This is a genomic window from Pseudomonas sp. P4_C1, from assembly GCF_056402155.1.
This window is the reverse complement of sequence record NZ_JBFUHY010000004.1, coordinates 1-115,343: the sequence shown is the minus strand read 5'-3', so window position 1 is coordinate 115,343 and position 115,343 is coordinate 1. Positions and strand designations below refer to the sequence as shown.

Annotated in this window: 100 protein-coding genes, 1 tRNA gene and 4 pseudogenes (1 of these 105 running past the window's edge); 40 read left to right on the top strand and 65 right to left on the bottom strand. The window is 59.2% G+C overall.

The genetic code is table 11. The annotated features are described in order from the left end of the window. Nucleotides 1-1,081 carry the 3' portion of an FMN-binding glutamate synthase family protein gene (locus AC1DU9_RS04020; RefSeq protein ID WP_223458244.1) on the top strand. It extends 539 nt beyond the left edge of the window, so 1,081 of the gene's 1,620 nt are visible here — the last part of the coding sequence; its start codon lies beyond the left edge, outside the window; it ends in the stop codon at nucleotides 1,079-1,081. A gap of 36 nt (nucleotides 1,082-1,117) precedes the next feature. Here the strand turns inward: AC1DU9_RS04020 and AC1DU9_RS04015 are convergent, their stop codons facing one another. From AC1DU9_RS04015 to AC1DU9_RS04005, 3 genes are read right to left on the bottom strand one after another with little or no spacing between them, the layout of a single operon-like run. Beyond that, nucleotides 1,118-2,671, bottom strand: a complete 1,554-nt coding sequence (locus tag AC1DU9_RS04015; protein ID WP_223458242.1) for a glycosyltransferase family 39 protein — start codon at nucleotides 2,669-2,671, stop codon at nucleotides 1,118-1,120. Beyond that, nucleotides 2,668-3,633, bottom strand: a complete 966-nt coding sequence (locus AC1DU9_RS04010) for a glycosyltransferase family 2 protein (RefSeq protein WP_223458240.1) — start codon at nucleotides 3,631-3,633, stop codon at nucleotides 2,668-2,670. The genes AC1DU9_RS04015 and AC1DU9_RS04010 overlap by 4 nt, the downstream gene beginning before the upstream one ends. Next, the gene (locus tag AC1DU9_RS04005) at nucleotides 3,630-4,004 is read right to left on the bottom strand and encodes a GtrA family protein (RefSeq protein WP_223458238.1); all 375 of its coding nucleotides are present in this window, start codon (nucleotides 4,002-4,004) and stop codon (nucleotides 3,630-3,632) included. Before AC1DU9_RS04005 ends, AC1DU9_RS04010 begins: the two co-directional genes overlap by 4 nt. A gap of 245 nt (nucleotides 4,005-4,249) precedes the next feature. Between AC1DU9_RS04005 and AC1DU9_RS04000 the strand changes: the two genes are divergently transcribed. After that, nucleotides 4,250-5,389, top strand: coding sequence for an OpgC family protein (locus AC1DU9_RS04000; protein WP_223458236.1), 1,140 nt, complete (start codon nucleotides 4,250-4,252; stop codon nucleotides 5,387-5,389). Nucleotides 5,390-5,419: 30 nt separating this feature from the next. Here the strand turns inward: AC1DU9_RS04000 and AC1DU9_RS03995 are convergent, their stop codons facing one another. Further along, a complete protein-coding gene (locus tag AC1DU9_RS03995) occupies nucleotides 5,420-6,841 on the bottom strand; it encodes an amino acid permease (protein ID WP_223458234.1) in 1,422 nt (473 codons plus the stop codon). 496 nt (nucleotides 6,842-7,337) lie between these two features. Here AC1DU9_RS03995 and AC1DU9_RS03990 point away from each other — a divergent pair, with 496 nt between their 5' ends. Beyond that, on the top strand, nucleotides 7,338-10,448 hold the full coding sequence (locus AC1DU9_RS03990) for a transglycosylase domain-containing protein (RefSeq protein ID WP_223458232.1): 3,111 nt from the start codon (nucleotides 7,338-7,340) through the stop codon (nucleotides 10,446-10,448). Between the two features lie 162 nt (nucleotides 10,449-10,610). After that, nucleotides 10,611-15,728 carry a dermonecrotic toxin domain-containing protein gene (locus AC1DU9_RS03985; RefSeq protein ID WP_223458230.1) on the top strand — a complete coding sequence of 1,706 codons (5,118 nt, stop codon included), beginning with the start codon at nucleotides 10,611-10,613 and terminating at the stop codon, nucleotides 15,726-15,728. Between the two features lie 74 nt (nucleotides 15,729-15,802). Here the strand turns inward: AC1DU9_RS03985 and AC1DU9_RS03980 are convergent, their stop codons facing one another. The 6 genes from AC1DU9_RS03980 to AC1DU9_RS03955 all read right to left on the bottom strand — a co-directional run bounded on the left by AC1DU9_RS03980 (nucleotide 15,803) and on the right by AC1DU9_RS03955 (nucleotide 22,821). Further along, entirely contained in the window at nucleotides 15,803-17,026 is a 1,224-nt protein-coding gene (locus tag AC1DU9_RS03980) for a hypothetical protein (RefSeq protein ID WP_223458228.1), read from the bottom strand. Between the two features lie 96 nt (nucleotides 17,027-17,122). After that, the gene (locus AC1DU9_RS03975; protein ID WP_223458226.1) at nucleotides 17,123-17,623 is read right to left on the bottom strand and encodes a CS1 type fimbrial major subunit; all 501 of its coding nucleotides are present in this window, start codon (nucleotides 17,621-17,623) and stop codon (nucleotides 17,123-17,125) included. Nucleotides 17,624-17,656: 33 nt separating this feature from the next. After that, a complete protein-coding gene (locus tag AC1DU9_RS03970; protein WP_223458224.1) occupies nucleotides 17,657-18,400 on the bottom strand; it encodes a molecular chaperone in 744 nt (247 codons plus the stop codon). 60 nt (nucleotides 18,401-18,460) lie between these two features. Then, on the bottom strand, nucleotides 18,461-19,687 hold the full coding sequence (locus tag AC1DU9_RS03965) for a hypothetical protein (RefSeq protein ID WP_223458222.1): 1,227 nt from the start codon (nucleotides 19,685-19,687) through the stop codon (nucleotides 18,461-18,463). Between the two features lie 4 nt (nucleotides 19,688-19,691). Beyond that, the gene (locus AC1DU9_RS03960; RefSeq protein ID WP_223458220.1) at nucleotides 19,692-22,217 is read right to left on the bottom strand and encodes a CS1-pili formation C-terminal domain-containing protein; all 2,526 of its coding nucleotides are present in this window, start codon (nucleotides 22,215-22,217) and stop codon (nucleotides 19,692-19,694) included. Nucleotides 22,218-22,326: 109 nt separating this feature from the next. Further along, complete coding sequence (locus AC1DU9_RS03955) at nucleotides 22,327-22,821, bottom strand: CS1 type fimbrial major subunit (protein WP_223458218.1); 495 nt, start codon at nucleotides 22,819-22,821, stop codon at nucleotides 22,327-22,329. A 510-nt stretch (nucleotides 22,822-23,331) separates the two neighbouring features. On the opposite strand from AC1DU9_RS03955, the gene AC1DU9_RS03950 reads away from it, so the two are divergent. Next, entirely contained in the window at nucleotides 23,332-23,907 is a 576-nt protein-coding gene (locus AC1DU9_RS03950; RefSeq protein WP_223458216.1) for a PadR family transcriptional regulator, read from the top strand. Beyond that, nucleotides 23,904-24,686, top strand: a complete 783-nt coding sequence (locus tag AC1DU9_RS03945; protein WP_223458214.1) for a siderophore-interacting protein — start codon at nucleotides 23,904-23,906, stop codon at nucleotides 24,684-24,686. Before AC1DU9_RS03950 ends, AC1DU9_RS03945 begins: the two co-directional genes overlap by 4 nt. Nucleotides 24,687-24,789: 103 nt before the next feature. On the opposite strand, the gene AC1DU9_RS03940 is transcribed toward AC1DU9_RS03945, so the two are convergent. Both AC1DU9_RS03940 and AC1DU9_RS03935 read right to left on the bottom strand, forming a co-directional pair. Next, entirely contained in the window at nucleotides 24,790-25,449 is a 660-nt protein-coding gene (locus AC1DU9_RS03940; protein ID WP_223458212.1) for a Pr6Pr family membrane protein, read from the bottom strand. A 2-nt stretch (nucleotides 25,450-25,451) separates the two neighbouring features. After that, the gene (locus AC1DU9_RS03935; RefSeq protein ID WP_223458210.1) at nucleotides 25,452-25,682 is read right to left on the bottom strand and encodes a VF530 family protein; all 231 of its coding nucleotides are present in this window, start codon (nucleotides 25,680-25,682) and stop codon (nucleotides 25,452-25,454) included. Nucleotides 25,683-25,988: 306 nt separating this feature from the next. Here AC1DU9_RS03935 and AC1DU9_RS03930 point away from each other — a divergent pair, with 306 nt between their 5' ends. The 7 genes from AC1DU9_RS03930 (at nucleotide 25,989) to cmoB (ending at nucleotide 35,942) form a co-directional block, all read left to right on the top strand. Beyond that, the gene (locus AC1DU9_RS03930) at nucleotides 25,989-27,371 is read left to right on the top strand and encodes a carbohydrate porin (RefSeq protein WP_223458208.1); all 1,383 of its coding nucleotides are present in this window, start codon (nucleotides 25,989-25,991) and stop codon (nucleotides 27,369-27,371) included. A 223-nt stretch (nucleotides 27,372-27,594) separates the two neighbouring features. Continuing rightward, a complete protein-coding gene (locus AC1DU9_RS03925) occupies nucleotides 27,595-30,006 on the top strand; it encodes a glucose/quinate/shikimate family membrane-bound PQQ-dependent dehydrogenase (RefSeq protein WP_223458206.1) in 2,412 nt (803 codons plus the stop codon). A 303-nt stretch (nucleotides 30,007-30,309) separates the two neighbouring features. Beyond that, the gene (gene lon, locus AC1DU9_RS03920) at nucleotides 30,310-32,727 is read left to right on the top strand and encodes an endopeptidase La (RefSeq protein WP_223458204.1); all 2,418 of its coding nucleotides are present in this window, start codon (nucleotides 30,310-30,312) and stop codon (nucleotides 32,725-32,727) included. A gap of 298 nt (nucleotides 32,728-33,025) precedes the next feature. After that, nucleotides 33,026-33,418 carry a protease inhibitor I42 family protein gene (locus AC1DU9_RS03915; protein ID WP_223458202.1) on the top strand — a complete coding sequence of 131 codons (393 nt, stop codon included), beginning with the start codon at nucleotides 33,026-33,028 and terminating at the stop codon, nucleotides 33,416-33,418. 2 nt (nucleotides 33,419-33,420) lie between these two features. Next, nucleotides 33,421-34,056, top strand: a complete 636-nt coding sequence (locus AC1DU9_RS03910) for a lysoplasmalogenase (RefSeq protein WP_477809865.1) — start codon at nucleotides 33,421-33,423, stop codon at nucleotides 34,054-34,056. Nucleotides 34,057-34,209: 153 nt separating this feature from the next. Then, a complete protein-coding gene (cmoA, locus tag AC1DU9_RS03905) occupies nucleotides 34,210-34,989 on the top strand; it encodes a carboxy-S-adenosyl-L-methionine synthase CmoA (RefSeq protein ID WP_223458200.1) in 780 nt (259 codons plus the stop codon). After that, the gene (gene cmoB / locus AC1DU9_RS03900) at nucleotides 34,986-35,942 is read left to right on the top strand and encodes a tRNA 5-methoxyuridine(34)/uridine 5-oxyacetic acid(34) synthase CmoB (protein ID WP_477809761.1); all 957 of its coding nucleotides are present in this window, start codon (nucleotides 34,986-34,988) and stop codon (nucleotides 35,940-35,942) included. Before cmoA ends, cmoB begins: the two co-directional genes overlap by 4 nt. A 114-nt stretch (nucleotides 35,943-36,056) precedes the next feature. On the opposite strand, the gene tadA is transcribed toward cmoB, so the two are convergent. From tadA to AC1DU9_RS03850, 10 genes are all read right to left on the bottom strand, one after another. Beyond that, the gene (gene tadA, locus AC1DU9_RS03895) at nucleotides 36,057-36,554 is read right to left on the bottom strand and encodes a tRNA adenosine(34) deaminase TadA (RefSeq protein ID WP_223460321.1); all 498 of its coding nucleotides are present in this window, start codon (nucleotides 36,552-36,554) and stop codon (nucleotides 36,057-36,059) included. Next, the gene (locus AC1DU9_RS03890) at nucleotides 36,554-37,930 is read right to left on the bottom strand and encodes a multicopper oxidase family protein (RefSeq protein ID WP_477809760.1); all 1,377 of its coding nucleotides are present in this window, start codon (nucleotides 37,928-37,930) and stop codon (nucleotides 36,554-36,556) included. The genes tadA and AC1DU9_RS03890 overlap by 1 nt, the downstream gene beginning before the upstream one ends. A gap of 201 nt (nucleotides 37,931-38,131) precedes the next feature. Beyond that, nucleotides 38,132-39,709: a glutamine-hydrolyzing GMP synthase gene (guaA, locus tag AC1DU9_RS03885; RefSeq protein WP_008053207.1), complete on the bottom strand. Its 1,578-nt coding sequence runs from the start codon at nucleotides 39,707-39,709 to the stop codon at nucleotides 38,132-38,134. A 99-nt stretch (nucleotides 39,710-39,808) separates the two neighbouring features. Further along, complete coding sequence (gene guaB, locus AC1DU9_RS03880; protein ID WP_008053208.1) at nucleotides 39,809-41,278, bottom strand: IMP dehydrogenase; 1,470 nt, start codon at nucleotides 41,276-41,278, stop codon at nucleotides 39,809-39,811. A 220-nt stretch (nucleotides 41,279-41,498) separates the two neighbouring features. Continuing rightward, a complete protein-coding gene (locus tag AC1DU9_RS03875) occupies nucleotides 41,499-42,047 on the bottom strand; it encodes a sugar ABC transporter ATPase (protein ID WP_223460316.1) in 549 nt (182 codons plus the stop codon). A 185-nt stretch (nucleotides 42,048-42,232) separates the two neighbouring features. Further along, nucleotides 42,233-43,414 carry a formate-dependent phosphoribosylglycinamide formyltransferase gene (purT, locus tag AC1DU9_RS03870; protein ID WP_150754484.1) on the bottom strand — a complete coding sequence of 394 codons (1,182 nt, stop codon included), beginning with the start codon at nucleotides 43,412-43,414 and terminating at the stop codon, nucleotides 42,233-42,235. A 77-nt stretch (nucleotides 43,415-43,491) separates the two neighbouring features. After that, nucleotides 43,492-43,959: a VUT family protein gene (locus AC1DU9_RS03865; protein ID WP_223460314.1), complete on the bottom strand. Its 468-nt coding sequence runs from the start codon at nucleotides 43,957-43,959 to the stop codon at nucleotides 43,492-43,494. Nucleotides 43,960-44,182: 223 nt separating this feature from the next. Then, complete coding sequence (locus AC1DU9_RS03860; protein WP_223460312.1) at nucleotides 44,183-44,398, bottom strand: DUF1289 domain-containing protein; 216 nt, start codon at nucleotides 44,396-44,398, stop codon at nucleotides 44,183-44,185. After that, complete coding sequence (locus AC1DU9_RS03855; RefSeq protein ID WP_477809759.1) at nucleotides 44,395-44,919, bottom strand: gamma carbonic anhydrase family protein; 525 nt, start codon at nucleotides 44,917-44,919, stop codon at nucleotides 44,395-44,397. The genes AC1DU9_RS03860 and AC1DU9_RS03855 overlap by 4 nt, the downstream gene beginning before the upstream one ends. A gap of 45 nt (nucleotides 44,920-44,964) precedes the next feature. Further along, a complete protein-coding gene (locus tag AC1DU9_RS03850; protein ID WP_223460308.1) occupies nucleotides 44,965-45,564 on the bottom strand; it encodes a CoA pyrophosphatase in 600 nt (199 codons plus the stop codon). A 147-nt stretch (nucleotides 45,565-45,711) separates the two neighbouring features. Here AC1DU9_RS03850 and AC1DU9_RS03845 point away from each other — a divergent pair, with 147 nt between their 5' ends. The 7 genes from AC1DU9_RS03845 to nagE all read left to right on the top strand — a co-directional run bounded on the left by AC1DU9_RS03845 (nucleotide 45,712) and on the right by nagE (nucleotide 54,517). Further along, nucleotides 45,712-46,263, top strand: coding sequence for an NUDIX hydrolase (locus AC1DU9_RS03845; RefSeq protein ID WP_008016748.1), 552 nt, complete (start codon nucleotides 45,712-45,714; stop codon nucleotides 46,261-46,263). Nucleotides 46,264-46,384: 121 nt separating this feature from the next. Further along, on the top strand, nucleotides 46,385-46,888 hold the full coding sequence (locus tag AC1DU9_RS03840; RefSeq protein ID WP_223460307.1) for a L,D-transpeptidase family protein: 504 nt from the start codon (nucleotides 46,385-46,387) through the stop codon (nucleotides 46,886-46,888). Between the two features lie 294 nt (nucleotides 46,889-47,182). Beyond that, nucleotides 47,183-47,914 (top strand): GntR family transcriptional regulator, encoded by a 732-nt coding sequence (locus tag AC1DU9_RS03835; protein ID WP_223460305.1) that lies wholly within the window; start codon nucleotides 47,183-47,185, stop codon nucleotides 47,912-47,914. Between the two features lie 64 nt (nucleotides 47,915-47,978). Beyond that, nucleotides 47,979-49,085, top strand: coding sequence for an N-acetylglucosamine-6-phosphate deacetylase (gene nagA / locus AC1DU9_RS03830; RefSeq protein ID WP_477809758.1), 1,107 nt, complete (start codon nucleotides 47,979-47,981; stop codon nucleotides 49,083-49,085). After that, nucleotides 49,066-50,088, top strand: a complete 1,023-nt coding sequence (locus AC1DU9_RS03825) for an SIS domain-containing protein (protein ID WP_477809757.1) — start codon at nucleotides 49,066-49,068, stop codon at nucleotides 50,086-50,088. Before nagA ends, AC1DU9_RS03825 begins: the two co-directional genes overlap by 20 nt. A 167-nt stretch (nucleotides 50,089-50,255) precedes the next feature. After that, the gene (ptsP, locus tag AC1DU9_RS03820; RefSeq protein WP_477809756.1) at nucleotides 50,256-52,772 is read left to right on the top strand and encodes a phosphoenolpyruvate--protein phosphotransferase; all 2,517 of its coding nucleotides are present in this window, start codon (nucleotides 50,256-50,258) and stop codon (nucleotides 52,770-52,772) included. A 29-nt stretch (nucleotides 52,773-52,801) separates the two neighbouring features. After that, nucleotides 52,802-54,517, top strand: a complete 1,716-nt coding sequence (gene nagE, locus AC1DU9_RS03815; RefSeq protein WP_223460296.1) for an N-acetylglucosamine-specific PTS transporter subunit IIBC — start codon at nucleotides 52,802-52,804, stop codon at nucleotides 54,515-54,517. A 186-nt stretch (nucleotides 54,518-54,703) separates the two neighbouring features. On the opposite strand, the gene AC1DU9_RS03810 is transcribed toward nagE, so the two are convergent. Both AC1DU9_RS03810 and purL read right to left on the bottom strand, forming a co-directional pair. Next, nucleotides 54,704-55,015 (bottom strand): YqfO family protein, encoded by a 312-nt coding sequence (locus AC1DU9_RS03810; protein ID WP_223460325.1) that lies wholly within the window; start codon nucleotides 55,013-55,015, stop codon nucleotides 54,704-54,706. A gap of 5 nt (nucleotides 55,016-55,020) precedes the next feature. Continuing rightward, nucleotides 55,021-58,917 (bottom strand): phosphoribosylformylglycinamidine synthase, encoded by a 3,897-nt coding sequence (gene purL / locus AC1DU9_RS03805; RefSeq protein ID WP_477809755.1) that lies wholly within the window; start codon nucleotides 58,915-58,917, stop codon nucleotides 55,021-55,023. 285 nt (nucleotides 58,918-59,202) lie between these two features. Here purL and mltF point away from each other — a divergent pair, with 285 nt between their 5' ends. Then, nucleotides 59,203-60,663, top strand: coding sequence for a membrane-bound lytic murein transglycosylase MltF (gene mltF / locus AC1DU9_RS03800; protein ID WP_223460292.1), 1,461 nt, complete (start codon nucleotides 59,203-59,205; stop codon nucleotides 60,661-60,663). Between the two features lie 124 nt (nucleotides 60,664-60,787). On the opposite strand, the gene pdxJ is transcribed toward mltF, so the two are convergent. The 8 genes from pdxJ to lptF all read right to left on the bottom strand — a co-directional run bounded on the left by pdxJ (nucleotide 60,788) and on the right by lptF (nucleotide 69,207). After that, a complete protein-coding gene (pdxJ, locus tag AC1DU9_RS03795; RefSeq protein ID WP_008053219.1) occupies nucleotides 60,788-61,534 on the bottom strand; it encodes a pyridoxine 5'-phosphate synthase in 747 nt (248 codons plus the stop codon). A 50-nt stretch (nucleotides 61,535-61,584) separates the two neighbouring features. After that, nucleotides 61,585-62,268 carry a DNA repair protein RecO gene (gene recO, locus AC1DU9_RS03790; protein WP_477809754.1) on the bottom strand — a complete coding sequence of 228 codons (684 nt, stop codon included), beginning with the start codon at nucleotides 62,266-62,268 and terminating at the stop codon, nucleotides 61,585-61,587. 166 nt (nucleotides 62,269-62,434) lie between these two features. Next, a complete protein-coding gene (gene era, locus AC1DU9_RS03785; RefSeq protein ID WP_007973959.1) occupies nucleotides 62,435-63,337 on the bottom strand; it encodes a GTPase Era in 903 nt (300 codons plus the stop codon). Next, nucleotides 63,330-64,019 (bottom strand): ribonuclease III, encoded by a 690-nt coding sequence (gene rnc, locus AC1DU9_RS03780; RefSeq protein WP_008053221.1) that lies wholly within the window; start codon nucleotides 64,017-64,019, stop codon nucleotides 63,330-63,332. The genes era and rnc overlap by 8 nt, the downstream gene beginning before the upstream one ends. Before the next feature lie 184 nt (nucleotides 64,020-64,203). After that, nucleotides 64,204-65,058 carry a signal peptidase I gene (gene lepB / locus AC1DU9_RS03775; RefSeq protein WP_223460288.1) on the bottom strand — a complete coding sequence of 285 codons (855 nt, stop codon included), beginning with the start codon at nucleotides 65,056-65,058 and terminating at the stop codon, nucleotides 64,204-64,206. 5 nt (nucleotides 65,059-65,063) lie between these two features. Then, nucleotides 65,064-66,863, bottom strand: coding sequence for a translation elongation factor 4 (lepA, locus tag AC1DU9_RS03770; RefSeq protein ID WP_477809753.1), 1,800 nt, complete (start codon nucleotides 66,861-66,863; stop codon nucleotides 65,064-65,066). A 171-nt stretch (nucleotides 66,864-67,034) separates the two neighbouring features. Next, on the bottom strand, nucleotides 67,035-68,096 hold the full coding sequence (lptG, locus tag AC1DU9_RS03765; RefSeq protein WP_223460286.1) for an LPS export ABC transporter permease LptG: 1,062 nt from the start codon (nucleotides 68,094-68,096) through the stop codon (nucleotides 67,035-67,037). Continuing rightward, nucleotides 68,089-69,207: an LPS export ABC transporter permease LptF gene (lptF, locus tag AC1DU9_RS03760; protein ID WP_223460283.1), complete on the bottom strand. Its 1,119-nt coding sequence runs from the start codon at nucleotides 69,205-69,207 to the stop codon at nucleotides 68,089-68,091. The genes lptG and lptF overlap by 8 nt, the downstream gene beginning before the upstream one ends. 323 nt (nucleotides 69,208-69,530) lie before the next feature. Between lptF and AC1DU9_RS03755 the strand changes: the two genes are divergently transcribed. From AC1DU9_RS03755 to AC1DU9_RS03745, 3 genes are read left to right on the top strand one after another with little or no spacing between them, the layout of a single operon-like run. Beyond that, nucleotides 69,531-71,021, top strand: a complete 1,491-nt coding sequence (locus AC1DU9_RS03755; protein ID WP_223460281.1) for a leucyl aminopeptidase — start codon at nucleotides 69,531-69,533, stop codon at nucleotides 71,019-71,021. A 60-nt stretch (nucleotides 71,022-71,081) separates the two neighbouring features. Further along, a complete protein-coding gene (locus AC1DU9_RS03750; RefSeq protein ID WP_223460279.1) occupies nucleotides 71,082-71,510 on the top strand; it encodes a DNA polymerase III subunit chi in 429 nt (142 codons plus the stop codon). An 8-nt stretch (nucleotides 71,511-71,518) separates the two neighbouring features. Beyond that, complete coding sequence (locus tag AC1DU9_RS03745) at nucleotides 71,519-71,926, top strand: DNA polymerase III subunit chi (protein ID WP_223460276.1); 408 nt, start codon at nucleotides 71,519-71,521, stop codon at nucleotides 71,924-71,926. A 150-nt stretch (nucleotides 71,927-72,076) separates the two neighbouring features. On the opposite strand, the gene AC1DU9_RS03740 is transcribed toward AC1DU9_RS03745, so the two are convergent. Then, on the bottom strand, nucleotides 72,077-72,844 hold the full coding sequence (locus AC1DU9_RS03740; RefSeq protein WP_477809752.1) for a sulfite exporter TauE/SafE family protein: 768 nt from the start codon (nucleotides 72,842-72,844) through the stop codon (nucleotides 72,077-72,079). Nucleotides 72,845-73,057: 213 nt separating this feature from the next. Here AC1DU9_RS03740 and xseA point away from each other — a divergent pair, with 213 nt between their 5' ends. The 3 genes from xseA to leuA all read left to right on the top strand — a co-directional run bounded on the left by xseA (nucleotide 73,058) and on the right by leuA (nucleotide 77,394). Next, a complete protein-coding gene (gene xseA / locus AC1DU9_RS03735) occupies nucleotides 73,058-74,437 on the top strand; it encodes an exodeoxyribonuclease VII large subunit (RefSeq protein ID WP_477809751.1) in 1,380 nt (459 codons plus the stop codon). Between the two features lie 3 nt (nucleotides 74,438-74,440). Then, nucleotides 74,441-75,262, top strand: a complete 822-nt coding sequence (locus AC1DU9_RS03730; RefSeq protein WP_223460268.1) for a peptidoglycan DD-metalloendopeptidase family protein — start codon at nucleotides 74,441-74,443, stop codon at nucleotides 75,260-75,262. Between the two features lie 452 nt (nucleotides 75,263-75,714). Continuing rightward, on the top strand, nucleotides 75,715-77,394 hold the full coding sequence (leuA, locus tag AC1DU9_RS03725; protein WP_477809750.1) for a 2-isopropylmalate synthase: 1,680 nt from the start codon (nucleotides 75,715-75,717) through the stop codon (nucleotides 77,392-77,394). A gap of 186 nt (nucleotides 77,395-77,580) precedes the next feature. On the opposite strand, the gene AC1DU9_RS03720 is transcribed toward leuA, so the two are convergent. The 21 genes from AC1DU9_RS03720 to trmJ form a co-directional block, all read right to left on the bottom strand. Further along, nucleotides 77,581-78,372, bottom strand: a complete 792-nt coding sequence (locus AC1DU9_RS03720) for an amidohydrolase (RefSeq protein ID WP_223460264.1) — start codon at nucleotides 78,370-78,372, stop codon at nucleotides 77,581-77,583. Beyond that, nucleotides 78,360-79,508: a pyridoxal phosphate-dependent aminotransferase gene (locus AC1DU9_RS03715; protein WP_223460262.1), complete on the bottom strand. Its 1,149-nt coding sequence runs from the start codon at nucleotides 79,506-79,508 to the stop codon at nucleotides 78,360-78,362. The genes AC1DU9_RS03720 and AC1DU9_RS03715 overlap by 13 nt, the downstream gene beginning before the upstream one ends. Nucleotides 79,509-79,642: 134 nt before the next feature. Further along, nucleotides 79,643-81,112, bottom strand: coding sequence for a ribosome biogenesis GTPase Der (gene der, locus AC1DU9_RS03710; protein WP_108216525.1), 1,470 nt, complete (start codon nucleotides 81,110-81,112; stop codon nucleotides 79,643-79,645). A gap of 136 nt (nucleotides 81,113-81,248) precedes the next feature. Next, a complete protein-coding gene (gene bamB / locus AC1DU9_RS03705) occupies nucleotides 81,249-82,400 on the bottom strand; it encodes an outer membrane protein assembly factor BamB (RefSeq protein ID WP_223460260.1) in 1,152 nt (383 codons plus the stop codon). Next, complete coding sequence (locus AC1DU9_RS03700; protein ID WP_223460258.1) at nucleotides 82,393-83,034, bottom strand: YfgM family protein; 642 nt, start codon at nucleotides 83,032-83,034, stop codon at nucleotides 82,393-82,395. The genes bamB and AC1DU9_RS03700 overlap by 8 nt, the downstream gene beginning before the upstream one ends. A gap of 41 nt (nucleotides 83,035-83,075) precedes the next feature. Beyond that, nucleotides 83,076-84,365, bottom strand: coding sequence for a histidine--tRNA ligase (hisS, locus tag AC1DU9_RS03695; protein WP_223460256.1), 1,290 nt, complete (start codon nucleotides 84,363-84,365; stop codon nucleotides 83,076-83,078). Between the two features lie 38 nt (nucleotides 84,366-84,403). Beyond that, nucleotides 84,404-85,513, bottom strand: a complete 1,110-nt coding sequence (gene ispG / locus AC1DU9_RS03690; protein WP_003185136.1) for a flavodoxin-dependent (E)-4-hydroxy-3-methylbut-2-enyl-diphosphate synthase — start codon at nucleotides 85,511-85,513, stop codon at nucleotides 84,404-84,406. 3 nt (nucleotides 85,514-85,516) lie between these two features. Continuing rightward, entirely contained in the window at nucleotides 85,517-86,536 is a 1,020-nt protein-coding gene (locus AC1DU9_RS03685; protein ID WP_223460254.1) for a RodZ domain-containing protein, read from the bottom strand. Further along, a complete protein-coding gene (pilW, locus tag AC1DU9_RS03680; protein ID WP_223460252.1) occupies nucleotides 86,536-87,294 on the bottom strand; it encodes a type IV pilus biogenesis/stability protein PilW in 759 nt (252 codons plus the stop codon). The genes AC1DU9_RS03685 and pilW overlap by 1 nt, the downstream gene beginning before the upstream one ends. A gap of 12 nt (nucleotides 87,295-87,306) precedes the next feature. Continuing rightward, the gene (gene rlmN, locus AC1DU9_RS03675) at nucleotides 87,307-88,455 is read right to left on the bottom strand and encodes a dual-specificity RNA methyltransferase RlmN (RefSeq protein WP_223460250.1); all 1,149 of its coding nucleotides are present in this window, start codon (nucleotides 88,453-88,455) and stop codon (nucleotides 87,307-87,309) included. A gap of 28 nt (nucleotides 88,456-88,483) precedes the next feature. Further along, entirely contained in the window at nucleotides 88,484-88,909 is a 426-nt protein-coding gene (gene ndk / locus AC1DU9_RS03670; RefSeq protein WP_007982755.1) for a nucleoside-diphosphate kinase, read from the bottom strand. 88 nt (nucleotides 88,910-88,997) lie between these two features. Next, nucleotides 88,998-89,198: a Fe-S cluster assembly protein IscX gene (gene iscX / locus AC1DU9_RS03665; RefSeq protein ID WP_007973999.1), complete on the bottom strand. Its 201-nt coding sequence runs from the start codon at nucleotides 89,196-89,198 to the stop codon at nucleotides 88,998-89,000. A gap of 14 nt (nucleotides 89,199-89,212) precedes the next feature. Beyond that, on the bottom strand, nucleotides 89,213-89,554 hold the full coding sequence (gene fdx, locus AC1DU9_RS03660; RefSeq protein WP_223460248.1) for an ISC system 2Fe-2S type ferredoxin: 342 nt from the start codon (nucleotides 89,552-89,554) through the stop codon (nucleotides 89,213-89,215). A 2-nt stretch (nucleotides 89,555-89,556) separates the two neighbouring features. After that, entirely contained in the window at nucleotides 89,557-91,419 is a 1,863-nt protein-coding gene (gene hscA, locus AC1DU9_RS03655) for a Fe-S protein assembly chaperone HscA (RefSeq protein WP_477809749.1), read from the bottom strand. Nucleotides 91,420-91,470: 51 nt separating this feature from the next. Then, the gene (gene hscB, locus AC1DU9_RS03650) at nucleotides 91,471-91,992 is read right to left on the bottom strand and encodes a co-chaperone HscB (RefSeq protein ID WP_223460244.1); all 522 of its coding nucleotides are present in this window, start codon (nucleotides 91,990-91,992) and stop codon (nucleotides 91,471-91,473) included. 8 nt (nucleotides 91,993-92,000) lie between these two features. Further along, nucleotides 92,001-92,324 carry an iron-sulfur cluster assembly protein IscA gene (iscA, locus tag AC1DU9_RS03645; protein ID WP_003227904.1) on the bottom strand — a complete coding sequence of 108 codons (324 nt, stop codon included), beginning with the start codon at nucleotides 92,322-92,324 and terminating at the stop codon, nucleotides 92,001-92,003. Nucleotides 92,325-92,358: 34 nt separating this feature from the next. Next, entirely contained in the window at nucleotides 92,359-92,745 is a 387-nt protein-coding gene (gene iscU, locus AC1DU9_RS03640; protein ID WP_007974006.1) for a Fe-S cluster assembly scaffold IscU, read from the bottom strand. A gap of 83 nt (nucleotides 92,746-92,828) precedes the next feature. Next, nucleotides 92,829-94,043: an IscS subfamily cysteine desulfurase gene (locus AC1DU9_RS03635; protein ID WP_223460241.1), complete on the bottom strand. Its 1,215-nt coding sequence runs from the start codon at nucleotides 94,041-94,043 to the stop codon at nucleotides 92,829-92,831. Nucleotides 94,044-94,093: 50 nt separating this feature from the next. Continuing rightward, a complete protein-coding gene (iscR, locus tag AC1DU9_RS03630) occupies nucleotides 94,094-94,585 on the bottom strand; it encodes a Fe-S cluster assembly transcriptional regulator IscR (RefSeq protein WP_007982741.1) in 492 nt (163 codons plus the stop codon). Between the two features lie 238 nt (nucleotides 94,586-94,823). After that, entirely contained in the window at nucleotides 94,824-95,600 is a 777-nt protein-coding gene (gene cysE / locus AC1DU9_RS03625; protein ID WP_007998676.1) for a serine O-acetyltransferase, read from the bottom strand. Nucleotides 95,601-95,602: 2 nt separating this feature from the next. Next, nucleotides 95,603-96,373 (bottom strand): tRNA (cytosine(32)/uridine(32)-2'-O)-methyltransferase TrmJ, encoded by a 771-nt coding sequence (gene trmJ, locus AC1DU9_RS03620; RefSeq protein WP_477809748.1) that lies wholly within the window; start codon nucleotides 96,371-96,373, stop codon nucleotides 95,603-95,605. A 305-nt stretch (nucleotides 96,374-96,678) separates the two neighbouring features. Here trmJ and suhB point away from each other — a divergent pair, with 305 nt between their 5' ends. Further along, nucleotides 96,679-97,497, top strand: a complete 819-nt coding sequence (gene suhB, locus AC1DU9_RS03615) for a type III secretion system regulator SuhB (protein WP_007982736.1) — start codon at nucleotides 96,679-96,681, stop codon at nucleotides 97,495-97,497. Between the two features lie 250 nt (nucleotides 97,498-97,747). On the opposite strand, the gene AC1DU9_RS03610 is transcribed toward suhB, so the two are convergent. The 6 genes from AC1DU9_RS03610 to queA all read right to left on the bottom strand — a co-directional run bounded on the left by AC1DU9_RS03610 (nucleotide 97,748) and on the right by queA (nucleotide 103,848). Continuing rightward, on the bottom strand, nucleotides 97,748-98,296 hold the full coding sequence (locus AC1DU9_RS03610; RefSeq protein WP_223460234.1) for a glycine zipper 2TM domain-containing protein: 549 nt from the start codon (nucleotides 98,294-98,296) through the stop codon (nucleotides 97,748-97,750). Nucleotides 98,297-98,417: 121 nt separating this feature from the next. Then, nucleotides 98,418-99,332 carry a protein translocase subunit SecF gene (gene secF, locus AC1DU9_RS03605; RefSeq protein WP_108216509.1) on the bottom strand — a complete coding sequence of 305 codons (915 nt, stop codon included), beginning with the start codon at nucleotides 99,330-99,332 and terminating at the stop codon, nucleotides 98,418-98,420. A gap of 9 nt (nucleotides 99,333-99,341) precedes the next feature. Continuing rightward, on the bottom strand, nucleotides 99,342-101,210 hold the full coding sequence (gene secD / locus AC1DU9_RS03600) for a protein translocase subunit SecD (RefSeq protein WP_108216508.1): 1,869 nt from the start codon (nucleotides 101,208-101,210) through the stop codon (nucleotides 99,342-99,344). 64 nt (nucleotides 101,211-101,274) lie between these two features. Next, nucleotides 101,275-101,610, bottom strand: a complete 336-nt coding sequence (gene yajC / locus AC1DU9_RS03595; RefSeq protein WP_007982729.1) for a preprotein translocase subunit YajC — start codon at nucleotides 101,608-101,610, stop codon at nucleotides 101,275-101,277. A gap of 43 nt (nucleotides 101,611-101,653) precedes the next feature. Beyond that, nucleotides 101,654-102,769, bottom strand: a complete 1,116-nt coding sequence (gene tgt / locus AC1DU9_RS03590) for a tRNA guanosine(34) transglycosylase Tgt (protein WP_477809864.1) — start codon at nucleotides 102,767-102,769, stop codon at nucleotides 101,654-101,656. A gap of 14 nt (nucleotides 102,770-102,783) precedes the next feature. After that, nucleotides 102,784-103,848, bottom strand: coding sequence for a tRNA preQ1(34) S-adenosylmethionine ribosyltransferase-isomerase QueA (queA, locus tag AC1DU9_RS03585; protein ID WP_477809747.1), 1,065 nt, complete (start codon nucleotides 103,846-103,848; stop codon nucleotides 102,784-102,786). A gap of 108 nt (nucleotides 103,849-103,956) precedes the next feature. On the opposite strand from queA, the gene AC1DU9_RS03580 reads away from it, so the two are divergent. The 5 genes from AC1DU9_RS03580 to AC1DU9_RS03560 all read left to right on the top strand — a co-directional run bounded on the left by AC1DU9_RS03580 (nucleotide 103,957) and on the right by AC1DU9_RS03560 (nucleotide 108,490). Beyond that, a tRNA-Leu gene (locus AC1DU9_RS03580) sits at nucleotides 103,957-104,041 on the top strand. Nucleotides 104,042-104,222: 181 nt separating this feature from the next. Continuing rightward, complete coding sequence (locus tag AC1DU9_RS03575) at nucleotides 104,223-105,263, top strand: hypothetical protein (RefSeq protein ID WP_477809746.1); 1,041 nt, start codon at nucleotides 104,223-104,225, stop codon at nucleotides 105,261-105,263. Nucleotides 105,264-106,478: 1,215 nt separating this feature from the next. Then, nucleotides 106,479-106,730: a hypothetical protein gene (locus tag AC1DU9_RS03570; protein WP_477809745.1), complete on the top strand. Its 252-nt coding sequence runs from the start codon at nucleotides 106,479-106,481 to the stop codon at nucleotides 106,728-106,730. A 35-nt stretch (nucleotides 106,731-106,765) separates the two neighbouring features. Further along, nucleotides 106,766-107,017, top strand: coding sequence for a hypothetical protein (locus AC1DU9_RS03565; RefSeq protein WP_477809744.1), 252 nt, complete (start codon nucleotides 106,766-106,768; stop codon nucleotides 107,015-107,017). 120 nt (nucleotides 107,018-107,137) lie between these two features. Continuing rightward, nucleotides 107,138-108,490 carry a DUF6161 domain-containing protein gene (locus AC1DU9_RS03560; RefSeq protein ID WP_477809743.1) on the top strand — a complete coding sequence of 451 codons (1,353 nt, stop codon included), beginning with the start codon at nucleotides 107,138-107,140 and terminating at the stop codon, nucleotides 108,488-108,490. Between the two features lie 71 nt (nucleotides 108,491-108,561). On the opposite strand, the gene AC1DU9_RS03555 is transcribed toward AC1DU9_RS03560, so the two are convergent. The 3 genes and pseudogenes from AC1DU9_RS03555 to AC1DU9_RS03545 form a co-directional block, all read right to left on the bottom strand. Beyond that, nucleotides 108,562-109,083, bottom strand: coding sequence for a hypothetical protein (locus tag AC1DU9_RS03555; protein WP_477809742.1), 522 nt, complete (start codon nucleotides 109,081-109,083; stop codon nucleotides 108,562-108,564). Between the two features lie 83 nt (nucleotides 109,084-109,166). Continuing rightward, nucleotides 109,167-109,286: pseudogene (locus AC1DU9_RS03550) on the bottom strand (amidase family protein); the annotation flags it as partial. Further along, nucleotides 109,247-109,534 (bottom strand): annotated as a pseudogene (locus AC1DU9_RS03545) (terminase large subunit domain-containing protein); the annotation flags it as partial. The pseudogenes AC1DU9_RS03545 and AC1DU9_RS03550, both read right to left, overlap by 40 nt. A gap of 163 nt (nucleotides 109,535-109,697) precedes the next feature. Between AC1DU9_RS03545 and AC1DU9_RS03540 the strand changes: the two are divergent. Both AC1DU9_RS03540 and AC1DU9_RS03535 read left to right on the top strand, forming a co-directional pair. After that, nucleotides 109,698-109,811: pseudogene (locus AC1DU9_RS03540) on the top strand (capsid scaffolding protein); the annotation flags it as partial. 92 nt (nucleotides 109,812-109,903) lie between these two features. Beyond that, nucleotides 109,904-110,233, top strand: coding sequence for a hypothetical protein (locus tag AC1DU9_RS03535; protein WP_477809741.1), 330 nt, complete (start codon nucleotides 109,904-109,906; stop codon nucleotides 110,231-110,233). A gap of 168 nt (nucleotides 110,234-110,401) precedes the next feature. On the opposite strand, the gene AC1DU9_RS03530 is transcribed toward AC1DU9_RS03535, so the two are convergent. Beyond that, on the bottom strand, nucleotides 110,402-110,638 hold the full coding sequence (locus AC1DU9_RS03530; RefSeq protein WP_477809740.1) for a hypothetical protein: 237 nt from the start codon (nucleotides 110,636-110,638) through the stop codon (nucleotides 110,402-110,404). 25 nt (nucleotides 110,639-110,663) lie between these two features. Further along, the gene (locus tag AC1DU9_RS03525; protein WP_477809739.1) at nucleotides 110,664-112,232 is read right to left on the bottom strand and encodes an anti-phage dCTP deaminase; all 1,569 of its coding nucleotides are present in this window, start codon (nucleotides 112,230-112,232) and stop codon (nucleotides 110,664-110,666) included. Nucleotides 112,233-112,834: 602 nt separating this feature from the next. Here AC1DU9_RS03525 and AC1DU9_RS03520 point away from each other — a divergent pair. The 5 genes and pseudogenes from AC1DU9_RS03520 to AC1DU9_RS03500 form a co-directional block, all read left to right on the top strand. Next, a complete protein-coding gene (locus AC1DU9_RS03520) occupies nucleotides 112,835-113,146 on the top strand; it encodes a DUF3077 domain-containing protein (protein ID WP_477809738.1) in 312 nt (103 codons plus the stop codon). 171 nt (nucleotides 113,147-113,317) lie between these two features. Continuing rightward, nucleotides 113,318-114,454, top strand: a complete 1,137-nt coding sequence (locus tag AC1DU9_RS03515) for an ImmA/IrrE family metallo-endopeptidase (protein ID WP_477809737.1) — start codon at nucleotides 113,318-113,320, stop codon at nucleotides 114,452-114,454. Then, on the top strand, nucleotides 114,451-114,555 hold the full coding sequence (locus tag AC1DU9_RS03510) for a DUF4411 family protein (RefSeq protein WP_223460214.1): 105 nt from the start codon (nucleotides 114,451-114,453) through the stop codon (nucleotides 114,553-114,555). The genes AC1DU9_RS03515 and AC1DU9_RS03510 overlap by 4 nt, the downstream gene beginning before the upstream one ends. Nucleotides 114,556-114,769: 214 nt before the next feature. Continuing rightward, nucleotides 114,770-115,081: a DUF3077 domain-containing protein gene (locus AC1DU9_RS03505; RefSeq protein WP_223460212.1), complete on the top strand. Its 312-nt coding sequence runs from the start codon at nucleotides 114,770-114,772 to the stop codon at nucleotides 115,079-115,081. 124 nt (nucleotides 115,082-115,205) lie between these two features. Continuing rightward, a pseudogene (locus AC1DU9_RS03500) lies at nucleotides 115,206-115,343 on the top strand (IS4 family transposase); the annotation flags it as partial.

Sequence of the window (115,343 nt, the reverse complement as noted above, 5' to 3'; positions counted from 1 at the left end):
TGCCAAGCTGGGTAATTTCGCCCATGACACCGGCGAAGGCAGCATCAGCCCCTATCACCGGGAAAACGGTGGCGATCTGACCTGGGAACTGGGTAGCGGTTACTTTGGCTGCCGCACCAGCGACGGTCGCTTCGACCCGGAACGCTTCGCGGCGCAAGCCCGGACGCCCCAGGTGCGGATGATCGAAATCAAGATGAGCCAGGGCGCCAAGCCCGGCCATGGCGGCATCCTGCCCAAGCACAAGGTCACCAAAGAAATCGCCGAAACCCGCGGCATCCTGATGGGCGAAGACTGTGTGTCACCGTCACGCCACAGCGCGTTTTCCACACCCATCGAAATGATGCATTTCATCGCACAACTGCGCGAACTGTCCGGCGGCAAACCGGTGGGCTTCAAGTTCTGCCTCGGCCATCCGTGGGAGTTCATGGGCATCGCCAAGGCCATGCTGGAGACTGGCATCCTCCCGGACTTCATCGTCGTTGACGGCAAGGAAGGTGGCACCGGCGCCGCACCCGTGGAGTTCACCGACCACATCGGCGTGCCGATGCGCGAAGGCCTGCTGTTCGTGCACAACACCCTGGTGGGCCTGAATCTGCGGGACAAGATCAAGCTCGGCGCCAGCGGCAAGATCGTCAGCGCCTTCGACATCGCCAGCGTGCTGGCCATCGGCGCCGATTGGGCCAACTCGGCGCGCGGCTTCATGTTCGCCATCGGCTGCATCCAGTCGCAGAGCTGCCACACCAATAAATGCCCGACCGGCGTCGCCACCCAGGACACCTTGCGCCAGCGCGCACTGGTGGTACCGGACAAGGCCCAGCGGGTTTACAACTTCCACCGCAACACCCTCAAGGCCCTGGCGGAAATGCTCGCCGCCGCCGGCCTCGAACATCCGTCGCAGCTATCGGCCAAGCACCTGGTACGACGCATGTCGGCGACCGAGATCAAGTTGTTCTCGCAGCTGCACGTGTTCCTCAAGCCAGGGGAATTGCTGACGGGTGAAGTGAACGGCGAGTTCTATTCGCGGATGTGGCAGATGGCCCGGGCCGACAGTTTCGAGCCGAGTGAAATAGCGGCGGCTTAATGCTCAATTCCATAGCGCTGACAGTCCGAGAGGACTTCAGCGCTCGTCGCCCAGAATAAACAGGCGCGCCTCGACTTCCCCTCCCTTGAGGGTCTGCGTCTGTTTCCACCCCTTGGGAAATGTCACGACTTTTTCCGGCCGGGGCCTGCCGGTCACCCACCAGACTCTTTTGGAACTGAGTTTTACTGTTGCGACATTGTCGAAAAAAATCCAGTCCAAAGTCTGAGGGATAAGAAGCCAGCCACCATAGTTGGAAGGGCCGTCCGAAGCGCCTGTCGGCAATCGGGCGATGTAAAGCCTCGGCTGGATACCCGTGGTGTTGTAGTAATGGAACGGCAAATACCAGTACAAGCCGTCAACGACCAACTCGTCGCCCGCCTCAGCCTCCCTTTTGATGCCATCGGCCAAGGTGTCCAGCCTGGCCATTTTACGAATGAAGGTTCCGTTCAGCCCGTCTTGTTGCGAATACACTTTCTGCAGTCCATGTACTTCCCCCGCAACAAACATGCTCAAGCAGAGGAATGCAATCACAGGGCGTCGTTCAGCCAACCGATCCAGCACAACGGCAACGAACAAAGGCAAACCGGCTGCGGCAAACACCAGGTACCTGGGAACGAAGATCGGAACGGCCAATGACAAGAAAAATACCGTGATGACCGGCACGAAGAAATAGGCGATGACCAGCACGGTCGAGCGGCGACCGGAGCGCCCATATCGCAACGCCATCACACAACAGGCGATTATCACTGCCGAGACAATCAGCCCCCCCCATAACCCGCCATCCGTGGCTGATATCATCGCCACACATTGCGCGATAAAGCTCGGCAACATTTCCCATGTGGTGGGCGTGATCCATTCGAGTCCTTTCATTTTCCACGTCTGGTCAATGAAATGCGATAACCAAGGCGAATACAGCACGACGATCGCGACATTGGCCATCAGCCACTTGCGCACAGGCAACGATGCCGACTCGCCACTGCCCAGCCCCGACCAGTACAGCCAATGCACCAGCACACAGAGCGCTGCAAAGTAGTGCGTGTAGAAAGCCGCCGTCATCAGCAGCACGTACATCACGGGATAGCGTTTGAGTTGCGGTTGCCGACTCCAGCAGACCAGCGCGACCGTGGCGGCCATCAGCCAGAAACCGACGAGCGTGTACATGCGCACTTCCTGGCTGTAACGAACCGAGATCGGCAGCAGCACCAGCAAAACTCCGGCGATACAGGTCGCTCTTCGCGTGGCGAGCAGACTCATCAGTTTGATACACAGCAGCACCGTGCCCACATCCGCCACGGTGCTCAGTCCGCGCACAGCCACCACACTGGCGCCAAACAGCATCGTCCAGTAATGAAGAATCACGTAATACAACGGTGGATGAACGTCTCCCGCCGTGGTGGACCAGATCAATGCCGGCGAACGCTCGCTCAGCATCAGGCTATAGCCTTCGTCGTACCAGATGATCGGGACTGAAATCCCGTGAAATCGAACGATCAGGGCCAGGGTGAACAACGCCAGCACAATCGATGGGTAGACGGCCCAACGCCACTGACGCTCCTGGACATCCTCGGCCAGACGTTCCGTCGCGTTCATACAATTCTCTTCAGTGAGGGTTTGTCGGCCGACTCGTCACTGCTTTTGATGATGTCCTTGATGACATAGCGGGGCCGATGCTTGGACTCCATATAGATGCGCCCGATGTATTCACCGAGGATGCCGATGCCAATCAATTGAACGCCGCCCAAGAACAAAATGGCAGTCATCAGGGACGGATACCCCGGGACATCGTTACCGAAGAGAATCTTGTCCAGAATCATGCAGGCCGCATACACAAGTGCCGCCAGCGAGATGATGCCGCCCACGTAGGACCAAACACGCAATGGCACCGTGCTGAACGAGGTGATGCCTTCAAGTGCCAGGTTCCATAGCTTCCAGATATTGAATTTGCTTTTGCCGGCGGCACGTGGCGCGCGATCGTATTCAATGACTCGCGTATTGAATCCGGCCCATGACAGCACCCCCTTCATGAACAGCTGCTGTTCCGGCAGGCTCTTGATGACGTCAACGACTTTCCTGTCCATCAAGCGAAAATCACCGACATTTTCTTCGATGCGGGTTGAGGCAATCCGATTGAGCAGGTGGTAGAACAGGGCCGCGAAATGGCGTTTGAAATAACCGTCGGCCGAACGATTGCGGCGCTTGGCAAGCACCACGTCAGCGCCATCGGTCCACTCCTTGATTAGACGGGAAATGACACTGACCGGGTCTTGCAAGTCCACATCCATCGGAATGACCGCATCGCCGGTGGCATATTCCAGCCCGGCAAACAGCGCAGGCTCTTTGCCGAAGTTGCGCGAAAAATTAATCAGCAGCACATCGCTGTCCTGCTGAGCGATCGAACTCGCCAGCAATAAAGTGTGATCGGTGCTGCCGTCATTGATGAACAGGATTTCAACCTGATATGGGCTTAGCGAGGATTCCTGGCGCACGGCTTGGTAGAACAGGTCAATCGCCTGTTCCTCATTGAACACCGGAACAATCAACGAGACTTTCATGCGCCACGCTCGCGAAACACCACGTATTTGGAATACAGGAAGCCGAACACCAGGCTCAACGCGGAAAACAGGGCCACGGTGAACAAACCGTGCAATCGCCAGATGTCGCCCAGATAGCCGACACCCAGGCTCAACGCCCCCATGCCCGAAACAAACAGTAGATAGCCGCCGACCGAGGACCTGGCGGCGAAGGTAAATTGCGCATTCATGTAGAAGGAAAACGAAGCAGCCACGCAGAAGGCCGCCAGGTTGCTGAGTGCCTGGCTAAGGCCGGCCGCCACGCTCAGCAGGAAAAAGACCTGCCAGTGAATCAGGGTGTTGGCGACCCCGATCACTGTGTAACTGGACAGCCCCTTCCACAACAGTCTCATGTGAGACTCCCGTTTTAAGAACGTTGCACTCATTAATATTTCAGCCTGTCCACTGTCACAAATCGCAGGTTTTTGGACCTTTCGGACCAGCGGTTGGGCCTTGGGGCAACGCCCGAGACATCCGGTAATATCCCGGTTTTGCAATTGCCCGCAAATCAGTCCACCCTGCGCGCCGCCGCTTGGGCGCGCGGCCTTTTGTGCCCACGGCCAATCCCATTTTTACCTGCTGTTACGAGCCTGCTGTCATGACGTTAGCGCGCGATCACCGGATCGACTTTTTTCGTGGTCTGGCACTGATCTTCATCTTTTGGGATCACGTGCCCCACAACCCGTTGGGGCAAATCACCCTGCGCAACTTCGGTTTCAGCGATGCAGCCGAGGTTTTCGTGTTCCTGGCAGGTTTCGCGGCCGTGCTGGCGTACGGCAAGGTCCTGGCGCGCGAAGGCGTTCTGATCGCCTGCGTGAAAATCCTGCGCCGGGCGTGGGTGCTCTACGTGGTGCATATCTTCCTGCTGGCGATGCTGATGGGCATTGTGTTTTTCGCCAACAGCCATGTGGAAACACGGGATCTGGTGGAGGAAATGGGCATGCATCACTTCATCAGCAACCCGCAGCAGGCCTTGATCGATGAACTGCTGTTGCGCTTCAAGCCGAACCTGATGGACCCGTTGCCCCTGTACATCGTGCTATTGGCGGGTTTGCCACTGGTGCTGCCCGTACTGGTGCGCAAGGCCTGGGTGGTGGTCGCGATGTCGTTGGCGCTGTACCTGATGGTGCCACTGGCGGGCTGGAACCTGGCGGCCATCAAGGACGGCGTGTGGTATTTCAACCCGGTTGCCTGGCAGTTGCTGTTCGTACTCGGCGGTGCCGCTGCGATTCACAGCCAGCGCCCGCGCCTGCCCGACACTCGCCCGCTGCTACGCCAGCCGTTGTTTGTCAGTGCGGCGCTGTATGTAGTGGTCGCGGGTGTGTTGACTGTCCTGTGGCGTTGGCCAGATCTACACGATGCCGTGGTGCCGGCGAGCCTGAAGAACCTCCTGTACCCCATCAGCAAGACCGACCTGTCCCCCGTGCGCTTGCTGCACTTCCTCGCACTGGCCTACGTCACGGCGAAGCTGATTCCCGACAGCGGATGGACGCAAAACTGGCTGGCGCGGCAAAGTTGCCGCATGGGCCGTTTTTCGCTGGAGATTTTCTGCCTGGGCGTGCTGCTGGCGCCCTTGGCGGACATGGTCAATGCGTTGACCGACGATGCATTTGCCATGCAGATTTTCACGGCGCTGGTGGGGGCCGGATTGATGACGTTGCTGGGAGCGTGGCTGGAATTCAACAAGCGGTTGAGCCGAACTGCTCAGGCAGCCCAAGGATCAACCGCAATATTGTAGGAGCAAGCTCGCTCCTACAACGGTTACGCCTTACGAAGCCGAACGCGCCGCACCTTGCGAAACATTCGTCGGTTGCAGCTTGAACACGTAGAACAGCACCGTCAGCAGCACCAGGAACGCAGGTCCCACATACAGCGCCACGCGGGTGTCCGGGAAGTACGCCATCAGGCCGACCACCAGCACCAGGAACGCCAGCGCCAGGTACGAACTGACCGGGTACAGCCACATACGGTATTTCAGGCCGGCGGCTTCGCTGGCACTCAAGCCTTTGCGGAATTTCAGCTGGGCCAGCAGGATCATCGCCCAGGTCCAGATCGCGCCAAAGGTGGCAATCGCTGTCACCCAGACAAACACCTTTTCCGGCACCAGATAGTTGAGCAATACGCCCAGCAGCAACGCACCAATCGACAGCAGCAACGCACGCCGCGGCACACCATTACTCGACGTCTTGGCAAACCCGGCCGGGGCCTGGCCGTTCTGCGCCAGGCTGTAGAGCATGCGCCCGGTGCTGAAGATGCCGCCGTTGCAGGACGACAGCGCAGCGGTGATCACCACGAAGTTGATGATGCCCGCCGCGGTCTTGATGCCCAGCCGCTCGAAAGTCATCACGAACGGACTGCCCTGGGTACCGATTTCGTTCCACGGGTAGATCGACAGGATCACGAACAACGCGCCGACGTAGAACAGCAGGATCCGCCAGAACACCGAGCCGATGGCGTCGGGAATGGTTTTCTGCGGGTTCTTCGCTTCACCGGCGGTCAGGCCGATCATTTCCACGCCGAGGTAGGCGAACATCACCATTTGCAGCGACATCAACACGCCTTGCACGCCGTTGGGCATGAAGCCGCCGTAGGTCCACAGATTGGAAATCCCCAGGGCCACGCCGTCGTTGCCGAAACCAAAGGCGATGATGCCGATGCCGCCGAACACCATCGCAACGATGGTGACGATCTTGATCAGGGCAAACCAGAACTCGAACTCACCGAAGGCCTTGACCGCGATCAGGTTGATCGAGCCCATGCTGATCAACGCACCGAGCGCCCAGATCCAGCGCGGCACGTCGGGGAACCAGATACCCATGTAGACCGCCACGGCAGTGATTTCCGCGACGCAGGTCACCAGCCACAAGAACCAGTAGTTCCAGCCGGTCAGGAAGCCCGCCAACGGGCCGAGGTAGTCTTGAGCATAACGGCTGAACGAGCCGGCGACCGGGTTGTGCACGGCCATCTCGCCGAGGGCGCGCATGATCACCAGGATCGCCAGACCGCCGATGATGTAGGACAACATGATGGCCGGGCCGGCCATTTCAATGGCCTTGGCCGAGCCCAGGAACAGGCCGACGCCGATACAGGCACCGAGTGCCATCAGGCGGATATGCCGCTCGCCGAGTTCACGTTTAAGCGGACCGCCCTGAGCGGTCTCGCCGTTGGGCTGGTGATTGCCTACGGGCATGGGGGACAACCTCGTCTTGTTATTGGATATGACCACCGAGCGGCGAAGCGCGGGCCGATAAGCCATCGCTTCCCGGACCGGCCCCGCCTCATGGGCAACGCCGTCTTGTAGGAAAAACCCGCAAAATCAGTGGGAAAAACGACGCCGAGTATTGCACAACAATGGTGCATCGTCATGCCCCTGCCAAAGCCGTATTTACCCCTTCGACATGTCTAAAACAAGCATTCCAGCCGACTGTTTTGTGGCGAGGGAGCTTGCTCCCGCTCGCCTGCGTAGCAGGCGCAATTCAGCTGATCCCAATATCAGACGAAGCGCAATTACCGGCATTGGGGCCGCTACGCAGCCCAACGGGACGGTGCGGCAATCCGACAAGCTCCCTCGCCACAAAAGATGGCCATTACCCGACGTTTTGCCCTTCACATTTTTTTCACCCTCGCCAACCACCGTCTAAGCTTGAGTCAAGTCCGATCAATCTGCATGAATGGATCAGTCGACTATGGGCGCTTTGTGGCAAACCGATTCGAGTAAAACCGTGGTTCCGACTGAACGAGAGGATGAAGCGCCTGCACCTGAAAAACCCCGGCGTTCCAGGCACGGATGGGGAGCGTTCTGGCTATTGCTGTTGATAATCGCGATAGTCGTGGGGCTGGCGGCGGCGAGGGAAATGCGTACCTCGAAATTCCAGGCCCGGGAAGTCAGCAAATACGCCGCGTCCCTGAGCTATGAGCTCAAACCCGGCCCCAGCGATGCGATTCGCTATCCGGGCGACGGTCCGTTCGATCGGCGGCTGGGCTACAGCTCGCTGGATGAATTCCTGCCGCGCCTGATCAAGCGCGATTTCGTCATTGAGGCGCAAACCCGCTTTTCCCCGGCGCTGTTGAAGTACACTGACAAGGGGCTGTTCGTGCCTTATGCCGAGAAAATCCAGGCCGGGCTGTCGATCACCGATTGCCGCGCAGCGCCGCTGTACCAGTACAACTATCCGCAGCAGCTTTATTCAACCTTTGCCTCGATTCCGCCGGTAGTGGTCAACAGCCTGCTGTTCATCGAGAACCGTTTCCTGCTGGACCCCAGGCAACCTCTGGCCAACCCGGCGGTGGACTGGCCGCGGTTCGGCATGGCGGCGTGGTCACAGGTGGCCAAGATGTTTCACGTACCCGGCCAATCCGCCGGCGGCAGTACCTTGGCCACGCAACTGGAAAAGTACCGGCACTCCCCCGATGGCTTGACGGTCAATGGCGCGGAAAAAATTCGCCAGATGATTTCCGCCACCGTACGCGCCTATCAGGCCGGGCCACAAACACTCGAAGCCCGGCAGAATGTGGTTCGCGATTACCTCAACAGCGTGCCGCTGTCGGCCGTACCGGGCCACGGCGAAGTGCATGGCATGGCTGAGGGCTTGCGCGTGTGGTATGGCTCCGACTTCAACAAGGCCAACGAAGTCCTGACCAGCACAGCAACGGACCCAAAAACCATGGCGGAAAAAGGCCTGGCCCTGCGTGAAATGCTGTCGCTTATGATTGCCCAGCGCCGCCCGTCGCATTACCTGACCAAGGGTCACGATGAACTGGCCGACCTCACCGACAGCCACATTCGTCTGCTGGCGCAAAACAATGTGATCGACGCTCAGTTCGCCGCCGCCGCCCTGGCCAGCAAAGTGATCTATCGCGACTGGGCCACCCAGCCGACCATTCAACCGATTGAAACCAACAAGGGCATCAGTGTCGCGCGCAGCCGTTTGGCCGGCATGCTCAATCGTCCGCTTTACGATCTCGACCGCCTCGACCTGTCTGCCACCAGCACCCTGCAAGGTGAACTGCAAACCGAGGCCACGGCGTACCTGAAAAAACTCGCCGACCCCGCCTACGCAGCCGAAATCGGCTTGATGGGCGAACGCTTGCTGACCCCTACCAGCACCACCCAGGTGCGCTACAGCTTCACCCTGTTCGAACTGACCCCGGACGGCTCGCGGGTGCGGGTGCAGACCGACAGCACCGACCAGCCATTCGACATCAACGAAGGCAGCAAACTGGAACTGGGCTCCACCGCGAAAATGCGCGTGCTGACCACCTACCTGCAAATCATCTCCGAGCTGCACGACAAATACGCCGGCATGACCGTACCGGAACTGAAGAAAGTCGACGTGCCGGATCAGGACCGCCTGAGCCGCTGGGCGGTCGATTACCTGATCGAGACCAAGGACCGCGACCTGCAAAAAATGCTCGGCGCAGCCCTGGACCGCAAGTACTCCGCCAGCCCCGGCGAGGCGTTCTTCACCGGTGGCGGCCTGCATGTGTTCCACAACTTCCGCAAGGAAGACAACGACCGCATCCCGACCCTGCGCGACGCCCTGCGCGAGTCGATCAACCTGCCGTTCATCCGCCTGATGCGTGACCTGGTGCGCTACACCACATACTCCGGCCCGAACAGCAGTGCCGAACTGCTCAAGGACGACCACGACCCGCGGCGCCAGGAATACCTGGCCGAATTTGCCGACCGTGAAGGCACTTCGTTTCTGCTCAAGTTCTGGAAGAAGTACAAGAACAAGGACACCCAGGAGCGGCTCGAGACCTTCCTCGACAGCATGCGGCCGACCCCGATCCGCATGGCCGCCGTACACCGCTACCTGCTGCCACACGCCAGTCAGGCAAGCTTCAATGCCTTCGTGCGCTCGCACCTCACCGGCGCCAAGCTCACGGAAAAACTCACTGACGAGCGTCTCGTGCGGCTCTACGAGGCCTACGGTCCCGGCTCCTACGATTTGCCGGACCAGGGCTTCATCGCCAAGGTTCACCCCCTGGACCTGTGGCTGATGGGCTACCTGCTCAATCACCCCGACGCCAAGTGGGGCGACATTGTCAAAGCCAGCCAGTTCGAGCGCCAGGAAGTCTACAGCTGGCTGTTCAAAAGCCGGCACAAGGGTGCCCGCGACAGTCGCATCCGCACCATGCTGGAGATCGAAGCGTTTCTCGACATCCACCAGCGCTGGCAGAAGGTCGGCTATCCGTTCGACCACCTGGTGCCGTCGCTGGCCACCGCCATCGGTAGCTCCGGCGACCGCCCGGCGGCATTGGCCGAGTTGATCGGCACCATTCTCAACGACGGTGTGCGCATGCCGACCCTGCGTATCGATAGCCTGCACTTCGCGGCCAACACACCGTATGAAACCAAATTGATCAATGACCCGGATGTCGGCAAACGGGTCATGCCATCCGAAGTCGCCACGGCCATGCGCGAAGCCTTGTCGCAAGTGGTGGATGCCGGTACGGCGAAACGGGTGTCCGGCAGTTTCACAACACCCGGTGGCAAACCATTGGCCATGGGTGGCAAGACCGGAACAGGCGATAACCGCATTGAAGCCTTCGGTTCGGGCGGGCGGATCCTCAGCTCTAAATCCATCAACCGCACGGCGACCTTTGTGTTCTACATCGGCGATCATCACTTCGGGACGTTGACCGCGTTCGTTCCCGGCCAATCTGCCGAAACCTTCAAGTTCACCTCGGCGTTGCCGGTGCAAGTGCTCAAAGGCATGGCACCGATTCTCATGCCGTACCTGCAACCCGGCAGCAAAACAGGTTGCTTGCCGACTGAAGTCACGCGGCGTTGACAGAACCATTGCGTTGCACAGGTGGTAATTAATTATTTTTCAGATTCAAATATTCAACGGTTTACCCGCAAAAGACGCCGATTGAGCGCAGTTATTCAGACTTTTTTTTTGAGCCTCGTCCGATAGGCTGATCATCCTTAAAACCAATCAAGGATGATTGCCATGACCGACACCACCACGCCCGCCCAAAACATCGATAAAGGCCGGCACTACGAACTCATCAAGAACACCACCAGCGACCCTTTCAAAACCGCTACCCTCGACAGGGGCCTGGCCCTGGCGGCCACTCCCTTGAAGATGCAACCGTGGTACACCACAACGCCTGCCTCCCTTCATGACAAGCTCAAAGCCGCCAACCTCAAGGCATGGGCCTCGCAAAACAAGGTCGACAAACTGCTCAAGAATCTGCAGGACGTCCGTTCGTTCGCGGCGCCCCTGCTCCAGGCGAAACTCAAGGAACGCTACGGCATCGAGCATGACGTCAGCACGACCTACCTGCGCCTGTACCTGCCCAAGGATTCGCCCTGGTATGCGATTGATGTGAAGGGCGGCGTCACCAGCCGAACCGTCTCCCTGCTGGAGGCGGCACTGCACAACTTCGCCAAGTCCGAAACAGTCCTTGCCGACTCGCAATACATCACCAAACCTGACGATCTCGGGCACTTCGACGTCATTGCGATCAAGGACAAAATGACCATCAGCCAGTTCCAGGCGCTGTGCCGGGAACTGGACATCGGCGCGTTGTACAAGGAGCACCTCGAAAAGTATCTGCTTCCCGGCGAACCCGTGGCCGAAGCCGTCACGAAGCTCAAGGTGACCGAAAGCCAGAAAGACGCCCTCGCCGCCGCCGCGCAACTGGCGTTGATCCTCGGCGATATCCAGTACGACGCCTACAAGCTGATGCTGAGCCTTGCCCAGGATAAAGAACCTCAGTTGCTGCTCAATGGCCGAAAAATGCTCTGCGGCGACCTGTCGTTGCTGGAGACTCGTTTGACCGGCATTCTCCTGCTGATTCCTGCCGTGAAGGACAGCCGGGGGGTTCAACGACTGATTGCCTATGTGCCCCATGATCCGGATCACCCGCTCAAGGAATACGACTCCTTCAAAGCATTCATGGATGAATTGACCCGTCAGTTGCGCGAAGACAAGGTCGGCGCCTCATCGAAGCAGCGGTATCGACAATTTTTCAGTCAATTCATCGATCAGCAGCAACGCGGGCATTTTTTCGCCGATCTCGATCAATGCTTGGTAACGGTCAGGTGGCATGAGAAAGACGACAAGACGGATCAACGCCCCACCTGGCGCGAAGACCCTGCATCCAGTCCGCACCTGCAGTTTCAGCACCTGCCGGTGTCCCGGGATTACTGGACACATGCCTACCAGCAAAAGCTCAACAAGATCCTCAACGACGCGCAGGAAATCGCCGTGTCCACCGCCGACACGGACAGCAAGGCGCGCTGGGCCTGGTGGGACAACTTCAAGAAAATCGTCTCGGATATTTTCAATGTCGCGTTATTGATTGCCACCCCTTTCGTGCCGGGGCTGGGCGAGCTGATGATGGCCTACACCGTTTATCAAATGACCACTGACGTCATCGAAGGGATCGTCGATCTGGCCGAAGGCCTTGGTCTTGAAGCGGCCGAACATGTGATCGGCGTGGTCACGGATGTGATTCAACTGGCGGCGTTTGGTGCGGGTGCTGAAATCGGCAGCGCTTTCAAGTTGAAACTGTCACCACTGGTCGACGGCATGAAACCGGTCACGCTGCCTGACGGCAAACAAACGCTGTGGCACCCGGACCTCGCCCCTTACGAACAAAAAAGCCTCACCCTGACGCCCGATTCGAAACCCAACGAACACGGACTGCATCAACACGCCAATCAGCACATCCTGCCACTGGACGACAACCTCTACGTCGTCGAAAAGGCTTCGCAAGAGCCGAGCATCACGACTCACCGTGTCAAACATCCCACGCGCCCCAATGCCTATTCGCCCACGGTCGAACATAACGGTCACGGCGCCTGGGTGCACGAGGCGGAAAATCCGGGTAACTGGGAAGGCGACACATTGATGCGCCGCCTCGGGCACCGTGTCGATCGCTTCTCGCCCACGCAACGGGAGCAGATCCGCATCAGCAGCGGCACCGAAGACAATGCGCTGCGCCGTATGCATGTCGAGAACGCTGCGCCTCCACCGATGCTGGCCGACACCATCAAGCGCTTCAGCGCCTATGACGACGTCGGGATCGCGAGTGCCAATATTCGCAAAGGGCAGCCAATCGATGCCTCCTCCAATTGGTATGAAACGATACTGACGGCGTTGCCAGGCTGGCCTTCAGAACGGGCACTGGAGGTATTCGAAGACGCCGAACTGACCGGCAGTTCACGCAAGTACGGCAACGCCGACGCGACCGCCGCCAATACGTTGAGCATCAGTTTCTCCGAGCTGACGTCCGGCAAACTGCCTGAACATGTGGCGGGCTTTTTGAATGAAAGCGAGATCAAGGCTCTGCTGGGGCGCGACATTCCGGGCGCCGAACGCACCCAGGCATTGCGTGATCAACTGGCCGATGCCGTCGACTCACGTAAAGGTGAGATCGCAAAACGCATATACCAGGCAGAAGAACGATCGAGCAAGGCCAAGGTCCGCCTGTTGAGGCAACCCTTCCCGGACCTGCCGCTCACCCTCGCCGAAACCGTGCTGGCTGAGGCCAAGGCCGCTGAACTGAAGATAATGGACGATGAAAAACGCCTGCCGTTGCGCGTTAAAACCCAGGCGCGCGAATTCAATTTCGAAGCCGGCACCGCTCGAGCCTACGATGGCTTTTATCAAGACGAGCGGGTGGAACCCAATACCGAGCGTCTCGCGCTGAACACGCTCAAATTCAATACCGACAGTTTTGAAGGCTTGCGCATCGAAGTGCGTGACGGCACCTATGACGGCACGCTGCGCTGCAGCGTCGGCCCGGATGACGCGGCAACGGTGCGCCGGCTGGTCAGGGATGAAAGTGGCCAGTATGAAGTGCTCGACGGGGACAATAAGCAACTGAACAAAGCCGGCGATTTCTACGAATCGATCCTGCGCGCCCTGCCTGAAGACAAACGCAAGGCATTGGGCTACTTACGCGGTCAAGGCCACGCGCTCAAGCTGTGGATCATGGAGAAAACCGCAGCACCTGCCGAGCGCCGCACTGCACTGGCGCAACCGCCCGTTCGCCCCGCGGTGACGATTGAAACCGAAACACTGCTGCGCGGTTTGCCACGGTTTCTTCGTGCATCGACACCAGAGGAGAAAATCAAGGATCTGTACCCGGAAATGACTGAAAGAGAGGTGCGGACCTTCATCGAGAAGTTACGCAACGACAACGGTGATCCCACTGAGGCCATCGAGCGGCTGAAGAGCGAGCGGCAACACTTGCGGGACACATTGCAGGGCTGGCGCAACACCTATCCTCCTGAAACAGACGTTACCGGAGAACTGGTCTTCGGCTATCAGCCTGCTTACCTGCTGAACGGCGGTCTAAATGTCGAAGAGCAACTGATCAAGTGCTTCGAGCGCCGAAGCAACGTGTTCGGCGAGCGCAACAGCCACCCTGACCAAGGCTATACCCTGGATCTGTCGGTTTTCAAGCTTAAGGAGTTCGATCGATGGTGGTCGGATCTGCGCCAGCGACCCGGCATTCAGCAACACCTGGACCAGATCACGGCGCTGAAGCTCGACGAGCTGCGCACCGCTGCACCCGATGACCTGCTGCGCAGCTTCCCCAATCTTCGCCAATTGAGCGCCCGCCAGTGCGGGCTGAATGAAATACCTGCCAGCGTTGGCCGGATGGATCAACTGGAAAACCTGGATCTGACCGACAACTACATCAAGATGACGGCGAACACCACGCAGCAGCTCAGTGACCTGACTCGCCTGCGCACCCTCAATCTGAACGGTAATCCGTTGAGCCAGCCACCCGATGTCGGACGACTGACCAATTTAAAGGACCTGAACCTGGCCAATACCGGGATCCAGACCTGGCCCGAGGGGCTGTTCAGGCTCGGGGCGGTGGACCAGCCTCGTCCCCGTGGTTTCATGCTGGATATGCGTTCGAATCCGATCAATACCTTGCCCGAGGTCACGTCTGGCTCCGATCACGCGTTGATCCTGAGTCGCGCACGCTTCGACACAGGGAGGCTATCCAATGCCGACCGGGTCCGCCTCGGCACGTACCGCGAATCCGCAGGCTTGGACTTTGTGCAGGCCTATTCCCCTGCGGCCGCGGACGAAATCACCCATTGGCAATTATTTCCCGACGAACCCACCGAATGGGGCGCCTCGTCCTCGCTCAAGAAGTACCGCGAAGAATCCTGGCATGACGTGCTGGCCGAACCCGGTGCCGAACAGTTGTTTGCCGTCATCCGCAAACAGCGAGAAAGCGCGGACTACCAGAACGATAAATCACGCCGCCTGCTGACTCGCCGAGTCTGGGAACTGATCGATGCTGCCGCGCTGAACTCCGCCCTTCGCGAGGAATTGTTCCTGCAAGCAAGGGAACCCACGAATTGTCGGGAGGGCGGGGCCTATCTGTTCAATTCCATGGGCATAAAAGTGTTGCTATCAAAGGCTTATAATGAATCGATCCTGCCCAGCGAACTTGACAACAAACTCGTTAAATTGGCCCGCAGCTTTGCACGTCTGGACCGGGTCGGTGACCTCGCCCGGGAAGAGATCGGCCGTCAAACCCAAATGAACCTGATCGATCCGCAGAACAACCTGCCGCCGGATGATCTGGAAATACATATGGCATTTCAGACCGGACTGGCCGAACGTCTCGACCTGCCCTGGCAGGCGGAAAACATGGCATTTCGGGCGCGCGCAGGTGTGGACCAGGGGAAGATCGATGCAGCCTACACATCAATCATGGCGCGTGAAAGCGGCAACGGCCTGGTCGACGGGATGATTGAACCCGAAGATGGAAACGTTTTCTGGGAGCGCCATTTAAAAGCGACTCACCCAACAAAGTGCGAAACCAATCGTCAATATTTCGACGACAAACTGGGTTTGCTCGATGAACTGCGCGCCGCAAAAGTCGAATGGGCCAAAGACCACCCTCAGGCGCAAATGAATCAGCTCATCCGAAAAATGGAAGACCTGGCGGACAAGCTGGAAATCCCTCAGGCTGAGGTTTTCAGCGACGGCCCATTGAGCGACCGCCATTACGATGATCTGGCGGAGGCGCGCAAAGAGCTATTTCGACGGTTGACCCGCGAAGCGATGGTCAACGCCGGCCTTTAACGCTCGGCTGGCTCATCCAGAGGTCAGTCAGCCCTGTCAGGGCTGGCTGACCGACGCTGCACTGCCTGTAGCGCTCATACTTGCGAATCCCAGATCACGGTGATATTGCCTGTGTAAGGCCTGTCCCTGGCGTTGTTTATCAACCAGTGGGTGGCACGTTCGCCCATTTCGAAATGCAGCGTTCCAGGCTTGCGATCGACATAGATACCGGGCTGAAACGGGCTTGTGGCAGCATGGGGACTCAACGGCATTCGCCTGACCGGTTGCCCGGCGCTGTCGGTCAACCCGCCAGGCAAGCTGACGCTGACATCGACTGCCTCCCCGTAACCCGACTCGCGATCAATGATGGCGCAGCCCGAACCGAAGCCCAGGTCATGCTCACATTCCAGCTTCATCGTGAATCGCGACGAGGCGGAAATATTGAAGGTCTGATCGCGATACAGGCGCACAGGCTTGCGCCCCTGTTCCAGCCAGCTGCGCCACCCGCCCTGGGGTTCCAGCAAGACTTTGTTGCCGCCGGGTGGAATTTCCACTTTCAGGGTGTGCAGAACATCGAGGACGAAATCCAGGACCAGGCTGCGTTCATCAGGACTCATCGAGGGGCCCAGGTCAAAATCGGCGCCGGGGCCCATGGTGTAGGAAATGGCACCGGTGTAAAGCCCGCTCGACATACCCAAGGGATTGGGGGTGCGTAGTTCATAGGCAAAATCGATAGTTTCAAAAGAGATGGACGGGATTCGGAAAGCGGCTACTTTGACACAGGGTGCCTCCACTGGCGATTTCCAGAAAAATCGGTAGGAATGGGTACCATATGCCCCTACACCACTGTAACGACAGGGCTGCGCTGCATAAACCCAACCATTGCCGACCCAGAGCTTGTCATGACCTTCACGCGCGTTGGGTGCTCCAGTCAGATTGGCCGCTGAATCACTCAGGACTAAGTTCGAACCAATGCCCGTGATGCGCACATCAACGGTCTCCGTTTCCTGGGTCTCCCTATTCGTCACTGTTACCTGCCGCCAATTGGCCGGTACCTTCAACGCAATACCTTCGCCGGGCACGATGGCGCGATCTGAACTGAAACGAACCGGCAATTCAATACTGAAGATGTTGTTTTCGATGCACTGACCCGGATAATTCGCGCAATAACCACTGTTTGGCGTTTTGTTAAGGAACTCATTTTTATTGGGTTGAGACGGATCCGGCTGGAACGACGCCCTGATCTCCCGGTTTATCGCTTCTGCCGAAGGCATGCTCAATGCCACTAACAACCCAAGCCAACCCTTGTATTTTTTCATTTCTCTACCTGTTTCCAATCGGTGGGCTTTACGATCGACAAGGATTTGCGGCGTGCACCGTTGAACATCGATCATCACCCCCGCTGTAGGGAGAACTCACTCACCCGGCGCCTTGGCACTGAACAACATCAGCACGCTGCCGCTGTAGTCCCCCGGCTTGTAACCCCCCACCGGCTTCACCGGATCGATCTGCAGCAACACCCGTGAGCCTGTCATCGCGTCGGCCGCCGACACCACTTGCCGCGGCGCAATGTCGGCGCTCAATTCCACCCCGTTGAAACTGACCCGCAACGCGATATCGTCACTGGGCCTGCCGTTGGACAGGTACGGAGCCGCCTCCAGGCGCGCTTCAATCGCGCTGCTGTCGTGGCGCACATCAAAATGCTTGCGCACGCTGCTCAAGGTCGAATTCGACAGGTTCCAGTTCAGTCGCTGTGGCCGGTGGATCCAGTCCGCTTCAGCGGGGATCACGTAAAACGCGGGCGTCGGGATAATCACGGACACCTCGAAGGTGTGTTCCTCCCGGGCAGCCCATGTCGAGGAGCCCATCAGTACGGTCATTGCCGTCAGCACGACGGCGGCGCATTGCTTGATCATGTTCGATACCCGTTGCGTCAATGGAAAGCCGGCCTAGCGGCTGACGATCTTCAGGTTTTTCTTGCTGTTGCCCTCGATCAGGGTGAACCGGTATTCACGGCCCTTTTCCTTGTCGAAGGCATAGGTCTTGCCCGCCATGACGTGATGTTTGGTGGTCGCGCCGCACTCACTCTCATTACTCAAGGAGCAGCTTTTGAATTCATCGATGATGACCACCGTGTTGCCGTTGTTGCGCAGCTCGTAGCGCTTGTCGGTTTCGTTGACGGCGCTATCGAATCGAGCATCCTTGGGCCGAACGAAGAAGACGGTGCCGAACCCGGTCATCACGTTGACCCCCGCTGACAGGTTCTTTTTGTAGTCGTCGCGCTCTTCGCCGGACACCGCAAACTCATCTTCCTTTTCCGGCACAACGGGCACGAAGCGCACGCGAAAGTAGCGCTCACGGTCACGCTCGCCCATGTACAACAGACGGGTGCCCTGCATCCCCTGCGCCGGAACGATCAGCCGCGCGGGACTGGCCATCAGGCCATTGCGCGAGGCACCATCGGCGGACGTGGTGACCGGTATTTCCTTCGGCGTGCCGTCGGTGTCGTAGACGATTTCCAGCACGTTGACCTTGACGAAAGCGGTGCTGTCGCCGCTGTTGAACACCCGTTTCAAATAGGTGCTTTTATCGGCATCCAGATAGTCGTATACGGTGCCGACATTGATCTGGGGCCCGGCCTGAACCACCAGGGGATACACGCAAAACACACACAGCCATAACAGACGCTTCATCGTCCTCAACCTCATAAAAAATAAAAAACAAAAAGTAAAAAATGGGCCAGCCCCGAACGATCAGACTTCAGAATCCCAGATCACTGTGACATTGCCTGTGAAAGGCCTACCTTCGGATTTGTCTATCAGCCAGTGGGTGTACCGCTCGTCCACTTCGAAATGCAGCGTTCCGGGCTTGCGATCGACATAGATACCCGGCAGAAACGGGCTTGTAGGAGCACGGCGACTCAACGGCATTCGCCTGACCGGTTGCCCGGCGCTGTCGGTCAACCCGTTAGGCAAGGTGACGCTGATTTCTACAGCTCCCCCGTAACGCCCTCCACGATCAACAATGGCGCAGCCCGAGCCGGCGCCCGCATCGTGGTGCTCGCAGTCCAGCCTCATCGTGAATCGCGACGAGGCGGAAATATTGAAGGTCTGATCGCGATACAGGCGCACAGGCTTGCGCCCCTGTTCCAGCCAGCCGCGCCATCCGCCTTGGGGTTCCAGCACGATTTTGTTGCCGCCGGGTGGAATCTCCACCTTCAGGGTGTGCTGTACGTCAAGGACAAAGTCCAGGGTCAGGTTGCCGTCGTTCGGAAGCAACACCTGCCCCATATCGAAATCGCCGCCAGGTCCAATGCTGTACGACATTGCACCGGTATAGAGACCGGATGACATGCCCAACGGATTGGGGGTGCGCAGCTCATAGGCAAAATCGAGGGTGTCGAAGTAAATGGACGGAATGAAGTAAGCCGCTACCTTGACGCAGGAGGCCTCTACGGGTGTTTTCCAGAAAAACCGATAGCTCTCAGGGCTGTACGACCCGACACCGCTGTACCGGCAGGGCGCAGGCGCATAAACCCAACTGCTGCTGGTCCAGAGTTTCTGATGGCCTTCAAGGGGGTCGCTCACTCCCACCAGCTTGGCGGCCGATTCACTCAGGAAAAAATTCGAGCCGACGCCGGTAATGCGCACTTCAACGGTCTCCCTCTCCTGTGTCGCGGCGTTAGTCACCGTCAGTCGTCGCCAGTTTGCCGGCACCTTCAACGGGATCCCTTCTCCAGATCCGATGAAGCGGCTGGCAGTGAAGCGGATCGGCAATTGAATGCTGAACATATTGTTTTGCTCGCATTCGCCCGGATAGCTCGCGCAATAACCACTGTTCGACGTTTTGTTGATAAACACGTTTCTGCTCGGCTGTGACGGATCGGGCTGAAACAGCGCCCGGATCTCCCGATTCACCGCCTGCGCCTCAGGCACGCTCAGCGCCAGTAACAACCCCAGGCAACACAAAGACTTTTTCATAGATTCAACCCGCCGTCCGTTCGGTGAATGTGACATCCGCCAGGGTGTCCGGCGTGCAGCGCAGATCCCCGATCATCAACACGTTGTTTTCACTGCGATGTCGGCTGGCATCGAGACGGAACTGGCACAGCAACTGGTTGCCTTGACGCACTTCCAGCGTCGGTGAACCGGCATTCATTTCCATCGAGAAGAAACCATCGACTTCCGTCACCCCGCGACTGGCGTGGTTGATCACGTGATGGCCCTTGAGCGGCTGGCCTTTGGCATCGACCAGCCGGCCGAGCACGGTCAGGGTTTTCATCACGCGGACCTTGCGGTACTCCACCCCGCCCTTGTTCAGGTGATAGCGGGTGCGGGCGGGCTCGATGGTCGCCGCCGGGACATGGTTGCCCTCGAAGTCGAAACTCACCGAGCTGTTCTGATACGCGGTAATCGGGATGAAGTTGCGGCCGGGCTTCAACATCGCACCGCCGCCGCTGTAATCGTCGGCGCGCAGGGTAATGTCATCGATGTCCGATTCCACATCGACAATCAGCGCCGCGCCGCGCATCTCATGCTGACTGGTCAGCATCATTTTCTCGGCGCCAATGGCCAGGGTGCTGTCCAGGTTCAGGCCGCCGGTAAAATTGCCGTTGAAGGACGAACGCTGAACGAAACCATCACCATTGATCGCGTCGGTACGAAAGTTGGCGAGGCTGGAAACGCCGACGCCGTAGGTGTCGGTGAGCGCCGTCACCGAGACGTTTTGCAGCACATGGTCTTTCAGGTCTTTGCGCCAGCCAATGGAGGCGTTGTTGTCGCGACCGCCATCCCGGGCCGTGCGCGAACCGATACTGCCGCTGATCTGCTGTCCAGGTGCGCCGAGTGCCAGGTTGACGCTCAAGTCGACGCCGCGATTGCGGTCATTACCGCTGCTGAAACTGCCCGGCCGATCGAACAACGACAGCCGCCAGTTGCCATCGCTGCCAAACAGGTTGGTGCGCTGGTTCCAGCCCAGATCGAGGCCGACGCCTTCGACGTTGCCCTCGCTGTGGGACACCCGCGCATTGATCGTGCTTTTGCTGCTGAGTCGATGATTGAGTGCCAGCGAGGAGTTGCTGGTCTGGCCGACGAACACATTACGTTGGCGCACCCGGGTGCCATCCGGCAGGGTTTCGAAAAGATTGGTGGTGTCCAGCCAGCTGCGGTTGTGGCTGATCACCACGCTGCCGGCGCCATAGTTATAGAGGCTTTGCAGATCGAGGCCGGTGCCATGATCCTGCGTCTGGTACACGTTGGCGAACAGGCTGATGTGATTGGCCAGGGTCCAGTCGATGGAACTGCCGTATTGCAGTTTTTCGCGGATTTGCCGCGCCGACAGCCCGAGGATGACTCGAGGGTGCATCAGGTAATTGACCGAGGCTCCTGCCGTGGGACTGCCACTGGATTGTTGGTCCCAGTTGCTCAGCAGCTTGCTTTCTTCCCCGGCGAACAGGTTGTAGCGCCAGCGCTCATCGAGGTTGCGCCAGTTGTTGGGTTTGTAGACAAGTTCCTGGGTGGTGGAGGTGATCTGACCGTCTTCGATCAGGCGCACTTCCACCTCATAGATTCCGCCCGGCAACGGACGGGTGTCGAGGGTCTGCAAACCGGCGGGCACCGACTGGGTATTGATCAACAGACCGTCGCGATAGATTTCCACCGAGCCCTGGCGGTTGGCCGTGACGTAGATCGGATAGACGCTGGGCATCGGACTGTTGATGGCGAGGCTGTCGGAGCTGCCGTACATGACGCCGACAGCGGTATCGGGACTGGTGCCGAACGTGCGCGGCTGGCGGGTCAGTCCTTCGGAATTGGGGGTGAAATAGCCCAGGCGAAAGAAACTGCCTTGCAATTCGCGCTGGGTGTAAAGCTCGTGCACTGCGTGGTAAAGCTTGTCATCCGGACCGCCGAGGCGGGCCAGTTGCATATTGAACGTCTGGCTCCAGTTGCCCAGGCTCGCGCTGGCTTCAAGGCCATAGCGCCCGCCCAGATCCTGATCCTGGCCACCATTGAGATTGAGCTGGTTGCGCACCATCAGACCGCTGCTGCCGCCATCGGGCTGTTCGTAATAACGCTTGGCCTCGACGTCGCGCTCAGCATTTTCGGTGAGGATCGAGACGAGGGAGTTTTCCAGGTTGTAATGCACGGCAAGCACCTGATCCGGACACGAACCGGTGCATGTGCCCAGCGGCACGCCTGGCTTGAGATAACTGGCCCATTTTTCCCGCTCGGCGGGGCCGAAGCGGTTTTCGCTGGTGTCGGTAAATTCAAGTAACGTGATGCGATCATCACGGGACAACACCACCATCGCCTCTCCCAGCGGTTGCTGATCGAGTTCCACCCGAACAGCCAGAGGCACATCAAAAAAATGCTCCTCGAAATCTGCCGGCAGACCTTTGGCCTGGGCCAACAGACTTCGTGGTGTCGTACCGGCGGAAGAAACGGGAGCCGCCGCTGCACTGGCACAAAACAACAGCGCAAGCGCAGCCGCGATGGGTGTCATCGGGAACATGAACTCTTACTCTGGTTACGAACGGGTTGGAATCCGGCGGACAGGCCGGTCAGGTTGTCCGCCGGTTAACGCCACTTGAGCAGTTAGCGTTTGTTGCCATGAAGCTCGATCAAGGCGTGCCGACCGGAGCAACGGCGTCGAAGGTCATTGCGACCACACCGGTGTAGTCACCCGGCTGGAAAGTTGTGCCCTTGGCCGTGATTTTCAGCGGCGCGCGGTAGTTCGCGTCAGACTCGGATTCACCCACGACCATTTGTGGAGTGAGCGTCAGTTCCTTGTTATTGAACTCGACTTTCAAATCAATCGACTGAGCACCAGAGATCAATTTAGGTGCACTTTCCAGACTGGCGTGAACCGAGCCGTTATTGTTGCGCACGTCGAAGAAACCATTGACCTCTCCCATCTTGCCAGTGGCTGGCTGGAAGCTCATGTCCTGATCCTTGTTGACCAGATCAGGGTCGGTTGGCACTACATAGAAGCCATTGGTTGGCACGTGAGCGATGAGATTGATCGAGTGAGCAGCCTCGCCCGCGGCGAAAGCCATGGAGGATTGGAGAGCCAGAACAGCCAGTGGGGCAGCGATTGCAAATTTCTTGAACATCATTCAGTACCTGTTTTCTTTTAAAGGTTCGGCCCATTGAAAGTTCGGACAGCTCATAGCCGTAAAATCCGGTGGCTGTACGCTTTCAACGCCGGGGCATGATCGACTTATCGCTCTGGAAAGTAAGCAGGCAACTTCCTATGAGTTCGTAGTTCAACAACCTCATGACCAGAAAGACAAAACCGCAAAAAATCAAAATATCAAACAGTGACTGTAAGTTATGCCCTACATACAGTTTTATTGAAAAAACCAGACAGCGATTCCAGCCATTTAACATGGGGGTTTTACACCTTTTAAAATATAAACTCAAAAATTTTAGAGTAATAACTTTAAGATTCTTGAATAAACGGGTGTTCGTAGAAAGAGAGGCAGGCGGCAGGGGTTTTTCGATGGATTCCATACATTCTGCTGCGCCACCGCTCGTCGGCATGAGGTCGCCCCGCACGGAAAACGCCTTGATTCAGACTGAAGATATATCTTAAGTTATATCTAAACACGACGAGAGCAGACGAAATGAGAGACCATCATTCCCCCCATCGCGAACACGGTGACAGCCGCGACGGCTTCGAGAAACGCCCCGGCCGCGAACGCGGTGGTCGCGGCCCCAGGGTCTTCGCACCTGGCGATTTGAAATTGCTGCTGCTGGCGCTGATCGCCGAACAGCCCTGCCACGGCTATGACCTGATCCGCCAGATTGAAAGCATGTTCGACGGCGCCTACAGCCCAAGCCCTGGGGTGATTTACCCAACCCTGACCTTTCTGGAAGAGAGCGAAATGATTCAGGGCGATGCCGAAGGTGGAAAAAAACGTTACAGCGTGACCGACGCCGGACGTCTGTCTTTAAGTGAACAAGCGATTGCCCTAGACGGCGTGCGCATGCGGATCGAAGTCAGCAAGCGCTCATTGCGCGGCCATGATCGTCCGGCGGAAATCCACGAAGCGGTGCATAACCTGCGCCACGCCCTGCAAATGCACCATGGCCGCTGGAGCCCGGAGGAAATCCTGCGGGTACGCGATCTGCTCAACAACACCGCCAAAGCCATCGTCGACGGCCCCGCCGTTCAACCCGTTCAGGAGAACGCCGAATGACTGAAGTGATCACCACCATTCACCGTGTCATGCACGAAATCAAACGCCGCCGCCTGGAGGTGCTGCGGGTGGTCGACCTGACCCCGCGCATGCGCCGGATTACCTTGGGCGGCCCCGAACTGGCAGGCTTCGTCAGCCTCGGCACAGACGATCACGTCAAACTGCTGTTCCCGCAGAACGCCGAGCAAGCGGTGGCGCTGGAAACCCTGGTGCTGGGCGCAGGCAAGGACAACGGCCCGCTGCCTGAAATGCGCGACTACACCCCGCGCCGCTACGACCTCAATACCCTGGAGCTGGACATCGACTTCGTGCTGCACGGCGACGGCCCGGCTTCGACCTGGGCCGAGCAGGCCAAACCCGGGCAGTTCCTGCACATCGGCGGGCCCCGTGGCTCGATGATCGTGCCGGACATCTTCGACAGCTACTTGCTGATCGGCGACGAAACCGCCCTGCCCGCCATCGCCCGGCGCCTGGAAGGCCTGGCGGCCAACCGCCGTGCGTTGGTGATCGTGGAAGTGGAAAACGGCAAGGAGCAGCAAGTGCTGCACAGTGCGGCCGAGGTCAATGTGATCTGGGTGCTGCGCGAAGGTGGCAAAGATCATTTGTTGAGCACCGTGCGCCAGATCCAGGTGCCTGTCGGCAGCCTGTACGCGTGGGTGGCGACCGAGAGCAAAGTGTCGCGACAGATTCGTCGGGTGTTGCTCGATGAGCACGGGCTGGACGAGCAATTCGTCAAGGCGATTGGCTACTGGAAACTGGGGGACAGCGAGGAGGAGTAACTGGCGTCAGGCCCCATCGCGAGCAGGCTCGCTCCCACACTGGAACTGTGTACACCCGCCCTTTGTAGGAGCGAGCCTGCTCGCGATGGCGGCGCCTCAGACACTACAAACGCTGACTCTTGGTGCGAGATCCAAGCCACCGATCCAGCCCGATCACCAGCAGCGCAATCACCACAAACCCCGCCAACAACCCGCCGGCATTGATGAACACCTGTGGATAACCCAGCTTGTCGACATCAATGAACGGATACGGGTAAACCGCCAGCAGATGCCCGCGCAACAGTGAATAGGCGAAATACAGCAGCGGATAAATCACCCACAGCGCGATGTGCCACACGCGCAATGTGCCTTTGGGCACATAACGCCACCAATACCCCAGAAACAGCGCTGGCATGATGTCATGCAACAGCTCATCGGCCAGCCATTGCCAACCCTCGGGGTGCCACAAGTGACGCAGCAGCAGGTTGTAGGCCAGGCTCACCACGGCGATGCTCACGGCAATCGCACTGCTGACCCAAGGCTGCAGGAACCAACGGCGCGCGGCTGACTCGCGGGTTGTCCATTCACAGGTCAGCACGGTCGCCACCAGGGTGTTGCTCAGCACGGTGAAATAGCTGAAAAAACTCATCAGCCCGCCGATCAGGCTGGCGCCCAGCGTCCAGCGTGAATGGAGAATCAGGTACATCTGGATGCTCAATCCCGCCCAGCCGAGCGTGGCAGCCACAGCCACAAAACGGCGGCGAAACCCGGACGGATTGACCATGTTCAAAGCGGTCGTTTGGTGCGCATCAACTTCACATACAGGCGTTCGACCTTTTCTCGCGCCCATGGGGTTTTACGCAGGAACGTCAGGCTTGACTTGATGCTCGGGTCGCTCTTGAAGCAGCGGATATCGATGCGTTCGGCCAGCCCCGACCACTCGTAGTGTTCAACCAGCGCGTTGAGGATCTGTTCCAGCGTCACGCCGTGCAGCGGGTCAGAGTTGTGTTCGGTCATGCCGGGCCTTCGAGCAGAGTGGGAATTGGAAGCCGCGCACCTTACGTTAAATGTAGGTGAAACGGAAAAGATCGCAGTCTGCGGCAGCTCCTGCATTGGAATCCGTATCCTGTAGGGGCTGCCGCAGGCTGCGATCTTTTGTCACTGTTACCAAATCCGAAACGATGCATGTCAGCAAAAGCCCTTTCTCTATTTGTAACAGATCATTATCCTTGCGCCCGCCGCCTGCTGAAACGCTTCTTCTGCTAATTTCACGCCTGCCGCTTTCCGTTTATCCCCCAGAAAAAGATCAAGAACTCCGTCTCTATGCCTGACTTTAAATCTTTGCGAGACAGCGCTGTCTTTGCAACTGCTGCCCATCGAAACTTCCTGCCCCTGATTGGTGGCCTCACCGCGCTGGGCCTTGCCTCCTGCGTTCAGGCGGCACCTGCCTTCGATAGCGATTCACCGTGGATGCTCGGTGACTGGAATGGCACTCGCACCGAACTCGCGGAAAAAGGCTACGACTTCAAAGTCGATTACACCGGTGAAATGGGCAGCAATCTGCACGGCGGCTACGACCATGACCGCACCGCGCGCTACAGCGACCAGTTCGGCCTGGGCACCCACCTGGACTTGCAGAAGATCCTCGGCTGGGATGACGCCGAGTTCCAGTTGACCATCACCGAACGCAACGGCAACAACATCAGCAACGACCGCATCAACGACCCGCGTGTCGGCGGCTTCACTTCGGCCCAGGAAGTCTGGGGCCGCGGCCAGACCTGGCGCCTGACGCAGATGTGGTATCAGCAGAAATTCTTCGATGAAAAACTCGACATCAAGGTCGGCCGTTTCGGTGAAGGCGAAGACTTCAACAGCTTCCCCTGCGACTTCCAGAACCTAGCGTTCTGCGGATCCCAGGTCGGCAACTGGGCGGGTGACATCTGGTACAACTGGCCGGTCAGCCAGTGGGCGATGCGGGTCAAATATCACCTGACGCCGCAGTTGTACGCGCAGATCGGTGCGTTTGAGCAGAACTCGTCGAACCTGGATCGCAACAACGGCTTCAAGCTGAGCGGCAGCGGCACCCAGGGCGCGGTCCTGCCGGTGGAACTGGTGTGGACGCCGAAGCTCAATGGCCTGCCGGGTGAATACCGCGCCGGTTACTACTACAGCAGCGCCAGCGCCACCGATGTCTACAAGGACAGCAATGGCCAGCCTGCCGCCCTGAGTGGCGAAGCCTACCGCAGCGCCTCGAGCAAGCACGGCCTGTGGCTGGGCCTTCAGCAGCAAGTCACCAGCCTGGCCAGCGACCACTCCCGTGGCCTGAGCCTGTTCGCCAACGGCACGATGCACGACAAGAAGACCAACGCGATCGACAACTACGTCCAGGCCGGACTTGTCTACAAAGGCCCGTTCGACGCGCGCGCCCGGGACGACATCGGTTTCGCCATGGCCCGCGTTCACGTCAACCCGGCCTTTCGCAAAAATGCCGAGGCGACCAACCAGGCCAACGCGGTCTTCGATTTCGACAATCCGACCTTCCTGCCGCCCCAAGACACCGAGTACAGCGCCGAACTCTACTACGGCGTGCATGTGACCAACTGGCTGACCGTACGCCCGAACCTGCAATACATCCGCCATCCCGGTGGCGTGAACGAGGTCGATGACGCGCTGATCGGCGGGATCAAGGTCCAGTCTTCTTTCTAAAAAACACCGAAAAAACCTGTGGGAGCGAGCTTGCTCGCGATGGACGTCAACGATAACGCTGCGAACCTGATACCCCGCGTCGTTCTCGGGTTTTTCGCGAGCAGGCTCGCTCCTACAAGGGTATGCGTCAACTGAATCGATTTATCTGAACCACGCCCGCGCCGGATCGTCATCTACAGTGAACTTGCGCGGGACTACTTGAAACGTCACGGAGAATCACACTATGAGCACTGATGGTGCCTTGAGTCGAAGCCGTCTGTTGCCGACCCTGCTCGGCATTCTGCTTCTACTGATGGGCCTGGCCATGCTGGCCGGGGGGATCAAGCTGAGCATGCTTGGCGGCTCGCTGTATTACCTGCTGGCCGGTATCGGCATCGCGCTGAGCGGCGTGTTGCTGATCGCCGTCCGCCGCGCGGCGCTAGGCCTGTACGCACTGGTGCTGTTCGCCAGTACCGTTTGGGCGCTGTGGGAAGTTGGCCTGGACTGGTGGCAACTGGTGCCGCGCCTGGCGCTGTGGTTCGCCCTCGGTGTGGTGATGCTGCTGCCGTGGTTCCGTCGTCCATTGCTGATCAACGGCCCTGCCCCCATGGGCACTGGCGCCTTGAGCGTGGCCGTGGTCCTGGCCGGCGCCACCGCCGTGGCCAGCCAGTTCACCCATCCGGGCGAGACCTTGGGCGAACTGGGTCGTGACTCGGCTGACATGACCAGCACTGCGCCGCAGATGCCCGAAGGCGACTGGCAGGCCTATGGCCGCAGCGAATTCGGTGACCGCTACTCGCCGCTCAAGCAGATCACCCCGGCCAACGCCGGCAAGCTGCAAGAAGCCTGGCGTATCCAGACCGGCGACCTGCCAACCGCCGATGACCCGGTGGAACTGACCAACGAAAACACCCCCCTCAAGGCCAACGGCATGCTCTATGCCTGCACCGCCCATAGCAAGGTGCTGGCGCTGGACCCGGACACCGGCAAGGAACTGTGGCGTTTCGACCCGCAGATCAAGAGCCCGGTGGGCTTCAAGGGCTTCGCCCACATGACCTGCCGTGGCGTGTCGTACTACGACGAAGCGGCCTACGCCAAGTCTGAAAACGCGGCCTCCGCAGTGATTTCCGAGGCCGGTAAAGCCGTCGCCCAGGCTTGCCCGCGTCGTCTGTACCTGCCGACCGCCGATGCGCGCCTGATCGCACTCAACGCCGACACCGGCAAGGTCTGCGAAGATTTCGGTAAAAACGGTTTGGTTGACCTGACTCAAGGCATCGGACCGTTCACCCCAGGTGGCTACTACGCCACCTCGCCGGCAGCGATCACCCGTGACCTGGTGATCATGGGCGGCCACGTCACCGACAACGAGTCGACCAACGAGCCATCCGGCGTGATCCGGGCCTTTGACGTACACGACGGTCATCTGGTGTGGAACTGGGACAGCAACAATCCCGACGCAACCGAACCGCTGCCAGAGGGCGAGCACTACAGCCGCAACTCGGCCAACATGTGGTCGCTGGCCAGCGTCGACGAAAAACTCGGCATGGTCTACCTGCCACTGGGCAACCAGACCCCAGACCAGTGGGGCGCAGACCGCACCCCGGGCGCCGAGAAGTTCAGTGCCGGCCTGGTCGCGCTGGACCTGGCCACCGGCAAGGTGCGCTGGAACTACCAGTTCACTCACCACGACTTGTGGGATATGGACGTCGGCAGCCAGCCAACCCTGCTGGACATGAAAACCGCCGACGGCATCAAGCCGGCTGTGATCCAACCGACCAAGCAAGGCAGCCTGTACGTCCTCGACCGTCGCGACGGCACGCCGATCATCCCGATCAAGGAAATCCCGGCTCCGCAAGGCGCCGTGAAAGGCGACCACACCGCGCCGACCCAGGCCCGTTCGGACCTGAACCTGCTGGCCCCGGAACTGACCGAAAAAGCCATGTGGGGCGCCAGCCCGTTTGACCAGATGCTGTGCCGCATCCAGTTCAAGGAGCTGCGTTATGAAGGTCAGTACACCCCGCCGTCGGAACAGGGCAGCCTGATCTATCCGGGTAACGTCGGCGTCTTCAACTGGGGCGGCGTTTCGGTCGACCCGGTTCGCCAGATGCTGTTCACCAGCCCGAACTACATGGCCTTCGTCTCGAAAATGGTGCCTCGCGCCGAAGTCGCGGCCGGCAGCAAGCGCGAGAGCGAAACAGCGGGCGTGCAACCGAACACGGGCGCACCTTACGCGGTGATCATGCACCCGTTCATGTCGCCGTTCGGCGTACCGTGCCAGGCTCCGGCCTGGGGCTACGTGGCCGGCATCGACCTGACCACCAGCAAAATCGTGTGGAAACGCAAGAACGGCACCAGCCGCGACAGCTCGCCATTGCCTATCGGCCTGCCACTCGGCGTGCCAAGCATGGGCGGCTCGATGGTCACCGCCGGCGGCGTCGGCTTCCTCAGCGGCACGCTGGATCAATACCTGCGCGCCTATGACGTCAACACCGGCAACGAGCTTTGGAAAGCGCGCCTGCCGGCTGGCGGTCAGGCTACGCCGATGACCTACACCGGCAAGGACGGCAAGCAGTACGTGCTGCTGGTCGTCGGTGGTCACGGCTCACTGGGCACCAAAATGGGTGACTATGTGATCGCGTACAAACTGTCCGAGTAAGTTTTAGCGGCGGTTCATTGAAAGGCGACGCCCTCACAGGCGTCGCCTTTTTTATGGTCACCATCGTCCCATTGTAGGAGCGAGCCTGCTCGCGATGAGGACATGACAGACATCCTTGAAGTGGCTGTCAGACCGCTATCGCGAGCAGGCTCGCTCCTACAGTTGAACGGTGTCGCGCCGAAATCCAGCTAACCTGTCTCTGCGCTGAACACACCAGCGAAACACCGCATTGCAGAAAATGACCGTTGAAACCACCGCCAACCTGCCCCATCTAAGACCCATACCCATTGCGCAGGTGCCCCTATGAGCGACCAGCAGGAATTCCCCGAAGACCCGAGCGAATACGCCGATCCGCAAAACGCCCCACAGCACAAACCCGGCAAAGGCCTGGCCTTGCCCGGCCAGAACCTGCCGGACAAGGTCTACATCATCCCGATTCACAACCGACCGTTCTTCCCGGCTCAGGTCCTGCCGGTCATCGTCAACGAAGAGCCGTGGGCCGAGACGCTCGACCTGGTGGCCAAGTCCGAACACCACTCCCTGGCCCTGTTCTACATGGACAGGCCCCAGGATGACCCGCGCCACTTCGACACCTCGGCCCTGCCGCTGTACGGCACGCTGGTCAAGGTGCACCACGCCAGCCGCGAAAACGGCAAACTGCAGTTCGTCGCCCAGGGCCTGACCCGCGTACGCCTCAAGACCTGGCTCAAGCATCACCGCCCGCCGTACCTGGTGGAAGTCGAATACCCGCACCAGCCCACCGAGCCGACCGACGAGGTCAAGGCCTACGGCATGGCGCTGATCAATGCGATCAAGGAACTGCTGCCGCTCAACCCGCTGTACAGCGAAGAGCTGAAGAACTACCTCAACCGCTTCAGCCCCAACGACCCGTCGCCGCTGACCGACTTCGCCGCCGCCCTCACTTCGGCCACCGGTAGTGAGCTGCAGGAAGTCCTCGACTGCGTACCCATGCTCAAGCGCATGGAAAAAGTCCTGCCGATGCTGCGCAAGGAAGTCGAGGTCGCGCGCCTGCAAAAAGAGATTTCCGCTGAAGTTAACCGCAAGATCGGCGAGCATCAGCGTGAGTTCTTCCTCAAGGAGCAACTCAAGGTCATCCAGCAGGAGCTGGGACTGACCAAGGACGACCGCAGCGCCGACCTCGAGCAGTTCGAACAGCGACTGACCGGTAAAGTACTGTCGCCACAAGCGCAGAAACGCATCGAAGAGGAAATGAACAAGCTGTCGGTCCTCGAAACCGGCTCGCCGGAGTATGCGGTCACCCGCAACTACCTCGACTGGGCGACCTCGGTGCCGTGGGGCGTGTACGGCGAGGACAAACTCGACCTCAAGCACGCGCGCAAGGTGCTGGACAAACACCACGCCGGCCTCGACGACATCAAGGACCGCATCCTCGAATTTCTCGCGGTCGGGGCCTATAAGGGCGAGATCAGTGGCTCCATCGTATTGCTGGTGGGCCCGCCGGGCGTGGGCAAGACCAGCGTCGGCAAATCCATCGCCGAATCCCTGGGCCGGCCGTTCTATCGCTTCAGCCTTGGCGGCATGCGCGACGAAGCCGAGATCAAGGGCCACCGCCGCACTTACATCGGCGCACAGCCGGGCAAACTGGTGCAGGCGTTGAAGGACGTCGAAGTGATGAACCCGGTGATCATGCTCGACGAGATTGACAAGATGGGCCAGAGCTACCAGGGCGACCCGGCCTCGGCGCTGCTGGAAACCCTGGATCCTGAGCAGAACGTCGAATTCCTCGACCACTATCTGGACCTGCGCCTGGACCTGTCGAAAGTGTTGTTCGTGTGCACCGCCAACACCCTCGATTCGATCCCCGGCCCGTTGCTGGACCGGATGGAAGTGATTCGCCTGTCGGGTTACATCACCGAAGAAAAAGTCGCCATCGCCAAGCGTCACCTGTGGCCCAAGCAGCTTGAGAAAGCCGGCGTGTCCAAGGGCAGCCTGAGCATCAGCGACAGCGCGCTCAAGGCACTGGTCGACGGTTATGCCCGTGAAGCGGGCGTGCGTCAGCTGGAAAAAAACCTCGGCAAACTGGTGCGCAAAGCTGTGATGAAACTGCTCGACGAGCCGAAAGCGGTGATCAAGCTCGGGCCGAAAGACCTCGAAACGTCGCTCGGCAAACCGGTGTTCCGCAACGAGCAGGTGCTGTCGGGTGTCGGCGTGATCACTGGCCTTGCCTGGACCAGCATGGGCGGCGCGACCCTGCCAATCGAAGCCACACGCATCCACACCCTCAACCGTGGCTTCAAGCTCACCGGGCAACTGGGTGACGTGATGAAAGAATCGGCGGAAATCGCCTACAGCTACGTCAGCTCGCACCTGAAGTCCTATGGCGGCGATCCGAAGTTCTTCGACGAAGCCTTCGTCCACCTGCACGTGCCGGAAGGCGCCACCCCGAAGGACGGCCCGAGCGCCGGTGTGACCATGGCCAGTGCCCTGCTGTCGCTGGCGCGCAATCAACCGCCGAAGAAAGGCGTGGCCATGACCGGTGAGCTGACATTGACCGGGCATGTACTGCCGATTGGCGGGGTGCGGGAAAAAGTGATTGCGGCGCGGCGACAGAAGATTTTCGAGCTGATTCTGCCAGAAGCGAATCAGGGGAGTTTCGAGGAACTGCCGGAGTATCTGAAGGAAGGGATTACCGTGCACTTTGCCAAGCGGTTTGCGGATGTGGCGAAGGTGCTTTTCTGATGTTCCTGTAGCGCCTGCACTACCGCTATCGCGAGCAAGCTCGCTCCCACAGTGGTCAGTGGTGTTCACACATTTTGTGTTCACTGCAAAAAACCTGTGTGGGCATTGCTCCCCACAATGATCGGTGGTGTTCACAAATTTTGTGTTCACTGCAAAACCCTGTGGGAGCGAGCTTGCTCCGGGCGGCGATCCGACGATGGCGTCAGCTCTGGCAGCACAGTCCAAGGCTGGCTGTCACACTTTGCCTCATCTTCAGTTATGCTCGCCGTTCGTCGTGAACGCCGGAGCCACTGACTTTATGTCCCACATTCGCCTGCTTGCCCCCCTCGCCCTCGCCTTGCTGGCCGGATGCGCCACGCAACCTGCAAACAACGTGACCGTGGAAAAACAAAGCGAATGCCCGGTGAAGCTCACCAACGGGCAAAACCTGATCCTGTCCCTGCCAAGCAACCCGACCACGGGTTATCGCTGGGCGATCCAGGATTCGGCCGGTGGCGTACTACACGCCTTGGGGCCAGAGGTTTATCGAAACCCGGAAGATGCCGGCATCGTCGGCTCGGCCGGAGTTTCGACCTGGCGTTTTCAAGCCTTCGCGACCGGCACCGGGCGCTTGCGCCTGACCTCGCAACAGCCGTGGGCACCGGAAGTGCTGCCGGTGGATTCGTTCGACTGCGCGATCTCGGTCAACTGAGCGTGGGCTGGCTGATTCTGGCGCTGATGGGTGCGGTGACCTTTTTCTACGGTCTGAGCGTGCATGCCGCGCTGCTGTGCCTGCTGGTCAAGCCACTGCCGGTGCTGGCCCTGCTCGGCTGGCTGCACGACGCACCGCCTGGTGAATATCGGCGCTGGATCAGCCTGGGTTTGATCTTCTCCCTGGCCGGCGACGTGTTGCTGGCATGGCCGGGGGATCTGTTTGTGTTTGGCCTTGGGGCGTTTCTGGTTGCGCATCTGGCTTATCTCAAGGCTTATCTGAGCGATTGCCGACGCCTGGCCGTGCTGCCGCTGGTGCTGGCCCTCGGTGTCGGCGCCGCCCTGCTGGGGATTCTGATTTCCAACGGCCTCGGGACATTGCTGGTGCCCGTGATTGTCTATGGCACGGCGATCAGCGCCATGCTCTGGCGCGCCCTGGCCCGACTCGGGACCGATGTTCCCAAGCGCTCAGCGCTGTTGGCGGCAGCGGGCGCGGTGGCGTTCGTGTTCTCCGACAGCGTGATTGGCATCAGCCGGTTTGTGGTGCCGTTCGATGCCGCACCTTACGTGATCATCCTCAGTTATTGGCTGGGGCAATGGGGAATCACTGCCTCGGTATTTGATCAGAAACCGAGTTGACCCCATCGCGAGCAAGCTCGCTCCCACAGGGATAGCGCTTTACCTATGGGAGCGAGCTTGCTCGCGATAGCGATATCACTGGCAACGAAGAATCCAGACCTATCCCACCGCTTTATCAGACAACCCGCGCATCCCCGCGCCAACTTGGCTAAAATGCCGGCCTTTTCCACCTACACCGCTGGAACCGCCGTGAGCAAAGAATCCGATCGCCTTTTCGCCCAGCCTTTGGCCCAGGTGCCTGACTTCGCCTTTAACGAGGACGTGGTGCGGGTGTTCCCGGACATGATCAAGCGCTCGGTGCCGGGTTATCCGACTATTGTCGAAAACCTCGGTGTGCTCGCCGCGCAGTTCGCCCAGCGGGGCAGCGTGCTTTACGACCTGGGCTCTTCGCTGGGTGCCGTGACCCAGGCCCTGCGCCGGCACGTGCGCACCGACGGTTGCCGGGTGATCGCTGTGGATAACTCGGCGGCGATGGTCGAACGCTGCCGCGAGTACCTCAACGGTCAGGATTCGATGTTCCAGGAGTTGCTGCCGGTTGAAGTGATCGAGGGCGACATTCTCGCGCTGGAGTTCCAGCCGGCCTCGGTGGTCGCGCTGAACTTCACCCTGCAATTCATCGCCCCGGACCAGCGCACCGCGTTGCTGACACGCATCCGTCAATCCCTGTTGCCCGGCGGTGCCTTGATCCTCTCGGAAAAACTGCGCTTCGAAGACGAGCAGGAACACGCACTGCTCACCGATCTGCACATCGCCTTCAAACGCGCCAACGGCTACAGCGAGCTGGAAATCGCCCAGAAGCGCAGCGCCATCGAAAACGTCATGAAGCCCGACAGCCTCGGAGAACACCGCGAACGCCTGCTGGCCGCCGGGTTCTCGAAAGTCGTGCCGTGGTTCCAGTGTCTTAACTTTGCCTCGTTGATTGCCTTGCCATGATTGATCTGTCCCCCCTCGCCCGCCGTCTGGCCGGCACCCCGCTGGCCGACTGGGCCAACACCCTGCAGGCACAACTCGACAAGAAAATGGAAAAGGGTCATGGCGATCTGGAGCGCTGGCAAAGTGCGCTTGACGCCCTGCCGAAGATCCAGCCGAGCGAAGTCGATTTGCTCAACGGCTTGAAGCTGGACACCGATTGCGACGCTGAAACCCGCGCGCAAATGCGTTCCGCGCTGATGGGCCTGTCGCCATGGCGCAAGGGGCCGTTCGACCTGTTCGGCGTGCACGTCGACACCGAATGGCGCTCGGACTGGAAGTGGTCGCGGGTCGCCCCGCACCTGGACCTGAAAGGCAAGCGCATCCTCGATGTCGGCTGCGGCAATGGCTATTACATGTGGCGCATGCTCGGCGCCGGCGCGGACAGCGTGATCGGTGTCGACCCCAACTGGCTGTTCTTCTGCCAGTTCCAGGCGGTGCAGCGTTACCTTTCCGAGCCGAATGCCTGGCACCTGCCCTTCCCGTTCGAAGACCTGCCGCCAAGCCTCGAAGGTTTCGACACGGTATTTTCCATGGGCGTGTTCTACCACCGTCGTTCGCCGATCGAGCATTTGCTGGCGCTGAAGGATTGCCTGGTCAAGGGCGGTGAACTGGTGCTGGAAACCCTGGTGGTCGAGGGTGACAAGCACCAGGTGCTGGTGCCGGAAGACCGCTACGCGCAGATGCGCAACGTGTGGTTCCTGCCGTCGGTACCGGCGCTGGAATTGTGGTTGCGTCGCGCAGGGTTCACCGATGTGAAGTGCGTGGATGTGAGCACCACCACGGTCGAGGAACAGCGCGGGACGGAGTGGATGAAGTATCAGTCGCTCAGTGACTTCCTCGATCCCGAGGATCACAGCAAGACCGTTGAAGGGCTGCCGGCGCCGATGCGGGCGGTCATCGTCGCCCGCAAATAATTATCCCGATGAAGATCCCTGTAGGAGCGAGCCTGCTCGCGATGGTGTGTCAGTCGGCATCAATGTAGCTGATACACCATCGCGAGCAGGCTCGCTCCTACAGGGGTTCGGTGTTCAGTCTGAAGGCTTGGCGCGGCGGGCTTTGAAGAATTCGCTGAGCACCGCCCCACATTCCTCCGCCAACACCCCACCCTCATACAACACCCGGTGATTCAAAAAGCCCTGGGTAAAGAACTGCCCCTGGCTCTGCACAATCCCGGCTTTCGGCTCCAGCGCGCCGTACACCACCCGCGCAATCCGCGAATGCACGATCAAGCCTGCGCACATGCTGCAAGGCTCCAGGGTCACGTACAGCGTGCTGCCCGGCAGGCGGTAGTTGCTGACGGCCTGGGCGGCAGCGCGGATGGCGACCATCTCGGCGTGAGCGCTCGGGTCGCTGGCGCTGATCGGGCAATTGAAACCGCGCCCGATGATTTCCCCGTCCTGCACCAGCACCGCGCCCACCGGTACCTCGCCGAGGGCCGCGCCCTGGGCTGCCAGCGCCAGGGCTTCGCGCATGAATTCGCGATCACGGCTGCGGTCGATGATGGCGGCGGGACGAATCTGACGCATCACGCCACCTCAATGGCGGCCATCAGGCCGGTTTCCATGTGGTCGATCACATGGCAGTGGAACATCCATACACCCGGGTTATCCGCCACCAGCGCTACCTGCGCGCGCTCGTTCTTGCCCAGCAGGTAGGTGTCGGTGAAATACGGAATGACCTTGTGCCGGTTCGAGGCGATGACCTTGAAGCTCATGCCATGCAGGTGAATCGGGTGCTGGTACTGAGTCATGTTCTTCAATTCGAAAATGTAGCTCTTGCCCTTTTCGAGCTTGGCAATCGGGCGGTCGGCGCAGGTCTTGTCGCTGATGTCCCACGCCTTGCCGTTGATCTGCCACAGGCTGGGCGGCTTGCCGTTTTCGACGTTGACCGATACCGAGCCTACCCATTCGAAATTGAAGTTGAGTTTCTCGGCATTGGCCAGGTCCGGCTCGGCGATCGGATTGGCAGGCAGTGCCGGTGGCCACTCGGTCGGCGCATCGGTATTGGCCACCGAACGGAACGTGCCCAGGCGCACCGGACCGTTGCGCAACGACAGCTCTTCACCGGCCGGCGGGGCCTTGATTGCCAGGCAAATGCGCATACCCGGGCCGAGCCAGTATTCCTTGCCCAGTGGACGCGGCTCGATCGGGTTGCCGTCCAGCGCATAGATCTGCGCTTCGACGCCAGGAATGTTCAGACGATAGGTCAGGGTGTTGTCGAGGTTGAGCAGGCGCACGCGGGTGATTTGCCCGGCGGGCAGGTCGATCACCGCTTGCGGCACACCATTGATCGTCGACAGCCGCCCCGCCGTACCACCACGCGCCGCTTCCCGGGGAATACTGAACTCGACGAAATTACCCACATCGTCGACGTGCCAGCTCTTCAGGCTCAAAGTCTTCTCGTACTTGAAACCGGTCGGCTCGCGCTCTTCAATGATCAGCGGCCCGACCAGCCCGCGACCGAGTTCTTCGCTGCTGTTCACATGCGGGTGATACCAGTAGCTGCCGGCGTCCGGCACGCGGAATTTGTAGTCAAAGTATTCACCCGGCAGCACCGGCAGTTGCGAGACGTATGGCACGCCGTCCATTTCCAGCGGCAGACGAATGCCGTGCCAGTGAATGGTGGTGGCGACCGGCAGGTGGTTGATGAAGCGTACCCGCAGCCATTCGCCCTGACGCACGCGCAACTCAGTGCCCGGTGCGGACGGGCCGAACGCCCAGGCCTGAGTCTTGTGCCCGGCCACCAGTTCGACGTCCAGCGGCGCAGCGATCAACTCGTAGTCATGACCGGCGTCAGCATCGGCCATCTTGCCCAGCCAGTAGCGCGACGCGCCCCCCGCACCGACACCAACGACAACAAGACCGGCCAGGCCACCGAGGATTTGGCGACGGGTAAACGACATGAACTCAACTACCTCACGAATCAGCGACAGGCCCGGGGCCCGCAAAAGGCGAATACGATACACCCGCAATTGTGAAAGAAACAGCAAAGCGGGCGTGACGACGGGCCGCAGGAAGAATCCCGCAGCAATGCAAAAAGCCGTGTGAACTCTCGTTCACACGGCTTTTTATCCGGCGCTCAAGCCCTCAGGGCTGGCGCGGGATCATTCCCACTCAATGGTCGCTGGCGGCTTGCTCGATACGTCGTAGGTGACGCGGGAGATGCCTTCGATTTCATTGATGATGCGGCCGCTGACGGTTTCCAGCAGTTCGTAAGGCAGGTGTGCCCAACGCGCGGTCATGAAGTCGATGGTTTCCACGGCACGCAGGGCCACGACCCAGGCGTAACGGCGGCCATCGCCGACCACGCCAACCGATTTCACCGGCTGGAATACCACGAATGCCTGGCTGACCTTGTGGTACCAATCGGCCTTGCGCAGTTCTTCGATGAAGATGTGGTCGGCGCGACGCAGCAGGTCGGCGTACTCCTTCTTCACTTCACCGAGGATCCGCACGCCCAGGCCCGGGCCCGGGAACGGGTGACGGTAGACCATGTCGTACGGCAGGCCCAGTTCCAGGCCCAGACGACGGACTTCGTCCTTGAACAGCTCGCGCAACGGCTCAACCAGCTTGAGGTTCATTTCTTCCGGCAGGCCGCCCACGTTGTGGTGCGACTTGATCACGTGGGCCTTGCCGCTTTTCGCGCCAGCCGACTCGATCACGTCCGGGTAGATGGTGCCCTGGGCCAGGTACTTGATGTTGTCCAGTTTGCAGGATTCGGCATCGAACACGTCGATGAAGGTACGACCGATGATCTTGCGCTTCTTCTCCGGGTCGGCTTCGCCGGCCAGGTTGCCCAGGAACTGCTCTTCGGCGTTGGCGCGGATCACCTTGACGCCCATGTTCTCGGCGAACATGGCCATCACTTGCTCGCCTTCGTGCAGGCGCAGCAGGCCGTTGTCGACGAACACGCAGGTCAGCTGGTCGCCGATGGCCTTGTGCAGCAGCGCGGCAACCACGGACGAGTCCACACCGCCGGACAGGCCGAGCAGGACGTTGTCGGTACCGACCTGGGCGCGCACCTGGGCGATGGCGTCTTCAGCGATTTTCGACGGCGTCCACAGTGCTTCGCACTCGCAGATGTCGAGGATGAAGCGCGACAGGATGCGACCGCCCTGCTTGGTGTGGGTCACTTCAGGGTGGAACTGCACGCCGTAGTAGCGACGCTCGTCGCTGAACATGCCGGCGATCGGGCAGCTCGGGGTGCTGGCCAGGATGTGGAAGTCTTCCGGCATGCGGGTGACCTTGTCACCGTGGCTCATCCACACGTCGAGGCCGAACAGGCCGTCGGCGTCGATGTGGTCTTCGATGCCGTCGAGCAGGCGGCTCTTGCCGACCACGTCAACGCGGGCATAACCAAACTCACGCAGCTCGGAACCTTCAACCTTGCCGCCCAGTTGCTCGGCCATGGTCTGCATGCCGTAGCAGATACCGAAGACCGGCACGCCCAGGTCGAAGACGGCTTGCGGGCAGCGAGGGCTGTTGGCTTCGTGAACCGACTCCGGGCCGCCGGCGAGGATGACGCCTTTAGGAGCGAATTCGCGGATCGCATCTTCGTCCATGTCGAACGGGTGCAGTTCGCAGTACACGCCGATTTCACGCACGCGGCGGGCGATCAGCTGGGTGTACTGGGAACCGAAGTCGAGGATCAGGATGCGGTGAGCGTGAATGTCGAGGGCCATGATTCAGTCTCGTCTAAAAAATTCGGAAACAGTCGTGATTCAGAAACAACTCGGGGCTGAATAAAACAGCCCCGGTTGCTTAGCTTGTTGCTTGAAGGCTCAACCTACGCGGTAGTTTGGCGCTTCTTTGGTGATCTGCACGTCGTGAACGTGGGATTCGGCCATGCCGGCGCCGGTGATCCGCACGAACTCAGGCTTGGTGCGCATCTCTTCGATGTCGGCGCTACCGGTGTAGCCCATCGAGGAGCGCAGGCCGCCCATCAACTGGTGGATGATCGCGCTCAGGGTGCCCTTGTACGGAACACGCCCTTCGATGCCTTCCGGAACCAGCTTCTCGGCGCCTGCCGAGGAGTCCTGGAAGTAACGGTCGGAGGAACCCTGGGCCTGGGACATGGCGCCCAGCGAACCCATGCCGCGATAAGCCTTGTACGAACGACCCTGGAACAGTTCGATCTCGCCCGGAGCCTCTTCGGTACCGGCGAACATCGAGCCCATCATCACGCAGGAAGCACCGGCAACGATGGCCTTGGACAGGTCACCGGAGAAACGGATGCCGCCGTCGGCGATCAACGGCACGCCGGTGCCTTCGAGGGCAGCGGCAACGTTGGCGATGGCACTGATTTGCGGCACGCCGACACCGGCGACGATACGGGTGGTGCAGATCGAGCCAGGGCCGATACCGACCTTGACGGCGTCAGCGCCAGCTTCGGCCAGGGCCTTGGCGGCAGCGCCGGTGGCGATGTTGCCGCCGATCACCTGCACTTCAGGGAAATTCTGCTTGACCCAGCGAACGCGGTCGATCACGCCTTTGGAGTGACCGTGAGCGGTGTCGACCACCACCACGTCAACGCCGGCAGCGACCAGCGCAGCAACGCGATCGCCAGTATCTTTACCGGTACCCACAGCTGCGCCGACGCGCAGACGACCTTGATCGTCCTTGCTGGCCAGCGGATAAGCCTTGGCTTTTTCGATGTCGTTGACGGTCATCATGCCTTTGAGGGCAAATTTGTCGTCGACGATCAGCACGCGCTCGATGCGGTGCTTGTGCAGCAGTTCACGCACATCGTTCTTGTCGGCGCCTTCCTTGACCGTGACCAGACGCTCTTTAGGCGTCATCACTTCACGGACAGTGGCTTCCAGACGGTTCTCGAAACGCACGTCACGGGAGGTGACAATGCCGACCAGGTCGCCATTGTGCAGCACCGGAACGCCGGAGATGTTGTGCATGCGGGTCAGTTCGAACAACTCGCGCACGGTGGCGTCGGCGACGATGGTGATCGGATCCTTGACCACACCGGCTTCGTAACGCTTGACCTTGCGGACTTCGGCAGCTTGCTGCTCGATGGTCATGTTCTTGTGGATGATACCGATACCACCTTCCTGAGCCATGGCGATTGCCAGACGGGCTTCAGTGACGGTGTCCATGGCGGCGGAAACCAGTGGAATATTCAGCTCGATGCCACGGGTAAGGCGGGTCTTGAGACTGACTTCGTTAGGAAGCACCTCGGAATAACCGGGCACTAGGAGAATGTCGTCGAATGTCAGAGCTTCTTGGCTGATACGCAGCATCGCGGGGGCTCCCGAGCGGGAAAATGGAAGCGCGCCATTATAGTCAGACACCCTCTCGGGTTCAATGTAAAACTCTGTCTATTATTGACGCGGTGATCGACGGGGCTTTTAGCACCGAAAACCCTTGTAGGAGCGAGCTCGTTCGCGATGGTCGTTAACGATGACCGGCGCTGTCTGGAAACGAGCGTTGCCTGCACGTCCATCGCGAGCAAGCTCGCTCCTACAGTTCTACCTTGACCCAGCTGACCGGTTGATCCAGCCAATCGGCGAATTCGTCGAGAAAGATCTGCTTGAACCCGGCTTCGGCCCAGTTATTGAAGATGAAACCGAGGTTGGAGAAGCCGCACTCCTGCAGGAACAGAAACCCGTTGATGTCGTCTTCATGCCCGCATTCGGGGCAGGTGAAGTTGTCGGTACGCCCCGGCATCCAGTCTTCCAGGCTTTCGAAGAGGGCTTCGCCGATTTCCTTGCGGCACTCGGCACAGCCCGCCTCTCCAAGAAAACCTTTGGCCGGCGTATAGATGCAGCGCTTGGTGACGATCTCCAGACCATTGACCGCTTCGCCGAACGGCAGCGCCTCCGGGTGCAGGACCACGGCGCGCGCGCCTTCAGCGATGGCGTGGCCCATGCGGTTGCCGGTGCGGCCGCAGGTGGTCAGTTCTTCCTGGATGATGTTCTTGCGCACCAGCCAGCGCACGATCGCCCGGGCCCGGGGCTCGTGCACCGGCAGGGTGGAGATTTTCGGGACGATGATGCTTTGCGAGTTCATGGGTACAGGCCTGAAGCATTGATAAATGACCTGTAGGAGCGAGCCTGCTCGCGATGGTCGTTAACGATAACGCGGGGAGTCTGGGTTCCCCGCGGTGTTCTTGAGTCCATCGCGAGCAGGCTCGCTCCTACAGGTAAAGCAATGGCGCGATGCCTATAGAAGGTATAGGCCCGCCATAGCTGTTTTTACAGTTCGACGACAACCGCCTGCGAAGCACGGGTTGCCTTGGCGCGGGCGGCTTCGATCGACTCGTCGCGCGCCAGGGCCACGCCCATGCGGCGCTGGCCGTTGACTTCAGGCTTGCCGAACAGGCGCAGCGCGGTATCTGGCTCACTGAGTGCGGCCCCCAGATTGGCGAAAGCGGTCTGGGTCGACTGCCCTTCCACCAGGATCACCGCAGAGGCCGAAGGCCCGAACTGACGGATCAACGGGATCGGCAGACCGAGAATGGCCCGTGCATGCAAGGCGAACTGCGACAGGTCCTGGGAGATCAGCGTGACCAGGCCGGTGTCATGCGGGCGTGGCGAGACTTCGCTGAACCACACCTGGTCGCCCTTGATGAACAGCTCCACGCCAAACAGACCACGGCCACCCAAGGCTTCAGTCACCGCTTTGGCAACACGCTCGGATTCAGCCAGGGCAATCGGGCTCATGGCTTGCGGCTGCCAGGATTCCTGGTAGTCGCCCTTCTCCTGACGGTGGCCGACCGGCGCGCAGAAGGTGGTGCCGCCGACGTGGCGCACGGTCAGCAGGGTGATTTCGTAGTCGAAATCGATGAAGCCTTCGATGATCACCCGACCTTTACCGGCACGGCCACCTTCCTGGGCGTAGTCCCAGGCTTTCTGCACGTCATCGACGCTGCGCAACAGGCTCTGGCCCTTGCCCGAGGAACTCATGACCGGCTTGACCACGCACGGAAAACCGAGGTCTTCGACGGCTTTGCTGTAGTCCTCGAAGGTGTCGGCGAAGTGATACGGCGAGGTTGGCAGGTCCAGTTCTTCAGCGGCCAGACGACGGATGCCTTCGCGGTTCATGGTCAATTGCGCAGCGCGGGCAGTCGGGATCACGTTGAAACCTTCGGCCTCCAGTTCCACCAGGGTAGCGGTGGCGATGGCTTCGATTTCCGGCACGATGAAGTGCGGCTTCTCGGCTTCGATCACGGCGCGCAGTGCAGCACCATCGAGCATGTTGATCACGTGGCTGCGGTGCGCCACCTGCATCGCCGGCGCGTTGGCGTAACGGTCCACGGCAATCACTTCAACGCCCAGGCGTTGCAGCTCGATCACCACTTCCTTGCCCAACTCGCCACAGCCACACATCAATACGCGGGTCGCGGTCGGCGACAATGGAGTTCCGATACGGGTCATCTGAAGGTCCTCAAGAAGCGGATCATCGAGGGAAGCACGCTTCCCATGGGGAGAAAGCGCGGCATTTTACATGAACTTCAGCCGACGACAGCCTGTTTGCGCAGGCGCCAGGCCATGATCAGCCACACGACGGTGACCCCGGCGAACTTCGAACCCAGGGCGGTGAGGATCACCCCCGGCGTCAGGGCGTCGATCATGCCGAAAAAGATAAAGGTATCGATGGGAATGCTCAGGGCCGAACTTATCCACAGACGGTCGTGCAAGGGGCGTTTGGTGATGCTGAACACCAGCCAGTCGATGCACTCGGAAACCGCGAACGCCGTGGCGCTGGCCAGGGCGATGGACGGATCGGAGGTGATATAGGACAAAACCAGCGCTACCAGCATCGCCGCGAGGGCGCCATGGCCGAAGCGGGTCTGCACCATGTCGCGCAGGATGAACACCAGACCACCCCACGCGGACCAGATGATGTCCAGGTGCGGTGCGGTGGAAAAGGCGAAGTTGATCAGCACGACGCTGCCGATGTAGGCGATCAGGAAGAGCATGGCGTGTACAAGTACCTGTCAATTTTGTGCACAGGGTACTTCAGAGGGGGGAGACGAGCCAATAGAGGTCGGGTGCCTGGGATGGCCTCATCGCGAGCAAGCTCGCTCCCACAATTGATTCATGTCGACCCCACTTTTGTGATCGACACCAAACTAATGTGGGAGCGAGCTTGCTCCGGGCGGCGCTCCGACGATAAAGTGCGAAGCACTTTCTGGGGCCAATTCAGCTATCGGATTTGGAAGGCAGCATCCAGATCAACCCACTGGCCTTGGCCCGCTCATGACACAACCCCAGCACCTTGCGCCGCTCGTCGTTGGTCATGCGGCTCCAGCGGGTAATCTCCTCCACCGTGCGTTGGCAACCGGTGCAGATATCATCGTCGTCCAGCGCACAAATGCTCACGCAGGGCGATGCGACCGGGCGTTCGGTGGCGGTCATTGTTCCTGCTCGGCCAGATCGCGGGCATAACGCTGCGAGTTGTGCACATAGTGAGCAGCGCTGGCTTCCAGCATCTTGATCTGCGGCTCGGTCAATTCGCGCACCACTTTGCCGGGCGACCCCATGACCAGCGATCCGTCCGGAATCTCCTTGCCTTCGCCAATCAGCGAGTTGGCGCCGATGATGCAGTTTTTGCCGATCTTCGCGCCATTGAGAATCACCGCGTTGATCCCGATCAGACTGTAGTCGCCGACGGTGCAGCCGTGAAGCATGGCGTTGTGGCCGATGGTCACGCCGGTGCCGATGGTTAGCGGGTAGCCCATGTCGGTGTGCATCACGGTGCCGTCCTGGACGTTGCTGTTCCTGCCGATCAGGATCAACTCGTTGTCGCCGCGCAGCACGGCGTTGAACCAGACGTTGGCGCCCTCTTCCAGCTTGACCTTGCCCACCAGCACGGCATTGGGTGCGACCCAGCTCTGTGGATGGGTTTCGACGCGGGCGTCGCCCAGGCGGTATTTCATTGTTGTTTTCCTCAGGGCTCAGGCAGGGCCATTCGAACGATGGCTTCAGGTATTGATAAAGCTTTTGGGAGGCTGGTGCAGGCTGATTTTGGCGTCATACAGCAGGTTGATCAACTCGACGATCATGATCGCCGTCAGCCCCCAGATCTTGTATTCGCCATAGCGATAGCTCGGCACGTACCAGCTGCGGCCCTGATAATCGATGCGATGGGTATGTTCGCGGGGGTCTTTGCGGAAGAACTCCAGAGGCACGCTGAACACCGCGGCGATCTCGGCATCGTTGGCCCGGTATTCGACAAAATCCGGGATCACCCCGACATAGGGCGTGACCTGGATGCCATGCAGGCTGATCAGCGGGCTGAGCGGGCCGATCACCTCGACCAGCCCCGGCGGCAGGCCGATCTCTTCTTCGGCTTCCCGCAGGGCGGTGAAAATCAGGTCCGGGTCTTCAGGGTCACGACGCCCGCCGGGAAAGGCGACTTCGCCGCCATGGGTCGACAGGCCGCTGGCACGCAGGGTCAACACCAGCTCAGGCTCGTCACTGCGGGTGATGGGCACCAGTACCGCGGCTTCGGGAAAACGACGGTCGGTCTCCAATGTGCTTGGTGTGTGGTTGCTAACCCGATGCAGTAGCTCGTCCAGCATGAGTGTTCTCGATCTGTGCCCTACCCGGCATCATGCACCAATCGCTGCGGTCGCCCAACCCCCGCAACAGCCCCATGTCGCGAAACGACAACTTGCCGACAGACACTGCCGCACGCCAAGATAGGCGCAGCATTCAGGAACCCCAGCATGAAATTTTGCAGCCAGTGCGGTAACCCGGTGACCCAGCGCATTCCCGAAGGCGATTCGCGCCTGCGTTTTGTCTGCGACAGCTGTCAGGCCATTCACTACCAGAACCCCAACATCGTCGCCGGTTGCGTGGCGACCTGGGGCACCAAGGTGTTGTTGTGCCGACGGGCCATCGAGCCACGTCGCGGTTACTGGACCCTGCCCGCCGGTTTCATGGAAAACGGCGAGACCATCGAACAGGCGGCCATTCGCGAAACCGCCGAGGAAGCCTGCGCCCGGGTGCGCAACCTGAGCATCTATACCCTGATCGACGTGCCGCATATCAGCCAGGTACATGTGTTCTTCCGTGCCGAGCTGGCGGACCTGGATTTTTCTGCCGGCCCCGAGAGCCTGGAAGTGCAACTATTCGACGAAGCGGACATTCCATGGGATGAGCTGGCTTTCCGCACGGTGGGTCGTACCTTAGAATGCTTCTTCGCTGACCGGCGGACCGAGGTCTATCCCGTTCGGTCTGAATCGATCCCGCCACTTGCTCAGCCTGCCATTATCTGATGTCATCTCGGCATCACTCAAAGGCGCCGAAAGACCGCCCGAACGCGGCACGAGCCTGCGACAGCTCCTGCAAAAACTTCTATACATAAATAGTCGCGACACCTCTTGGGGAATCGTTTCAATGCGCTGGTTGCTTGCCCTGTTCTGTTTGTCGTTCGTCGCGGTGTCCGAGGCTTCTGCCGTGGAAACCCTGAACGGCAAGGTCATCGAGAAAATCCTGGTTCTCAAGTCTTCCCATCAATTGCAATTGATCAATGACGGCAAGCCGCTCAAGACCTATCGCATTTCCCTGGGCAAGCGTCCCAAGGGGCCAAAGCTGATGGAAGGCGACAAGCGCACCCCGGAAGGCTTCTACTGGGTCGACTGGCGCAAGACCAGCGATCGCTTCAACCTGGCGATGCACGTTTCCTACCCGAACATCAGCGACTCGGCCCGCGCCCGTCGTGAAGGCGTCGAGCCCGGCGGCATGATCATGATCCACGGCACCCCGGACAGCGAAGACACCCCGGAAGACCTGTTCCACACCCTGGACTGGACCGACGGCTGCATCGCCATGCGCAACATGGACATGCGCGAAGTCTGGAACCTGGTGCCGGACGGCACGATGATCGAAATCCGCCCGTAATTCCCCACGACCATTGGTCGACATCAAAAAATAAATTCAAAAGATCGCAGCCTGCGGCAGCTCCTACAGAGGTGATACCACTCTGATCTGCAGGAGCTGCCGCAGGCTGCGATCTTTGCTTCTGAATTCCCCTGCGCTAATACCACTTCAAGCCAACCCCTTTCTTTGTTGCCGAAGCAGGCCGGCTTTACTACGCCTTAAGCTCGGCGCGCGCGTTGACATGGTATTCAAGTGGTATTAATTTCGCGCCACAACCGAGCGACAATTCCTACATACGTTTCGGACAATCCATACATGAACGACCTACACGCCCTGCGCCCCGACGACACCCAACCCACGCCGCTGTACCTGCAACTGGCGCGCAATCTGGAGGCCGCGATCCACGCCGGCCAGTGGAAAGCCGAACAGGCCATGCCCTCGGAACGCAATCTGAGCGAGACGCTGGGCATCTCCCGCGTCACTGCACGCAAGGCGCTGGAAGTGTTGTTCGAACAAGGCCTGATCCGCCGCAACCAGGGCTCCGGCACCTTCATCACGCCGCGCCTCGAACAACCGTTGTCGCGCCTTTCCGGCTTCAGTGAAATGCTCCGTCTCAAGGGTTTCGTGCCCGGCTCGCAATGGCTGGAGCGGGAAATCACCCTGCCGACCCACGAAGAGCTGATCCGCCTCGGCCTGTCGCCCAACGACAAGGTCGCGCGCCTCAAACGACTGCGCAAGGCTGACGACACGGTGATGGCCATCGAAATGAGCACCCTGCCCGCCTCGATCATTCCCAAACCGCAAATGGTCGGCGACTCCCTCTACGAATTCCTCGACGGTATCGGCAAGCCAGTTGTCCGCGCCCTGCAGCACATTCAGGCGATCAACGCCTCGGACGAGTTCGCCGCGCTGGTCGGCATCGCCCCCGGCACCGCCATGCTGCTGATGACCCGGGTCGGCTACCTGGAAGACAACACGCCCATCGAAGTCACCGACACCTATTGCCGCAACGACTACTACGACTTTGTTGCAGAGCTTCGTAGATAAAGAGCTTCGAAGATAAAGAGCTTCGTAGATAAAGAGCTGCGTCGCTAAACACCGAGAACCCAACATGTCCGAAGACAACATCCTCACCGCCCACGGCTGGGTTCGCGGCCGACTGGTCCACGAGCACGGCAAGGTCGTGTCCATCGAAGGCGTGCCCTGCGATCCGGCGGACAACGGCCTGCCGTACCTGCTGCCGGGTTTCATCGACCTGCACGTTCACGGCGGCGGCGGCAAAGACATCATGGAAGGTGCGCCCGCTTTCGAAACCATTACCCGAACGCATGTGCGCTTCGGCACCACGTCGCTGCTGGCCACCACCATGACCGCGCCGAGCGAGGAAATTTCCAGCGTACTCAAAGCCGTCGGCGAGTTCTGTGAGCAGCGCCCGCAAGGCCGTGCCCGCGTCCTCGGCGTGCACCTGGAAGGCCCCTACATCAACCCTGGCAAACTCGGCGCGCAACCCAACTTCGCCCACACCGCGCTGATGGCCGAAGTTGAAGACTATCTGGCGCTCGCGCCGATCCGGGTGATCACCATTGCCCCGGAAATCGCCGGTCATGACGCCTTGATTCGCGACCTCAGCAGCCGCGGCGTTCGCATGCAGATCGGCCACACCCTTGGCAGTTACGAGGAAGGCGTGGCCGCGCTGGAGGCTGGCGCCAGCAGTTTCACCCACCTCTACAACGCCATGAGCCCGCTGCATCACCGCGAACCGGGGATCGTCGGCGCGGCGCTGGCCCACGCCAAATACGCGGAACTGATACCCGACTTGCTGCACGTGCACCCCGGCGCCATCCGCGTGGCCCTGCGCTCGATCCCGTGCCTGTATTGCGTCACCGACTCGACCGCCGCCGCCGGCATGCCTGATGGCGAATACAAGCTCGGCAGCCACACCGTGACCAAATGCCTGGGCGGTGTGCGCCTGCCCGACGGCACTCTGGCCGGCAGCACCCTGACCATGGATCAGGCCCTGCGCAACCTGGTGAAGATCGGCCTGCCCATTGCCGAAGCCTCGCAACGCTTGTCGCAATTCCCCGCCGACTACCTCGGCCTCACCGAACGTGGGCGCCTGCAACCGGGGGCCTGGGCCGACTGCGTGCGGCTGGATCGCTCACTGAAACTGACCGCTGTCATGGTCGAAGGAGAAGACATTGACTTCAAAAATGCTTGAAGAGGCGCTGTCCTCGTTCGAGGCCGTGCAGGCCCAGTTGCAAACACTCGACCCGCAGATGATCGAGATCGCCGGGCGCCTGCGCCGCCAGCCGCCGCAAGTGGCCATGACCGTGGCACGCGGCAGCTCCGACCACGCCGCCAGCTACTTCGCCTACCTGACCATGCAACTGCTGGGCATCCCGGTGGCGTCGCTGCCGATGTCGGTGGTGACCATGCAGCAGGCGCCATTGAAGGTCAGCGGCCAGGTGGCATTCGCCTTTTCGCAATCGGGGCAAAGCCCGGACCTGGTCAACAGCCTGCGCCTGTTGCGCAAGCGCGGCGCCCTGAGCATTTCGCTGGTCAACGCCGAAGAATCGCCATTGGAAGCCGCCTGCGAATTCAGCCTGCCATTGTTGGCCGGCACTGAAAGCAGCGTCGCCGCGACCAAGAGTTTTATCGCCACCCTCAGCGCCAGCGCGCGGTTGATCAGCCACTGGAAAGAAGATGCCGAATTGCTCAATGCCGGCCTTGCCTTGCCCGAAGGCCTGCGCGACGCCGCGCAACAGGACTGGAGCCCGGCCATCGATGCCTTGCGCGGTTGTCAGCGGCTGATGGTGATCGGCCGTGGCGCCGGTTTCGCCATCGCCCAGGAAGCGGCGCTCAAGTTCAAGGAGACCTCCGCGATCCAGGCCGAAGCCTTCAGCAGCGCCGAAGTCCGTCATGGTCCGATGGCCTTGATTGGCGACAACTACCCGCTGCTGGTGTTTGCCCCACGGGGCCCCGAACAGGCTGGTTTGTTGAGCCTGGCCGCCGACATGCGCCAGCGCGGCGCCCTTGTCCTGCTGGCCGCGCCGGATGACGTGCTTGAACGCGACCTGACCCTGACCCGCGCCGAACACCCGGCCCTCGACCCGATTCTGGCGATCCAGAGTTTCTACGTGATGGCTGCCGGCCTGGCCGTGGCCCGAGGCATGGACCCGGACCAGCCGCGACACCTGAGCAAAGTGACGCGCACACACTAAATCGAATGGCGATTGATTGACCTGTAGGAGCGAGCCTGCTCGCGATGGACGTGAACGATGACGCGTTCTTCCTGAATGTACGCGTTGCTCTCAAGTTCTTCGCGAGCAGGCTCGCTCCTACAGGGAAGCGCATTGATCCGAACCGTTTTTTTTGATGAGACCGAGCCATGCATAACAACAATAAAGAGCTGACTTTAAGCGCCCCGCTCAGCGGCCCGGTGCTCACGCTCGCCAAAGTCCCGGACCCGGTGTTTGCCAGCGGCGCCATGGGTGACGGCATCGCCATCGATCCGCTCAACGACACGCTCCATGCCCCCTGCGCGGGCGTGGTGGTGCATGTCGCCCGCACCGGCCACGCAGTGACCCTGCGTGCCGACAACGGTGCCGAATTGCTCCTGCACCTGGGCCTCGATACGGTCGAGTTGCAGGGCCAGGGTTTCTCGATGCTGGTCAAGGAAGGCGCACGGGTCACCAACGGCCAGCCGCTGCTGCGCTACGACCTGGACAAGGTTGCGCAACAGTGCAAGAGCCTGGTCAGCCTGCTGATCCTCACCAACAGCCAGGACTTTCAGGCACGCCCCATCACTCTGAAATCGGTGAAAGTCGGCGAGCCGTTACTGCACATCATCCGCCGCCAAAGCGCCGGAGTGCAGGTTGAAGTAGAGCTTGCCGGCGAAGAACAGGTCGGTCATATCCGCATCGCCCACCGCGGTGGTTTGCACGCGCGGCCGGCAGCACTGATTCGCCAGACAGCCCAAGGGTTCAAGAGCAAATCGCAGCTGCATTTCGCTGGCAAATCGGCAACCTGCGACAGCCTGATCGGCCTGATGGGATTGGCCATCGGCGAGCAAGCGCAGGTCCAGGTCAGTTGCCAGGGGCCGGATGCCGAAGCCGCGTTGCAAGCCTTGCTGACCGCGTTATCCACAGCCCTGGCCGAGGACAGTCACGCCACCGCGCCACCCACAATTGCTCAACGCAGTCGCCCCGCCGAAGCCGGTGTATTGCATGGTGTCTGCGCGGCGCCCGGCCTGGTCGGCGGGCCGCTGTTTCGCCTGAATGCGATCAGCCTGCCGGTGGATGCCGGCCACCATGATCCGCAACAACAACTGCAAGTACTGGACGCGGCACGGAGCCAGGTGCGCAGCGAAATCGAGCACACGCTGGCCCTGGCGAAAAAACACAAGGACACCGCCGAAGAGGCGATTTTCGCCGCGCACCTGGCGCTGCTCGAAGACCCGGCCCTGCTGGACGCCGCCAGTCAAACCATCGCCCAGGGCACGGCCGCGACCCACGCCTGGAGCCAGGCCATCGACACGCAATGCGAAGTCCTCCAGCAAACCGGCAGCACGCTGCTGGCCGAACGCGCCAACGACCTGCGCGACCTCAAGCAACGGGTGCTGCGCGCATTGCTTGGCGATACCTGGCATTACGATGTGCCGGCCGGTGCCATCGTCGCGGCCCATGAACTGACGCCATCCGATTTACTGCAACTGAGCCAGCAAGGCGCCGCCGGTCTGTGCATGGCAGAAGGCGGCGCGACCTCTCACGTGGCGATTCTGGCCCGGGGCAAAGGCCTGCCGTGCATGGTCGCACTGGGCTCGACGCTGCTCGATCAGCAACAGGGGCAACCGGTGGTGCTGGACGCCGACGGCGGCCGTCTCGAACTGACACCCGGCACACAGCGCCTGGCCGACGTGCGCCAGCTGCAACAGCAACAGCAACAACGCCGGGCCGAACAACAGGCCCAGGCGCACACACCCGCGCTGACCATCGATGGCTTGCGCATCGAAGTCGCCGCCAATGTGGCGTCCAGCGCGGAAGCGGCAGACGCATTGGCCAATGGTGCCGACGGCGTCGGCTTGCTGCGCACCGAGTTTCTCTTCGTCGACCGCCACACCGCCCCGGATGAACAGGAACAGCACCACGCCTATCAAGCGGTGCTCGATGCCATGGGCGACAAGTCGGTGATCATCCGCACCATCGACGTCGGTGGCGACAAGCAACTCGACTACCTGCCGCTGCCCGCCGAGGCCAACCCGGTGCTCGGTCTGCGCGGCATTCGCCTGGCCCAGGTTCGCCCTGAACTGCTCGACCAGCAGCTGCGCGCGCTGCTGCACCTGCTCCCGTTGTCACGCTGCCGGATCCTGCTGCCGATGGTCACGGAAGTCGATGAACTGCTGCACATCCGCCAGCGCCTCGACGCCTTGTGCGCGGAACTCGGCCTGGCGCAACGCCCGGAGCTGGGGGTGATGATCGAGGTACCGGCCGCCGCGCTGCTGGCCGAGCAACTGGCCGAACACGCGGACTTCCTGTCCATCGGCACCAACGACCTGTCGCAATACACCCTGGCCATGGACCGCGACCACGCCGGGCTCGCCGCGCGCGTCGATGCGCTGCACCCGGCGCTGCTGCGGTTGATCGCCCAGACCTGCGCCGGTGCGGCACAGCACAACCGTTGGGTGGGTGTGTGCGGTGCACTGGCGTCCGATCCATTGGCCACGCCGGTGTTGGTCGGCCTGGGGGTCAGTGAGTTGTCGGTGAGCCCGGTGCAGGTCGGTGAAATCAAGGACCGCGTGCGTCATCTCGACGCCAGCGAATGCCGGCGCATCAGCCAGGGCCTGCTCAAGCTGAGCAGCGCCAGCGCCGTGCGTCACGCCTGTCACCAGCATTGGCCTCTGAGCTAAAGAACAACAAGAATCCAGGGAGATCCGCCATGTACCAACTTTTCATCGAAGGCCTGCAGCGCCTCGGCCGCGCGCTGATGCTGCCGATCGCGATCCTGCCGATTGCCGGTTTGTTGCTGCGCCTGGGCGACACCGACCTGCTGAACATCGCGATCATCCACGACGCCGGCCAGGTGATTTTTGCCAACCTGGCGATGATCTTCGCCATCGGCATCGCGGTCGGGTTCGCCAAAGACAACAACGGTACGGCGGGTCTTGCCGGGGTGATCGGTTACCTGGTGATGATCGCCACGCTCAAGGTACTCGACCCGAGCATCAACATGGGCATGCTCGCCGGGATCGTCAGTGGCCTGATGGCCGGCGCGCTGTACAACCGCTTCAAGGACATCAAGCTGCCGGAATACCTGGCGTTCTTCGGAGGCCGGCGCTTCGTGCCGATTGTCACCGGGTTTGCCGCTGTGGGTCTGGGTGTAGTGTTCGGTCTGATCTGGCCACCGATTCAGAATGGCATCAACAGTTTCGGCGTGTTGATGCTTGACAGCGGCAGCATCGGCGCTTTCATCTTCGGCGTGTTCAACCGTCTGTTGATCGTCACTGGCCTGCACCACATCATCAACAACATGGCATGGTTCGTCTTCGGCAACTTCACCGACCCGGCTACCGGCGCCCTCGTGACCGGCGACATCTCACGCTACTTCGCCGGCGACCCCAAGGGCGGCCAATTCACCACAGGCATGTTCCCGATGATGCTCTTCGGCCTGCCCGCCGCGTGCCTGGCAATGTACCGCAACGCCTTGCCGGAACGACGCAAAGTCATGGGCGGTATCTTCCTGTCGATGGCCCTGACCTCGTTCCTCACCGGCGTCACCGAACCCATCGAGTTCGCCTTCATGTTCCTTGCGCCACTGCTCTTCTTATTGCACGCGTTGCTGACCGGCCTGTCGTTGGCCATCACCAATCTGCTGAACATCCACCTGGGGTTCACCTTCTCCGGCGGCTTCATCGACATGATTCTTGGCTGGGGCAAGTCCACCAACGGCTGGCTGGTGTTCCCGGTGGGCCTGGCGTATGCCGTGATCTACTACGTGGTGTTCGATTTCTGCATCCGGCGTTTCGACCTGAAGACGCCGGGCCGCGAAACCAGCGCTGCCGCCCCGCAGGTTGCGGTGGCCGACAACGAACGCGCCGGGGCTTACATCAAGGCCTTGGGCGGTGCCGAAAACCTGATCACCGTCGGCGCCTGCACCACGCGGCTGCGCCTGGACATGGTGGATCGCAACAAGGCCTCGGATACCGGTCTGAAAGCACTCGGCGCCATGGCCGTGGTGCGTCCCGGCAAGGGCGGGAGCTTGCAGGTGGTGGTCGGGCCGATGGCCGATGCCATTGCCGATGAAATTCGCCTGGCGATGCCGGCACTGGCTCGCGCCATGGTGTCGTCACCGGCGGCAGAAATCGACGCACCGCCACCTGCCGCCGTGGCGACACCCGAGGCCCGGCAATGGCTCAATGCCCTGGGTGGTGGCGACAATGTGCTGCAACTCCACTGCATCGCCATGACCCGCATCCGCCTGCAACTGGCCGATGGCAAGGCGTTGTCGGAGTGTGATTTGAAAGCGTTGGGTTGTCAGGGGGTGAGTAAGCTGGACGGTGGCATTTGGCATCTGTTGATTGGCGACAAGGCACCGAGTTTGAGTGATGCGCTGGAAGCGTTGGTCAATCGTAGTGAGGTGAGTGCCAAGGTTTAGATTCTCGGTGCCTGATAGGCCGCCATCGCGAGCAAGCTCGCTCCCACATTAGATCTGCATACACCGAACCACTGTGGGAGCGAGCTTGCTCGCGATGAGGCCATTAGCAACACCACAAAAACCCGATCAACAAAAAACCCGCTGAAATCTCTTTCAGCGGGTTTTTCATTTCAGCAGCCAGGAAGATCAGAAATCCTCCAACCGCCACACTTCATAAGCCGGCGTCTCATAGGGATGGCTCTGTTTCAGAGCCGCCACCACCGCGCGAATCGACTCATCGGCCACCACCAGCTCAACCTTCCATTCCTCGACCTGCTCGACCTGCCCTGCCTCGCCAATGAACGGCTGGCTGCCGTCCAGTGGACGAAACTGACCCAGGCCCAACACCTGCCATGCACAGTGGTCGTAAGCACCGATTCGACCGCCACCGGCGGCGAATACGGCGCTTTTGACCACTTCGACATGACTGTCGGGAACGAAGAAGCTGAGCTTGTACACGGCTATCAGTTCACCCACACGCGAGCATTACGGAACATGCGCATCAACGGTGCATCTTCGTTCCAGTCATCGGAGCGCCACGAGTTCTGCACGGCACGGAACACACGTTCCGGGTGCGGCATCATGATGGTCACGCGACCGTCGCGGCTGGTCAAACCGGTGATCCCGCGCGGCGAGCCGTTCGGGTTGGCCGGGTAGCTTTCGGTGACCTTGCCGTGGTTGTCGACGAAACGCATCGCCACGCAACCCGACAGATCTGCTTCCAGCAGTGCTTCTTCGCTGGCGAATTCGGCATGACCTTCGCCGTGGGCGATGGCGATCGGCATGCGCGAACCGGCCATGCCTTGCAGGAAGATCGAGTTCGACTCCTGGATCTGCACCATCGCAACGCGGGCTTCGAACTGCTCGGAACGGTTACGCACAAAGTGCGGCCAGAACTCGCTGCCCGGGATCAGCTCGTGCAGGTTGGACATCATCTGGCAACCGTTGCACACGCCGAGGGTGAAGCTGTCGTTGCGTTCGAAGAAACCCTGGAACGCATCGCGGGCACGGCTGTTGAACAGCGCCGATTTTGCCCAGCCTTCACCGGCACCCAGTACGTCGCCGTAAGAGAAACCGCCGCAAGCGACCATGCCCTTGAACTCGTTCAGGTCGACACGGCCGGCCAGAATGTCGCTCATGTGCACGTCGATCGCGTTGAAGCCGGCGCGGTCGAACGCAGCCGCCATTTCCACCTGACCGTTGACGCCCTGCTCGCGCAGTACGGCAACCTGTGGGCGAATGCCTTTCTTGATGTAAGGCGCGGCGACGTCCTGGTTGATGTCGTAGCTGAGCTTGACGCTCAGGCCCGGGTTGTCTTCTTCCAACAGCACGTCGAACTCTTGCTCGGCGCAGTCGGCGTTGTCACGCAGACGCTGGATCTGGTAGCTGGTCTCGGCCCACTGACGTTGCAGCAGACGACGCTGACCTTCGAATACGGTTTCGCCGTTGAAGGTGATGCTGATCTCGCCGTTGTTCATCGGCTGACCGACCACCGATACGCAGTCGCCCAAACCGGCAGCGCTGAACTGCGCGAGGATGTCCGGGGTAGCGTCCTGGCGAACCTGGATCACGGCACCCAGTTCTTCGTTGAACAGGATGGCGGCGATGTCGGCGGAGGTTTCTGCCAGACCGTCGAGGTTCAGGCTCAGGCCACAGTGACCGGCGAACGCCATCTCGACAACGCTGGTCAGCAGACCACCGTCGGAACGGTCGTGGTAAGCCAGCAGGTGACCGTCGGCGTTGAGGCCCTGGATCACCGCGAAGAAGGCTTTGAGGTCTTCGGCGTCATCGACGTCCGGCGCCTGTTTGCCAAGCTTGCCGTGAACCTGCGCGAGGATCGAGGCGCCCATGCGGTTCTGGCCATGGCCCAGGTCGATCAGGATCAGGTCGGTGGTGCCCTTGTCCATACGCAGTTGCGGGGTCAGGGTCTGACGGATGTCAGTCACTGGCGCGAAACCGGTCACGATCAGGGACATCGGCGAAGTGACGGACTTGTCCACGCCTTCGTCGTTCCAACGGGTGGCCATGGACATCGAGTCCTTGCCCACCGGAATGGTGATACCCAGCTCAGGGCACAGTTCCATGCCGACCGCTTTCACGGTGTCGTACAGGCGCGCGTCTTCACCCGGGTGACCGGCAGCGGACATCCAGTTCGCCGACAGTTTGATGTCGGAGATCTTGCCGATGCGCGAAGCCGCGATGTTGGTCAGGGTTTCGCCGATGGCCATGCGGCCCGACGCCGGAGCGTCCAGCAGTGCCAGCGGAGTACGCTCGCCCATCGCCATGGCTTCACCGGTGTACACGTCGAAGCTGGTGGCGGTGACGGCAACGTCGGCCACCGGAACCTGCCACGGGCCGACCATCTGGTCACGGGCCACGAGGCCGGTGATGGTGCGGTCGCCGATGGTGATCAGGAAGCTTTTGCTGGCCACGGCCGGGTGATGCAGAACGCGCTCGACGCAGTTGGCGATGTCGAGGGTCGACGGATCGAAATCGTCGCCCAGTTCGTTTTCACGAACCACCGAACGGTGCATGCGTGGGGCTTTGCCCAGCAACACTTCGAGCGGCATGTCCACCGGGCTGTTGCCGAAGTGGCTGTCGGTGACGGTCAGCTGTGGTTCGGCAGTGGCTTCGCCGACCACGGCAAACGGGCAACGCTCGCGTTCGCAGATCGCCTTGAAGCGCTCGAAGTCAGCCGGGCCGACCGCCAGAACGTAACGTTCCTGGGATTCGTTGGACCAGATTTCGTGCGGGGCCATGCCCGGCTCGTCGTTTGGAATGTTGCGCAGTTCGAAACGGCCACCGCGGTCGCCGTCGTTGACCAGTTCCGGGAAGGCGTTGGACAGACCGCCCGCACCCACGTCGTGGATGAAGCTGATCGGGTTCTTGTCGCCCAGTTGCCAGCAACGGTCGATGACTTCCTGGCAGCGACGTTCCATTTCCGGGTTTTCGCGCTGTACCGAAGCGAAGTCCAGGTCTGCCGAGCTGGTGCCGGTGGCCATGGAGGAAGCCGCGCCGCCACCCAGGCCGATCAGCATCGCCGGGCCGCCGAGCACGATCAGCTTGGAGCCGACGAGGATCTCGCCTTTCTTGACGTGTTCTTCACGGATGTTGYCCATGCCGCCAGCCAGCATGATCGGCTTGTGGTAGCCACGAACTTCGTCACCGTGCGGGGTGGTGATCGACTGTTCGAAGGTACGGAAGTAACCGGTCAGCGCCGGACGGCCGAATTCGTTGTTGAATGCCGCGCCGCCCAATGGGCCTTCGATCATGATGTCCAGCGCGGTGACAATGCGCTCAGGCTTGCCGTACGGCACTTCCCACGGCTGTTCGAAGCCCGGGATCTGCAGGTTGGACACGGTGAAACCAGTCAGGCCGGCTTTCGGCTTGGCACCGCGACCGGTCGCGCCTTCGTCGCGGATTTCGCCACCGGAACCGGTGGACGCGCCCGGGAACGGGGCAATCGCGGTCGGGTGGTTGTGGGTTTCAACCTTCATCAGGATGTGCACCGGCTCCTGCACCGCGCCGTACTGGCGGGTTTCAGGGTCCGGGAAGAAACGACCGGCCACGGAGCCGACGATCACCGAAGCGTTGTCCTTATAAGCCGACAGAACGCCTTCGCTGTGCATCTGATAGGTGTTCTTGATCATGCCGAACAGGCTTTTTTCCTGGCTCTGGCCGTCGATGTCCCAACTGGCGTTGAAGATCTTGTGACGGCAGTGCTCGGAGTTCGCCTGGGCGAACATCATCAGCTCGATGTCGTGCGGGTTGCGCGAAAGGCCCACGAAGGCGTTGACCAGGTAATCGATCTCGTCTTCGGCCAGGGCCAGGCCCAGCTCGGTGTTGGCTTTTTCCAGCGCGGCGCGGCCGCCACCCAGCACGTCGATGGCGGTCAGGGGTTTCGGTTCGGCGTGGCTGAACAGGCCGGCGGCCTGTTCGAGGTTGCCCAGGACGATCTGGGTCATGCGGTCGTGCAGACCGTCGGCGATCAACCGGGCTTCAGCGTCGCTGAACTGGCCGGCCACGTAGAACGCGATGCCGCGCTCCAGGCGCTGGATTTTCGCCAGGCCGCAGTTACGGGCAATGTCGCTGGCCTTGCTCGACCACGGCGAGATGGTGCCGAAACGCGGCAGCACCAGAAACAGACGACCGGTCGGTTCCTGTACCGGAACGCTTGGACCGTACTTCAGAAGGCGCGCAAGCACCTGCTGTTCGTCGCCGGTCAGGACGCCGGTAACTTCGGCGAAGTGAGCGAATTCAGCATACAGGCCACTGACAGCCGGAACCTTCTGGCTCAGTTGCTCAAGGAGTTTGCTGTGGCGAAAGGCAGAAAGGGCAGGAGCGCCGCGCAGGATCAACATCTTCGGGACAGCCTCGGGAAGGGGTGTGCTTTGAGGCCGTGCATTCTAGCCTAAACAGCCCGCGACAGCACCCGAAACGCTACGCACGGTTGCACCCGGACGTCGATCTGTGTTTCTGCCTTGAAAGTCAGGTTAACTGAATGTGTAACAACAGCTTATTTTTACGGTGAAAAAATGCAGACAAGGCCCATTTCTGCGGGGTTTCGGCCGTTTTTGTGATGTCTAGCAGACAAGCCCCTCGCTGTCGAGATATGGCGCCCGTGGTCCTTTGCGTATACTGCGCAGATGTTTTTCCCAACGGCTTTGCGTCCGCGGTACGCCAAATGGCTGATCGCAACCGGACTCTTCCTGATGCTCGGTGGCTGTGTTGATAAACCCAACACGCTCGAGCGCGTAAAGGAGGATGGTGTGCTGCGGGTGGTTACCCGAAACAGCCCCGCCACCTACTTTCAGGATCGCAACGGTGAAACCGGCTTCGAATACGAGCTGGTGAAGCGCTTCGCCGACGATCTGGGGGTCGAGCTCAAGATCGAGACCGCCGACAACCTGGACGACCTGTTCGACCAGGTCGGCAAGCCCAATGGCCCGGTACTGGCGGCTGCCGGGCTGGTCAGCAGCGAAGAACGCAAGAAGCAGGTGCGCTTCTCGCACTCCTATCTGGAAGTCACCCCGCAGATCATCTACCGCAACGGCCAGTCTCGGCCAACCGATGCGAAGGATCTGGTGGGCAAGAAGATCATGGTGCTCAAGGGCAGCACCCACACCGAACAACTGGCGCAGCTGAAACAGAAATTTCCCGGCATCGAATACGAAGAGTCTGACGCGGTCGAGGTCGTCGATCTCCTGCGCATGGTGGACGAAGGTCAGATCGACCTGACACTGGTCGACTCCAACGAAGTGGCGATGAACCAGGTGTATTTCACCAACATCCGGGTCGCCTTCGACCTCGGTGACGCCAGCAACCAGAGCTGGGCCGTCGCGCCGGGCGACGACAACAGCCTGCTCAACGAAATCAACGAGTACCTCGACAAGGTCAAGAAAAACGGCACCCTGCAACGCCTCAAGGATCGTTACTACGGGCATGTCGACGTTCTCGGCTACATGGGCGCCACCACCTTTGCCCAACACTTGCAGCAACGCCTGCCCAAGTACGAACAGCACTTCAAGTCGTACGCCAAGAAAGAGAAAGTCGACTGGCGCCTGCTGGCGGCCATCGGGTACCAGGAGTCGTTGTGGCAACCGGCCGTCACGTCCAAGACCGGCGTGCGCGGCCTGATGATGCTGACCCAGAACACCGCGCAGGCCATGGGCGTGTCCAACCGCCTGGACCCCAGGCAGAGCATCATGGGCGGCGCCAAGTACCTGGCCTACATGAAAGACCAGCTCGACGACTCGATTCAGGAACCGGACCGTACCTGGTTTGCCCTGGCGGCCTATAACATCGGCAGCGGCCACCTCGATGACGCCCGCAAACTGGCGGCCAAGGAAGGGTTGAACCCGGACAAATGGCTGGATGTGAAGAAGATCCTGCCGCGCCTGTCGGAAAAGAAGTGGTACAGCAAAACCCGTTACGGCTACGCCCGTGGCGGCGAACCGGTGCATTTCGTGGCGAACATCCGTCGCTACTACGACATCCTGACCTGGGTCACGCAGCCGCAGCTTGAAGGCGATCAGGTCGCCGAGGGCAAACTGCTTGTGCCGGGGATCGACAAGACCAAGCCGGCTCAAGAGCCTGCGCCGCTTTAAAAACCACCACCAAACCACTGTAGGAGCGAGCCTGCTCGCGATGAGGCCCTTTCAGTCACATCAACTGTGTCTGTCAGACCGCTATCGCGAGCAAGCTCGCTCCCACAGGGTTTCGTGTCGTTCTTTAAGCTTTGGCAGCAGCCGCCAGAATCAGCGCCTTCATTTCCGAAACAGCCGACTTGAAGCCAACGAACAACGCATGGGCCACCAGCGCATGGCCGATGTTCAGTTCGTTGATGCCCTTGATCGCCGCCACGGCTTCGACGTTGTGGTAGTGCAGGCCATGGCCGGCATTGACGATCAGGCCCTGGGCCAGACCGAAGGCCACGCCATCGGCCACACGCTTGAGTTCTTCGGCGACTTCGGTCGGGGTTTCTGCGTCGGCGTAACGCCCGGTGTGCAGTTCGATGGCCGGCGCGCCGACACGGCGGGAGGCTTCGATCTGCCGCTCATCTGCATCGATGAACAGCGACACTTCGGAGCCGATCTTCGACAGGCGCTCGACCGCGGCCTTGATCCGCGCTTCCTGACCTGCCACGTCCAGGCCACCTTCGGTGGTCAGTTCCTGGCGGGTTTCAGGTACCAGGCAAATGTGCGCCGGGCGGATGCGTTCGGCGAACTGCATCATTTCTTCGGTGACACCCATTTCGAAGTTCATGCGGGTTTGCAGCACATCCTTGAGCAGCAGAACGTCGCGCTCCTGAATGTGCCGACGGTCTTCGCGCAGGTGCACGGTGATGCCGTCCGCGCCCGCCTCTTCCGCGTCCAGTGCCGCCTTGACCGGGTCCGGGTAACGGGTGCCCCGGGCCTGACGCAGGGTGGCAACGTGGTCGATGTTCACGCCAAGAAGAATGCGGGTGCTGGTGGTCACGGAAAGCGCTCCAGAAGAAGAGAAAGTTCGGTGCACAGCATACGGTGTGATCAGGGCTTGCGAAACAGCTCGCGACTGACAAGTGGACGACCGCCCAGGTGAACTGCCAACGCCTGGCGCATCAGGCGCTTGGCGGCAGACAGAGCGCCGGGGGCAGACCAGTCGGCTTCGGCCATGGCCAGCAGTTCGGCGCCATTGAACAGGCCCGGTTGCAGCAGATAGACACGTTCAAGCCCGGCATCCACTTGCAAACGGTAGAGGCCGTCAGGCGCGATGGGTTGATCATGAATATCAGTCGTCAGGGAAAAACCGTATCCGAGGTCATCGAGCAGGCGCCACTCGAAGGAACGCAGCAACGGCTCCAGCGCGCGGCCTTCGGCCAACGCCAGCAAGGTGGCGGCGTAATGATCGAACACCGAGGGGAGCGGATCTTCAGCGGGCAACAAGCGAATCAGCAGCTCATTGAGATAAAGACCGCTGAACAGCGCCTCGCCATTGAGCCAGGTGGAAACCCCGGCACTTTCCATGCGCCCGACGTTCTTCAACTCGCCCCTGCCCCGGAACTCGACTTCCAGTGGCACGAACGGCCGCGCCAGCGTCCCGGCCTTGCCCCGCGCACTGCGCAACACCGCCCGCAGCCGACCTTGCGGCGTGAGGAAGTCCACCAGCGCGCTGGTTTCGCGGTAGGCGCGGGAGTGCAGGACGTAGGCGGGTTGGGCGATGGGTTGGGACATGGAAATCGCAGATCTCGATGAAGAAGCAGATATTACTGACAACCCCAAAACCACTGTAGGAGCGAGCCTGCTCGCGATGAGGGGCTAACATTCAACACACTCGTTGACTGACAGACCGCTATCGCGAGCAGGCTCGCTCCTACAGTTACATCACTTGGGTCCGGCTTTACAGATCGCCATAACCCAACGAACGCAACGCACGCTCGTCATCGGACCAGCCACCCTTAACCTTGACCCACAGGTTGAGCATGATCTTGGAATCGAACAGCAACTCCATGTCCTTGCGCGCTTCGGTGCCGATGCGCTTGATACGCTCGCCCTTGTCGCCAATGATGATTTTCTTCTGGCCATCGCGCTCGACGAGGATCAAGGCATGGATGTGCAGGGTCTTGCCCTGCTGCTTGAACTCTTCGATTTCAACGGTGATCTGGTACGGCAGCTCGGCGCCCATCTGGCGCATGATTTTCTCACGCACCAGTTCAGCGGCGAGGAAACGGCTGCTGCGGTCGGTGATCTGGTCTTCCGGGAAGAAGTGATCGTTTTCCGGCAGGTGCTCGGCAATCACTCGTTCCAGCGCATCGAGGTTATGCCCGTGCTGCGCGGAAATCGGGATGATCTGCGCATTCGGCAGCTGCTCCTGCAACCAGCTCAGGTGCGGCATCAGCTCGGCCTTGTCTTCGATACGGTCGGTCTTGTTCAGCGCCACGATCAGCGGGCCGGTCACGTACTGGACGCGCTCGAGAACCATCTGGTCCTCTTCGGTCCACTTGGTGCGGTCCACCACGAAGATCACCACGTCGACGTCTTTCAACGCCGCCGAAGCGGTCTTGTTCATGTAGCGGTTCAGAGCCTTTTCGCCGCCCTTGTGCATGCCAGGGGTGTCGACGTAGATCGCCTGCACGTCGCCCTCGGTCTTGATGCCGAGCATGTTGTGACGGGTGGTTTGCGGTTTGCGCGAGGTGATCGCCAGCTTCTGACCCAGGATGTGATTCAGCAGTGTGGACTTGCCCACGTTCGGACGGCCGACGATGGCAACATAGCCACAGCGAGTTGCGTTTGTATCAGTCATTGCCATTCTCCACACCCAGGGCAATCAGAGCTGCGGCGGCCGCTACCTGTTCGGCAATACGACGGCTCACACCCTGACCTCGGCTTTTTTCATTCAGTAAGATGATTTCGCATTCGACGAAGAACGTCCGGCAATGCGGCTCACCCTGGATATCCACCACTTCGTAACGCGGCAGCTCACAACCACGGGACTGCAGGAATTCTTGCAGGCGGGTCTTTGGATCTTTGTTGGTGTCGACCAGCGTCAAGCCTTCGAACTCTCCGGCCAGCCAGGCAAGCACACGTTCGCGAGCCATTTCCATGCCGGCATCGAGGTAGATCGCACCGATCAGCGCTTCCAGTGCATCGGCCAGAATCGACTCGCGACGGAAACCTCCACTTTTCAGCTCGCCCGAACCCAGGCGCAGGTATTCGCCAAGATCGAAACCACGGGCCAGTACGGCCAGAGTCTCACCTTTCACCAGACGCGCGCGCAAACGCGACAACTGGCCTTCGCGGGCCAGCGGGAAGCGCTCGAACAACGCCTCGCCGGCGACGAAATTGAGAATGGCGTCACCGAGGAATTCCAGGCGTTCGTTGTTACGCCCGGCAAAGCTGCGGTGAGTCAGGGCCAGGACCATCAGTTCCTGATCCTTGAAGGTGTAGCCGAGCTGACGCTCTAGACGGCTTAAGGAGACGCTCACGGTTTACCCACGCTGAGTTCGTGGCTGGATTCCACCGCCATCGCCGTGAGGTGGCGCAGGCTTGGGACAATTAACGCTGTGTTCAAAAATAACGTCCTGAATATCATTGTTTTCATGCATCTGGCGCCCATTGTGCCGGTTCCAGAAATGCATTCGGCGCTGTGTTCAACAGCGCCGTGTTTGATTACTTGATCAGGCCAACCCGCGAGAAATTCGGCAGGTGACTGAGTTTGGGTTCCGGCCAGCTCATCCAGACCGCGAAGGCCTTGCCGACGATATTCTTGTCGGGAACCATGCCCAGCAGATCCTTGGGAATGCTTGGATCATCCCAGTAGCGACTGTCGTTCGAGTTGTCGCGGTTATCGCCCATCATGAAGTAGTGCCCGGCGGGCACGGTCCACGAATGGTCCGGCATTGCGCGGTAGCGGCTCATTTCCTTGCGGATCATGTGCTCGGCCGCACCGAGTTTTTCCTTGTAGAGCTCAGCGCTGCCCAGCGTGCCCGGCTCGGAGCCGACCAGTTGTTCGGCAATCGATTGACCGTTGACGAACAGGCGCTTGTCGGCGGTATAACGAACCGTGTCACCCGGCAGGCCTACTACACGCTTGATGTAGTTGACGTTCGGGTCGCTCGGGTAGCGGAACACCATCACATCACCGCGCTGCGGATCACCGACTTCGATGATTTTCTTGTCGATCACCGGCAAGCGGATCCCGTAGGAAAACTTGCTCACCAGAATGAAGTCGCCGACATCCAGGGTTGGCTTCATCGAACCGGAAGGAATCTGGAACGGTTCCACCAGGAACGAACGCAGCACCAGCACGATGAACAACACCGGGAAGAACGACTTGCCGTATTCAACCAGCAGCGGTTCCTTGCTCAGTTTCTCGACCACTGCCCCATCAAGCTGGCTCACACTGCCCTGATAGGCATTGATGGCAGACCGGCGCCGTGGCGCCAGGAACAACAGATCGAGCAACGCCAAAAGACCGCAGACGAATACGGCGATGACCAGCAACAGCGGGAAATTTAGTGACATAGGACCTAACTATCCAACCTGAGCACTGCAAGGAAGGCTTCCTGTGGAATTTCCACGTTGCCGACTTGCTTCATGCGTTTCTTACCGGCCTTTTGCTTTTCCAGCAGCTTTTTCTTACGGCTGACGTCACCACCGTAGCATTTGGCCAATACGTTCTTTCTGAGCGCCTTGACGGTTGTCCGCGCCACAATCTGCCCGCCAATGGCGGCCTGGATTGCCACGTCGAACATCTGCCGCGGAATCAGTTCCTTCATCTTCTCGGTCAACTGGCGACCTTTGTAGTGCGAGTTGTCACGGTGCACGATCAGCGCCAGGGCATCGACCTTGTCGCCGTTGATCAGCACGTCCAGCTTCACCAGGCTAGCCGATTGGTAACGATCGAAATGGTAGTCCAGAGAAGCATAGCCGCGACTGGTGGATTTCAGACGATCAAAGAAGTCCAGTACCACTTCGTTCATCGGCAGGTCGTAGGTCACTTGTACCTGAGAGCCTAGGAACAGCATGTCGACCTGTACACCGCGTTTTTCGATGCACAGGGTAATGACGTTGCCCAGGTGCTCTTGCGGCACAAGAATATTGGCGCGCACGATCGGCTCGCGCATGTCTTCGATGGAAGACAGGTCCGGCAGCTTCGACGGGTTATCGACGTAGATCGTCTCACCGGTCTTGAGCAACAGCTCGAAGATTACCGTCGGCGCCGTGGTGATCAGGTCCAGGTTGTACTCGCGCTCCAGGCGCTCCTGGATGATTTCCATGTGCAGCATGCCGAGGAAGCCGCAACGGAAGCCGAAGCCCAGGGCGTCCGAGCTTTCCGGCGTGTACTGCAGCGACGAGTCGTTCAGGGTGAGCTTTTGCAGCGCCTCGCGGAAGTCTTCGAAGTCGTCGGAGCTGACCGGGAACAGACCGGCGTACACCTGCGGCTGGATGCGTTTGAACCCCGGCAGCACGTCGACGTCCGGCGTCGTGCTCAAGGTCAGGGTATCGCCCACTGGCGCACCGTGAATGTCCTTGATGCTGGCGATGATGAAGCCCACTTCACCGGCCTTCAGGTCAACGGTCGGGGTGTGTTTCGGGTTGAATACACCGACGCTGTCCACCAGGTGGATCTTGCCGGTGGATTTGACCAGGATCTTGTCGCCCTTCTTCACGCGGCCGTGGCGCACGCGTACCAGGGAGACAACGCCCAGGTAGTTGTCGAACCAGGAGTCGATGATCAACGCTTGCAGCGGATCTTCGATATTGCCGGTCGGCGCTGGAATGGTGGTCACCAGGCGCTCGAGCACTTCATCGACGCCCAGACCGGTCTTGGCAGAGCAAGTGACCGCGTCGGTGGCATCGATGCCGATGATTTTTTCGATTTCTTCTCTGACGCGGTCCGGATCAGCCTGTGGCAGGTCGATCTTGTTCAGCACCGGCATCACTTCCAGGCCCTGTTCGATCGCCGTGTAGCAGTTGGCAACCGACTGTGCTTCAACGCCTTGACCGGCATCGACCACCAGCAGCGCGCCTTCACAGGCAGCCAGCGAACGGCTCACCTCATAGGTGAAGTCAACGTGGCCGGGGGTATCAATGAAGTTCAGCTGGTAGTTGATACCGTCGCGAGCCTTGTAATACAGGGTGACGCTGTGCGCCTTGATGGTGATCCCGCGTTCACGCTCGAGGTCCATGGAGTCCRGGACCTGGGCTTCCATTTCGCGCTCGGCCAGGCCGCCACACATCTGGATGAAGCGATCGGCCAGCGTCGACTTGCCATGGTCAATGTGGGCGATGATGGAGAAATTGCGGATATGACTCAAATCACTCACGGATCAACACTCAAAAAGGCTGCAGGCATGGCCCGCCGAAAAATAGCCGGGAATTGTACCTGATCCACGGCGCAAGCGTCACGTTTGCAGGTCAGACGGTGCCTACAAAAACGCCCCGGTCTTGCGACCGGGGCGTTTTTTATTACCTGTCAGGCCGGAAAATACCCGCCATCAACCGGCTCGACGCAATAACCAGAGCCCCGCCACGGCACAAATACCCGCCGGCAGCAGCACCGAAAGCAACGGTGGGAAGCCGAATACCAGGCTGGAAGGCCCCAACAGATCCTGAACGATGCGGAAGGTGAAGCCCACCAGCACACCGGTGAACACACGCTGGCCGAGAGTTACCGAACGCAATGGACCGAAAATGAAGGAAATGGCCATCAGCACCAACGCGGCAGTGACCAACGGCTGCAATACCTTGACCCAAAATGCCAGCCAATAGCGGCCATTGCTCAACCCCTGGTCCGCCAGATAGTGGATGTAACCCCAAAGGCCGCTGATCGACAGCGACTCCGGCACCATGACCACGGTGTTCAGCAACTGCGGGCTCAACGCGACTTCCCAACGCTCATCCGGTGTCGAAACCACTTCGGTGCTGCGCTCGTGGAACAGCGTGGTCGTGACATCCGTCAACTGCCAATGATCCGTGTCGAACTCGGCACGCTTGGCGAAGCTGGCCGACAGCATGTGCCGTTCGTTGTCGAAACGATAACGGGTCACGCCATACAGGATGCCGTTGGGTTGTACCGAGTTGACGTGAATGAACTCATCGCCCTGGCGGTGCCACAAGCCGTGCTTGGCGCTTTGTGCATCACCGCTCCCCTGAGCCAGCGAGCGATTGGCCTGCGCGGTGGTTTCGGCAGGCGGCGCGATGTACTCGCCGACCAGCACACCGGCGAGCATCAATACCAGCATCGGTTTCATGACCGCCCAGACGATCCGGCCGATCGACACACCGGCAGCACGCATGATGGTCAGTTCACTGTTGCTGGCCAGGCTGCCCAGACCGATCAGGCAACCGATCAGCGCCGCCATCGGCAGCATTTCGTACATCCGGCGCGGCGCGGTCAGCGTCACATAACTCAGCACATCGAGCAGGGTGTAGGTATCGGTGACTTCACTCATCTCGTCAATGAAGGCAAACAGTGTCGCCAGGCCGAGAATGATCCCGAGCACTGCCAGAATCGCAATGAGTACGCTGCTACCAATGTAGCGATCCAGCTTAACCACGGGCCACCTCCAGCGCGCTGCGGCGACTCGCCCTCTTCAAACGCAGGGGCTCCCAATAAAGCAAGCCCAGGCCAATGACCAGGAAAATCCCGTGCACCCACCACAAGCCCAGCACTGCGGGGATCTTGCCCTTGTCGAGGGCACCGCGGGCGGCAATCAGAATGGTCAGGTAAGCCATATAAAGAAGAATCGCCGGCAGTAATTTGAGGAATCGGCCCTGACGCGGGTTGACCCGCGACAACGGCACCGCCATCAAGGTCACGATGAACACCAGCAACGGCAGTGACATACGCCATTGCAATTCGGCGCGCAAACGAATGTCTTCACTGCCGATCAACGTACGGGTCGGCATCGCATCACGGTCGGTGACTTCGTCGCTGACGTCCGGCTTTGGCAGCAACACACCATACTCGTCGTACTTGATCGCCCGGTAGTCGGCCTGCCCTGGATTACCGTCATAGCGATAGCCGTTATCAAGGATCAGGTAGCGGTTGCCGTCCGGGCGAATTTCCTGACGCCCCTTTTCCGCCACCAGGACAGAAATTCCGCGATCCTTGTTGTTGGAACTGATGTTCTTTTGCGAGATGAACACACCGCCCAGATTGACGCGGTCATCCGTCATGCGCTCGGTGTAGGTGACCCGGGTACCGTCTCGCAGGGCCTGGAAACGCCCTGGCTCCAGGGTATCGAATTCAGTCAGGGCGTCCTGCTTGTTCAGCAGCAACTGAAACTGGTTGGCCCCTTGTGGCGCCAGACTCAGGCTCAGCCACGCCACGATGAGTGCAACCAGGGTGGCCGGAAACATTGTCATCCAAACCAGCCGCTGCTGGCTCATGCCGGTAGCCGAGAGCACGGTCATTTCACTATCGAGGTACAGGCGTCCGTAGGACAACAGGATCCCGAGAAACAGGCCCAGCGGCAGAATCAGCTGGAGAAACCCCGGCAGACGAAAGCCCATGATCAGGAACAGCGAACCCGGATCCAGCAGGCCCGAGGCCGCCTGGGCGAGGTATTTGATGAAGCGCCCGCTCATGATGATGACCAGCAGCACGGCGCTGACGGCGCTCAAGGTCAACAGGACTTCGCGGGATAGATAACGGAAGACGATCAAACCAGACACTCCAGGGTTGTCAGGCTAAGGCGGCCAAACAAGCAAACGTATCGGACAGCCCGCAAGGCAGAGCCGCCGAAAAAAAGATGGCGCATTATCCTGTGATTGGGTGCACCTGTCACTGCGCAAGCTCAAGCAGCCGGTCAAAGCACCGAAGATCGTACAACCGAGGGTTGTCAGCCGCCGGTAGCGAGGTTCAAACTGCGGCCTTTGTGGCCGGTCGATCCCGGCGCCTTTCTTTTGCTTTCTATTTAAATGCAGGCAAGTGACGCACATACGGTGTCGGGCGCTTGCGTGCTAACCATCAATTCAGGGACCCGGACATGGAACTGGTTGTAAAAAGCGTCAACCCGGAAACGTTGAAGACCGCCACGCTGGTGGTTTCCGTTGGCGAAGGCCGCAAGCTCGGCGCTGTTGCCAAACAACTCGACGAACTGAGCGGCGGCGCGATCAGCGCAGTGCTCAAGCGCGGCGATCTGGCCGGCAAGGTTGGCCAGAGCCTGTTGCTGCACAGCCTGCCGAACCTCAAGGCCGAGCGTGTGCTGCTGGTAGGCGTTGGCAAGGACGACGAACTGGGTGACCGCCCGTTCCGCAAAATCATCGCCGGCATCCTCAATACCCTCAAAGGCCTGGGCGGCAGTGATGCGGTGCTGGCCCTGGACGAAATCGTGGTCAAGGGGCGCGACAGCTACGGCAAGACCCGCCTGCTGGCGGAAACCCTGATCGATGGCGAATACCAGTTCGACCAGTTCAAGAGCCAGAAAGCCGAACCCCGCGCCCTGAAGAAAATCACCCTGCTGACCATCAAGGCGGCTCAAGCTGAAGTGCAGCGCGCCGTGGCCCACGCCACTGCCATCGCCAACGGCATGGCCTTCACCCGCAACCTGGGCAACCTGCCGCCAAACATCTGCCACCCGACCTTCCTCGGTGAACAGGCCAAAGACCTGGGCAAAGAGTTCAAGGAACTGAAAGTCGAAGTCCTCGACGAGAAGAAGATCAAGGCCCTGGGCATGGGCTCGTTCTACGCCGTCGGCCAGGGCAGCGCCCAGCCACCGCGCCTGATCGTCATGCAATACAACGGCGGCAAGAAATCCGAGAAGCCGTACGCGCTGGTCGGCAAAGGCATCACCTTCGACACCGGCGGCATCAGCCTGAAGCCGGGCGCCGGCATGGATGAAATGAAGTACGACATGGGCGGCGCCGCCAGCGTGTTCGGTACCCTGCGTGCCGTGCTGGAGCTGAAGCTGCCGATCAACCTGGTGTGCATCCTGGCCTGTGCCGAGAACATGCCGAGCGGCAACGCTTCGCGCCCGGGCGACATCGTCACCACCATGAGCGGCCAGACCGTGGAAATCCTCAACACCGACGCCGAAGGCCGTCTGGTGCTGTGCGACGCCCTGACCTACTCCGAGCGCTTCAAGCCGCAAGCGGTGATCGACATCGCCACCCTGACCGGTGCCTGCGTGGTCGCCCTGGGTTCCCATACGTCGGGCCTGCTGGGCAACAACGACGAACTGATCGGCCAACTGCTGAGCGCCGGCAAGGCTGCCGACGACCGCGCCTGGCAACTGCCGCTGTTCGATGAATACCAGGAACAGCTTGACAGTCCATTTGCCGACATCGCCAACATTGGCGGCCCGAAAGCCGGCACCATCACCGCGGCCTGCTTCCTGTCGCGCTTCACCAAGAACCTGAACTGGGCTCACCTGGACATCGCCGGCACGGCCTGGACCAGCGGCGGCAAGGACAAGGGCGCCACTGGCCGTCCGGTTCCCCTGCTGACCCAGTACCTGCTGGACCGCGCCAAAGCCTGAAACCGATGATGGGCTGCGGCGTCACTTTCCAGTGACGCCGTTTGCCGCTCTGGAACCGCAATGACCAAAGTCGACTTCTATATCCTGCCCAGCGCCGATCCTTCGGCACGCCTGGACTTTGCCTGCAAGCTCACCGAGAAAGCCTGGCGCATGGGCCACCGCATCTACCTGCATTGCAGCGATGCTGCCCAGCGTGACGATCTCGATGCGCGGTTGTGGGCGTTCAAGGGCGAAAGCTTCGTGCCCCACGGCCCTGCCGACAGCGAACCTGACGGTTTGATTGTTTTGGGGTTGGGCAATGACTGCGGACAACATCAGGACCTGCTGGTCAATCTCGACCTGAAAGTCCCGGCCTTCGCCAACAAGTTCGCCAGAGTGGCGGAAGTGGTGGTGGAGGATCCGACGATCAGAGCGGCCGCGCGGGAGAGTTTCCGTTTCTACCGCGAACAGGGCTATCCTCTGCAAGATCACCGTTTACAGCGACTCTGAGCCTTTCAATGGACACTCCAAAACCGCTGCAACAGTCCGCGCACCTGCTGGACGACCTCGAGTCGATCCGCCAACTGCTCGGCGATGACAACCTGCAACCGCCCCTGCTGACCGACACGGTCGAGGACGGTGACCAGGAACAGATTCCTATGCTGTTCGACGCCGTCAGCGAGCCTTCGCCACCCGTTGTTTCGACAGCCCCGCCCCCCATCGTTGAACCTGTCACCGCGACGACATCGACGCCTGCCGCCAGCAAGAACCCGGATGACTTGCTGCACCTGGACAGCGAATTGCGCGCCGCCGCGCAGTTGATCATGCAAGACGTGATCGACGATTTCGCCCCGCACATCGAGACCGAAATCAAACGCCGCCTCAGTGCACGACTGGAGCGGTTGTTGAGCCAGTACAACGACTGAACAACTTACGGCGGGGGCTCTTCTGTGGGAGCGAGCTTGCTCCGGGCGGCGATCCGACGATAGCGGTCGAACAGACACATCGATGTTGAATGTGACGCCCTCATCGCGAGCAAGCTCGCTCCCACATAAAAGCCTCGCTACGGGCAACCTTCAGGTGCTCAAGTAACGCCCAATCAATGCAATCCCGCTGGCCAGCACCAGCCACGTCACCAGGCGCACGAACGCCTCGCGAGACAACCTCATGGTCAGCCGTCGACCAAACCACAGCCCCAGCGCCATCGCCGGCAACAGACAAACTGCCAGCGCCAGCAAGGGCAGATCGGCATACACACCGGCGATTGCAAACAGGCTCAAACGCACCACCGTACTGCAGCTGATCAACGCGCTTTGGGTGGCCCGAGCCGCCTCCTTGGGCAAACGGCTGTTCAGATAGATCGCATACAAAAAACCGCCGCTGCCAAACAACGCGCCAAACATTCCGCCCACCGTCCCCATCGGCACCGCCCAAGCGGCGGACAACTGCGCCGGACGTGCCTTTATCCACAGGCTGTAAATCGCATAGGCGCTGATAAACACCCCCATCAACAACAGCAACAGGTCGGACTTGAGGTTCAGCAGAAAAATCACCCCCAGCGTGCACCCCACGGCCATGCAGGGCAGTAACCGCAACAGCTCCGGCCTCGCCACATCGCGCCGCGAAGGCAACAGATTGCCAAATGCCGCGACAAAATCGAGCAACACCAGCAACGGCACGATCTTCGACAGCGGCATGAACAGAATCAGGATCGGCCCCGCCACCAGCGCCGTACCGAAGCCGGCGATGCCGAACACGATGTAGGCCAGGGCGATGCCCGTACCGATGGTCAGCCAGTTCGCAGCACCGAAATTCCATTGACCTAACAACTCAAGCACGCTCATTCCCCTGTCTTCCTTGATTACCGACAACGACTTTAACCTTCTGGGAGCGAGCTTGCTCGCGATGGCGTCTTAAAATTCACCGACGATGTCGCCTGCTGGACCGCTATCGTCGGATCGCCGCCCGGAGCAAGCTCGCTCCCACAAAAAGCCTCCCAGAAGGGAATTGTGCAGGATCATGGAGATTGACCACAGAATGCCTTTAAACTGCGCCCCATGATTAAAGATCCCTTTGCAAGACTCAGCCTGGACCGCGAAGTCCTGACCGTCAGCCAACTCAACGGCCGCGCGCGGGTGTTGCTCGAAGACGTGTTCAGTAACATCTGGGTCGAAGGCGAAATCTCCAACCTCGCCCGTCCGGCGTCGGGCCATGTGTACTTCACCCTCAAGGACAGCGGCGCCCAGGTGCGTTGCGCGCTGTTTCGGCAAAACGCGGCACGGGTTCGCCAGGCCTTGAAGGACGGCCTGGCGGTCAAGGTGCGCGGCAAAGTCTCGCTGTTCGAAGGGCGCGGTGATTATCAGCTGATCCTCGATACCGTGGAGCCGGCCGGTGATGGCGCCTTGCGCCTGGCCTTCGACGCACTCAAGGAAAAACTCAGCGCCGAAGGCCTGTTCAGTGCCGAGCGCAAGGTCCCGCTACCGGCGCACCCGCAACGCATCGGCATCATCAGTTCGCCCACCGGGGCGGTGATCCGCGACATCATCAGCGTGTTCCGCCGTCGCGCACCGCAGGTGCAGTTGACCCTGATCCCCACCGCCGTACAGGGCCGCGAAGCCACCGCGCAGATTGTCCGTGCCCTGAAACTGGCAGATGCCCGGGGTTTCGACGCACTGATCCTGGCCCGAGGCGGCGGTTCGCTGGAAGATCTCTGGTGCTTCAACGAAGAAGCCGTGGCCCGCGCCGTAGACGCTTGCGTGACGCCAATTGTCAGCGCCGTCGGCCATGAAACCGACGTATCGATCAGCGACTTCGTGGCCGACGTTCGCGCGCCCACCCCTTCCGCTGCCGCCGAATTGCTGGCACCGGACTCCGGCGATCTGGTGCGTCGGGTCGAAAGCCTGCACCGACGGTTGGTGATGCGCATGCGTGACCGCTTGATGCGCGATCGACTACGCCTGGAAGGCATTTCCCGGCGCCTGCGTCATCCCGGCGAGCGCCTGCGCCAGCAAGCACAACGCCTGGATGACCTGGACATGCGCATGCGCCGCGCGTTCGAGCGCAGCCTCAACACCCGTCGCGAACGCTTGATCCGCCTGGAAACCCGTTTGGCCGCACAACATCCGGGCCGGCAACTGGCAATGCTTCGCCAGCGCCTCGACAGCCTGGCCGAACGCCTGCCGCGCGCGATCCGCGAAGGGCTGAAGAACCGTCGCTTGCAGTTGCAAAGCCAGATGCAGACGCTGCATGTGGTCAGCCCGCTGGCGACCCTCGGCCGTGGCTACAGCATCTTGCTGGACGAGCGCGGCAACGCGATCCGCAGCGCCGCGCAAACCCATAACGGCCAGCGTCTCAAGGCCAAGTTGGGCGAAGGCGAACTGCAAGTGCGGGTCGAAGACAATCACCTGACGCCTGTCACCCTTTCTTTACTGGACTGATCCATGCCGCGTTTCCTCGCTCCGCTGCTGTTGCTGTGCCTGACCGTCAACGCCAACGCCGACAGCTACATCACCCGCCTGTTGAACAAACCGGTGCCGGGCGGCGTTGCGGTGGTGGATCTGGGCACGTCCGCCCAGGCGCCAAAAGCCACTTATCAAGGCAAACCGGTGCTGGTGGTCAAGGAACAGAGCAACTGGCTGGCCATCGTCGGCGTGCCACTGACGGTCGAGCCAGGGGCTCAATCGGTCAGCAGCGGCGGTCATAATTTGAATTTTACGGTTGGCAACAAGAAGTACCCGGAACAGCGCATCACCCTGAAGAACACCCAACAGGTCAATCCGGACCCGGAGAATCTCAAGCGCATCGAGCGTGAACTGGCCGAACAGATTGCGGCCTACCGCACATTCAGCCCCAACACCCCGAGCAACCTGCTGCTGGACAAACCGGTGAACGGGCCGCTGTCGAGCAAGTTCGGCGTGCGCCGCTTTTTCAACGGTGAAGAGCGCAACCCCCACTCTGGCCTGGACTTCGCCGTGGGCGCCGGCACACCGATCAAAACCCCGGCCGCAGGCAAGGTGATCCTGATCGGCAACTACTTCTTCAACGGCAATACGGTGTTTGTCGACCACGGCCAGGGCTTTATCAGCATGTTCTGCCACATGTCGAAAATCGACGTGAAGGTGGGGCAACAACTGGCCCGGGGTGGCGTGGTCGGCAAAGTCGGTGCGACCGGCCGGGCGACCGGGCCGCATATGCACTGGAATGTCAGTCTGAACGATGCGCGGGTCGACCCGGCTATTTTCATTGGTGCGTTTCAGCCCTGATCCGTGAATAAGGCCTCTGGCCTCATCGCGAGCAAGCTCGCTCCCACAAGGATTGTGCTGTACCTGTGGGAGCGAGCTTGCTCGCGATGGCAATATCACAGACACCGAAAGCAGTCCGGCAGTGTCACCTCATCAATTGCGCACCACTCAAACCTCGCGCAAACAACAAAACAAACACTGCCATTCACAGCAATAAAATCTCGATAAATACCCGCTCACGAGTATTCCTCTCAATTTTTTTCGACTGCTTGCCAACCTTCACCCCCGCGGTTAGGGTTGAAGGCATGAAAACCTCTCACACCCTCATTCAGCTCCGCCAGCACCGCAGCCTGTGCCTTGTCAGCGCACGACTGTCGGGCTGAATCGTGGTGCCTCGCCCCAAGCGTTACCCCAAGAACTTTTGATCCACCGGCAGGCCGCCTTTTTTCGGCCCAGACAATAAGGATTTCCCGATGAGCATGCTCAAAGACCCGTCTTCGAAATACCGCGCGTTCCCGACCATCGACATCCCGGACCGCACCTGGCCATCGAAGACCATCACCGCCGCGCCGATCTGGTGCAGCTCGGACCTTCGTGACGGCAACCAGTCGCTGATCGAGCCGATGGACGCGGTCAAGAAGCTGCGCTTCTGGAAAACCCTGGTGCAGGTCGGCGTGAAGGAAATCGAAGCGTCGTTCCCGGCCGCGTCGCAAACCGACTTCGACTTCGTCCGCACCCTGATCGAAGGCAACCACATCCCGGACGACACCACCATCCAGGTGCTGACCCAGGGCCGTGAAGACCTGATCGAGCGCACCTTCGAATCCCTGCGTGGTGCGAAGAAAGCCATCGTTCACCTGTACAACGCGACCTCCCCTTCCTTCCGCCGCATTGTCTTCAACCAGGACAAGGACGGGGTCAAGGCCATCGCCGTGAACGCCGCCAAGCTGTTCGTCAAATACGCCGCCCAGCAGCCGGACACCGAGTGGACCTTCGAGTACTCGCCAGAAACCTTCAGCGCCACCGAACTGGAATTCGCCAAGGAAGTCTGCGATGCGGTGATCGAAGTCTGGAACCCGACGCCCGAGCACAAGATGATCCTCAACCTGCCGGCCACGGTGGAATGCGCGACCCCGAACATCTATGCCGACCAGATCGAATGGTTCGGCCGTCACATCAACCGTCGTGACAGTGTGATCATCAGCCTGCACACCCACAACGACCGTGGCACTGGCGTTGCTGCCACCGAACTGGGCCTGATGGCTGGCGCCGACCGTGTCGAAGGCTGCCTGTTCGGCAACGGYGAGCGTACCGGTAACGTCGACCTCGTGACCGTGGCCCTGAACCTCTACACCCAGGGCGTGAACCCTGAGCTGGACTTCTCCGACATCGACGGCGTGCGCAAAGTCGTCGAAGAGTGCAACCAGATCCAGGTGCACCCGCGCCACCCGTACGTCGGCGACCTGGTGCATACCGCGTTCTCCGGCTCGCACCAGGATGCGATCCGCAAGGGCTTCGCCCAGCAGAAACCGGACGAGTTGTGGGAAGTACCGTACCTGCCGATCGACCCGGCCGACATCGGCCGCAGCTACGAGGCGGTCATCCGCGTCAACAGCCAGTCGGGCAAGGGTGGCATCGCCTACCTCCTGGAACAGGAATACGGCATCAGCCTGCCGCGTCGCATGCAGATCGAGTTCAGCCAGGTGGTGCAGCGTGAAACCGACCGCCTCGGCCTGGAAATGACCGCCAAGCAGATCCACTCGCTGTTGATCAGCGAGTACTTGCAGGCCAACACTCCGTACGCGTTGGTCAGCCATCGCCTGCAGGAGGAAAACGGTCATAGCGCCGTTGAAGTGGAAGTGGCCAGCCAGGGCCAGGGCGAGACTAACCTGCACTGGCGCGGCAAGGGCAACGGCGCCCTGGAAGCGCTGGTGGCCGGCCTGCCGGTACCGGTGGAAATCATGGACTACAACGAGCACGCCATCGGCGCGGGCACCAATGCCAAGGCCGCGGCCTACATTGAACTGCGTGTGAACGGCGAGCGCGCGGTGCATGGCGTCGGCATCGACGAAAACATCACCACCGCGAGCTTCAAGGCCCTGTTCAGTGCGCTGAACCGTTCGCTGAGCCAGCCGGAAGCGAAAGCGGCGTAAGCCATCAGCCGAAAAGCAAAAGGCCCTGGGGTGTGAACCTCGGGGCCTTTTTGTTTGCCTGTCCGTTTTGTGTTGCCTGTCCCAGCCCCATCGCGAGCAAGCTCGCTCCCACAGTGTCCGCGTTCACACCGATCCACTGTGGGAGCGAGCTTGCTCGCGATGGCGGTCTATCAGGCAACAAAAATCTCAGGTGAACTGAAAGGTATCGGCATCCAGATTCGCCGGAAACCGCTGCCGATACGCCGCCAGTTCCACCGCATCCAAAGTCACCTTGAACACCCCGTCCGCCTCTCCGGCACTGAGCAGCGTCTCACCCTGGAAATCCAGCACCTGACTGTCACCCGTGTACGCAAAGCCTTTGCCATCCGTGCCAATGCGGTTCACCGCTGCTACATAGCACAGGTTCTCGATCGCCCGCGCCGGCAACAAGCGGTTCCAGTGCTGGCGCCGTGCACCTGGCCAGTTGGCGGTGTACAGCAGCAGGTCGGTGTCCTGGGCGTCGCGGCTCCACACCGGGAAGCGCAGGTCGTAGCAAATCAGCGGTCGCACGCGCCAGCCCTTGAGCTCGAACTGCACCTGGCGTTCGCCGGGGGTGTAGTGGTTGTGCTCACCGGCCATGCGGAACAGGTGACGCTTGTCGTAATGCAGCACCTCACCGTCCGGTCGCGCCCACAGCAGGCGATTGCGATGGCTGCCATCGGCCGCCTGAACGATCACGCTACCGGTAATCACTGCATCAAGTTGCGCCGCCTGAGCACGCAGCCATTTGCTGGTCGGACCATTTTCCGCTTCAGCGAGGGTCTCGGACTCCATGGAAAAACCGGTAGTGAACATTTCCGGCAGGATGATCAGGTCAGCGCCACGAGCCTGCTCCAGCAGTGGCTCGAAATGCTCCAGATTGGCCTGACGGTCGTGCCAGGCCAGGGACGTCTGGATCAGCGCCACGTTCAGATTGGACAATGCACTCAGATCACGCATAGTTTTTCCGCTGCTTCCCGCAGGGTCTCCTCACGCTTGGCAAAACACAGCCGCACCAGGCGCTGGCCTTCTGGCGGCGTCTGGTAGAACACGGAAATCGGGATACTCGCCACGCCATGCTCGCGCGTCATCCACAGGGCCATCTCGACGTCATTGAGGTCCGGGCGGATCTGCGAGTAATCGACCAGCTGGAAGTAAGTACCGGCCACGCGAGTAAAACTGAAGCGTGACGGCGTCAGCAGATCGCAGAACAGATCGCGCTTGGCCTGATAGAAGTCCGGCAGCTCTTCGACGTGTTCAGGATGCTCGGCCATGAAATCGGCCAAGGCATACTGCAGCGGTGTCACGCCGCAGAAACTGACGTACTGGTGCACCTTGCGCAATTCCGCCGTCAGGGCCGGGGGCGCGATCACGTAGCCGGTTTTCCAGCCGGTGACGTGGTAGGTCTTGCCGAACGAACTGACCACGAATGCACGCTGATACAGCTCTTCATGGGCCAGCACGCTGACGTGGGGTACGCCGTCATACACCAGGTGCTCGTAGACTTCGTCGCTGATCACATAGATATCGCGATCACGGATCAACGCTGCCAACTGGTCGAGTTCGGCACGGCTGATCAACGCACCACTAGGGTTGTGCGGAGTGTTGAGAATGATCATCCGCGTGCGCGGACTCATTGCCTCGGCGAGCTTCTGGAAGTCGATGCTGAAATCGTTCAGGCCCAGCTGCACATGTACACAACGACCGCCGGCCAGTTCTACCGAGGGCTCGTAGCTGTCGTAGGCCGGGTCAAACACAATGACTTCGTCACCGCTGTGGATAACTGCCTGGATGGCGCAAAAGATCGCCTGGGTCGCACCGGGGGTGACCGTCACTTCGTTATCGGCATCGACCTTGACACCATAGCTGCGGGCGATCTTCGCCGCGATCTGCTGACGCAACACCGGCAGCCCGGTCATTGGCGAATATTGGTTATGGCCGCTGGCGATATGCCGGCCGACCGCATCGCACAGGGCCTGCGGGGCAGCGAAATCGGGGAAGCCCTGGGACAGATTGAGCGCGCCGGTCTGTGCCGCGAGCTGAGACATCTGAGTGAAGATAGTGATGCCGACATTCGGCAGCTTGCTGGTGATCATCGGTGGTTCCCTGCTCTACACCCGGCTCTACGGCGGCGCGGGGGAGTCCGAGGATAGCCCAAACGGCGCCCATAAAAAAAGGGCGCTCTGGTGAGCACCCTTCTTATCGCCGAGCTCCTACATGAAGTGATGAATCACTTCTTGTCGCGGCGCTTCTTGTCGGCTTTCTTGTGGTGCGACATCAAGCGACGCTTCTTGTTGACCTGACGGTCGGTGAGCGTGTTCTTGTTGCCTTCGTACGGGTTCTCGCCACCCTTGAACTCGATGCGGATCGGCGTACCGACCAGCTTCAGGACACGACGGTAAGTGTTTTCCAGGTAACGAACGTAAGACTTCGGCACCTTCTCGATCTGGTTACCGTGAATCACGATGATCGGCGGGTTCGCACCACCCAAGTGGGCGTAACGCAGCTTGATCCGGCGGTTGTTGACCATCGGAGGGGCGTGCTCACCGACTGCATCTTCCAGGATCTGGGTCAGGCGGTTGGTCGGCCAGCGGGTTACTGCGGATTTGAACGAGTTCTGTACCGAGGCGTAGAGGTTGCCCACGCCGGTGCCGTGCAGTGCCGAGATAAAGTGAATATCGGCAAACTCGACGAAGAACAGGCGACGCTGCAACTCGATCTTGACGAAGTCGCGCTCGCTTGGCGTCATGCCGTCCCACTTGTTGATCGCGATGACCAATGCACGACCGGCCTCGAGGGCAAAGCCCAGCAGGTTGAGGTCGTGGTCCACCACGCCTTCGCGGGCGTCCATCACGAAGATCACCACGTTGGCGTCTTTGATCGCTTGCAGAGTTTTGACCACGGAGAACTTTTCGACTTCTTCGTGGATCTTGCCGCGCTTGCGCACACCGGCGGTGTCGATCAGCGTGTACTTCTCGTCATTACGCTCGAACGGGATGTAGATACTGTCGCGGGTGGTACCGGGTTGGTCATAGACGATGACCCGGTCTTCGCCGAGCATGCGGTTGACCAGGGTCGACTTGCCGACGTTCGGACGGCCGATGATCGCGATCTTGATCCCGTCTTTTTCGCTTGGGCCAGGAATGCGCTTGGCTTCCTCGCCTTCGGCGACGTCTTCTTCCTCGCCTTCTTCCGGCTCTTCTTCGTCTTTCGGGAATTCGCTCAGGGCGATTTCCAGCATCTGAGTAATGCCACGACCATGAGCGCCAGCGATCGGGATCGCGTGTCCCATGCCCAACGGAGCGAATTCGGCGCGGGCCATTTCAGGGTCGATGTTGTCGACCTTGTTGGCAACCACATAGGAACGCTTGTTACGTTTGCGCAAATGCTCGGCGATCATCTGGTCGGCGGCGGTAAAACCGGCCTTGGCATCTACCAGGAACAGCACGACATCCGCTTCTTCAATGGCCAGCAGCGATTGCTCGGCCATTTTTTCGTCCATACCGTGCTCGTCACCGGAGATACCACCGGTGTCGACCAGAATGTAGGAACGCCCTTGCCACTTGGCCTCACCGTACTGGCGATCACGGGTCAGACCGGACAAGTCGCCGACGATGGCATCACGAGTCCTGGTCAGGCGGTTGAACAAGGTGGACTTGCCGACGTTTGGTCGGCCCACCAGGGCGATTACGGGAACCATGCGGCTCTCCACTTCGTTATTTCAGAAAATACAAAAGCCGCTGCGTGGCAGCGGCTGGTGCTCGGGGCAGCGCCTGAAAGCGCTGCAAACCCCGGTAAACCGGAGCCGCCTGGGGGGTTAACCCCAAGCATAGTCGTTACTTGATGGTCAGGGCTTCCAGTTTGCCGCTGTTGCCATATACATAAATCGTGTCACCCATCACCAGCGGACGGGCACGCAGGCCGTCGCTGTCGATGCGCTCGCGGCCGACGAAACGACCGTCCACCTGACTCAGCAGGTGCAGGTAACCTTCCAGGTCACCGACTGCAACGTAGCTGGAGAACACTTCCGGGGCCGACAGTTGACGACGGGCCAGCGAATCGTTGCTCCACAAGGCTGTGGTGGAACGCTCGTCGACGCCTTCAACGGTGCCCGAAGACAGGCTCACATAAACGGTGCCCAGACCCTGGGCGACACCGGAGTAGCTGGAAGCATCTCGCTGCCAGAGCTGACGGCCGCTTTGCAGGTCCAGAGCGGCAACGCGCCCCTGATAGCTGGCGACATACAGCGTCTCGCCCGACAGCAGCAAGCCACCGTCGATATCGACCACACGCTCCAGCTCCGAACGACCTTGCGGGATCGCTACGCGCTGCTCCCACACCGGTACGCCGTTGGAGATATCCACGGCAACCACTTTACCGGTCGACAGGCCAGCCACCGCGAGGCGGTTGGTCACGATCGGCGCACTGGTACCACGCAGGGTCAGTACCGCAGGCGTGCTGTCATAGATCCAGCGACGGTTACCGGTGGAGGCATCCAGGCCGATCAGGCGATCGTCCTGAGTCTGAACCACCACAACGTCACCGTTGTTGGCTGGCGGAGCCAGCACTTCGCTGGACACGCGAGCGCGCCACTTCTCTTCACCGTTGATAGCGTCCAGGGCAACGATTTCACCCTTGAGCGTACCGATGGTGACCAGACCGTAACCTACGCCAACGGCGCCGGAGACAGGCAGCTCGAGATCTTTCTTCCACTTGACGTCGCCCGTGTTGCGGTCCATCGCCATCAACACGCCAGTGACGTCGGCAGCATAGATGGTATCGCCATCGATGGCCGGAACCAGCATGTTGTAGGTTTCGCCCTGACCGTCACCGATCGAACGGCTCCACTGCTTGTGCAGAACCACTTCTTCCTTGAAGTCGACCAGTTCGGCCGGAGGCAATTCTTTTTTGCTGTTGCTGCTGCAACCCGCGGCCAACAAGGCCAGGGCCAGCAATGCTGCATGTTTCCAACGAATCACGTCACGCATCCCCTTTGGCCAGGTCGTCCAGCTTGATTTGCAGGCCACCGACCGCCGCTTCATCCGACAGTGCCGCCTTGGCTTTTTGATACGCCGCGCTCGCCTCATCGGTACGACCCAACTGCACCAGCAGGTCGCCCTTGAGCTCTTCGCGAGTGGCCAGGAATGCCTTGTCGGCATCGCCTTCGAGCAGCTTCAGTGCTTCGTCGGCCTTGTTCTGCGCGCCGAGTACCTGGGCCAGACGCTGACGGGCGATTTCGCCCAGCGCCGGGTTGGCCGGTTTGTCGACAATGGCTTTGAGCTCGCTGGCAGCGTCGTCCAGCTTGCCGCTGTCGACCGCAACCTTGGCCACGAACAGGCTGCCGTACTGCGCGTAGGCGCTGCCGCCGAACTCGCTGTTGAGCTTGCGGGCCAGGTCCGAAACACGGGCCGCATCAGGCTTGCCGTCAGGCGTCAGCGTGGTTTCGAGCAATTGCTGATAGAGCATCGAGGCGCCTTGCGACTGATTGCTCTGATACTTGTGGAACGCCTGCCAGCCGAACACGATGACCAGCGCCAACAGGCCGCCAGTGACCAGGGGCTTACCGTTGCGTGACCACCATTCCTTCAATTCCGCCACATGTTCGTCTTCGGTACTCGACACCCCAATACTCCTTAATCGCTAATTCGGCTGTTTAGACAGCTTCAACCCTGCACGACGCAGGTGGCCAGGTGAGCGGCAAGCGCATCCCAGGCAATGCTTTGTTGTTCGCCCTGGCCACGCAGGGGTTTGAAACCTACCACTTGCCGGGCCATTTCGTCGTCACCGAGGATCAGCGCATACAGCGCGCCGCTCTTGTCGGCTTTCTTGAACTGGCTTTTGAAACTGCCGGCGCCGGCATTCACTTGCAGGCGCAGGTTGGGCAACTGATCACGAACGCGCTCTGCCAGGGTCAGGCCGGCGAGCTCGGCGGCTTCACCGAAGGCGCAGAGGTAGACGTCGACCTGACGGGAGATCTCTTGCGGGATCTGCTCCAGGGTTTCCAGCAACAGCACCAGGCGTTCGATGCCCATGGCAAAACCAACGCCGGCGGTCGGCTTGCCGCCCATCTGCTCCACCAGACCGTCGTAACGGCCACCGGCACATACGGTGCCCTGGGCGCCGAGCTTGTCGGTGACCCACTCGAAAACGGTCTTGCTGTAGTAATCCAGCCCGCGAACCAGCTTCGGGTTGATCACGTAAGGAATGCCGGCAGCGTCCAGGCGAGCCTTGAGGCCCTCGAAATGCACGCGGGATTCTTCGTCGAGGTAGTCGGCCATTTTCGGCGCATCGACCAATACCGCCTGGGTATCGGCGTTCTTGGTATCAAGAACCCGCAGCGGGTTGGTTTTCAGGCGACGCTGGCTGTCTTCGTCGAGCTTGTCCATGTGCGCCGAGAGGAACTCGACCAGTGCTTCGCGATAACGACCACGGGATTCGCTGGTACCCAGGCTGTTGAGCTCGAGTTTTACCGCATCGCGGATGCCCAGTTCGCCCCACAGGCGCCAGGTCAGCACGATCAGCTCGGCGTCGATGTCCGGACCGTCGAGGTTGAACACCTCCACGCCGATCTGGTGGAACTGGCGATAACGGCCTTTCTGCGGACGCTCGTGGCGGAACATCGGGCCGATGTACCAGAGCTTCTGAACCTGGCCACCGCCGGTGATGCCGTGTTCCAGCACTGCGCGCACACAGGCCGCCGTGCCTTCAGGGCGCAGGGTCAGGGAGTCGCCGTTGCGGTCGTCGAAGGTGTACATCTCTTTTTCGACGATGTCGGTCACTTCACCGATGGAACGCTTGAACAGTTCGGTGAACTCGACGATCGGCATGCGGATCTGCTTGTAACCGTAGTTATCCAGCAGCCGCGAAACGGTGCCTTCGAAATGACGCCACAGGGGGGTCTGTTCGGGCAGGATGTCGTTCATGCCACGAATGGCTTGCAGAGACTTGCTCACAAAAATTCCTTAATTCGTTCGGCTCTTTTTAGCCAGGCTTAGCCGCGCGCAATAACGGCAGCGTCAGCTTCGACCTTTTCGGCCGCTTTCTGGCGGATCAAGCGTTCAAGCTCATCCACCAGATTGTCATTCGTCAGTTTCTGCGACGGCTTGCCGTCGATGTAAATCAGGTTCGGCGTGCCACCGGTCAAGCCAATATGGGCTTCCTTGGCTTCGCCCGGACCGTTGACCACGCAACCGATGACCGCGACATCCAGCGGTACCAGCAAGTCTTCGAGGCGCCCTTCCAGCTCGTTCATGGTCTTGACCACATCGAAATTCTGCCGCGAGCAGCTCGGGCAGGCGATGAAGTTGATGCCACGGGAACGCAGGTGCAGGGACTTGAGAATGTCGTAGCCGACTTTCACTTCCTCGACCGGGTCGGCCGCCAGCGAGATGCGGATAGTATCGCCAATCCCTTCGGCGAGCAGCATACCGAGGCCCACGGCAGATTTCACCGTGCCGGAACGCAAACCACCGGCTTCAGTGATGCCCAGGTGCAGCGGCTGGACGATTTCCTTGGCCAGCAGGCGGTACGCTTCGACGGCCATGAACACGTCGGAGGCTTTCACACTGACCTTGAAATCCTGGAAGTTCAGGCGCTCAAGGTGCTCGACGTGACGCAAGGCAGACTCGACCAGTGCAGCCGGGGTCGGCTCGCCGTATTTCTTTTGCAGGTCCTTTTCCAGGGAACCGGCGTTCACGCCGATACGGATCGGGATCCCGCGGTCACGGGCGGCATCCACCACCGCACGTACGCGGTCTTCGCGGCCGATGTTGCCCGGGTTGATCCGCAGGCAATCGACACCCAGTTCAGCTACGCGTAGAGCGATCCGGTAGTCGAAGTGAATGTCGGCAACCAAGGGTACTTTGACAAGCTGCTTGATCTTGCCGAAGGCTTCGGCGGCGTCCATGTCCGGTACGGAGACCCGCACGATATCGACGCCGGCCGCTTCCAGACGATTGATTTGCGCGACAGTGGCCGCGACATCGTTGGTGTCGCTGTTGGTCATGCTCTGCACAGCGATAGGTGCATCGCCGCCAACAGGCACGTTACCGACCCAGATCTTGCGGGATTCGCGACGTTTGATTGGAGATTCGCCGTGCATGACTTATTGACCCAACTTCAGGCGAGCAGTCTCGCCACTGGTGAACGGAGCGACATCAACCGGCTGGCCGTTGTAGCTGACCTGAGCGCCGCGGGCAAAGCCCAGACGCACGGTAAACGGTGGTTTACCATTGACTGCCAGGCTGTCGCCTTTGCGTTTGAGACCGCTGAACAGCACCTTGCCGCTACCGTCGGTCACTTGTGTCCAGCAATCGGCGGTGAACTGCACCTTGACCTGGCCTTGACCGGCCACTGGCGCGGTTACCGCTGGAGCAGGAGCGCTCGGGGCTGCCGGAGCAGTCACGACCGGGGCCGGGACGGCAGGCACCGCCGGCGTCACTGGCGCCGCGACAACTGGCGCCGGATTGTGAGCGGGTGCGGCTGGTGTTGCCGGCGCAGCAGGGACGGCCGGCGCAGTCGCCTGAGCATCCGCCGGCACTTCAGCCGGAGTGTCGGCCTGTGGCAGCACGAGGACGGTTCCGCCTTCGGTCTGACCTTCCACGACGGCCTGGTCTTCCGGCTCGTCCAGCGGATGAATCTGCGTAGTACCGTCGGCGCCTTCGACTTCAACGTGTTCCGGAACCAGCCCGATCAGGTCCTTGGTACGCATCGAGGTCTGATCCTGCCACCAGACGAAACCGCCACCGATCACCGCGATCAGCAACAGCAGGCTGACGATTCGCAAGATGGTGTGGGAAACCCGGACCGGCTCTTCGATACGACCCAGACTGTGAACACTGCTGCCCTGGGAGTCGGTACCGGTGGATTGATCGAATTGCTTGACCAGTACGGCCTGGTCCATGCCGAGCAATTTGGCATAGGTACGGATATAACCACGGGCAAAAGTATGTCCGGGCAGCTTGTCGAAAGCGCCGGCTTCCAGATTGCTCAGGGAAGTGGTGGTGAGGTTGAGCTTGAGGGCCACTTCGGCCAGCGACCAGCCATTGCTTTCGCGGGCCTGGCGTAAAATCTCACCGGGGTTAACGCGATTCGCTGCTACAACTTCAGGATGCGCCGCTTTCATCATTGCTCCGACAGGTATTGCTGATATTCCGGCGTACCGGGATAGAGTCTTTTCAGTTGCAGGCCTTTGCTTGCGGCCTTGTCGCGGTCTTCGAACACTTTTGCCAGCCGAACGCCGAGCAACAGACTACGTGCATTTTGTTCGGAGAGCTGGCTAAAACGGTCGTAATAATCACGCGCGGGCACATAATGCCTGTCTTCGTAAGACAACTCAGCCATTTCCAGCAATGCACGAGGTTGTTGGCGGTTCAGGCGCAGGGCTTTTTCCAGTTGCTGCAGGGCCAGATCACGCTGACCGAGCATTGCAGCGGTCATGCCCAGGTTCTCGAACACCCGCGAACGCTCAGGATACAGTGTATCGGCGGCGGCTTGTTCAAAGCGCTCGTAGGCTTCCTTGTAACGTTTCTGCTCGAACAGAAAACTGCCGTAGTTATTGAGGATTCGTGCATCGGCGGGACGGGAAGACAGTGCCTTGCGAAAATGCTCGTCGGCAAGTGCAGGTTCCATCTCGGCCTGGAACACCAGCCCCAGTGCCGCATTGGCATCCGGGTCGGAGCCATCCAGCTCCAACGCTTTCTTCAGCGGAACCTTGGCGCGCTCGGTCATGCCTTGTTGCAAATACCCGATACCCAACTGAACGTACGCCTCACGCGCTTCATCGCGGCCCTTGCTGGTCTTCATCGGGTTGTAGTCACCCGAAAGCACGCAGCCAGCACACAGGCTGGCCAACAGCAAAAGCAGCGCAAAGCGCAGGGACATAGAGATCCTCTCTTAGTTATTGTTCGCAGCGTTCGTCGCCAGATCGCTGTCGGCGTTCAACTCACGCACGGCGATGTAACGTTCGCTGCGACGGGTGCGATCCAGCACCTGCCCTACCAATTGACCACATGCGGCGTCGATGTCTTCACCACGGGTGGTGCGGACGGTGACATTGAAACCTGCATGGTGAAGCTGATCCTGAAAACGACGAATGGCGTTGTTGCTCGGACGCTCGTACCCGGAGTGCGGGAACGGGTTGAACGGGATCAGGTTGATCTTGCACGGGATGTTCTTGAGCAGCTCGATCATTTCCACCGCGTGCTCGACCTTGTCATTGATGTCTTTGAGCAAGGTGTATTCGATGGTCAGCACGCGCTTTTCGCCGAGATTCGACATATAGCGCTGGCACGACTCGAGCAGCATCTTAAGCGGATACTTCTTGTTGATCGGCACCAATTGGTTACGCAATGCGTCATTGGGTGCGTGCAGGGACAACGCCAGGGAGACGTCGATGTGCTTGGAGAGCTCATCGATCATCGGCACCACGCCAGAGGTCGACAGGGTCACACGGCGCTTGGAAATGCCGTAGCCCAGGTCGTCCATCATCAAATGCATGGCCGCGACGACGTTGTCGAAGTTCAGCAGCGGCTCACCCATGCCCATCATCACCACGTTGGTGATGGCACGGTCGACGGTTGCCGGGACGCTGCCAAAGGATTTGTTGGCAATCCACACCTGGCCGATGACTTCGGCGGCGGTGAGGTTGCTATTGAAACCTTGCTTGCCGGTGGAGCAGAAACTGCAATCCAGGGCACAGCCTGCCTGGGACGAAACGCACAAGGTGCCGCGTTTGCCCTGGGGAATGTATACGGTCTCGACGCAGCTGCCGGACGCCACGCGCACCACCCACTTGCGGGTGCCGTCGCTGGAGATGTCCTCGCTGACCACTTCCGGACCACGGACCTCGGCAACAGTCTTGAGCTTTTCGCGCAAGGCCTTGCTGACGTTCGTCATGGCATCGAAATCATCGACACCAAAGTGGTGAATCCATTTCATTACCTGACCGGCACGGAAACGCTTCTCCCCGATTGAGTCGAAGAATTTTTCCATTTCCAGCTGAGTCAGACCCAGCAGGTTAGTTTTTACAGTCGATGTAGTCATGGATTCACCTTCACTCTTAAGCCAATGCTTAGCGAGTGGTTACTTCAGTAGCTGCGAAGAAGTATGCGATTTCGCGAGCGGCAGCGGCTTCGGAGTCCGAACCGTGAACAGCGTTGGCGTCGATGGAGTCAGCGAAGTCAGCACGGATGGTGCCGGCAGCAGCTTCTTTAGGGTTGGTAGCACCCATCAGCTCACGGTTCAGAGCGATAGCGTTTTCGCCTTCCAGAACCTGAACGACAACCGGACCGGAGATCATGAAAGCAACCAGGTCGTTGAAGAAACCACGAGCGCTGTGCTCAGCGTAGAAGCCTTCAGCTTCGGCTTTGGACAGTTGCTTCAGTTTCGAAGCTACAACGCGCAGGCCAGCTTTTTCGAAACGAGTGGTGATCTCGCCGATAACGTTTTTTGCAACTGCGTCAGGCTTGATGATGGAGAAAGTACGTTGAACAGCCATGGTGTAACTCCAGAAACGGTAATTTACGAAAAATTAAACCCGCGAATTATACGCGGGTTCTCGGGTATTGCCTAACCTGCAGCGTGGCTCAGTCGCGTTCTTCGATCCAGTGGGCCTGAATGGCCTCCAGGATCTTCTCGCCACAATGCTCAGGCATATCGTCGAAATCGGGCAATTCCATCACCCATTTACGCAGATCGACGAAGTTGACCGACATAGGGTCCACGTCGGGCTTGCTTTCAGCCAGCTGGATCGCGATCTCCAGCACATCAGTCCACTTGAGTTTCATGACAATTCCTTGAATCAGTGCGCTGCTTCGGCTGCGTGATTGAGCGAGTACTTCGGAATCTCGACGGTCAGGTCTTCGGTGCCGACCTTGGCCTGGCAACCCAGGCGCGATTGAGCTTCGAGCCCCCAAGCCTTGTCAAGATAGTCCTCTTCCAGCTCGTCAGCCTCTTCCAGCGAGTCGAAACCCTCGCGGATGATGCAGTGACAGGTGGTGCAGGCGCAGACGCCGCCACAGGCACTTTCCATCTCGATATGGTGCTCATGGGCCAGCTCGAGGATGGAAATACCCGTCTCAGCCTCCACGACCATGCCTTCCGGGCAAAACTTTTCGTGTGGCAGAAAAATGACCTGCGGCATCGTTATTCCTCAATCTCATTCAGGTTGCGCCCCGCCAGCGCGGCTTTCACCGTCGAATCCAGGCGGCGGGCGGCAAAGGCGTCGGTCACTTGCGACAGACGCTTGGTCTGCTGCTCGATGGCGTAACCATCGGTACCTTTCATCAGCTCGCTCAGTTCCTGCACCTGCAGGTCGATGACCATGCGCTCGTCGGCGTCGAGCAAGCGCTCGCCATCAGCCTCCAGAGCAGCCTGTACCGCTTCGATCAGGCGCTGGGCGTCGACCTGTTGCTCGCGCAATACGCGGGCAACCTTGTCGTCATTGGCGTGCTGGAACGAATCCTTGAGCATCTTGGCGATTTCGCCGTCGGTCAGGCCGTAGGACGGCTTGACCTGGATGCTGGCCTCGACGCCCGAACCCAGTTCGCGGGCGGAAACGCTGAGCAGACCGTCGGCATCGACCTGGAAGGTCACGCGAATCTTCGCTGCGCCAGCCACCATCGCCGGAATCCCGCGCAGCTCGAAGCGAGCCAGGGAGCGACAGTCGCTGATCAGCTCGCGCTCACCCTGCAACACGTGAATCGCCATGGCCGACTGGCCGTCTTTGTAAGTGGTGAAGTCCTGGGCGCGGGCAACGGGGATGGTGGTGTTGCGCGGAATCACCTTCTCCATCAGGCCGCCCATGGTTTCCAGCCCCAGGGACAACGGAATCACATCCAGTAGCAGCAATTCGCTGCCATCGCGCTTGTTACCGGCCAGGGTATCGGCCTGGATCGCAGCGCCAATCGCTACCACTTGATCCGGGTCGATTTCAGTCAACGGCTCACGGCCGAAGGCTTCGGCGACGGCTTCGCGAACGCGAGGTACGCGCGTCGAACCACCGACCATGACCACGGCAAGCACGTCTTCCAGTTCGATCCCGGAATCACGCACCGCACGGCGGCAGGCTTTCAGGCTGCGGGCAACCATCGGCTCGATCAGCGCATTGAAGGCTTCACGAGTGAGTTCAGCCTTCCAGTCGCCATAAGCGACTTCGACGGTCGCAGAGTTGGTCAGCGCTTCTTTTGCCGCACAAGCAGTCTGCAGCAGGTTGCGTTGCACGCCCGGGTCGAGATCGGCGGACAGGCYAGCGCTCTCGATGATCCAGCCAGCGATCGCGTGGTCGAAGTCATCGCCACCCAAGGCGCTGTCGCCGCCAGTGGCCAAAACTTCGAAGACACCGCCGGTCAGGCGCAGAATCGAAATATCGAAGGTGCCGCCGCCCAGGTCGTAAATCGCGACCAGGCCTTCGGCGTGCTGATCCAGACCGTAAGCCACAGCGGCGGCGGTCGGCTCGTTGAGCAAACGCAGCACGTTCAGACCGGCCAGCTTGGCCGCATCCTTGGTAGCTTGACGTTGAGCGTCGTCGAAATAGGCCGGAACGGTGATGACCGCCCCCACCAATTCACCACCCAAGGTCGCTTCGGCGCGCTGACGCAGAACCTTGAGGATATCGGCGGACACCTCGACCGGGCTTTTCGGGCCCTGGATCGTGTCGATGAACGGCATGTGCGACTCGCCATCGACAAAGCGGTACGGCAACTGATCACCCAGCTGCTTGACGTCGGACAGACCACGACCCATCAAGCGCTTGACCGACAGCACGGTGTTCAACGGATCGGTGGCGGCGGCCAGCTTGGCGGATTCGCCAACCTCGACGCGATCGGCGTGGTAGCGCACGGCAGACGGCAGGATAACCCGCCCTTCTGCGTCGGCAAGTGGCTCGGAAAGACCACTGCGCAATGCAGCGACCAGCGAATTGGTAGTGCCCAAGTCGATCCCCACAGCCAGACGACGCTGGTGCGGTTGAGGACTTTGGCCGGGTTCGGCGATCTGCAGTAGGGCCATCGTTATCAGGACTTATCTGTATATCAGGCGTGCGACCGGAGCGGCACTGGGTTAATCGTCGAGGCGCTCTTCTAACTGGCGCACTTCGTAGGTGAGCTTGTCGAGGAACTGCATGCGCCGCATCAGGCGTTCGGCCCGTTCACGTTGCGCGGTATCGTTCCAGCAAGCTGCGAAGCTTTGGTTCAGTTCATCCTGGGCAACCTTCAGGCGACGCTTGAAGACGGCAACGCCATTGAGGTCGGCGCTGTCCTGCAGGTCTTCGAGCTCTTCGCGCAACTCCATCTGTTGCAACAGGAACTCCGGATCATGCACCGTGACCTCCAGCGGCAACTCGCCCCCATTCAGGGCGAGCAGGTAGCGCGCGCGCTTGGGCGGACTCTTGAGCGTCTGGTAGGCCTCGTTGAGGCTCGCCGATTGCTCCAGGGCCAGCCGTTGCTCACGTTCGGAAGCGTCGGCAAAGCGGTCCGGATGAACGCTGCGCGCCAACTCACGGTAGCGCGTAGCCAGCTGATCGAGGTCCAGATCGAAACTCGGTTGCAGCTCAAATAAAGCGAAATGACAAGGAGTACCCACGACAAGCCTCAGATGTTGAAGCTTTCGCCGCAGCCACATTCACCGCGTACGTTGGGGTTGTTGAACTTGAAGCCTTCGTTCAACCCTTCCTTGACGAAATCGAGCTCGGTGCCGTCCAGGTAAGCCAGGCTCTTCGGGTCGATGATCACTTTTTCGCCGTGACTTTCGAACACCTGGTCCTCTGCAACCACCTCGTCGACAAACTCCAGCACGTAGGCAAGGCCGGAACAGCCTGTGGTGCGAACACCCAGACGAATCCCTTCACCTTTGCCGCGCCCGTCGAGGGAGCGCCGCACGTGTCGAGCAGCCGCTTCTGTCATGCTGATAGCCATCGGTGACTCCTTACTCGTCGCCAAAACTCGAAAATCAGATCAAGCCTTTCTTCTGCTTGTAATCGCGAACAGCCGCCTTGATGGCGTCTTCAGCGAGTACCGAGCAGTGAATTTTCACTGGCGGCAGGGCCAGCTCTTCAGCCAGCTGAGTGTTCTTGATGGTTTCTGCTTCGTCCAGGGTCTTGCCCTTCATCCACTCGGTGGCGAGGGAGCTGGAAGCGATAGCCGAACCGCAGCCGTAAGTCTTGAACTTGGCATCTTCGATGATGCCGGCGTCGTTGACCTTGATCTGCAGGCGCATCACGTCGCCGCACGCCGGAGCGCCGACCATGCCGGTGCCGACATCAGGATCTTCCGCGTCCATCTTGCCGACGTTGCGCGGGTTTTCGTAGTGGTCGATGACCTTTTCGCTGTAAGCCATGATTCTCAATCCTCACTCATCAGAGAGTCGCTCTTTGAGCCCCGTCACCATCGTGAGCAGGGCTGGTTCGCGGCGACTTGAAATCAGTGTGCCGCCCACTCGATTTTCGAAATGTCGACACCGTCTTTGTACATATCCCACAGCGGCGACAGAGCGCGCAGCTTGGTAACGGCCTCGCAGACTTTCTGCGCGGCGTAGTCGATTTCTTCTTCGGTAGTGAAACGGCCGAAGGTGAAACGGATCGAGCTGTGTGCCAGTTCGTCGTTGCGGCCCAGGGCGCGCAGTACGTACGAAGGCTCAAGCGATGCCGAGGTGCAGGCCGAACCGGACGATACCGCCAGATCCTTGAGCGCCATGATCAGCGACTCGCCTTCAACGTAGTTGAAGCTCAGGTTCAGGTTGTGCGGAACGCGGGCGGTCATGCTGCCGTTGACGTACAGCTCTTCCAGGTGCTCGACCTGCTTGTAGAAACGGTCGCTCAACGCCTTGATGCGCGCGTTCTCGGCAGCCATGTCTTCCTTGGCTACGCGGAAAGCCTCGCCCATGCCAACGATCTGGTGGGTCGCCAGGGTGCCGGAACGCATGCCGCGCTCGTGGCCGCCACCGTGCATGGTCGCTTCGATACGTACGCGCGGCTTGCGGCTTACGTACAGGGCGCCGATGCCTTTAGGACCGTAGGTCTTGTGGGCGGAGAACGACATCATGTCGACTTTCAGCTTCGAAAGGTCAATCTCGACCTTGCCAGTGGACTGAGCGGCGTCGACGTGGAACAGAATGCCCCTGGAACGGGTCAGTTCGCCGATCGCTGCGATGTCGTTGACGGTGCCGATTTCGTTGTTCACGTGCATGACCGAAACCAGGATGGTGTCGTCGCGCAGTTCGGCTTCGATCATCTCCGGGGTCACCAGGCCGTCAGTGCGAGGCTCGATGTAGGTCACTTCAAAACCTTCACGCTCCAGTTGGCGCATGGTGTCCAGGACAGCCTTGTGCTCAATCTTGGTGGTGATCAGGTGTTTGCCCTTGGTGGCATAGAAATGCGCCGCACCCTTGATTGCCAGGTTGTCGGATTCGGTGGCACCGGAGGTCCAGACGATTTCACGCGGATCGGCGTTGACCAGGTCGGCGACCTGACGACGGGCGTTTTCGACGGACTCTTCGGCTTTCCAGCCGAACACGTGGGAACGGGACGCCGGGTTACCGAAGTTTCCGTCGACCAGCAGGCATTCACTCATTTTTTGCGCGACACGCGGATCAACCGGGGTGGTCGCAGAGTAATCAAGGTAAATCGGCAATTTCATGGACTATCTCCTAAATCAGGCTGGCTGGCGTGCCGCTAGCTCTTCGGCTGTCATTCGACGGCGGACGCTTCAATCTTGTCCAGGCGTGGCACCTTGCTGTTGCAACGGCGCTGGTCCTGACGCTGGGCTACTTCTTGCACCTCACGGCGAGTCACAAGGTCAGCCAAGCTGATACCGCTCAGAAATTCGTGAATCTGCAGGCTCAGATCGCACCACAAGTGGTGAGTCAGGCAAGTGTCGCCGGAATGGCAATCACCCTGCCCCTGGCATTTGGTTGCATCGACCGATTCGTTCACTGCATCGATCACCTGGGCGACCTGGATGCCCTGCATGTCGCGGGACAATTGGTAGCCACCGCCCGGACCACGCACGCTGGACACCAGATTGCTGCGGCGCAGCTTGGCGAAAAGCTGTTCGAGGTAGGACAGGGAGATGCCTTGGCGCTCGGAGATATCGGCCAGGGACACGGGCCCGTGCTGCGCGTGCAACGCCAGGTCAAGCATGGCGGTCACGGCGTATCGGCCTTTTGTAGTCAGTCGCATGGACAATTACCACGGAGTTCGGAATGAGGCGAGTATGCAATTCCCGAGTATTTAAGTCAACTATAAGACCTAGTACTTTAGTCAGGTTTACCCGCAAAAGAGCGGCAGCATCATAGCAAAGGCTGGCTGAGAACAGCCAGCAGTACCGAGTCATCGTTCATCGCGAGCAGACTCACTCCTACAGGGAAACGCATTTCAAATGTAGGAGTGAGCCTGCTCGCGACAAGGTCAACTCGGTTTAACTGGCCTGACTCTGATCCTTGTCCTTCACACAGGCGAAATCTTCTTCGCGCAGCTCAGGCAGATCTTTCGCACAGTAATTGCTGCCCAGATCTTTCAACGCCCCGCACATGCCCTCCAGACGACCATCAACCGCCTGCAGGTGATCGAGCAACTGGTTAATGGCGCGAGCCACCGGGTCAGGCATATCTTCAGTCACGCCGTAGGCATCAAAACCGATCTTCTCGGCCATGGCCTTGCGCTTGGCGTCCTGCTCTTCGTCGGGTTTGACGATGATCCGCCCCGGAATCCCCACCACAGTGGCGCCCGGTGGCACCTCTTTGGTCACCACGGCGTTGGAGCCGACCTTCGCACCCGCACCAACAGTGAACGGGCCAAGCACCTTGGCGCCGGCACCGACAACGACACCATCACCCAGCGTCGGGTGGCGCTTGCCCTTGTTCCAGCTGGTACCACCGAGGGTCACACCCTGATAAATAGTCACGTCATCGCCAATTTCGGCGGTTTCACCGATGACGATGCCCATGCCATGGTCAATGAAGAAGCGACGCCCCACCTTGGCGCCCGGATGAATCTCGATCCCGGTCAACCAGCGACCGAAGTTCGACACCAGCCGCGCCAGCCATTTCAGGTCCGCGCGCCACAGCATCGCCGACAAACGGTGAATCCAGATGGCATGCATGCCGGGGTAGCAGGTCAGGACTTCAAAAGCGTTACGCGCCGCCGGGTCTCGGTGGAATACGCTCTGGATATCTTCACGCAAACGCTCGAACATCATTAATCCTTCCGGTTTAGTAGCTCACCACGGGCCGCTTTCTGGGTTTCCGTGAGGATGCCACGCAAAATATTCATTTCCGCCCGGCTGACCGAGCTGCGTCCGTACAACCGGCGCAGGCGCGCCATCAAGTGCCGTGGCTTTTCCGGGTCGAGGAACTCGATGGCCACCAGGGTCTGCTCCAGGTGCTCATAGAATCGCTCCAGCTCATCCATGGTCGCAAGCTCAGCGCTTTTCACCGAGGCCACTTCTTCCTTCTCGACCTTGCTCGGCTGACCTTGGGCGGCCAGCCAGGACATGCGCACTTCATAGCTCAACACCTGCACCGCCGCCCCAAGGTTCAGCGAGCTGAACTCAGGGTCTGATGGAATGTGCACGTGATAATGACATCGCTGCAGCTCTTCATTGGTCAGGCCGGAGTCTTCACGACCGAACACCAGGGCGATTTGGGCGCCCTGCCCGGCCTCCTCAACCACTTTCGCACCGCATTCGCGGGGATCGAGCAGCGGCCAGGGAATGCGCCGGTCGCGGGCACTGGTACCGAGCACCAGATTGCAGCCGACCAAGGCATCTTCCAAGGTGGCGACGACTTGCGCGTTTTCAAGGATGTCACCGGCACCGGAGGCACGGGCATCGGCCTCGTGATGCGGGAACAGACGAGGCTCGACCAGCACCAGCCGCGACAGCCCCATGTTCTTCATGGCACGCGCAGCCCCGCCGATATTGCCCGGATGGCTGGTATTGACCAGGACGACACGAATGTTTTGCAGCAAGGGAGGCGCTCTCGAACACGATAATCGGGAGCGGAATCTTACAGCGCTAGACAGTGTCCCGCCTCAAAAATAGCTGTTCAAATTTGGCGGCGTTCAATGTCGGCATGCTGCGTTGCCACTTCTCCCCATAGCAAGCTATGAGTCGGCGCGGCGCCTTGCCTGCCGACATTGACCACTCGCCAAATTTGAACGTATTTCCGAGGCCGGACACACCGTTAAGCCATGAAAGCGAACGTCGTCCTTCTCCTGTAGAAACTTTCTGATAGAATGCCCGGCTTTCTTTAACAACCTTAGGTGACACATCCATGCAGCCCATGCTGAATATCGCGCTGCGCGCCGCCCGCAGCGCCAGTGAATTGATCTTCCGCTCCATCGAGCGCCTGGATACCATCAAGGTCGACGAAAAAGACGCCAAGGATTACGTATCCGAGGTGGATCGCGCTGCCGAACAGAAAATCATCGATGCACTGCGCAAGGCCTACCCGAATCACTCGATCATGGGTGAAGAAACCGGCATGCACGCCGGCACCGGCATCGAAGGCGAAGAGTACCTGTGGATCATCGATCCGCTGGACGGCACCACCAACTTCCTGCGCGGCATTCCTCATTTCGCTGTCAGCATCGCCTGCAAATACCGTGGCCGCCTGGAACACGCCGTTGTTCTCGACCCGGTTCGCCAGGAAGAATTCACCGCCAGCCGTGGTCGCGGTGCTCAACTGAACGGTCGTCGCCTGCGCGTCAGCGGCCGCACCAGCCTGGACGGCGCCCTGCTGGGTACCGGCTTCCCGTTCCGTGACGACCAGATGGACAACCTCGACAACTACCTGGGCATGTTCCGCGCCCTGGTTGGCCAGACCGCCGGCATCCGCCGCGCAGGTTCCGCGAGCCTGGACCTGGCCTACGTGGCCGCCGGCCGTTTCGACGCCTTCTGGGAGTCGGGCCTGTCCGAGTGGGACATGGCTGCAGGCGCCCTGCTGATCCAGGAAGCCGGCGGTTTGGTGAGCGACTTCACCGGCGGTCACGACTTCCTTGAGAAAGGCCACGTCGTTGCCGGCAACACCAAATGCTTCAAGGCAGTGCTGACGGCGATCCAGCCGCACCTGCCGGCCTCGCTGAAGCGCTAAGCTTCCAGCGACAGAGAAAGCACCCTTCGGGGTGCTTTTTTTATGCCTGGAATTTGCCCTTCAAAACACCACAAACCCCTGTGGGAGCGAGCTTGCTCGCGATAGCGATGTATCAGTCACCTCATATGCTGAATGTGACACCGTCATCGCGAGCAAGCTCGCTCCCACAGAGGGTTAGCGGTGATGCATAAATCGCGCACACAAAAAAAGCACCCCGCAGGGTGCTTCTTTTTTATCCAACATCAGCAGATCACTGGGCCGCCTGATTCTCCGACAAGATCAGCTTGCCTTCCTTATCCACCGGAATCTGGTTGCCTGGATCACGATCCATGCGCACCTTGCCTTCCTTGCCGTCCAGCGAATACCGCACGTCGTAACCTACAACCTTGTCACTGATGTCGTTAACCGTGTTACAGCGGGTCTGGGTGGTGGTGTAGGTATCACGCTCTTGCATGCCTTCCTGCACCTTGTTGCCGGCATAACCACCACCGACAGCGCCCGCGACCGTGGCGATCTTCTTGCCGGTACCGCCACCAATCTGGTTACCCAGCAGACCACCTGCCAATGCACCGACCACCGTACCGGCGATCTGATGTTGATCTTTCACCGGCGCCTGCCGGGTGACCGTTACATCCTTGCATACTTCACGTGGAGTCTTGATTTGTGTCTTGACCGGCTCAACGGCGAGTACTTGTGCGTACTCTGGGCCGCTTTTAACCAGGCTGTAGGTGGCCACAGCACCCCCGGCAGTTACACCGACAGCACCCAGTACAGCACCAACCAGCATCGACTTGTTCACATGAACCTCCTGGACCATCACATGCGGAACGTGTCCGCGCTTCTCCCTGCCTTGGAGCACAAAAAAAGGCGCGAGTTCAACTCGCGCCTTTTTTGGACTACATCGCTTAAGGATTGCTCCCTCAAGGACGGTCGTCGACTTCCTTCTCGGTATTGGCCGGAGGAATCAGATCCTCGGTGCTCAGGTTCAGCCAGATCAGCACCACGTTCGCGATGTAGATCGACGAGTAAGTACCCGCCAGAACACCAATGAACAGGGCGATGGAGAAGCCGAACAGGTTGTCGCCACCGAAGAACAGCAGGGCCGCGATCGCCAGCAAGGTGGAGATCGAAGTCGCCATGGTCCGCAGCAGGGTTTGCGTGGTCGAGATGTTGATGTTCTCGATCAGGCTGGCCTTGCGCAGTACACGGAAGTTCTCGCGAACCCGGTCGAATACCACGATGGTGTCGTTGAGCGAGTAACCGATGATCGCCAGTACCGCTGCCAGCACCGTCAGGTCGAAGGTGATCTGGAAGAATGACAGGATACCGACAGTCACGATAACGTCGTGGATCAGGGACACGATCGCGCCGACCGCAAACTTCCACTGAAAGCGGAACGCCAGGTAGATCAGGATACCGCCCAGCGCCATCAGCATGCCGAGGCCGCCCTGGTCGCGCAGCTCTTCACCCACCTGCGGGCCGACGAACTCGACACGCTTGACCGTCGCCGGATTCTCGCCACCCACCTTCTGCAAGGCTTCGGCTACCTGGTGACCCAGTTGCGGGTCTTCGCCAGGCATGCGCACCAGCAAATCGGTGGTCGCACCGAAGTTCTGCACGATGGCTTCGTGATAACCCGCGGTCACCAGTTGCTCACGCACCTTGGTGACATCGGCCGGACGCTCGTAGGTCAGCTCGATGAGCGTACCGCCGGTGAAGTCCAGACCCCAGTTCATGCCCTTATGGAAGACACTGAATATTGCCAGTGCGGTAAGGAACAATGTGACGCCGAACGCAAAGTTGCGAACGCCCATGAAGTTGATTGTACGTAACATGGCAGCCCCTTAAATCCACAACTTCTTGAAGTCACGACCGCCGAAGATCAGGTTGACCATCGCGCGGGTCACCATGATGGCCGTGAACATCGAGGTAAAGATCCCGAGGGACATGGTCACTGCGAAGCCCTTGACCGGGCCGGTGCCCATCGCAAAGAGGATGCCGCCGACCAGCAAGGTGGTCAGGTTGGCGTCGAGAATCGCGGTGAATGCCCGGCCGAAGCCTTCGTTGATTGCGCGCTGCACGGTCATGCCGGCGGCGATCTCTTCACGGATCCGCGAGAAGATCAGTACGTTGGCGTCGACCGCCATACCCATGGTCAACACGATACCGGCGATACCCGGCAGGGTCAGCGTTGCACCCAGCAGCGACATCAGGGCCAGCAGCATCACCATGTTCACCGCCAGAGCGACGGTGGCGATCAGGCCGAAGAAGCGGTAGATGGCCATGATGAACAGCGAGACGAACAGCATGCCCCACAGCGATGCATCGATACCCTTGGTGATGTTGTCGGCACCCAGGCTTGGGCCGATGGTGCGTTCTTCAGCGAAGTACATCGGTGCAGCCAGACCACCGGCACGCAGCAGCAGCGCCAGTTCGGACGATTCGCCCTGGCCGTTCAGGCCGGTAATGCGGAACTGCGCACCCAGCGGCGACTGGATGGTCGCCAGGCTGATGATCTTCTTCTCTTCCTTGAAGGTCTGAACCGGCACGTCTTTCTCGACGCCGTTGACCATCTGCTTGGTGTAAGTGGTGATCGGACGCTGCTCGATGAAGATCACCGCCATGCTGCGACCCACGTTCGAACGGGTCGCACGGTTCATCAACTCGCCGCCGTGACCGTCCAGACGAATGTTCACTTCCGGCGTGCCGTGCTCGCCGAAGCCAGCCTTGGCGTCAGTCACCTGGTCACCGGTGATGATCAGGCCACGCTCGATCAGCGCAGGAGGACGCTTGCCCTCACGGAACTCGAATTCCTCGGAAGTGGCTTTCGAAGCACCCGGCTCGGCAGCCAGACGGAACTCCAGGTTGGCCGTCTTGCCGAGGATACGCTTGGCTTCGGCGGTGTCCTGCACGCCTGGCAGCTCAACCACAATGCGGTTGGCGCCCTGGCGCTGAACGATCGGTTCGGCAACACCCAGCTCGTTGACGCGGTTACGTACCGTGGTCAAGTTCTGCTTGATGGAGTATTCACGGATTTCCGCCAGCTTGGCCGGGGTCATCGCCAGACGCAGCACCGGTTGACCATTGAGGTCGGCCGGAACAATGTCGAAATCGTTGAAGTTCTTGCGGATGATCGAACGAGCCTGTTCGCGGCTGTCTTCATCAGCGAAGCCCAGCTGGATGGCACCGCCCAGTTGCGGCAGGCTGCGATAGCGCAGCTTCTCTTTACGCAGCAGGCTCTTGACGTCGCCTTCGTAGACTTTCAGGCGTGCGTCGAGGGCTTTTTCCATGTCCACTTCCAGCAGGAAGTGCACACCACCGGACAAGTCCAGACCCAGCTTCATCGGGTGCGCAGCGAGGTTGCGCAGCCATTGCGGGGTGGTTTGTGCCAGGTTCAGCGCGACGACGTAGTCATCACCCAATGCCTTGCGTACGACGTCCTTGGCCGGCAGCTGGTCTTCAGCCTTGGTCAGGCGAATCAGCCCGCCCTTGCCGCCGGCAGCCAGGGTGGCAGCCTTGACGTTGATCCCGGATTCCTTGAGCGCAGCGCTCACACGGTCCAGATCAGCCTGATTGACCTGCAGCGCCGTGCTGGCACCGCTGACCTGAATGGCCGGGTCATCAGGATAAAGATTGGGAGCGGAATAAATCAGACCGACCGCCAGCACCGCCAGGATCAGAATGTATTTCCACAGAGGATATTTGTTCAGCATCACGCCGCCCGTTTATGACGCGGGGCGCCTTGCGCGCCCCGTCGATTGAAGATGAAGTTGAAACTTAGATCGCTTTGAGCGTGCCTTTTGGCAGCGTGGCGGCAATGGCGCCTTTCTGGAACTTCATTTCGACAGTGTCGGAAACTTCCAGAACGACGAAATCGTCGGCCACTTTAGTGATCTTGCCGGCGATGCCGCCGGTGGTCACAACTTCGTCGCCTTTCTGCAGGCTGCTCAGCAGGTTCTTCTGCTCTTTGGCGCGCTTGGCCTGTGGACGCCAGATCATCAGGTAGAAGATGACCAGGAAACCGACCAGGAAAATCCACTCGAAACCGCCACCCATTGGGCCCGCAGCAGGTGCAGCGGCGTCAGCCATGGCATTAGAGATAAAAAAGCTCATTTAGCACTCCAGTTGCAAATGTTGAATCTTGGGGTCAGAAAACTCAGTCCAAAGGCGGCACGGGAAGCCCGCGTTTGGCGTAGAAGGCATCGACAAAGGCGGCCAATGTACCCTGTTGAATAGCCTCGCGCAAACCAGCCATAAGCACTTGATAATGGCGCAAGTTATGGATGGTATTGAGCATGCTTCCCAGCATTTCGCCGCACTTGTCCAGGTGATGCAGATAAGCGCGGGAGAAGTTCTGGCAGGTATAGCAATCGCAGGTCGGATCGAGCGGCGAATCATCATGGCGATGGAACGCGTTACGGATCTTCAGCACGCCGGTATCAATGAACAGATGCCCGTTGCGGGCATTACGGGTTGGCATCACGCAATCGAACATGTCCACACCGCGGCGCACACCCTCAACCAAGTCTTCCGGTTTGCCAACGCCCATAAGGTAACGAGGTTTGTCAGCCGGCATCATGCCCGGCAGGTAATCCAGCACCTTGATCATTTCATGCTTCGGCTCGCCCACCGACAGGCCGCCGATGGCCAGGCCGTCGAAGCCGATGTTGTCCAGGCCTTCCAGGGAGCGCATGCGCAGGTCCTGGTGCATGCCGCCCTGAACGATACCGAACAGCGCCGCCGTGTTGTCGCCATGGGCTTCTTTCGAACGCTTGGCCCAACGCAGGGACAACTCCATGGATACGCGGGCGACGTCTTCGTCAGCCGGGTACGGCGTGCATTCGTCGAAAATCATCACGATGTCGGAACCCAGGTCACGCTGGACCTGCATCGACTCTTCCGGGCCCATGAACACCTTGGCGCCGTCGACCGGGGAAGCGAAGGTCACGCCCTCCTCCTTGATCTTGCGCATGGCGCCCAGGCTGAATACCTGGAAACCGCCGGAGTCGGTCAGGATCGGGCCTTTCCACTGCATGAAATCGTGCAGGTCGCCGTGCTTCTTGATCACTTCGGTGCCTGGGCGCAGCCACAGGTGGAAAGTGTTGCCCAGAATGATTTCAGCGCCAGTCGCCTCGATATCCCGTGGCAGCATGCCCTTGACCGTGCCGTAGGTGCCCACCGGCATGAAAGCCGGGGTCTCGACGGTACCGCGCGGGAAGGTCAAACGACCGCGGCGAGCCTTGCCGTCGGTGGCAAGGAGCTCAAAGGACATGCGACTGGTACGACTCATTCTGTTTCCTCTGGGCCTGTTTGTTTAGGGGCAGTAGGTGCGGGATTACGGGTGATAAACATCGCATCACCGTAGCTGAAAAAGCGGTATTCGTTGTCGACGGCGGCTTTATAGGCGGCCATGGTCTCGGGATAACCGGCGAACGCCGAAACCAGCATCAACAGCGTGGATTCGGGCAAATGGAAGTTGGTGACCAGGGCATCGACCACATGGAACGGCCGGCCCGGGTAGATGAAAATGTCGGTGTCGCCACTGAACGGCTTGAGCACGCCATCGCGGGCGGCGCTTTCCAGGGAACGCACACTGGTGGTCCCCACCGCCACCACGCGACCACCGCGAGCGCGGCAGGCGGCAACGGCATCGACCACATCCTGGCCGACTTCCAGCCACTCGCTGTGCATGTGGTGGTCTTCGATCTTCTCCACGCGCACCGGCTGGAAAGTGCCAGCGCCGACGTGCAAGGTCACGAACGCGGTCTCGACGCCCTTGGCGGCAATCGCCTCCATCAACACCTGATCGAAATGCAGCCCCGCCGTCGGCGCCGCCACCGCGCCCAAACGCTCGGCGTAGACGGTCTGGTAACGCTCGCGGTCGGCGCCCTCATCCGGACGGTCTATATAAGGAGGCAACGGCATGTGCCCGACGCGGTCGAGCAGCGGCAACACCTCCTCGGCGAACTTAAGCTCGAACAACGCATCGTGCCGCGCCAGCATCTCGGCCTCGCCACCGCCGTCGATCAGGATCTTCGACCCAGGCTTGGGCGACTTGCTGGAACGCACATGGGCCAGCACGCGATGACTGTCGAGCACCCGCTCCACCAGGATTTCCAGCTTGCCGCCGGAAGCCTTCTGGCCAAACAGGCGCGCCGGAATCACCCGGGTATTGTTGAACACCATCAAATCGCCGGGGCGCAAATGCTCCAGCAAATCAGTGAATTGACGGTGTGCCAGGGCGCCGCTGACCCCATCCAGGGTCAACAGGCGACTATTGCGCCGCTCGGCCAGCGGATGGCGGGCGATCAGCGAATCAGGGAGCTCGAAGGTAAAGTCAGCAACGCGCATGATGGGGTGTCGTCTAGCAGGGCCGGGAAGTCTAGCGGAAATATCAAAAATTCTCCATGTACCTGATTGACCAGCGGTTATCTCATCTCTATACTTCGCCGCCATTGAGCCCTGATGGCGGAATTGGTAGACGCGGCGGATTCAAAATCCGTTTTCGAAAGGAGTGGGAGTTCGAGTCTCCCTCGGGGCACCAACACAATGAAGAAAGGTCTTGAATTTCAAGGCCTTTTTTTTTGCTTGGCGTAAAGGCGGCGTAACAGCTCTCTACTAACACCTGATGGTTAGATGTTGATAACGTAGATTGAACAGTCGGCTAAAGCCCGCGTTCAGGACTGACGCTGGAACAAAAAATAAAGCCGCATATGGAGCGATAAATGAGACGTCAAGCATTCCTGAAAGCTGTGGAAAACGTGGTAGCTGATCTCAGAGAAACGGAACTCGCGCCCATGATCAGCAAGTTCCTCGATGCGCTTCGCAAAGACAGTAACTCTGCGAGCAGTGTCTTCCACTTCCGTACATTCCTTGACTACTCCCTGCGCGCTCAGCGTTACTCCTCAGCCGAACAGCGGATCCTCGAAGTGATGGGACTCAAAGAGCTTCAGGACCCCGACTGGTGGCAAGCTCTAGCTCAGAGAGAACCTTCCTTATCTATGAGTGTTCTTCGAGCTATTCGCTTCACGGTTGAGTTTTTGCCTTACCTTGCAGCCATGCTGGAGCGTGACTACGTCGATCAGACAGCCGCTGCAAGCAAAGAGCTTATCGAGCAAGGCTTTGACACCTTGAGTATCGTATTGGTAGAAGACCACGGCCAACGATCCACTCCCGATAGGCTCATCCTTGCCTTGCAAGGGGTCTCCGAAATTTACCAAGCCATCGCCACTATCGAAGGCGAAAGTCATACCGATCTCTCGGTAGTGGCAATCGACTCTGGAAGTGATAAGTCTTTTGATTTCCTAGGCCTCGCTAAGGTCATGGTAATTTTCAAGGAAACACTGATCGCTATTTGGGATCGCCGAGTGTTTCATCGCAACGTTCACGTCTCCATGTGTGTTCAGAACATCGCGGAATCGCTTCCAATCATCGCGCAGATCCATCAGCTGAAAGAAAATGGAGCGCTTAGCCCTGAGCAAGCAGAACTTTTAAAACGGCAGATGATAAGTGGCGCAACAAAACTCCTCGAAGTGGGAGCCGTGAGCCCCGAGATGGAGTTGGAAGCTCCATCGTCGCCACGTGCATTGATGCGCCCCGAACCAAAGCTATTAGCCGCGCCCATCCACGAAGACCGAAAAGCGGACACCGCTCGATCTTTCAAAGATGATGACGAGGGAGAGGAAGACTCTGGCGAGCTTGATGAAGAGCAAATCAGAGAATTGGAACAGAAGCTTAAACTCGCAAAAAAAAGACGCCGGGCCTAATAACCAGGTCGGCTTAGCATAGCTCTCAGTCAGTATCGACTCCTGCCACTGCTCACGTGTCAGATTCCCATGCTGGTAATGAGGTGAGCACCCCTTTAGCTCTCCAAGAAGGCCCTGATAATCAGGGTCTTTTTTTTTGGTTGCTCAAAAAGAGCGTAACCGAGATTTTTCAAGCACCTAACCACCCTCCCCTGTTTTGCGTCGCGGACAGGTTCCTGCCGGGCTGCCGGATAACCAGGGTGGCCAGCGGGTGAGAGGCATGCTTAAGAGTCCCGATTTCTCAAGTCCGCAATGAGTGTCCGCGCATCAGTCACCCCCCCCCAATGCGAGGGGAAAAAGTTTTCCGGTCCTACCCTCAAAAACGTGTAAGAAGTGTAAGTGAGATTTCTATTTTCCCTTAAACCCTTACAAATCAATGGATTGGTGATTTTCAAAACTGTAAGTGAAGTGTCGGACAGCTGTTTTTTGCATACAGTTTTAGAGTGTAAGTGAGGATCATCTCAAGCAATTGATTTATAAGGTTTTTTCGACCAATACTCCACTTACAGTTTCCTACACTCCTACTGTAAGTGACGATCCCCAGCAAATACGGGGCCTCCAGCCGCTTTCTGACACCACTTACACGTCTGGAGGGGGTTACCAAGAAAAGGGTTTTCTGAAGTCTTGGCGCCATCCTGTGATTCCCACCGAATTCCGCCCGAGAGTGAAAGCCACTGAAACGCTGCAGTCTGCCCGTACCCCTTGTTGCACTTGGCTTGCAGGGAATTCAGCCTATTCCCGCACACAGCCAACCTCCGCCCCAAAAAGATCGTGTGCGTTTATGAAAATGCACCGAAACCCACGTTTTCAAAGTTTTCGCCCAATGAAACCGGGCACTCCAGCGCGCCCCCTTCCATGACCGCACTCTGCGCCACTGTGTAACCGCGCTTCACTTCCCTTCAAAACTTTGCACTTTGTGAAATGGCCGATCCCCTGCAGAGCCCCACGGCCTGCCTGGGCTGCAGGTTCGTTTGCACTACATCCGAATTTGCACAAAAAAAGGACACAAAGCCCGTCGGCGGGAGGGGGATAAGTGCTTTTTCCGATGTTTTTTTCTTGGCCAGGCGATTTTCGGCATCTGCTCGCGCTGATTTTCGTCGGGGTGCAGTAGCCAACTCGTCGATGCTCGATATACTGTTTATTCGTACAGTACTTTAGTTCGGTGAGGTGACGACAATGATCCAGGGCGGCTTCGAAACTCTACCGGCAAGAGAGACAGCGCTTGCTCAATGGCATGTGCTGCTGCGAGACGACATCGCCCTGCTTGCTGCACCTGGTGCACATCACAAGACACTTTTGAGCCAGGCCCATGCGTTGCACCGAGCACAGGTCATCGATCGTGACGATCTCAGTGATCTTCTGGAGCAGGCGGATGGTGCCTTGGCCTATGCAGTGGAAGCATTGCTCGGCGTGCGAAGCGACGAGTAGAGGACAGGTAGACATGCACATGTCTCGTAACCCCCATGCGGCGGCATGGCGTAGCCCTTACTCCACAGGAACGCAGACGCTATCCTGCAATCAGGGGGAATGTGATGGTGAACGCTGAGAACAGCAGCGAGCTCGGTCTTAGCGCCAATGTTGCCCGCGTCGAAGTGGGACTACCCAAAGACCCTGACCCTCTCCCCCGATTGCTTGACGCCACACCGGCGGGAATGGCAGTCACCGGGTTTGTGTTGAGCGGCATTGAATACATCGACGGTTGCGCTTATGCGTAATCCTGGTGGTGTCGGTTGGCTTAGACCAGGTACTGAACCAACCTTGAAAAAGACGATGCCAATCAATGAAATCATTCGGCTATCATCCTCGTACTGATAATCAAGGAACGAGAACAAAAAATGCCACCAGCCTGGATCTCCGCCCGAATAAACGACAAAGAAAGGAAGTTCAAGAACAGCGATACCGTTCGCGAATATATTGATGGTGAGCTTAACTATTGGAAGTGGCTACAAGAAGTCCAAGGTAACAATCGAGGCTACACTACAGAAATTTACAATATGCTTTTCTTTTCAAAATTAAGACCATTACTCGACCGATTTGACGCGAGCCACCCAAACTACAACGACTTCTCTATAGGTAGTGCAAGCGCTCCATATATAGAAAGCACAAGCAAAGAAGGCTTGTTGATCCAGAAGACCTACGACAGCTACGGCAGCATTACAGCCGCGTTCTTGCTTATATATATATCCGCAAACACCAGAACAACAATCCTCTCAAGCAACAACATCCGACCCTTTACCGACACATTAGGACTCTCATACGAAAAAGCCGTAGCAATTCAAATCGCAGTTTCAAACGAGGATACATCAGGACTAATTAAAAGCTCAAAATCCCAAGCTCTAGACAAGGCACTTGAAAAATTCACCGAAGATGCCGACCTGTCCATCAACAACATAAACGAACAACAAACTGAAATTGAAGAACACATTAAAGACGTGAAAGAAAGTATCAATCGCGACGCAACTGACATTCAAAGATCATTCAAGCGCAGAAATAAAGTTTATAGAAGTTACGCAAGTAAATTCAAAGACGAGGCACAGCAATCCCTTGAGGATGCAAAGCAACGTCTTGCATCCGCGAAAGCCGCCTACGATGACCAGATAGATCTAGACGCTTCAGTTCAATATTGGATTGACCGTAAAGACACTCATTCAAAATTCAAAGTGCTCTGGTTTTTTGCAATCATCATATGCATGGCCATGACGTTTACATCGCTGCTTACTTATTACAGTTATGGTGGCGCTGTCGGGCTTTCGAAATACATGCACACACAAGCCGAGTCCGCCCCAAATCAAACCGAAAAACAGAATTCCGAATCAAACACAAACACAGATCAAAAGACCACAGCCAAAATCATTCTTGGCCACACCGGCTCCGAACTTTCCCTAGCAATAGCCGAACTCGCTGGTGCCGCGTTACTTATTACGCTTTTTGGCGTCCTGATAAAAATAACGCTACGTCAATTTAACACTCATTCGCACATGGCCCTTGATGCTGCCGAACGGATCACTTTCACAAAGACTTATCTGGCATTGCTAAATGAAGGAAAGCTTAAAGCAGATGAAGATAGGCGTTTGATTTTGGAGAGTCTGTTTAGATCGTCCCAACCCGGGAGTTTAGTGGAAATCCCATTCTCCAGCCCTATCGAGCTAATACTAAAAACGCTAACTGACAAAAAGCCTTCACCCTGATAATTCAATAGAAGTGAAAAAAACAGCCCGCTCATAGCGGGCTATTTTTTTGTTTCACATCTGAAGGCTGATCAAACCGCAATACCTCGACGCGTAGCGTAGGCGCGTAAATCTGCCACGGTCTTCGTCAATTCGTCGGCCGTCAACAGAACGCTGTGATACTGAAACAGCGCAATGTCTACGGTGCCCTTCTGGCTGTTGGAGTAACCGCTGCCGATACGCATTGTGCGGCCGGCGAGTCGACGGGGCACCGCTTGTGCGAAGGTATTGGTCAGGTTCGCGGTGTGCGCCTTGGTGGTGACGCCGGCAGGACTTACCTGGACAGAATACAGGCCCCATTTGGTTGTAGGCGCTGGCGAAACGGATGCAGTCACGTTGACGTTGCTGGCATCGTCATTGCCGAAGCCACCGGTGCCCGACAGGCGATCAGTGAGCGGAATGTACATACAAACACCCGACAGCGCACCGCTGCCGTAGCTGCCGCAAACCAATGGTGTTTCGTCTGGAGTACCACCGATGCCCGCGCTTTTGGCGATCACGAGCATGGTCAGGCTTTCAGTCTCCAGGATGCCGGTCTGGATGTAATTGGTCATCCCTTTACAGGTCAGGAACGCATCGCTCGCAACCGGGACGCCTACAACACTGCCAGGCAACTTCCCCGCCGCGTAATTGCGTGCATGCCCGCCGGAATCCGCACCGAGCCGCCGGTATCGGTGCCCAACGCAGCGCTCGCCAACCCGCTGGCCACGGCCACTGCCGAGCCGCTGCTTGAGCCACCCGGAGCGCGATGCACGTTAGGCGGTCCAGCTCGTCCAGTTCGCCCTTGGTCAGCGTGGCCTGTTTTTCTAACAGCAGGGTGATCCGCCGGCTGACGGCCGTCAGCGGTTCCTCGTCCGAAAGCATGTCCTCCCAGCCGCCCTGCCGGATCCAGTAGTAGACGATCCGAATGTTGGGCAGCTTGAGTTGCGCCTGAATTTCCTTCGCTTTGCAGCGGCGCAGGAAAAGGCGTTTGGCGGCTTCTTTGACTTCGGTTGGGTAGTACATGGGCCGCAGTCTATGCGGCGAAAACGCTGGAAACGCGGAGTTAAAATCGTCCTACTTCGTAGAATGGCAATCGACGATGAACGCGGCATCAAAGCGTTTGTTTGGACGTCTGCAGCTCCATATCGTGGCGGCTCAAACCACCGATTGAGCGCAGTTAACGCCCATGCCCCGTTCCTTAGTTTCGTATTGGAAACGAGTCGCCACCAGCGGCCCGACCGTTGATGGTCGCGAAATCCTTCCCCAGGAACTGCGCGATATCGCCGAGACCTACCCCACCGACCTGTGTAGGAGCTGCCGAAGGCTGCGATCTTTTGATCTTGCTCTTCCATGCCGCCCACACCGGTTGAACATTTCACAAGGATTCCCCCCATGGTATTGCACCTGGAAACCGTCGCCCTCTTCTCCCTCAAGCTGGCTTATGAATCGGAAGATTCAAGCCCGATTTTGCGTGACGACCTGGTGATGGGGGATTACCAGCGGGATGTGTTTGAGTTGCTGGTGCGGCGGGGGGATCTTGAGGCGATTCAGTTGAAGGTGGATGAGTGTGTGGGGTTGGCGCTGGAGGCCATTGGGGGTGTGGATAAGCCATTGGGGCGGGAGTTGCGGAGGTTGGCGGGTGAACTCCGCAGTGCGCGGACGATGGAGCAGCTTGATACTCCACTCATCTCGCTTAGGGATTACTTGAAAGACATTTTGTGAGTGTTCTAAGTCAGTGGGCGCCGAGAGATAAAAATCCTGCACGGGCTGCCTCCCTGTCGCTAGCCGCACAAAAAATGGGCACCTGCAAAACTCTCTCAATCAACTAAAAAGTGAGCGCTGCCAGCACCCATTTAGATTTTTTGCAGGGATGCCATTGTTTCGAGCAGATCAAAAAAAACGATAGCGCTGGAGAATTCGCTGGATTAACTGAGCTTGAGCGCCAGATGAGCAACGATTTTGAGGGAAAGATAGGACCACACTCTTCGATTGGACGCTATCTACTACCGCTTTACTAGAGATTGTGTCAGTTTCGCTGCTACTAAATTTTACGGAGCTTGCGGCCTCGAAACAGAAGGATAGCTGCGCCATTTTCTCAGCTTCGCGTTTTTCTTCTAACAGATCCATACACAAGCTCCTTCGCTTCTGGCCTTTAAAGGCGGCGGGATTCTAGCCCCTTCACTACCAATCCTTCAAGGGTAGAGACCGCCTCCATTGAGATACGTGCCACTGGTTCCGCGTCCCTTAGGATCATGCGTCCATCCTTTTTCCGACCAGCGGGATTGGCGGAAAAAAACTTAAGGAATCGCGATGGCGCGACGCCATCAAAAGGAAGCACGCGTACCTTCGTGATATCACTCTCATTTTCAGTTATAGCATCTTGGTGCAGCCTGGTAGCAAGACTCTTACGATAAGGCTCAAGAAAAATCACTTCTTTAATCCCAGCTGCTACCAAATGCCGAGCGCACGAATGGCATGGGTATGTGGTGACGAATAATTTCCCATGTCTAATTTTCGCTCCGTCTGTCGCCCCTGCATTGAGCAATGCGTGCATTTCAGCATGCACCGCCCGTGAGAACTCAATTAAACTTTTAAGTTGAGTTTTCCCTCTAATAACTGAAAGAGCCGCCTCTTTTTTATCTGGCGATATTATTTCAGACTCAACCAACTTATCTACTATATAATTAGATATCGCTTTCTTCTCTTGATCATTTGAGCAAACACCACCCCCCATATTCCAGCATCGACGATCCTCATCCGAATTAAGTCCATCACCCTCAGTCTGATATAGCCCTCCGAATGCTTTAGGAACATCATTCCAGCCTGTCGATATTAACTCTCCTTCTTCACTTGTTATTGCCGCACCAACCTGTCTAGAAAGGCATGCTGAATTTCTTGCCGCTGAGAACGCTGCATACATTGCACGCTCGTTTACTGTTGGCGTCGCAATTACAGTTCCCAACATCAAATCTAAAAACCTCTTTACTCTACTAAGTCGGTGGGAATCGGTTGTTTTCTCAACACGAAGGAAAAAGTCTGACTGAGGAAATGTATCTTCAACTCGCTGTCCATGATCTATTTCTTCGCCCGAGTCACGATCAATCAACTCATGAATTTTCTCGTTTTTTAAGGCGCCCTCAAGCCGTGCTATCCGCATCTCTATGGGTGAATAGACACCAACAACATATAACATCTCCCCATAGATCGACCGCAAGAGACGCAGTTCATCAACATGCTTTACTGAGTCGATAATGTGACACCATTTTAGAGTAACATTAGGCACCAAACCATCGTCACTTTCGTCATTAAACAAGTCAGGATGCTCAGCTTTTTTAGCTGCCGCCGCTTTCACTTGCTCAGCGGCTCTTGCGATACTTATTTTCCTAACCGCCAGCTTCGCTAAGACTTCATTACCATGATCTCTGCGCAGATCATTCCCAGCCTCAATCAGATCTTTGATTGAACTATCAGGAGCTAATCCAGTTTTATTTCTGATCTCCTCACTAAGCCTGATTATTTCGACATATTCATAGCCGTAATCTGTACTCAGTAATAAATCTTTAAAACTTTGCGCGACTTCGTGCAGCGGCGTCCCTAACGGACCACATAGCGCAATGACCACTTGTGGCGTTAATGTCCTTTCAATAGCAAGCACATCATCAAAACCACTACCAGTATTGGTTGCTCCGACGACACGAAGCCCTGTTTCGACAGCGGCCATGAGACACGTCCTTTTGTAATTGTGCTGACTGGATAATGGCATGACACCATCGATCCGGATAGCCCTTCAAGCGCCGCCACTCTGTCACTTACCTATCATTTGATAGTTCTCTAGAAAATCAGGTAACTCCAATTAGGTAGGCCCTAGGCAACAGACTCGACCCCTCGCCCTTGCGGGGATATTCCAAGGGGACGAAAAGGGAGAGGGCTGGCTTGAGCTGAAGCTTCCGAAGGTTGCATGAGTCGGACCCGCACGATACCCTCCCACCGTCGCTGCCAATTCAGCGACCGGGTGTGAGAGCCCGAAACAATCAAGGCGCAAAGCGCCCCAAAACCTATCGCGGCGTTTTTTTTCGTCTGCGATATGGCTTTATGGCGGCTGTGCGTGGGAGACCTTCGGGTCTACCGGTTGCCTTGATTGCCGGTTTCTCACCCCGCGCACGGCTGTCACCCAAGCCCGTGAGAAGGCTCGTGGCAGCTCCTCAAATCAAGGATGTTGACCATGACCAAGATAAATCCGTTTGAAATTTGGCTTTACCCTCTACGCAATTCCCAATCGCGTAACGCCCTCCCCCATTGCCTCTCCATCCTCGGAGGTGGCCAATGACTGAACAACCCGAACTCAAAACCATTGGCCTGACGCCGGCCATCTACTGTGCGGACCAAGCACTGTTCCATGTCACGCGTGATGTTCCCCTCGGGGATGCGTTGGCGATGGCTTCTGATCTTCTGTTTTTGGCCAAGGCGCTGAGCAAGGATGCGGCTTATGCCAGGGATACGGACTATCACGCCTGGGCTGCGCATTATTTGACGGCGATGGGGAAGGCGGTGGTGGATGATGTGGTGAAGGTGCTGATGCGGGATCGTACTTCTGCAACGACACCTAAGCAGCCGACGGTGAAATCCGAAGGATAGCGCCTGAGATCCGATGAGCCCCGAGTTATTCGGGGCTTACAAATATGCAGCGCTCGGTGACCAAAAACACGTGACGGCCCCCCTCCCTTGTAGTCAGATACGGCTATCGTTTGAACTGGCTGTGTAGAGGCATATTGCTGGAATGGTTATGGCACCAAAACGGAATCACACATGGAAGCGCTGATTAATCCGGACGTTCTGCGATGGGCGCGTGAGCGAGCATCCCTGAGCACGAGCGCCCTGGCCAAAAGTCTTGGTACGCAGGAAGACAATGTGCTGGCCTGGGAGCAAGGCAAGAAAAAGCCCTCCTTCAACCAAGCCATGAATTACGCCTGGCAGACGTACATCCCGTTTGGGTACCTTTACCTGTCTCAGCCACCAGTGGAAAGCCTTCCGCTGCCGGATCTCAGAACAATCAATGGAAAACGTGACCACGGATACAGTCTCGCCCTCATGGATACCATCAGGTGGGCCATGGAAAGACAAGAATGGTATCGCGACTACCTGATCAGCCAAGGCGTCACTGAAAATAGAACTGTCGGAAGGTTTTCGGTAAGCGACAGCGTGGCAGTGATCGTTGCAGACATCCGAGCGACCTTGGGCATCCCCAGCAAACCAAACCGCGGCGATTTTGATGACTACTTCAAGGACCTGATAAGCAAAATTGAAATAGTGGGCATCCTTGTAATGCGCAATAGTATTGTCAACAACAATACGAGCAGGCCATTGTTTGTAGAAGAGTTCCGAGGCTTTGCAATCAGCGACAAGTTAGCGCCAGTCATTTTTATCAATACAGCCGATTGCCCTGAGGCAAGACTGTTCACTTTAGCTCATGAGCTGTCTCATATTTGGATAGGTCGTTCTGGCGTGTCTGACGGTGACCCTGCCAATCATAGATCTGAAGAAATATTGTGTAATGCGGTAGCGGCAGAGCTATTAACGCCCGAGCGCGAATTCCTCGCCTCTTGGGAGGCTGACATTGAATGGCAAGAAAACATTCCCTCCTTAACAAAATTCTTCCATGTTAGTGGCTGGGTGATAGCCAGGCGCGCCCTGACTTTCAATCTCATAACACCATCCGAATATGGTGCATTTATTGCCAGAAAGATCGCTGAGCACAAAGCTCGCAGCAAGAATGACACGCCGGCATACAACAGACTGCAGACAGGGCGAGTCAGCAAAACGCTTGCTACAGCAGTGGCAAGTGAAGCATTAAGTGGAAGAATGCTTTATCGAGATGCAGCGCGTCTGATTGGCGTGAAGCCGCACAAGCTATCTGACTATTCTAAAAAGAAACTTGGATTTTGAGTTATTTGCTAGACGCGAATTCCTACATACAGGCGAAAAATACTCATTACCGGATGGGTTTTTATCCTGGTTTCTGGGATTGGTTAGACAACGCTTATTGAGAAGCTGGGGCAGTCAACTTCCATGCTCCAGAAACAAGAAGGCCCGAACGTAATGCCGGACTGAGCCAGCACCAGAGGATCGGGCGCGATTGACATCAATGCTGCCGCAGCCAAATGACCAAGTCAATGTGTACGAAATTTGGCTTTTCCTTTCACACAAGTCCCAATCGCGTAACCCCCTCCCCCATTGCCTCTCCATCCTCGGAGGTGGCCAATGACCGAACAACCTGAACTCAAAACCATCGGCCTGACACCGGCCATCTACTGCGCGGATCAAGCGCTGTTCCATGTCACTCGCGGCGTTCCTCTCGGCGATGCATTATCCATGGCCTCCGATTTCCTGTTCCTGGCCAAAACCCTCACTGAAGATGCCGCCTATGCCAGAGACACTGACCGCCACGCCTGGGCTGCGCATTATCTGACCTCGCTGAGTAAGGCATTGGTGGATGATGCGGTGAAGGTGCTGACGCGGGACCGGACGGTTGTGACGACACAGAAACGGGCCGAGGCGAAGGCTGTGGATTAGTCGCTGTAAGACTCAGCCCTTTCAAGGTCTTCGTTTAGAATCCCCTAAAACTCCAGTCAGGGTGACGAAAACGATGTGGGCAGAAGTTCTAGCGCGGTTTGAAAAAAAGACACCGGCCAGTGTCATGACGAAATTGATACTGGAGCAGGCTGTTCCTGCCGAATGGGTTGATCAGGTGTTTGAAGAACACCGTCAACGCCAGTACCCGCGTGAGCTGTTGTTTTCGACCATCGTTGAGCTGATGTCCCTTGTTTCATTGGGT

Coding starts and splice junctions, on each gene's coding strand:
- AC1DU9_RS03525 (WP_477809739.1), bottom strand. CDS start 112,232: ATGGCCGCTGTCGAAACAGGGCTTCGTGTCGTCGGAGCAACCAATACT.
- AC1DU9_RS03950 (WP_223458216.1), top strand. CDS start 23,332: ATGAGAGACCATCATTCCCCCCATCGCGAACACGGTGACAGCCGCGAC.
- tadA (WP_223460321.1), bottom strand. CDS start 36,554: ATGCGTCAGATTCGTCCCGCCGCCATCATCGACCGCAGCCGTGATCGC.
- AC1DU9_RS03960 (WP_223458220.1), bottom strand. CDS start 22,217: ATGTTCCCGATGACACCCATCGCGGCTGCGCTTGCGCTGTTGTTTTGT.
- AC1DU9_RS03575 (WP_477809746.1), top strand. CDS start 104,223: ATGAGACGTCAAGCATTCCTGAAAGCTGTGGAAAACGTGGTAGCTGAT.
- AC1DU9_RS03720 (WP_223460264.1), bottom strand. CDS start 78,372: ATGCGTGATCTGAGTGCATTGTCCAATCTGAACGTGGCGCTGATCCAG.
- AC1DU9_RS03990 (WP_223458232.1), top strand. CDS start 7,338: ATGGGCGCTTTGTGGCAAACCGATTCGAGTAAAACCGTGGTTCCGACT.
- cmoA (WP_223458200.1), top strand. CDS start 34,210: ATGCCGGCCTTTTCCACCTACACCGCTGGAACCGCCGTGAGCAAAGAA.
- AC1DU9_RS03715 (WP_223460262.1), bottom strand. CDS start 79,508: ATGATCACCAGCAAGCTGCCGAATGTCGGCATCACTATCTTCACTCAG.
- AC1DU9_RS03555 (WP_477809742.1), bottom strand. CDS start 109,083: ATGACCAATTACATCCAGACCGGCATCCTGGAGACTGAAAGCCTGACC.
- AC1DU9_RS03890 (WP_477809760.1), bottom strand. CDS start 37,930: ATGTCGTTTACCCGTCGCCAAATCCTCGGTGGCCTGGCCGGTCTTGTT.
- mltF (WP_223460292.1), top strand. CDS start 59,203: ATGTTTTTCCCAACGGCTTTGCGTCCGCGGTACGCCAAATGGCTGATC.
- AC1DU9_RS03565 (WP_477809744.1), top strand. CDS start 106,766: ATGCGGCGGCATGGCGTAGCCCTTACTCCACAGGAACGCAGACGCTAT.
- AC1DU9_RS03915 (WP_223458202.1), top strand. CDS start 33,026: ATGTCCCACATTCGCCTGCTTGCCCCCCTCGCCCTCGCCTTGCTGGCC.
- AC1DU9_RS03515 (WP_477809737.1), top strand. CDS start 113,318: ATGGAAGCGCTGATTAATCCGGACGTTCTGCGATGGGCGCGTGAGCGA.
- AC1DU9_RS04015 (WP_223458242.1), bottom strand. CDS start 2,671: ATGAACGCGACGGAACGTCTGGCCGAGGATGTCCAGGAGCGTCAGTGG.
- xseA (WP_477809751.1), top strand. CDS start 73,058: ATGATTAAAGATCCCTTTGCAAGACTCAGCCTGGACCGCGAAGTCCTG.
- AC1DU9_RS03845 (WP_008016748.1), top strand. CDS start 45,712: ATGAAATTTTGCAGCCAGTGCGGTAACCCGGTGACCCAGCGCATTCCC.
- AC1DU9_RS03685 (WP_223460254.1), bottom strand. CDS start 86,536: ATGAAAGCGGCGCATCCTGAAGTTGTAGCAGCGAATCGCGTTAACCCC.
- AC1DU9_RS03935 (WP_223458210.1), bottom strand. CDS start 25,682: ATGACCGAACACAACTCTGACCCGCTGCACGGCGTGACGCTGGAACAG.
- AC1DU9_RS03520 (WP_477809738.1), top strand. CDS start 112,835: ATGACTGAACAACCCGAACTCAAAACCATTGGCCTGACGCCGGCCATC.
- AC1DU9_RS03840 (WP_223460307.1), top strand. CDS start 46,385: ATGCGCTGGTTGCTTGCCCTGTTCTGTTTGTCGTTCGTCGCGGTGTCC.
- AC1DU9_RS03945 (WP_223458214.1), top strand. CDS start 23,904: ATGACTGAAGTGATCACCACCATTCACCGTGTCATGCACGAAATCAAA.
- secD (WP_108216508.1), bottom strand. CDS start 101,210: ATGCTGAACAAATATCCTCTGTGGAAATACATTCTGATCCTGGCGGTG.
- AC1DU9_RS03635 (WP_223460241.1), bottom strand. CDS start 94,043: ATGAAATTGCCGATTTACCTTGATTACTCTGCGACCACCCCGGTTGAT.
- AC1DU9_RS03730 (WP_223460268.1), top strand. CDS start 74,441: ATGCCGCGTTTCCTCGCTCCGCTGCTGTTGCTGTGCCTGACCGTCAAC.
- lepB (WP_223460288.1), bottom strand. CDS start 65,058: ATGTCACTAAATTTCCCGCTGTTGCTGGTCATCGCCGTATTCGTCTGC.
- fdx (WP_223460248.1), bottom strand. CDS start 89,554: ATGCCGCAGGTCATTTTTCTGCCACACGAAAAGTTTTGCCCGGAAGGC.
- AC1DU9_RS03570 (WP_477809745.1), top strand. CDS start 106,479: ATGATCCAGGGCGGCTTCGAAACTCTACCGGCAAGAGAGACAGCGCTT.
- AC1DU9_RS03940 (WP_223458212.1), bottom strand. CDS start 25,449: ATGGTCAATCCGTCCGGGTTTCGCCGCCGTTTTGTGGCTGTGGCTGCC.
- AC1DU9_RS03530 (WP_477809740.1), bottom strand. CDS start 110,638: ATGGATCTGTTAGAAGAAAAACGCGAAGCTGAGAAAATGGCGCAGCTA.
- lon (WP_223458204.1), top strand. CDS start 30,310: ATGAGCGACCAGCAGGAATTCCCCGAAGACCCGAGCGAATACGCCGAT.
- AC1DU9_RS03930 (WP_223458208.1), top strand. CDS start 25,989: ATGCCTGACTTTAAATCTTTGCGAGACAGCGCTGTCTTTGCAACTGCT.
- queA (WP_477809747.1), bottom strand. CDS start 103,848: ATGCGCGTTGCTGACTTTACCTTCGAGCTCCCTGATTCGCTGATCGCC.
- AC1DU9_RS04000 (WP_223458236.1), top strand. CDS start 4,250: ATGACGTTAGCGCGCGATCACCGGATCGACTTTTTTCGTGGTCTGGCA.
- ptsP (WP_477809756.1), top strand. CDS start 50,256: ATGCATAACAACAATAAAGAGCTGACTTTAAGCGCCCCGCTCAGCGGC.
- iscX (WP_007973999.1), bottom strand. CDS start 89,198: ATGAAACTCAAGTGGACTGATGTGCTGGAGATCGCGATCCAGCTGGCT.
- iscR (WP_007982741.1), bottom strand. CDS start 94,585: ATGCGACTGACTACAAAAGGCCGATACGCCGTGACCGCCATGCTTGAC.
- pilW (WP_223460252.1), bottom strand. CDS start 87,294: ATGTCCCTGCGCTTTGCGCTGCTTTTGCTGTTGGCCAGCCTGTGTGCT.
- ispG (WP_003185136.1), bottom strand. CDS start 85,513: ATGCACGGCGAATCTCCAATCAAACGTCGCGAATCCCGCAAGATCTGG.
- secF (WP_108216509.1), bottom strand. CDS start 99,332: ATGTTACGTACAATCAACTTCATGGGCGTTCGCAACTTTGCGTTCGGC.
- era (WP_007973959.1), bottom strand. CDS start 63,337: ATGACTGATACAAACGCAACTCGCTGTGGCTATGTTGCCATCGTCGGC.
- AC1DU9_RS03865 (WP_223460314.1), bottom strand. CDS start 43,959: ATGCTCTTCCTGATCGCCTACATCGGCAGCGTCGTGCTGATCAACTTC.
- bamB (WP_223460260.1), bottom strand. CDS start 82,400: ATGCGTGACGTGATTCGTTGGAAACATGCAGCATTGCTGGCCCTGGCC.
- AC1DU9_RS03875 (WP_223460316.1), bottom strand. CDS start 42,047: ATGAACTCGCAAAGCATCATCGTCCCGAAAATCTCCACCCTGCCGGTG.
- AC1DU9_RS03745 (WP_223460276.1), top strand. CDS start 71,519: ATGGACACTCCAAAACCGCTGCAACAGTCCGCGCACCTGCTGGACGAC.
- AC1DU9_RS04010 (WP_223458240.1), bottom strand. CDS start 3,633: ATGAAAGTCTCGTTGATTGTTCCGGTGTTCAATGAGGAACAGGCGATT.
- recO (WP_477809754.1), bottom strand. CDS start 62,268: ATGTCCCAACCCATCGCCCAACCCGCCTACGTCCTGCACTCCCGCGCC.
- AC1DU9_RS03535 (WP_477809741.1), top strand. CDS start 109,904: ATGGTATTGCACCTGGAAACCGTCGCCCTCTTCTCCCTCAAGCTGGCT.
- AC1DU9_RS03955 (WP_223458218.1), bottom strand. CDS start 22,821: ATGATGTTCAAGAAATTTGCAATCGCTGCCCCACTGGCTGTTCTGGCT.
- AC1DU9_RS04005 (WP_223458238.1), bottom strand. CDS start 4,004: ATGAGACTGTTGTGGAAGGGGCTGTCCAGTTACACAGTGATCGGGGTC.
- ndk (WP_007982755.1), bottom strand. CDS start 88,909: ATGGCTGTTCAACGTACTTTCTCCATCATCAAGCCTGACGCAGTTGCA.
- AC1DU9_RS03755 (WP_223460281.1), top strand. CDS start 69,531: ATGGAACTGGTTGTAAAAAGCGTCAACCCGGAAACGTTGAAGACCGCC.
- AC1DU9_RS03750 (WP_223460279.1), top strand. CDS start 71,082: ATGACCAAAGTCGACTTCTATATCCTGCCCAGCGCCGATCCTTCGGCA.
- iscU (WP_007974006.1), bottom strand. CDS start 92,745: ATGGCTTACAGCGAAAAGGTCATCGACCACTACGAAAACCCGCGCAAC.
- AC1DU9_RS03980 (WP_223458228.1), bottom strand. CDS start 17,026: ATGAAAAAATACAAGGGTTGGCTTGGGTTGTTAGTGGCATTGAGCATG.
- AC1DU9_RS03855 (WP_477809759.1), bottom strand. CDS start 44,919: ATGAAATACCGCCTGGGCGACGCCCGCGTCGAAACCCATCCACAGAGC.
- AC1DU9_RS03505 (WP_223460212.1), top strand. CDS start 114,770: ATGACCGAACAACCTGAACTCAAAACCATCGGCCTGACACCGGCCATC.
- AC1DU9_RS03925 (WP_223458206.1), top strand. CDS start 27,595: ATGAGCACTGATGGTGCCTTGAGTCGAAGCCGTCTGTTGCCGACCCTG.
- AC1DU9_RS03835 (WP_223460305.1), top strand. CDS start 47,183: ATGAACGACCTACACGCCCTGCGCCCCGACGACACCCAACCCACGCCG.
- AC1DU9_RS03995 (WP_223458234.1), bottom strand. CDS start 6,841: ATGCCCGTAGGCAATCACCAGCCCAACGGCGAGACCGCTCAGGGCGGT.
- yajC (WP_007982729.1), bottom strand. CDS start 101,610: ATGAGCTTTTTTATCTCTAATGCCATGGCTGACGCCGCTGCACCTGCT.
- iscA (WP_003227904.1), bottom strand. CDS start 92,324: ATGGCTATCAGCATGACAGAAGCGGCTGCTCGACACGTGCGGCGCTCC.
- nagA (WP_477809758.1), top strand. CDS start 47,979: ATGTCCGAAGACAACATCCTCACCGCCCACGGCTGGGTTCGCGGCCGA.
- guaB (WP_008053208.1), bottom strand. CDS start 41,278: ATGCTGCGTATCAGCCAAGAAGCTCTGACATTCGACGACATTCTCCTA.
- purT (WP_150754484.1), bottom strand. CDS start 43,414: ATGACCCGTATCGGAACTCCATTGTCGCCGACCGCGACCCGCGTATTG.
- AC1DU9_RS03965 (WP_223458222.1), bottom strand. CDS start 19,687: ATGAAAAAGTCTTTGTGTTGCCTGGGGTTGTTACTGGCGCTGAGCGTG.
- AC1DU9_RS03560 (WP_477809743.1), top strand. CDS start 107,138: ATGCCACCAGCCTGGATCTCCGCCCGAATAAACGACAAAGAAAGGAAG.
- guaA (WP_008053207.1), bottom strand. CDS start 39,709: ATGGCCCTCGACATTCACGCTCACCGCATCCTGATCCTCGACTTCGGT.
- nagE (WP_223460296.1), top strand. CDS start 52,802: ATGTACCAACTTTTCATCGAAGGCCTGCAGCGCCTCGGCCGCGCGCTG.
- der (WP_108216525.1), bottom strand. CDS start 81,112: ATGGTTCCCGTAATCGCCCTGGTGGGCCGACCAAACGTCGGCAAGTCC.
- cmoB (WP_477809761.1), top strand. CDS start 34,986: ATGATTGATCTGTCCCCCCTCGCCCGCCGTCTGGCCGGCACCCCGCTG.
- suhB (WP_007982736.1), top strand. CDS start 96,679: ATGCAGCCCATGCTGAATATCGCGCTGCGCGCCGCCCGCAGCGCCAGT.
- tgt (WP_477809864.1), bottom strand. CDS start 102,769: ATGTCCTTTGAGCTCCTTGCCACCGACGGCAAGGCTCGCCGCGGTCGT.
- AC1DU9_RS03975 (WP_223458226.1), bottom strand. CDS start 17,623: ATGATCAAGCAATGCGCCGCCGTCGTGCTGACGGCAATGACCGTACTG.
- AC1DU9_RS03850 (WP_223460308.1), bottom strand. CDS start 45,564: ATGCTGGACGAGCTACTGCATCGGGTTAGCAACCACACACCAAGCACA.
- AC1DU9_RS03970 (WP_223458224.1), bottom strand. CDS start 18,400: ATGAAGCGTCTGTTATGGCTGTGTGTGTTTTGCGTGTATCCCCTGGTG.
- AC1DU9_RS03740 (WP_477809752.1), bottom strand. CDS start 72,844: ATGAGCGTGCTTGAGTTGTTAGGTCAATGGAATTTCGGTGCTGCGAAC.
- AC1DU9_RS03860 (WP_223460312.1), bottom strand. CDS start 44,398: ATGACCGCCACCGAACGCCCGGTCGCATCGCCCTGCGTGAGCATTTGT.
- AC1DU9_RS03985 (WP_223458230.1), top strand. CDS start 10,611: ATGACCGACACCACCACGCCCGCCCAAAACATCGATAAAGGCCGGCAC.
- rlmN (WP_223460250.1), bottom strand. CDS start 88,455: ATGACTACATCGACTGTAAAAACTAACCTGCTGGGTCTGACTCAGCTG.
- cysE (WP_007998676.1), bottom strand. CDS start 95,600: ATGTTCGAGCGTTTGCGTGAAGATATCCAGAGCGTATTCCACCGAGAC.